This window comes from Variovorax sp. P1_G12, from assembly GCF_056405555.1.
Genome location: NZ_JBFUBW010000033.1, coordinates 1 through 81990 on the forward strand (window position 1 = coordinate 1; position 81990 = coordinate 81990).

Below are 81990 nucleotides of genomic sequence, written 5' to 3' on the forward strand. Positions count from 1 at the left end.
GGACAGCCCGGCGGCAGGTCCACCAGTTCGGGCACGCTGCCGCGGATGGTGGCGAGCTTGAGGCCGCGCGGGGCGCCCAGCGCCGGCCGGGCCGCGAACAGGCCGCGGGTGTAGGGGTGGGCGCGCTCGGCGAAGACCGCGGCGGTCGGGCCGCTCTCGACCACGCTGCCGCCGTACATCACGAGCATCTTCGAGACGCTTTCGGCGATCACGCCGAGGTCGTGCGAGATCAGGATCAGCGCCATGCCCATCTCCGCGACCAGGCGCTGGATCAGGTCCAGCACCTGCTTCTGGATGGTCACGTCGAGCGCGGTGGTGGGCTCGTCGGCGATCAGCAGGTCCGGCCCGCAGGCCAGCGCCATCGCGATGCCGATGCGCTGCCGCTGCCCGCCCGAGAACTGGTGCGGATAGGCGTCGAGCCGCGAGGCCGCGTCCGGGATGCCGACCCGCTCGAGCAGCGCCAGCGCYTCCTTGCGCGCCTCGGCCTTGGACACGCCGCGRTGCAGCCGCAGCGGCTCCCCGACCTGGCGCCCGATGGTGTGCAGCGGGTTCAGCGCCGTCATCGGCTCCTGGAAGATCATGCCGATGCGGTCGCCGCGCAGCTTGCACATCTCGCGCTCGGGCAGGCCGACCAGCTCGGTGCCGTCGAAGCGGATGCTGCCGCTSACCTTGGCGCTCGAYGGCAGCAGGCCCATCAGCGACTGCACCGTGATCGACTTGCCGCAGCCCGAYTCGCCGACGATGCCCAGCGTCTCGCCGCGCTCGAGCGAAAAGGAGATGCCGCGCACGGCTTCGGCCGGGCCGCGCTGGGTCTGCAGCTGCACACGGAGATCGTTGACTTCGAGAAGTGGCATGTCGTGGTTCAGCGGGCGCGKGCGAGGCGYGGRTCCAGGAGGTCYCGAAGACCGTCGCCGAGCAGGTTCAGGCCCAGCACCGCGAACGCGATCGCCAGGCCGGGGAAGACGGCCAGCAGCGGCTGCTGGAACATCAGCGTCTGGGCCTCGCTGAGCATGCGGCCCCACGAGGGYTGCGGCGGCTGGGTGCCCAGGCCGAGGTACGACAGCGCCGCCTCGGCCAGGATCGCGATCGCGAAGCGGATGGTGATCTGCACGATCAGCACGGCCGAGATGTTCGGCAGCACGTGCTGCAGCGTGATCGCCAGCGGCCCCTTGCCGCAGGCGCGCGCGGCGGCGATGWACTCGCGCGACCAGATGGCGTTGGCCGAGGCGCGCGTGATGCGCGCGAAGGTCGGGATGTTGTAGATGCCGATGGCRACGATCGCGTTGACGATGCCGGCGCCGAACACCGCCGTCATCATGATGGCCGAGAGGATGGCCGGGAAGGCGAGCGAGAAGTCGGCGAAGCGCATGATGGCYTCCTCGACCCAGCCGCGSCGCGCCGCCGCGAGCAGGCCCAGCGCGGTGCCGACCACGAGGCCGATGCCSACSGCGATCACGCCGACMAGGATCGACGCCCGGGCACCGACCAGCAGCAGCGAGGCGACATCRCGCCCKAAGGCGTCGGTGCCCAGCCAGTGCCTGGCCGAGGGCGCCTGCATCTTGTTGGCCATGTCCATCTCGTACGGCGACCAGGGCGTCCAGACCAGCGAGACGGCCGCGGCCAGGATCAGCAGCAGGCTCAGGACGGCGCCGATCGTGAAGCTGCGGTGGTGCAGCGCGCGGCGCCAGAAGCCCGGCGCCTTGGGCGCGGCGCCGCCGCCCGGGACGGTGATGGTCATGGCGCTCATATGTCGCTGGCCTTGATGCGCGGGTCGATCACGGCATAGAGCACGTCGACCACGAAGTTGACGAACACCACCAGCGCCGCCAGCAGCATCACGCAGTTGCGCACCACGATCAGGTCGCGGTTGCTGATGGCCTGGAAGATCAGCCGGCCCAGGCCCGGCAGGTAGAACACGTTCTCGATCACGATGGTGCCCGCGAGCAGCTCGGAGAACTGCATGCCCATCACGGTGACGACCGGAATGAGCGCGTTGCGCAGCACATGCAGCCAGAGCACGGCGCGCTGCGACACGCCCTTGGCGCGCGCGGTGCGCACGAAGTCCTCGCGCATCACCTCGAGCACCGCCGAGCGCGTGATGCGCGCCAGGATCGCGGCCTGCACCACCGCCAGCGACAGCGCCGGCAGCAGCAGCGCCTTGATGCCGCCCAGCACGCCCGCGGCGCCTTCGCCCCAGCCGTCGAAGCCGCCGGCGGAGAACCACTGCAGCTTCACGGAGAACAGGAGAATCAGCAGGATCGCGAACCAGAAGTTCGGAACGGCGATGCCCACCTGCGTCAGGCTCATCAACCCGACGTCGCCGAGCTTGTTGTGGCGCGCCGCGGCCGTCACGCCGACCAGCAGCGCCAGCGCCGTGGTGAGGCTCATCGCCAGCACCGCCAGCGGGATGGTCAGCGCGAGCCGTTCCAGGATCAGGTCGAGCACCGGCGAGCCGTAGGCGTAGCTGTCGCCGAGGTTGCCGGTCAGCAGGCCGCCGATCCAGTGCCAGTAGCGCGTCCAGGCCGGCTGGTCCAGGCCCAGCTTGGTGGCCAGCGCGGCCACCGCGTCGGGCGAGGCGTCCGGGCCCATGAGCATCTGCGCGGCATTGCCGGGCAGGATCTCGAGGACCAGGAAGACGATGACCGAAGCGCCGATCAGCGTGCCGACCAGCGTGGCCAGGCGCTTGAGAAGGAAGAGTCCCATCTCAGTGGGTCATATGCAGCTGGCGATGGCGCGGCCCACGTCCACCGTGGTCGCGGTGCCGCCCATGTCCCGGGTCCGGGGACCGTCGGTCAGCACGGTCTCGATGGCGGAGAGGATCGACGCCGAGGCCTGCGCATAGACGCTGTCGCCGTTGCCCAGGTGGTCCAGCATCAGGGCGGCGGACCAGATCTGGCCGATCGGATTGGCCACGCCCTTGCCGGCGATGTCGGGCGCGGAGCCATGCACCGGCTCGAACAGCGACGGGAAGCGGCGCTCGGGATTCAGGTTGGCGGACGGTGCGATGCCGATGGTTCCGGTGCAGGCGGGGCCCAGGTCGGACAGGATGTCGCCGAAGAGATTGGAGGCCACGACGACGTCGAACCAGTCGGGATGCTGCACGAAGTGCGCGCACAGGATGTCGATGTGGAACTTGCTGGTGGCGATGTCGGGATAGCGCTTGGCCATCTCCGCCAGCCGCTCGTCCCAGTACGGCATGGTGACCGAGATGCCGTTCGACTTGGTGGCCGCCACGAGGTTCTTGCGCGGCCGCTTGCTGGCGAGCTCGTAGGCGTACTCAAGGATCCGGTCGACCCCGACGCGCGTGAACACGGCCTCCTGGATCGCCATCTCGCGGGGCGTGCCTTCGAACAGCCGGCCGCCCACCGAGGTGTACTCGCCCTCGGTGTTCTCGCGCACCACGAAAAAATCGATGTCGCCCGGCTTGCGGTGTGCGAGCGGTCCGGGCACGCCCGGCATCAGGCGCACCGGGCGCAGGTTCACGTACTGGTCGAAGTCCCGGCGGATCTTGATCAGCAGGCCCCAGACCGCGATGTGGTCGGGCACCTTGTCCGGGGCACCGACGGCGCCGAAGTAGATCGCGTCGTGGCCCTGGATGTGCTCGGCCCAGTCGGCGGGCATCATCAGCCCGTGGCGGACGTAGTGGTCGGAGCCCCAGTCGAAATGGTCGAAGCCGAACTCGATGCCGAAGCGGCGACCCACGGCGTCGAGCACGCGCAGACCTTCAGGCACCACTTCGATTCCGATGCCATCCCCCGGGACGACGGCGATTCTGTGTTTTCTTTGCATCGATCAAGCACCCGCTTCAAAACTGTTTCGATTCCGGCCCCCGCGAATGTGACGCGGGCATGACTCGAAGAAGTCTAGAACCCGGGCCGTGCGGCCAGATCGGGGTTGATACGTACTTTGCCTTGCCAAAATCAGAAGGCCATTGGGCAAGGTCTTCGAATGAAAGGCCGTGTTTTCGCGATGGAAAAAGAGGGTTCGCCTTCTGTCTATTAGAAGGCTCGCCCGCGGCCGGGGCGCCTATTCGGGGGGCGACGACTCTTTCGCCGACCTCCCGGAGGCCGCCCGGGCGCGCCTCGCGATAAGCAGCGCATAGACGATTCCGTTGAGCAGCGCGACCCCGACGCCCGCCGCGACCTGGGTCGGACGCGTCAAACCTTCCGGGTAGATCGTGCCGAGCAGGTAGTGGTCGATGAAGCCGCCGCTGTAGCCCGCCTCGCCGGCGCTGCGGCGCAACGCGATCTCGAGCGGCGTCAGCGGACAATCCCAGCCTGTCACCGCCACGCAGGCGGCCCAGGCGACTGCCGGGAGGTGCAGCCAGGCCAGCCTCGGCCAGCGCCAGACCAGCAGGCCGCCCAGCACCGCGAACAGGATGAACAGGCCGTGCAGCAGCAGCACGGCGTCGGCCAGCAGGCGGTCGGTCATTCCCATGGAGGGAATGCTAACGGTGGCGGCGGAACTTCAGGAGGGAGCCTGGCGGTAGACAGGCTGTTCGAGGCCTTGTCGCACACCTCCCTGCGGCAACCACCGGCAGGCCAGCAGCGCCAGCAGGACGGCGCCGGCCGCGCAGCCGAAGACCGGTTGCAGCCCGTGGCCCCAGGCGGCCAGCAAGGCCACGCCGGACGCCCCGCCGAGGCTGCGCAGCATGATCGGTGCCGCCGTGGCGATCCCCATGTGCTGCACCGGCGAGACCCGTTGCGCCACCACGGTGACGATCGGAAAGAGCAGGCCCAGCCCGAAGCCCAGCGGCAGCAAGCTGGCAGAAAGCGCCAGCGCCGCATCCGGAAGCCAGCGCAGCACGGCGATCAGCAAACCGAAAGACAGCAGCATCAGCATGCAGGCCGTCCGCGCCAGCCTGGCGGCAGGCCTCTGCGCCCGCAGCAGCTTGCCGCTGGTCACGGCGGCCACCGTGATGCCCACCATCAACGGCAGCAGATGCCAGGCCGATGCCGTGGGCGACAGGTGCAGGCCGGCCTGCAGGTACTGAGGCAGGAAAACCACCGCCGCATACAGCGCGACGCCCGTGGTCATTCCTATGAAGCTGACCGCCGCATAGGCCGGGCGGGCGAACAGCGGCAACGGCAGCAAGGGGTGCGCGGCACGGCGCTGCCGCCACAGGAAGCCCAGCGTGAACGTGGCGCCGAGCGCCAGCAGCAGCCGGAGCGAGATACGCTCGGGCAGGTTCAGCTTCCCGTGCTGCGTGGCCAGCAGGAGGCTCACGAGCGCGGTCGTGAGCAGCATGGCGCCGAGCCAGTCGATGCGAGGACGCGGGCCCTGCTGCACCGACGCCAGCTTCGGCGGCAAGGTCAGGGCCAGCACGCTCCAGGCCAATGCCGCCAGCGGGACGTTCAGCCAGAAAGCCCAGTGCCACGACAGATGCTGCACCAGTGCGCCGCCCACGAGCGGTCCGAACAGGGTCGAGACGCCGTAGGCCGCGCCCAGCAAGGCCTGATAACGGCCGCGCTCCTCGGGCGCGACCAGGTCGGGCACGGTCAACATGGTCAAGGTCATCAGGCCGCCTCCGCCCGCGCCTTGCAGCGCCCGCGCGAGCACCAGCTGGCGCACGTCGTGGCTCGCTCCGCAGGCCAGCGAACCCAGCAGGAACAGGCCGATCGCCAGCAGCAGCATCGGCTTCTTGCCCAGCACGTCGGCCAGCCGGCCGTACAACAGGATGACCACGGTGGCGGCCAGCAGGTAGGCGGAGAACGCCCACGCCAGCGGCCATCCGCCGGCGAGTTCATGCGCCATCACGGGCAGCGCCGTCGAGAGGATGGTCTGGTCCAGCGCGGCCAGGACGAGCGTCAGCACGAGCATGGCGAACGGCAGCAGCGCGGACGGCCTGTCTTGTTTTTTCATTGGGTGCGTGGGGTCGAGCAGAGCGAGGGGCGCCAGTGTCCGCAGCGGCATCGATTTTGTACAGTGCAATGAATCGAACATATGATTTCGTATGGCGAACACCTACGACCTCAACCTGCTGACCGCGCTGGATGCCCTGCTGGCCACCGGCAGCGTGACGGCGGCGGCGGCGCGCATGCACCTGAGCACGCCCGCCATGAGCCATACGCTGGCGCGCATCCGCGAAGCCTTCGACGATCCGATCCTGGTACGGGCGGGCCGCAAGCTCGTGCCCACGCCGCGCGCGCTGGCACTGGTGGAGCCGGTATGCGCGCTGCTGGCCCAGGCGCAGGCGCTGCGCGCACCGGTCGACGCGCAAGGCCTGGCGTCGGTCAAACGGCGCTTCGTCGTTCGGGCACCCGAGGGGATCGCGGTGGTGTTCGGGGCCAGCCTGTCGCGCGCGCTGGAGATCGACATGCCGCTGGCCATGCTGCAGTTCCTGCCTGAAACGCATGTCGACCCGGGCGCCCTGCGCGAAGGGCGGCTCGACCTCGACGTCGGCAGCTTCCGGAGCACCGATCCCGAAACCGAGACCCAGGTGCTGTCGCAGCAGACGCTGGTGGGCGCGGTTCGCACGGGTCACCCGTTGCTGAAGCCGGGCAAGAAGAAGAACCTCATGACGGCGCAACGCTTTGCCGCCGCGCGCCATGTCGGCGTGACGCCGCGTTCGGGCGAAGTCTCCGCCGTCGACACGGCGCTGGAGCAACTCGGGCTCGAACGGCATGTGGCGCTGCTCGTGCCCAGTTCCTTCTCGGCGCTGATCGCCGCCTCGCGCACCGACCTCGTGGCCAGCGTGTCCGAGCGCACGGCGCGCGGGATGGCGGCCTCGCTCGGACTGCAGGTGTTCGAGCTGCCGGTTCCCGTGCCGTCCGAGGCCATGCGCATGGCCTGGCACCCGCGTCAAGGCGCCGACCCGGCGCATCGATGGCTGCGCGAGTGCATGCAGCGGGTGCTCAATGAACCGCGCTGGATCGTTCCGTCGGTCGCATCGCTGGCGACGGGAGCGAACAAGGGCGTCGTTTGAGAGATCGCCCGGGCGTGCGGCGGAAGGTTTCTAACGCCCCAGGTCCTTGGCGCTGACGCCGGCGATGCCCCAGTTCTCCTTGGGCACGTCGTGCAGCCAGACGCGCACGTTCTCCTTGGGCGCGCCGACCGCTTCCACGATCGCGTGCGTGACCTTTTCGATCAGCGCCCGCTTCTGTTCCTCGCTCCGGCCTTCGATGAGATAGATCTGTGCAAAGGGCATGCAGTCTCCTTCAGGTGAATCGCAGGCCGACGCTGCCCATGCCCTGCACCTTGAGCGTGACCGAATCGCCGGCCTTCACCGCGACCGCTTCGGTGATGCCGCCCGAGAGAATCAGCGTGCCGGCCGGGATCTCCTCGCCGCGTGCCCCCAGGTGATTGGCCAGCATCGCGATCGCCGCGGCCGGATGGCCCAGCACCGCGGCGCCGGCGCCGAAAGCCACCGGCTCGCCGTTCTTTTCGAGCACGATGCCGACCGTGCGCAGGTCGATCTCGGAGGCCGGCCTCGGGCGACCGCCGACGACGAAGCGCGAGGCGGAGGTGTTGTCGGCCACCACGCTCTTCAAGTCGAACTTGAAGTCGCGGTAGCGGCTGTCGATCACTTCGATCCCGGGCAGCACGAAATCGGTCGCCGCGAGCACCGCGCCGATGTGGCAGCCCGGTCCCTTGAGCGGGGCGCGGGTCACGAACGCGATCTCGGGCTCCACCTTGGGATGGATCAGTTCGGCCATGCGGCACTCGCCGCCTTCGGGCACGGCGTAGTTGTCGGCCATGAAGCCGAACACCGGCGTGGTGACGCCCATCTGCTTCATCTTCGCGTGCGAGGTCAGGCCGGCCTTGAGGCCGATGATGCGATGGCCGCGCGCGAGCTTGCGCCGCCGGATCTCGTTCTGGATGGCATAGGCATCGTCCCAGTCCATCTGGGGGTACTCGTCGGTGATCTTCGGCGTGTCCTGCGCATTGAGTTCGCAGCGCTCCAGATGCTCGGCGAGGGCCGAGATCGTGTCGGGGTCGAGCTTCATGCCGCCACCCCCTGCGCTGCGGCCTTGCGGGCCCGTGCGAGCGTCATCGCCGTGTCCTCGATCATGTCTTCCTGGCCGCCGACCATGCCGCGCCGCCCGAGTTCGACCAGGATCTCGCGCGCCGGCACGCCGTGCTTGGCCTCGGCGCGCTTGGCGAACAGCAGGAAGGACGAATAGACGCCCGCGTAGCCCAGCGTCAGCGAGTCGCGGTCGACCCGGATGATGTGATCCATGATCGGCACCACGCGGTCTTCTGCGACGTCCTGGATGCGGAACACGTCGACGCCGGTCTCGATGCCCATGCGGTCGCACACCGCGACGAAGACTTCCATCGGCGTGTTGCCTGCGCCCGCGCCCAGCCCCGCGGCGGCGGCATCGATCCGGTTGGCGCCCGCCTCGACCGCGGCGATCGAATTGGCGACGCCCATCGCCAGGTTGTGATGGCCGTGGAAGCCGAGTTCGGTGCCGGGCTTCAAGGCCGCGCGGACCGCGCCGATGCGCGCCTTCACGTCATCGGGGAGCATGTAGCCGGCGGAGTCGGTCACGTAGATGCAGTTGGCGCCGTAGCCTTCCATCAGCAGCGCCTGGCTCACCAGCTTCTCGGGGCTGGCCATGTGCGCCATCATCAGGAAACCCACCGTGTCCATGTCGAGCTTGCGCGCCATCGTGATGTGCTGTTCCGACACATCGGCCTCGGTGCAGTGCGTCGCGACGCGCACCGTGTGCACCCCCACGCCGTGCGCCATGCGCAGGTGGTCGACCGTTCCGATGCCGGGAATCAGCAGCGCCGAGACCTTGGCCTTCTTCATGAGCGGGATCACCGCGCCGAGGTACTCCTCGTCGCTGTGGGCCGGGAAGCCGTAGTTGACCGAACTGCCGCCCAGCCCGTCGCCGTGCGTCACTTCGATCAGCGGCACGCCGGCTTCGTCGAGGCCGGCGGCGATGTGGCGCATCTGGTCCAGCGTCATGAGATGGCGCTTGGGGTGCATGCCATCGCGCAGCGTCATGTCATGGACCGTGATGCGTTTTCCTTCGAGATTCATCGGGGGGCCTCCTAGGCTGCAGCGGTTTCGGGTTGGCGTTCGCCGGCCAGCATCGCTTCGGCGAACATCTCCGCCGTGCGCGCCGCGGCGGCGGTCATGATGTCGAGGTTGCCGGCGTACTTGGGCAGATAGTCGCCCAGCCCCTCGACCTCGAGGTAGATCGACACGCGCTTGCCGTCGAACACGGGCCCGTTCACGAGCTTGTAGCCCGGCACGTACTTCTGGACCTCGGCGATCATCCGGTGCACCGAGGCCGTGATGCGCGCGGGGTCGGGTTCGTCTTCGGTGAGGCAGTGCACGGTGTCTCGCATGATCAGCGGCGGCTCGGCGGGGTTGACGATGATGATCGCCTTGCCCCTGGCGGCGCCGCCGACCTGCTCCACCGCGGCGGCCGTGGTGCGGGTGAACTCGTCGATGTTCCTGCGCGTGCCGGGGCCGACCGAGCGGCTCGACACGGTCGCGACGATCTCGCCGTAGGCCACGGCCTGCACCTGCGAGACCGCGGCCACCATCGGGATCGTGGCCTGTCCGCCGCAGGTCACCATGTTGACGTTCATCGGCGCGTCGCGCAGCTGGTCCTTCAGGTTGACCGGCGGCACGCAGAACGGCCCGATCGCCGCCGGCGTGAGGTCGATCATCCGCACGCCGAGCGCGTTGAGCTTGCGCGAGTTCTCGGCGTGCACATAGGCGCTGGTGGCGTCGAAGGCGATCCGGATGTCGTCGGCCTGCACGTGCGGCAGCAGCCCGTCGACGCCTTCGGCGGTGGTCTTGAGGCCCATCTCGCGGGCCCGCAGCAGACCGTCGGACGCGGGGTCGATGCCGACCATCCACACGGGTTCGAGCAGCGCGCTGCGCTGCAGCTTGGCCAGCAGGTCAGTGCCGATGTTGCCCGGCCCGATCAGGGCGCACTTGATCTTCTTCATGGGTGTGTGTCCTTCAATGGAAGCGAACCGAGCAGCCGCCGAGGCCGCCGATGGAAACGCGGAAGTTGTCGCCCGCGGCGGCGGGGAACATGGCGGCCAGCGCACCCGACAGGATGACTTCGCCGGCCTTGAGTCCGATGCCCAGCTTGCCGAGCGTGTTGGCGAGCCAGGCGACCGCATTGACCGGCGAGCCGAGGGCGGCGGCGCCGGCGCCGGTGGCGATGATCTCGCCGTTCTTCTCGAGCACCATGCCGCAGGTGCCGAGGTCGATCCTGCGCGGGTCGACCGCGCTGTCGCCCAGCACGAAGACGCCGCAGGAGGCGTTGTCGGCCACGGTGTCGGCGATCTTGATCTTCCAGTCGCGGATGCGCGAATCGACGATCTCGAAGCAGGGCATGACGCATTCGGTGGCCGCCAGCACGTCGGCGTTGCCGATGCCCGGCCCCATCAGGTCGCGCTTGAGGAGGAAAGCGATCTCGCCCTCGGCCTTGGGCTGGATCAGCGTCCGGCTGTCGATGGATTCGCCTTCGCCGACGATCATGCCGTCGAGCAGGTAGCCGAAGTCGGGCTGGAAGACGCCGAGCATGTTCATCACGGCGCGCGAGGTGACGCCGATCTTCTTGCCGACGATCCGCTCGCCGGCATCGAGCCGGCGCGCGATCATGCGCTGCTGCACGTGGTAGGCATCCTCGATGGTGATGCCCTCGTGGCGGTGGGTGAGCGGCTCCACGACCTGGCGGTCGCGCAGCGCGGCGTAGAGCTCGTCGCCGAGCTGGTGGATGAGTGCGGTGTCCATGGTGGGCATGTGGTTGAGATGAATCAGTCGGCCTCGGCGAGGAAGTCGCCGACCAGCCGTGCAAAGCGGCCGCTGTGCTCGATCTGCGTCCAGTGGCCGCAGTGGCCGAACACATGCAGCTGGCTGTTCGGAATCCAGTCGGCCAGGATCAGCGAGGTGGCGAGCGGAATCACCTGGTCCTCGCGGCCATGGATCACCAGCGTCTCGTGCGGCAAGGCGCGAATCGCCGCCTCCGGACTCGCCATCGCATCGACCCAGCGCTGGCGCGGCGCCGGGAACATCGCGCCGAAGGATTCCTGGAAACCCGGGCGGACGCTGGCTTCGTAGCGCAGCTGCGCCAGCTCGTCGCTGACCAGCGAGCGGTCGTGCGCGAACACGTCCATGATGCGGCGCATGTTCTCGAACGAAGGCGTGTAGCCCCACACGGCGTCGAGCCCCGGCGTGATCGCGAAGGGCACGCCGACGCTGCCCATCAGCACCAGCCGGCGAACCCGGTGCGGCGCCCGGATCGCAAGCGCCAGCGACAGCGCGCCGCCGAACGAGTTGCCCACCACGTCGGCGCGTTCGATGTCCAGCGCATCCAAAAGGTCCAGCGCCTGCCGCACCCAGGTGTCCATCGTGTAGGCGATGCCCTGCGGACGGTCGGTGTAGCCGAAGCCGGCCATGTCGGGTGCGACGACGCGCCGCGTCTTCGCAAGCTCCGGCATCGCGAGGCGCCAGTTGGCCCAGGCGCTGACGCCCGGGCCCGAGCCGTGGATGAAGAGGACCGGCGCGCCCTCCCCCAGGTCGTGCACGTTGGTATCGAAGGCGCCGGTGCGCACGCGCTGCCCGATCTCCGGATTGCTCATGGCCGCCCGCCCCTCATAGCTTGATGCAGACATTGCGAAGTTCCGTGTAGAACTCGAGCGAGTGCACGCCGCCCTCGCGGCCGATCCCCGAGGCCTTGGCGCCGCCGAAGGCGGTTCGCAGGTCGCGCAGGAACCAGCTGTTGATCCAGCAGATGCCGACCTCGATCTGTTTCGCCATGCGGTGTGCCCTGCCCAGGTTCTCGGTCCATACCGTGGTGGCGAGGCCGTAGTCGGTGGCGTTGGCCAGCGCGACGGCTTCTTCCTCGGTGTCGAAGGGCGCGATGTGGCAGCACGGGCCGAAGATCTCCTCGCGAATGACGGCGGCCGTCTCGGGCAGGCCGGTCCAGATCGTCGGCTGCACCCAGTGGCCTTCGGCCAGCGCGCCCTTCATCTGCGGCACGCCGCCGCCGGTGACCACGGTGGCGCCTTCGTCCTTCGCCTTCTGGTAGTAGGAGAGCACCTTCTGCTGGTGCTCGCGCGAGATCAGCGGCCCGAGGTTCACGCCGGCTTCCTCGGAGGGCCCGAGCTTCAATGCCTCGGCCTTGGCCTTCAGCGCGGCGACGAAGCGGTCGAAGATCGGCCGCTGCACATAGACGCGCTCGGTGCCCAGGCAGACCTGGCCGCAGTTCTCGAACGCCGCGCGCGTGATGCCGGCCACCGCCTTCTCGAAATCGGCGTCGGCGAAGACGATGCCCGCGTTCTTGCCGCCGAGCTCGAAGGACACCGGGCGCACGCCCTTCGCCGCCGCAGCCATGATGGCCTCGCCGGTGCGCGTCTCGCCCGTGAAGGTGATGCCGTCGACGCCGGGATGGGTCGTGAGGAACTCGCCGGCCGAGTTCGGCCCGAAGCCGTGCACCACGTTGTAGACGCCGGGCGGGATGCCGACCGCGTTCATCACCTCGCCCAGCAGCGTGGCGGTGGCCGGCGTTTCTTCCGACGGCTTGACGATCACGGTGTTGCCGCAGGCCAGCGCCGGCCCGACCTTCCAGGTCATGAGCAGCAAGGGCAGGTTCCACGGGCAGACCACGCCGATCACGCCCAGCGGCGAACGGAGCGCGTAGTTGAGCGCCTGGCCGCCGTCGGGCGTGGTGGTCTCGAAGGTCTCGGTCGGGACGTTCTTCACGATGTCCGCGAAGACCTTGAAGTTCGCCGCGCCGCGCGGGATGTCGATGTGCGAGGCCAGCGCATGCGGCTTGCCGGTGTCGGCCATCTCGGCCGCCAGGAAGTCGTCGAAGCGGCGGTTGATCTCGTCGGCCACGGCATGCAGCAGCTCGACGCGCCGCGCCACGCTCATGCGGCCCCACTCGCCCTGGAGCGCCGCACGGGCCGCGCGCACGGCCGCATCGACCTCGGCGGCGCCGGCTTCGTGGACGCGGCCGAGCAGCCGGTTGTCGGCCGGCGCGCGGTTGTCGAAGGTCTTCGAGGTGGCGACGAAGTCGCCGTTGATGAAGTTGAGGTAGTTCTTCACGGCCGATCCTTCAGGTCACCACGGAGAGGAAGCTCTCGTTGAGCTTGCGGTCGTGATAGAAGATCGCGCGCCCCAGTTCGTCGTCGGTCCAGGTCAGCGGCGGCTTGTCCGGATAGAACACGTAGCCGCCCGAGAACACCTCGTTGCGGTTGCCGCTCGGGTCGAAGAAGTAGATCGTTTCGCCGCGCGTGATGCCATGCCGGGTCGGGCCGATGTCCAGCGAGACGCGCTTCTTGGTGATGATGTCGGCCGCCTTGAGCACCTCGCTCCAGTTGTCGAGCAGGAACGAGGCATGGTGGAACTTGTTCTTCTCCGGATGGCGGATGAAGGCGATGTCGTGCGGCTTGTTCGAGCAGGTCAGGAAGGCGGCGATCGCCATGCGCTCGGGGCCGGCCACCACGCTTTCGGCCAACGAGAAACCCAGCACTTCGGTGAAGAGCTTGATGGTGCCGTCGAGGTCGTCGCCGTACAGCAGGCAGTGGTCGAAGCGCGAAGGCGCCATGCCCTTGAGATCGTCCGGGGAGATCTCGGGGTTCTCGTAGGGCATGCCGTTGCCGACCTTTTCTTTCTCGGCAAAGAGCTCGATCGAGTGGCCGGTCGGCACCGTGAAGCGAAAGCGCTTGCCGGTCCGGAGGTGCTCGCCGGCCTCGATCCATTGCATGTCGGTCGCCAGGCCGCTGGCCTTCAGGTCGGCCGCCAGCTTCTCGAGCGTGGCGGGCGTGTCGACCCGGAAGCCCATGAAGTCCATGCCGGCCGTGTCGGCCTCGCGCAGCACCACGCTGTGGTGGTCATGCTCGTCCCAGGCCTTCAGGTAGATGCGGCCTTGCGCGTCGCGCGCGGTTTCGATCAGGCCCAGCACGTCGCGGTAGTGCTTGAGGGCCGCTTCCAGGTCGAGCACGCGCAGTTGCACGTGGCCCGGTCGCAGTACGCCAGTGAGTGCCATGGGGAGTCTCCTTCAGGTGGTTGGGGTTTCAGGTGGGGGAACGGGGAATCGTGAAATGGCGCTCGATGCAGCGCGCCATCCTGGCGACCGCCTGCAGTTGCAGGTCGCTCTGTGGGTAGGCCCGGCACGCGAGCACATAGCCTGCGGCCTCTTCGTCGGCGCTGATGTGGCTGCGGCTCATGCGCTCGCAGCGCGTGCGGCCGGATTCGATGCGCACCTTGCAGACACCGCAGCCGCCGCCGCGGCAGCCGACCGGGATGCCCTTGCGGCCGAGCTGCTCCATGCCGCCGAGCAGGGTCTGGTCGGTGCGGCAGGCATAGCGCTCCTGCGTGTTGCCGATCGCGACCGAGAAGCAGGGGGTCGGTTCCATCTCAGTGCTCCACCACGCGATCGCGTGACCCGCGACGCATGAAACCGGCGCAGTCCGATACCAGGGATACCGCGGAACCGGCTTTGCCAGGCCGCCGGTATCGCCCCCTCGAGGGGCTGAGGTCCGCGGCTCCAAGCCTGCCTTCGCAGGCTTGGACGGACCCGAAGAGCCGCTGCCTCTGGCAGCGACTCGGGGCGCCGCAGGCGCTTCGGGGGTGTTTCATGCTAGAGCGCCTTGAACAGCGGGCTGCGCGGCGCCGCGGTGGCGGCGTCGGCGGCGGTGAAGAACTTTTCGGTGTAGATGTCGCGCTCGAACAGCCGCCCCTGCATCAGGGTCGAGATGCAGGCCTCGGTCATCGGCGGCGGGCCGCACAGATAGGCCTTGTGGCCGCGGAAGTCGTTCGCGAAATGCGCCTTCAGCGCCTCGTGCGCATAGCCGCGTGCGCCGGTCCAATCGGCATCGGGCGGCAGGTCGGACAGCACAGGCACATAGCTGAAGTTGGGATGCCGCTCCGCGAGCGCCTCGAAGACTTCGCTGAAGTACAGCTCGTCGGGATTGCGCGCGCCCTGGATCAGGGTGATCGGAAGCCGGCAGCCTTCGTTCAGCAGGTCCAGAATCATCGACTTCGGGCTCGACAGGCCCGATCCACCCGCCACGAAGATCATCGGCAGCTGCGCCGACTTGCGCACGAAGAAGCGGCCGTTCGGTGCCGTGAAGCGCAGCCGCTGGCCCACCTGCAGCTCGTCGTGCAGCCAGCCCGTGGCGCGGCCCTCAGGCACGCGGCGGATATGCAGCTCGATCAGGTCTTCATGCGGCGCATTGGCAATCGAGAAGGCGCGCTCGCCCTCGACGCCGGGCACATGCAGCATGACGTACTGGCCGGCCTGGAAGGCGGCGGGCTTGCCGGTGCGCAGCCACAGCCCGCGGATCGTGGGCGTCAGCATGCGTGCTTCCACCAGCTCGGCGTCGAAGTCTTCCAGCGGCAGGAACTGCGCATCGGGATCCTCGTCGATCTCGGCCTCGATCACCAGGTCGCCCTGGGCCAGGGCGCAGCAGGCGAGGATCTTCCCCTCGTCGCGCTCGAAGTCCATCAGCGCGAAGTTGGACGACTCGCCGTGGTCGCACTCGCCTTCGAGCACCTGCACCTTGCAGGTGCCGCAGACGCCGTGCCCGCAGGCGTGGGGCAGCCACACGCCGGCGCGCAGGCAGGCGTCCAATACCGTCTGGCCTTCGCGGGCGGCAATGCCCTGCCCGAGCGGCTCGATCATGATCTGGAAGCTCATGGCGATGTCCTTCGCGGGCTCAGCTGTGCGAGCCCTTGATGCCCTTCAGGCCGGGCACGCGGAAGCGGATCACGGACTTGTGGACCAGGCCGTTGTCGGCCAGCGACTTCGCCGGGTCGGGCACGAAGCGCTTGCCCGAGTCGAACCACTGCGCCTCGGCCCAGTCGATCTTCTCGAAGTCGGGGTGGCTGCCGTAGACGCCGGGCAGCACGTCGCTCAGCAACGCGCCGAACGGCATGGCAGCGGGCAGCGGCAGGCACACGGGCGCACAGAACAGCAGGTGGTCGTCCCAGCCGATGTAGAGCAGGCGGTTGCCGTGGAAGCGGTCTTCGCTGTCCGCGACGGTGCCGGTGTAGCCGGGGGCGAGTGCAACAACTGACATGGGGTTCTCCTGTGTCGGGTTCGATGAGGTTCAGGCAGCCTTCGGCTGCGACGGCTGCGAAGGCTGCGACGGCTGCGTGGACAGGTCCTGCCCGGTCCAGCGCTCCCAGTTCGCCTTGTCCGGCGAGGTGTTGAACTCGCCGTTGTCCGCGCCGGCCTCGATGTGGTAGTACTTCAGCACCGCGGCCAGCGGGTTGAAGCCCGGCACCGTCGGGTCGGTGCCTTCGGGGAAGCAGTTGCCCTGGTAGATCTGGTGCACCGGCAGCCAGGCCTGCACGTACTTCTCGGGCTCGCCGTCGAAGATGTCCTTGCAGCCGTCCGAGCAGAAGTGATGCTTCATGCCGTGGTAGGTGCTCTCGCGATAGCAGATCCTGGTCGGGTCGTCGGGCTCGGTGAAGGCCATCGGGATCTGGCAGGTCTGGCACAGCATCGGCAGCGTGTTGTTGAACCAGCGCTTGCCCTGCTGCTCCTGCTCGGCGAGCCATTCGAAGCGCGGGCGGTACATCGTGTCGAAGGTCTCGGGGTACTTCTCCGAGAGCCAGTCCATCTCTTCGGGCCGGGGCACCCAGACGTTGAAGTTGGCCGCGTGGCCGTAGTTGTTGAAGATGGCCCAGGCCTCGTGCGAGATCCGGCTCTTTTCCTTCGACGCCACCTCGTGGTACTTGGGCATGCGGATGCCGTAGCGCGCCAGATCCTGGAACAGGGCGCCGCCGTTCTTCTCGAAGTACATCTCCCAGGCTTCGGACCAGCTCATCACGCGCTTGGGCAGCATGTAGTCCATCATCATCGCCACCAGCGTCAGCAGCCGGTAGCCGCGCCAGAACCACTTGTCGACCCACTTCTGCACGATCGGCACGTTGTCCGGGTCCTGCTCGAGGATGAACTTGACCACCTCCAGGCCCAGCGTCATGTGGCGCGACTCGTCGCTCTGGGCCGAGAAGCCGAAGGTCACGGTCGCCATGTCGCCGTTGTAGGCGGCGCCGCTCATGAAAGGCATGAACAGCAGGTTGGTCAGCACGTACTCGAACGAGAACGAGATCGCGGTGATGAACTCGAAGGGGCCGGCGCTCATCGCGTCTTCGAAGTAGCTCTTGGGCACCGAGAGGTACCAGACCCGGTCGTGCATGTGCTGCGGATCGTGCAGCCCGTTGAAGAACTTGTTGAAGTGGCTGATGGTGTGGAACTGCGTCTGCGCATGGCGCAGCTCGTCGATCGACTGCATCTGGCAGGCCACGCGCGCACCCACGCCGCGCAGGGAACGCCCGGCCATCGCATAGCCGCGGTGCGCCGCGTATTCGAGCGGCGACACGCCGGTCAGGAACAGCTTCAGCGTGTTCAGGTAGCGCGGATCGCTGATGTTGAACTGGCCGTTGTTCTGCTGGAAGGCGTCGATGATCGCGTAGAGCTTCTTTTCCTTCTCGCCCTGGAACTTCCAGTAGGCGTCCATCGTCAGGCGGAACGGGTCTTCCCACTTGTCCCAGTCGTGGATCTTGATGCCCTCGAACTTGTCGAAGGGGAAGACGTCGTCCATCGACTGGTAGGTGGTGTCCCAGCCGAGGCCGCGGGTCATCATGGCGTAGCGTTCCTTGAGGCCGAGGCGGGCGGCGGGGCGCTGCGAGTGGTCTGCTTGGGTCATGGCGTGTGTCCTTGAATGCGGTGATGCGGCGCGCTCAGGCGCCCCAATGGAGGATGAATTCGTCGTCGGTCTCTTCGATGCTTCCGGACAGCGAGATCAGGCTCAGGTGGATCTCCTGCAGGTCCCAGCGCCGCCCGACGCGCTCTTCCACGGAGGCCCGGCGGATCACCAGCCGGCCGGGCGAATCGATCTTCACCATCGCCGGGTAGTCGACGACGGTCGCATCGGGGTTGTCGGCCACGATGGCCTCGACGATGGCGCGCGCGGTCTCGCTGGTCTGCAGCGCGATGAAGACGGGCGGGCGGGAAAGCTCTGCGGTGGCGTTTGTCATTCGTGGCTCCTGGGTGGTCTTCAAGCGGCGATGCCGAGGCGTGCGGCGCGGGTGTCGAGTTCGGCGGCGACGGCGCGCAGCGCCTCGGCGCCCGCAGCGCCCAGTGCCAGTGCCGCCAGCGGCGCGAGCGCATCGACGATCTGCTCGCGCCAGCTGCGGTACCAGCTCGCGAGCTGCGCCTTGTTGGCCGGCGATTCATCGGCCGCGGTCTTGACCGTGGCATCGACCCAGCGCAGGTTCTCGTCGAACCAGTCGTTCTGGAACTCGGTGAGCATCCCCAGCGCATTGCCCGTGGCAGCGCTGCGCTCGTTCACGTAGCGGCGATAGACCAGCGGATACAGCAGGCCGTCGAAGACCAGGTTCTGCGCCACGAAGACCTCGAACCAGTCGCGCGTGACGAAGAGGTTCTCCATCAGGCGGCGGACGCCCTGCCAGGCCGGATGCGTGAGCCAGGCCTCCTTGCCGGCGTCCAGCGCCGAGCCGGAGTTGCCGTCGAGCTGCAGGCCGATGCGCGACAGGTACTGCGCGATGCCCAGCCGGTCCATGGCGGCGAAGATGAAGGGCTGGGTCACCGCCGTGCCGTAGCCGTAGCCGCAGCAGTAGCTGTGGTTCATGTTGGCGCCCCACTCGTAGTGGCGCAGCGGCACCAGCACCTGCTGCAGCGACTCGCGGGTGCCCGCATCGGCCTGCGCCAGCAGCCGGCGCTTGTCGGCGAACTCGAACTGGCGGTCGGCCCCTTCCTGCTGCCGCGCACGGGTCATCGTGTAGACGCCGTAGTAGTAGTGGCGCGGATCCTTGAAGCTGTACCAGTCGGCCATGACGATGGCGGTGCGGCGCTTGTCGTAGAGCTCGTACTCGGGCGCCCACAGCGGCCGGTAGTGGAAGTTGGCCGTCGGCTGCATGTCCAGCGTGGCTTCCTGGTAGCGCGAGGCCGGCTTGTCGCCGAGCCGCCGCGCCACGTGCGAGAAGGTCTGCCGGATCGGCCGGATGTCGGTGGTCTTGATGTCGACTTGCACGGGATGTCTCCTCTGGGTGGGGTCGGGGGGTCAGGGGCTGGGGGTCTAGTGATCGACGCCGGGCGCGCCGTAGCGCCACTTCATGCGCTCGAAGTCGAGCCGGGCGCCCTCCTCGGTCGTCAGGTGGCGCACCTCGTGGCGCTCGCAGAATTCGCGGAACTGGTCGAACTGCATGACCAGCTCGACTGCGAGCTCGGGGTCGCCGATGGCGAACTCGAACTCGACGAAGCGCGCATCCCGCGTGCCGGTGACACGCACGAAGCACGGCTGCCCGGTCATCGCGCTGGCACTGCCGCTGTGCCTGTTCGGCCTCGTCGAAAGGGTCACTTGTTCAATCCATCAAATCCGGGGCAGCAACAGCGCCGCCCCGGCCATTAAGGGCAACGGGCGTGCCAGCGCCGCTAAGTGATTGATTTGTATGGACCCGACCGGCGAGGTGGCCGGCCGCTCCGGGTTGTCCCGGATGATGGGTTGATCATTTGCTGCGGTGCAGCTTGATCAAATGGTGAAGTGGCCCGGATCGGGCCTGGTTTTGGGGAATAGAGCCGTTCCCTGGGTGAATTGTCCGGCGCGCAGGGCCTGGTAGCCCGAGTAGTCATCACACACGAGCGCGCCGCGCCATTCGCCCAGGCGTACCCCGCAGGCGCCAACCCATGCACCGGCCTGTTCGCGCGCGACAAAACGCTTCTATTGAGCCAACTCCCTGATGCGGTCGACGACCTCCGGATTGGCGAGGGTGGACACATCGCCGGGATCCTGGCGGTTCGAAATCGCTGCGAGCACGCGGCGCATGATCTTTCCCGAGCGCGTCTTGGGCATGTCGGGAACGACGATCACCCGGCGCGGACGCGCAATGGCGCCGATCTCGGACACCACCGATGCCGAGATCCGGTCGGCGATCTCCGCGGAAGGCGCCAGCCCCAGCTTCAACGCGACATACAGGTCGGGCACCTTGCCCTTGACCGGGTCGGCCACCGGAACCACGGCCGCCTCGACCACCTCTGGCACGAGCAGCGCTGCCGATTCGATTTCCTTGGTGCCCAGGCGGTGGCCGGCGACGTTGATCACGTCGTCGATCCGACCGAGGATGCGGTAGTACCCGTCGGCCGACTGCACCGCGCCGTCGCCCGTCAGGTAGGGCCAGTCGCGCCAGTCTTTGCTCTTGGGGTCCTTGCAATAGCGCGAGTAGTACTGGCGCACATAACGCTCGGGGTCCTTCCAGATCGTCTGGAAGCCACCCGGCCAGGGATTGCGGATGCAGATGTTGCCGGCTTTGCCCGAACCGCTGGCGAGCTCCTTGCCCCGATCGTCGTAGATCACCGGATGAATGCCGGGAATCGCGGGCCCGGCGCTGCCGGGTTTCATCTGGTGGATGCCCGGCACCGTGCTGCAGAGGAAGCCGCCGGTTTCGGTCTGCCACCAGGTGTCCACGATGACGGCTTCGCCCTTGCCGACCATGCGGTGGTACCACTTCCACACCTCGGGCTCGATCGGCTCGCCAACGGTCGTCATGTGCTTGAAGTGGTGGTGGTATTTCGCCGGCTCATCGGGTCCGTCGCGCCGCAGCGCGCGGATTGCCGTGGGCGAGGTATGGAAGATATTGACATCGAGCTGTTCGGCGATGCGCCATGGCCGGCCGGCGTCCGGATGGGTCGGAACGCCTTCGTACACGACCGTTGAAGCGGCGAGCGCCAACGGGCCGTAGACGATGTAGGAATGGCCCGTGATCCAGCCGATGTCGGCCATGCACCAATACACGTCCTCGGGGTGGATGTCCTGGATGTATTTGGATGTCCAGGTGACGTAGGCGAGGTAGCCGCCGATCGAATGTTGGCAGCCTTTCGGCCGCCCGGTGGTGCCGCTCGTGTACATCAGGAACAGCGGCGCCTCGGCCGGCATCGACACGGGCTCGACGCGCTGGCCGCGGAACCTGCCAAGCAGGTCGTTGACGATGACGTCGCGCCCCTCGACGAGCTGTGTGGCGCTCGAGGTCTTGCCCGGGTAGCGCTGCCAGACCAGGACCTGGTCGACCTGCTGGCCGAGGCTGGCGGCCTCCTTCACCGCGATGTCGGCCTTTTCCTTGTGATCGATCAGATGGCCGGCGCGGTAGTACGCGTCCATCGTGATCAGCACGCGGCTCTCGGAATCCCAGATGCGGTCGGCACAAGCCTTGCCGCTGAAGCCGCTGAACACCTGCGAGTGGATCACGCCGAGTCGCGCGCAGGCGAGCATGGTGATCGGCAGTTCCGCCGCCATCGGCATGTGCAAGGTCACGCGGTCGCCCGCCTTGAGTCCGCAGAAGTCGCGCAACAGCGCCGCGAACTCGTTGACGCGGACGAACAATTCTTGATAGGTCAGGTGCTGTACCTGCTCGTTCTCCGGCTCGGGCACGAAATGGATCGCGGTCTTGTTCTTGTGTTTGACGAGGTGACGATCAACGCAGTTGTGGCAAGCATTGATCCTGCCGCCGACGAACCAGCGCCAAAACGGCGGGTTGCTGGCGTCGAGCGTCGTCTGCCAGTACTGATACCAGTCGAGAAGGTCCGCGAATTCCTTGAAGCACTCGGGGAATTTGTCGAGGCCAAAACGCTGGAAGACGCCGGCGTCGGTCAAATTGGCCTGCGCGATGAACCGGCTGGGGGGCGCGACGTAATCCTCTTCCGGCCAATGCACCGCGATTTGTGCCTCGGAGACATCGACTGTCCGCTGCTTGGCGGGATGGCGAGGCGATCTGTGTTCAGTCATGGCGGCGACTCCTTTTCGGGCAGGTCGAAATCCAAGCAAAAAACCTACACCACGGTGCCAGAACTTGTCAACCCGGCGGTTATGGCCTAGCCTCTGACTGACACGTCAGCAGCGAAAATGGAGGACCAATCATGGATCTTCTCGTGGAACGTACGGATGTATGGGCAGCGACCATCCAGGACCGACCCGGCGGCCTTGCCGAGGTGCTGGATACGCTGCGCGATGCGGGGGCCGACCTGCAATTCATCATTGCGAGGCGGACGCCGGACAAGTCAGCGACGGGAGTCGTCTATGTCACGCCGCTGCAGAACGACCGTGAAATCCGTGCGGCGGCACAGGTGGGCTTCAACGTGACACAAAGCCTTCACTCGGTGCGGATCATGGGTCCGGACCGCCCGGGCATCGCCTCGGAACTGACGCAAAAGCTCGCTGCAGGAGAAATCAATCTTCGCGGCTTCTCGGCCTCCGTGCTCGGCAAACAGTTCGTGGCCTATATCGCGGTCGACTCGCTGGGCGACGCCAACAAGGCGATGGAAATCCTGTCGAAGGTCTGAGATCGCGACGACGGGTCCGGCGCCCGAAATGCGATGGCGCGTGCGGGTCGCCAGCACCGTTGGCGCATGCTTGCTTCTGGGCGTGGCTAAGTCAGCGTTCGCGGGCCTTGGCGCTGTCAGTCCGGACCCCGCTCGGCACGAAGCTCACTCCATGATGGACCAAATAGTCCCGAATCAGGCGTCGCACCACTTGAGAAGGTGTCACGTCCTGTTGTGCACAAAGTGTTTCGAAGGCCTGTTTCTTGGCAGGATCAATCAGGACCGTAAGGCGGGCAGTCTTAAGCTCCATGATGACTCCAAATATGTTAATTCTATGTTAATTTGACAAACATACAAGGCAACCTGGATTGGAGCAACGTTCAGAGGGTTTGCCAAGCGCGTGTGATTCTTGAGGACCTGCGTCGTGCACCGCCTGATGGTAATCAGTAAACGACATATCCAGAATGTGTCCGCCGTTTTGAATTGCAAGCGGGCCTTGCCAAAACGGCGCCGGCAAACTCTTTTCCCGAGGTGCGGTCGAGATGAATCAAAGCATCGAGGACCGTCCCGACGCGCCCGGGGATCACGCAAAAATGCGGGTGTCTCACCAAAACTTCCACCATGGTCGTGGCAGGGCTTCTTTCCGTTGCGTGGCAGATGCGAGTGGCTGCACCTGACTTTCTTGGATCCGTTGGCGTCGGCGCTGCTCGGCTTCGAACGCCTGTGCGACACCAAAAGCAAGCTGCTCGCCACGTGCGGCACGCGCGCGCCACCCCCGGGCCAACTCGTCGAGTCGGTCGTCGTCAAGGTCGTTCGGTCTCGAATGCATCTGCGCAGTCGTCGCCGCCGGTCAGGGTCTCGTGGCGACTTCCTCCTCCCGCTCCAGACCGCTCGGGATGAAGGTCGCGCCGTGGTGAGTCAGATAGTCGCGAATCAGACGTCGTACGACCTGCGAAGGGGTGACGTCCTGGCGGGCACACAACGCCTCGAAGGCCCTTTTCTTCGCCGGATCGATCAGCACCGTCAGGCGCGCTGTCTTAAGCTCCATCGGATCTCCCACATGTCAGTTCAATGATAATAATAGTATCATTTAGTGCAATCTGGATTGAACACCACGGCGGGCATCTCCGATCCTGCTTGGTCGGGATCCTGGATCCCTTCACTTGCATTGCTTCGATGACTTCTGCGTATGGCACGCGGCACGCGATCCGCGTCGCTGATGCGCGTCGGCGGCTATGAGCAGGACGGCATCGAGGTGGGCGTGCATGCGGGGGGAGTGATCGTGCTGTGGGTCATGCCGGTGCTGGGCTTCAAGCTGGTGCAAGGCCCCACCGTCATGGCGCTGGGCTCACCTGCCCGAGCCGACCGTCAACGTCCCGCAGCCGACTGCGCTCCTGCGTGCCCGAGCACGCAAGCTCTCGTTCACGAACGACGCGGCGAGCTATGCCGCCAGCGATCCACGCGAGGTCGATGCTGCCTGTCAGCGACACCCCAAGCGGCGGCTGCGGTGCGTGCGGTACGAGGGGAGCGACGCCAACCTGTTGGACTTGGCCGGGCTCATTCGGGCCACCGAGCCGGCCGACCCATTCCCCAAAACGCTCATGCGCGATTGCTTGCTGGAGATCATCTGGCAGATTCTGAAGAACGACGTTGATTTGGATCGAGGCCAAATTGACTCAACTTCGCAGAAGGGAGACGACGTCGCGACGCTGGACCTCGGATCGGATCGAACGGTGGTGGTCACTTTGCTCACGAACATCGCCTCGACGGACGTCGTACGTCGAGGGGTGCTGGCACACGACAGGATGATTGCCCCGAACAATGACGGGACACATTGCCTTCTCGTGCTGCCCGATCTCCAAATCAATCAGCCGATGGTCCTGACTCCGCGCGTGGTGATCACCGACATGGACGTCGATCGCATTCGGGCCTCACTGGTGCAAATGGCCAAGCGATGACACCCGAGCTCCTCAATCAAGAATCAAGAAATCCGACCTTGCCCATGTCCGATAGCCCCGTGCCTGCGCACCACATCAGGCCCTTCATCTACGAGAACGCAAATTCAAAAGCCCTCCACTTCAGTATCAGCGACATTCAAAGCTGCATGCGGATCGACGATCCCAATGCGCTGGCCCTCGAATACACGCGCACGATGATGGGATTTCTCCTTTTCAGGCCGGAGCCGCGAAGCATCGGGATGGTCGGATTGGGCGGTGGATCGTTGGCCAAATTCTGCTATCACCATTTGCCCGGCGCCCGAATCCAGATTGCCGAGATCAATCCGCTGGTGATCGCATTGCGCGATGAGTTCCACATACCGCCGACGACGTACGGTTCATCGTTTTTCAAACCGATGGGGTGAACTTCGTGCGCCGTGGTCCAAGTCGTTTCGATGTGTTGGTCGTCGACGGCTATGACCTTGAGGGACTGCCCGCCCGCTTGTGTTCTCAAGGCTTCTACGACGATTGCCACGAGACGCTCGACGCCGACGGGATCATGGTGGTCAATCTGCAGTACGGCGACCCTGAAAACGATGAGCACCTGGCCCGCATCCGTCGAAGTTTCGACGGCTCGGTCCTGGTGGTCGAAGACGGCGAGCTGAGCCATAGCATCGTGTTCGCCTGCAAAGGCAATGCACTAGAGACATACCCGTTGAGAGCAAATCGCCGGCCGAAAGGCTTGGACCGTGCTGCCGCCAGCCAGTTGCTCGCGGGATTTGCGCTGGTCGCATCCGCACTGAAAGACCAACGAGGCTAAGGTTTCGTGATTTGCATGGCATTCATGTACCATGTGTTGCGGGTACTTATCGCATTGCCATGCTGAGGATCCATGGAGTTCAAAACTGCACGGCTGACGCTGCTCATTGATCCGAACAAGAAGGAAGCCTTCGAGCAACTTTGTGCGCTGCAGGATCGGACAGCATCGCAGGTCGTGCGGCAGCTGATCCGTGACTACCTCGCGCAGCACGGTGTCCACGACATGGCACGCGACGTGGCCGCGAGTGAGCGCGCCCCCTCCTCCGACAAACCGGCGCCGCGAACGAAGTCTGGCTCTCCGGAGGCGGTTCATCAGCAGCCAGGCAGCGCGCTGCGCACCCCAAGGCCGCCTGAGTCATGAGCAGCCTGCCCTCCATCACGCAATGGATCCATCTCGACTGGATCCTCGTTGTGGCGATGGCCTGGTTGTTGCTGGGAACCGCTGGGATCTTCGCCCTGCATCGATTCCGCCTGGTCTCCCAGGCGCTCTTCCCCGTCGGGGCGCTGCTCGGGTTGGCGCTCTTCGGTCTGGCCCTGGACGCGCTGCTTGGCTCCCCCGAGGTCGCCGTGTTACCCATCGGACTCCCGGCATTGCCGTTCCATCTCCGCCTGGACAGCCTGTCGGCCTATTTCCTGATGGTGCTGGGTGGCGCTTCAGCCGGAATTTCCGCGTTTGCGGCTGGGTACTTCCGCAAGGGCGAAGGCACACCTCCCGGCCTGTTGTGCTTGGAGTACCACGTTTTCCTGGTCAGCATGGTGGGGGTGATCCTCGCCGATGATGCGTATTCATTCATGGTGATGTGGGAGACGATGGCACTGTCATCGTTCTTCCTGGTGACCGCGAACCACCGCATGGCTGAGGTGCGCAGTGCCGGCTATCTCTACATCACCATGGCGAGAATCGGCGCAATCGCCGTCCTGCTGTGTTTCGGTGTGCTGCAGGCCAGTACCGGCGACTACACCTTCGCCAACATGCGCGCCCAGGCCCTGTCGCCGCTCTGGGCCTCGGCCGGCTTCCTGCTCGCCGTGTTCGGGTTCGGCGCCAAGGCCGGCATCCTGCCGCTGCATGTCTGGCTGCCCGAGGCCCACCCCGCCGCGCCGTCCCCGGTCTCGGCCATGATGAGTGGGGTCATGCTCAACACGGCCATTTACGGCCTGTTGCGCGTATCTTTCGACTTGCTGCACACCCGCATGTGGTGGTGGGGCGGGCTGCTGCTCGCGGTCGGTCTGGCGACAGCTCTGTTCGGTGTGATCTTTGCGGCGGTGCAGACCGATATGAAGCGGCTGCTGGCCTATTCGTCGATCGAGAACATGGGCCTGCTGTTCGTCGGCGTGGGCCTGGCATTGATCTTCTCGGCCTATGGCATGAAGCCGATGGCCGCACTCGCATTGACGGCGGCCCTCTATCATGTCGCGGGCCACGCTTTCTTCAAGAGCCTGCTCTTCCTCGGCACCGGCAGCGTGCTTCATGCGACTTCCGAGAGAAACCTCGGCAAGCTCGGGGGCCTGATCCGGACCATGCCCTGGGTCGCCTGGCTCATGCTCCTGGGCGCGCTGACCAGCGCCGGCTTGCCGCCGCTGGGCGGCTTCGTGTCGGAATGGTTGCTGCTGCAGAGCTTCCTCTTCACACCTGGGTTGCCGCAACCGTTGCTGACCATGCTGATTCCGGTGGTCGCCGCGCTCATCGCCCTGGTGGCCGCGCTGGCCGGCTACACGATGGTCAAGTTCTTCGGCGTCATCTTCCTTGGGCAGCCGCGCGAGGACAAGCTCGCCCACGCCCACGATGCCGGTCGCTGGGAGCGTGTGGGGATGGTGTGGCTGGCGCTTGGCTGCACCGCGCTCGGGCTGCTGCCAACACAGTTCATTCAGTTGATCGACCCTGTGACTCGGCAGCTTGTCGAGTCGGGTCTCGGCGCCAAGGTAGCAGCCAACGGCTGGCTGTTGGCGCCGAACAGCCTTGAGCAGGCCAGCTATGGCCCTGTGATCTTCCTGCTCGGCATCCTGGGAAGCTTTGCACTTGCCTACCTGCTTGTGCGTAGGCTCTACCACGGCCGCGTGCGTCGCGGACCGCCCTGGGCGTGCGGCTTCCCGTGGGGCACCGCGCGCATGCAGGACACAGCCGAAGGCTTCGGCCAGCCCATTCGTCAGATCTTCGAGCCCTTCTTCCTGATGCGGCGCGATCTACCCACGCCCTTCGACGCCAAGCCCCACTACCGCGTTTCGGTTGAGGATCACTTCTGGCGCTGGCTCTATGTGCCCATCGTCGACCTGGCGGCGTACCTCGCGCGACTGGTCGGCCTGATGCAGCAAGGTCGAATTTCGGTGTACCTGCTGTACAGCTTCCTGACACTGGTGGCCACGTTGCTGGTGGTGATGCGATGAGGTCGCCATGAACTTCACCGGCTTCGTGTCGCAGTTGCTGGAGATCGTCATCGCGATCGGGCTGGCGCCGCTGCTGACAGGCTGGGTCAACATGTGGCGCGCCTGGCTCCAGAACAAGTCCGCGCCCAGCCTCTGGCAGCCCTACCGGATGCTGCACAAGCTGTTCAACAAGGAGTCGATGGTCGCCCACCACGCGTCGCGGCTGTTCCGCGTCGCGCCCTATGTGATGTTCGGCTGCATGGTGCTGGCCTGCGCCATCATCCCCATGCTGTCGACCGACCTGCCGTTGGCACCGGCGGCGGATGCGATCGCCCTGGTCGGTCTGTTCGCGCTGGCGCGGGTGTTCATCTCGCTCGCCGCCATGGACGTCGGCACCGCGTTCGGCACCATGGGTGCGCGGCGCGAGATGCTGGTCGGCTTCCTTGCCGAGCCGGCGCTGCTGATGGTGCTGTTCTCGGCCTCGCTGATCTCCAAGTCCACCTCCCTCACCACGATCGTCGAGACGCTCGCGCACCGCGAGCTGGCCATCTATCCCGGCCTGGCCTTTGCCGGGGTGGCATTCACGATGGTGTCGCTGGCCGAGAACGCGCGCGTCCCGGTCGACAACCCGACCACGCACCTCGAACTGACCATGATCCACGAGGCGCTCATCCTCGAGTACTCGGGCCGCCACCTGGCGCTGATCGAATGGGCAGCCAGCCTGAAGCTGTTCGCCTATTCGTGCATCGGCCTGGCCCTGTTCTTCCCCTGGGGCGTGGCCGAAGCCCAAGCCCCGCTGGAGATGCTGCTGGCGTTGCCCGTGTTGATGATCAAGCTCGCCGTGGGAGGCTTTCTGCTGGCCATGCTGGAGACTGCCAGCGCCAAGATGCGCATCTTCCGCGTGCCCGAGTTTCTGGCGACTGCCTTCCTGCTGGCAGTGATCGGCATGCTGGTGCAACTGCTGCTCAGCCAGTGACATGAGCAGCGCCATCCTGACCCAATTCGTCAACCTGCTCGGCGCGCTGTTGCTGATGCTCGCCTTCGCGATGATCTCGCAGCGGCGCATCTTCACGCTGATTCACCTGTTCACGATGCAGGGTGCAGCGCTGGCGCTCGCGACCGCTGTGGTCGGCTATGCGACCAGCCAGCACCACCTGTACGTGTCGGCCGGACTGACACTGGTCCTGAAGGTGCTGCTGATCCCGTACCTGCTGCACCGGGTCATCGACCGTCTCGGCATCCGCTGGGACGTCGAGACGCTGATCAACATCCCGACGACGATGCTGGTCGGCATCGCCGTCGTGATATTCGCGTTCAACCTGGCGATTCCCATCTCCCAGCTGTCTTCGACGCTGGCCAGCGGCACGCTGGGGATCGCGTTGGCCTGTGTGCTGCTGTCGTTCTTGATGATGATCACGCGAGCCAAGGCCGTTCCGCAGGTCATCGGCTTCCTCGCCATGGAAAACGGCCTGTTCTTTGCCGCCACATCGGCCACCTATGGCATGCCGATGGTGGTCGAGTTCGGCATCGCGCTGGACGTACTGATCGGTGTGCTGATCCTGGGCGTGTTCATGTTCCAGATTCGCGAACAGTTCGACAGCCTGGATATTCGCCATCTCGAAAAGCTGAAGGATGACTAGGATGAAACACCCCCGAAGCGCCTGCGGCGCCTCCCCCTCGAGGGGGCGATACCGGCGGCCCGGCAAAGCCGGTTCCGCGGTATCCCTGGCATTTGGCTGCGCTGGTTTCATGCGTCGCGGGTCACGCGATCACGTGGTGGAGCACTGAGATGTTTGCGTTGGCCGTCCTCCTCGCTACGCCGCTGGCCGGCGGTCTGGTGCTGGCGTTGGTCGGCCATCGCGACAACGCGCGCGACGTCAATGTCGCCTTCAGCCTGGGCACCTTCGTCGCCGCCTGCGTGCTCACGGCGCAGATCGTCGAGAGCGGACCCATGCTGGTGTGGGACCGCGAGTTCTACATCGACCCGCTGAACGTCTTTCTCGTCACGCTGACCGCGTTCGTTGGCCTGACCACCTCCATCTTCTCGCGCCCCTACATGCGCGTGGAGCGCGATCACGGCAAGATGACGCCGCGGCGGCTGCGCCTGTATCACAGCATGTACCAACTGTTCAGCTTCACGATGCTGCTGGCACTGACGACCAACAACATGGGCATCATCTGGGTCGCGATGGAGGCGGCCACATTGACCACCGTGCTGCTGGTCAGCGTCTATCGCACCGCAGCCAGTCTCGAAGCTGCATGGAAGTATTTCATCCTGTGCGGCGTGGGCATCGCCCAGGCACTGTTCGGAACGGTGTTGCTGTACATGGCGGCCGAAAAGGTGATCGGACCTGAAGGCGGCGCCTTGCTCTGGACCAACCTCGACGCGGTGAAGGGCCGGCTCGACCCGAACATCATCACGCTGGCGTTCGCGTTCCTGTTCATCGGCTACGGCACCAAGGTCGGCCTGGTGCCCGTCCACAACTGGCTGCCGGATGCGCACGCCGAGGGTCCGACGCCGGTATCGGCCGTGTTGTCGGGCCTGCTGCTGAACGTCGCGCTCTATGCCATCCTGCGCTGCAAGGTGCTGACCGACGGCGCGCTGCACAGTGCTCTGGCCGGCCGATTGATGATGGGCTTCGGCCTGCTGTCGGTGGTGGCGGCAGTGTTCTTCCTGATCCGGCAGAAGGACGTGAAGCGCATGTTCGCCTACTCGTCGATCGAGCACATGGGAATGATGACCTTTGCTTTCGGAATGGGCGGCCCGATCGCCAACTATGCCGGGCTGCTGCACATGACTGTGCATTCGCTGATCAAGTCCGCGATCTTCTTTGCCGTCGGCCATGCCACGCAGAAGGCGGGCACCCAGATCATGGAGAACATCCGCGGGCTCATCAAAGTCAGTCCGACGGTCGCCTGGGGTCTGATGCTTGGATCACTCGCCATTCTGGGAATGCCCCCGTTCGGCGTCTTCGCCAGCGAGTTCCTGATCGTCACGACCGCGATGCGCGAACAGCCCTGGGCGACCCCCTTCCTTCTGATCGCCTTGGGCTTGGCGTTTGCATCCGTCTTCAGCCGCGTCCAGCCGATGGTGTTCGGCGAGACCAACGTCAAGCCCCTGGCGCATCCGCCGGCCCTGGTTCCGGTTTTCATGCATCTGGCGCTGGGTCTGATGCTCGGCCTCTACATCCCACCCTATCTCCATGCGTGGTACGTCCAGGCGGCGGCGATGCTGGGGAACTGATCCAATGACGCTGCCGGAACTCGGACTTGATCTTCGGCGCCTGTCGGCGCCGATGCCCACTTGGCATGGGCAAGCGAATCGGGACACTTGGAGCACCGCAGCACGCAGCATCGCGAACACAAGCGGGCGCTTGATTTCGGTCTGGGGCGTCGATCGCAGCGCATCCGGCCGCGGCATGGCGGCGTGTGCGGCCTATGCGGTGCCCGAGGGGCTGGTCTGGCTCGAACTGAAGCTGGACGGCGCAGCGCGAGGGTTTCCTGACCTGGCAGTCACATTCCCGTGCGCGAGTCGAATGCAGCGCGCGATGGCCGATCTTTCGGGCCTCCGAGCCGAGGCCAGCGGCGACGACCGCCCCTGGCTCGACCATGGTGTGTGGTCGCCCGGACCACCACCCTTGCAACCGACCGCGCAGCCCGAGAGGGCCGCAGGGGGCGCGCTTCCTGCCGACTACCCCTTCGTGCGGGTCGAAGGTGACGGGGTGCACGAGATCGCCGTCGGGCCCGTGCATGCCGGCATCATCGAGCCCGGCCACTTTCGCTTCTCTGTCGTGGGTGAGAAGGTGCTCAGGCTCGAACAGCACCTCGGGTACACGCACAAGGGCATCGAGCGCCGCTTCACGGAACTGGCGCCGCTGGAGGGCCACCGCCTCGCGGGACGCGTCTCAGGCGACACGACGGTAGCCTACGCCTGGGCCTACAGCACGGCGCTCGAGTCGGCCTGGGGCGGCGAGATCCCGCTGCGCGCCACCTGGCTGCGTGCGCTCATGCTGGAGCGCGAGCGCGTGGCCAATCATCTCGGCGACCTCGGCGCTCTGGCCAACGACGCGGCGCTCGCCTTCGGCCTGGCGCAGTTCTCGCGCCTGCGCGAAGACTGGTTGCGCTTGTCCAAGGAGATCTTCGGCCACCGCCTGATGATGGACGCCGTTTTGCCCGGAGGTGTGGCGACGGATCTGACGCCGATGATGAGGGATCGCCTTTGCACGCAGTGCGATGCGATCGAGCGCGAGGTACGCGCGCTGCGGCGTGTTTACGACGAACATGCGGGTCTGCAGGACCGCTTTACCGGAACTGGACGGGTAACGCCCCAGTTGGCCGCACAACTGAACCTCACCGGCCTGGCGGGGCGCGCCAGCGGTCAGACGGCCGATCTGCGTTGCGACTTCCCAGGGCCGCCCTATGACCGGCTGGAGGTTGCAGTAGCGACGCACCGCGACGGCGATGTCGCGGCGCGCGTGGCGGTGCGGTTCGACGAGGCATTCGAGTCATTGCGGCTCATCCGCGCCATCTGCTCGGGCTTGCCTGACGGCGCCGTTCACGCCGAACTGCGACCGCAGGCTTCGGCATCGCTCGGCGCGGGCTGGGTCGAAGGCTGGCGGGGCGAGGTGTTCGTCGCGCTGGAGATCGGGGGCGACGGCCGCATCGAGCGATGTCACTGCCATGATCCGTCCTGGCAGAACTGGCCGGTGCTCGAGCACGCCATCATCGGCAACATCGTTCCGGACTTTCCGCTGATCAACAAGTCCTTCAACCTGAGTTACGCGGGGCACGACCTCTGATGTGGCACATCCTCAAGCAGATCGTCCGCACTGGTATCGTCACGGAGCCGGCACCGCGGATTGACGAGACCGAACTCGCCGCGTTCGATCGCATTCAGCGCGACCTCCTCGCCATCCTTGGCCAGGCGCTGACGATCCGCGAAGTCGATGCCGGCTCATGCAACGGCTGTGAACTGGAGATCCACGCCCTCAACAATCCCTACTACAACATCGAGGGACTCGGCATCAGGTTCGTCGCCAGTCCGCGCCATGCCGACATGCTCCTGGTGACCGGTCCGGTGTCGCGCAACATGGAAGAGGCACTGCGGCGCACCTACGATGCCACGCCGGAACCGAAGCTGGTGGTGGCCGTGGGCGATTGCGGCTGCAACGGCGGCATCTTCGGTGAGAGCTATGCCAGCTGCGGCAAGGTGGCGAACGTGATTCCTGTCGACGTGGCGATACCCGGCTGTCCCCCAACGCCGATCGACATCCTCCGTGGAATCCTCAGTGCCGTTCAACGTCAGGCACAGACCGGCAAGCGCCAACCATGATTGGCGACGGATCCCCTATTCCCCCATGTCCTCGCGTACCTCGAGCCAATCCTTCGCTGCTTCCAGGCCCCACTCGGCAGCCTCAGTCTCCGTCGCAAATGTTGGTTCGCTCCATTGCAGCGGATGATCGTCCGAGAATGGGTCAGCGTGGTACGTCGCGCACGCGCGCGGAGCGAATCGGCCGTCCGGCAATTGCTGTCCATAGCCCTTGAGTTCCCATCTGCCTCTGATAAACATCACTGCCTCCTAATTTGATCCGTAATCTGTCTGGCTTTCCAGAGGAAAGGTACGAAACATCCCCCGTTGCGGCCTCTCGCGTCCTTAAGACGTGGTCTGGCTATGCCATTTGCCGAACTGCTTGATCATGGAAAAACTGGGTGCCAGTTGCGCCCATGCCTCAGGCGCGAGCGTCGATGCACAAAGCTGAAGATTTGCATGTAGCTGCGCAGCCGGCAATTCCTTGAACGCGAAGGCGATGGTGTTGCCATGTTCTGGTTCGCTCACGGTGACGACATTCCCAGCAAAGTTTTTTTTGATCCGCTCGAGGTATATGGGAAAGTACTCATGATGTGAGTGGAGGTTGGCCACTAAAAGCCCGTTGGGCTCTAGCATGTCAAAGCAATTGCCATAGAAAGAGCGCGAGCAAAGTCGCGCAGGAATCCTGTTGGCGTCGAAGCCGTCGACCACGATCACGTCGTAGCGAACCCGGGCCATCCGAACATAGTCGGCAGCGTCCTCCTTGCGAACATGAAACCGGTGATTGTCTTTGGGCACCTCAAACTCATCGCGGAGCGCGATGACATAGGGGTTGATCTCGATGACCTGAATGCGTGAGTCGGGCAGGTGCTTGTAGCAGAACTTTGCAAGGGATCCGCCACCCAGACCAACCATGGCGATGTGGCGAGGATTTGGCGAAAACAGCAGGAAGCCCATCATGAGTCGCGTGTACGCCAGCATCAAGTCATTGGGCCGGTCGATCCGCATCTGGCTTTGAACGTCGAAGATCGAGAAATGCATGGTCTTTGAGTTCAGCGATTTGTCGACAAAGGGTCGCTGGTGTTGGTGACACTCGAGGTGGTCTGGCATCAGGGAATCAAAGGGATGAGCAAGTTTGAGCGTGGACGGGCGCGAGCGCGGAACCGGCTGGTTGTCGCTTCGTCAGGCGACTGCGCCCGGAAACCGGTCAACGAAGAACTGCGGGTTCAACACGTCCGTCCGTGCTGGCGGGCGCGAACCCGCTCATGTTCGACGCATAACGTTGCACCGCAAGAAAACCACCGGCGTTGATCGCGCCGGCAGTGAACGCAAGCAYGCCCCCCTGGCTGGCGATCTGTCCGTTGGGCTCGGACCAAGCAGCTGAGTTCTTGAAAAATGTTCACTCGCATGGGCGATGGCGTCGTCGCGAACTCATCAGGGTCCGCAGCGTAGGCACAAATATAAATCTCATTGTGTATAATTGCAATTATCATGCAACACACATGTGATGTGTGTGTTTCGCCGCAGCGTCTTCGCCCGAGGCCCAACAGAAAAGGGTGCTCGAATACCTTGAGTCGAGTTGCCTCCGTGGTGCGACCCAAGCGTCGCTTCTCGGTGATCGCCTTCTCGCGTGCCTCGATTTTTCGGGCATTGGTTTGCTGCACTCGACTGATTGATTCAGTCCGGTGAGCTTCGGGGAACAACACTTTTCCCCGCCCTGTTCGGGTCAAAATGAATAAGCCCTTTCCCGAAGGATGATTCGGGACGCGACAGCACCGGCCGCTATCGGACCTGGAAGGCAGCACTCGCGCCACGATGGCGTTCACCCGTCGAAGGGTCCGCCGGCCGTCCGGCGCGCTGGCCGGACGTGCTGCGCGTGGGGCGCCTCAGCCCACCAGCGCAAGGACCCGCAGCGGACTGCCGGAGCCGCCCTCGATCTTCAGCGGCGCGGCGAAGATCACGGCCCCCGTCGGCGGCAACTGGTCCAGGTTCGTCAGGCATTGCAGTCCATACCTGTTCGACCCGTGCATCAGTGTGTGGCACGGATAGGCCACCGGCCACGCGTGGGACTGGCCCGCATCGGTGTTGATCGTCTCGACACCGAATCCTCGAACATCGCGCGCCTCGATCAGCCATTGCACCGCCTCCTGCGTGGGGCCCGGCGTGTGTGCACCGTCCTCCTGCATGTTGACGAACGCTGCCGGATCGTCGATGCGCTTGGACCAGTCCGTGCGGAACAGCACCCAGGCGCCCGCCGGAATGCGTCCATGCCGGGCTTCCCAGTCTTCGAGGAAAGCCACGGTCAACAGCCAATCGGCGTCGAGCGCGACCTGCGCGCTCGCATCCACCACGACCGCCGGGCCGATGAAGCGCGACGGGTCGATCGTGTCGACGGTGTTGTTCGGCTGGTCCTTGCCGGTCACCCAGTGCACCGGCGCGTCGAAGTGAGTGCCGGTGTGTTCGCCGCAGGAGAAGTTGTTCCAGTACCAGCCCGGGCCGGCGTTGTCGTAGTGCGAGATCTTCTCCATCTTGAACGACCACACCTGGCCGAACTGGGGCGGCAGCTGCAAGGCGGGAAAGGATGGCGACAAGGTCTGGGTCAAGTCGACGACGCGCACCGAGTCGGCGGCCAGGGCACGTTGGAGCGGCGTCAAGGAGTTCGTGTTCATGGGGAGTGTCTGCGGGTGGGTGGGTGCGAGCGATGCAGGGCGCGGACGAGAGGTCAGCAGCGGCAATCGGCCAGTTGGTGATAGCCGCCTCGCCAGTAAACCAGCGGGGCTGCCTCGACCTCCCCGCGGTGAATGGCCATCACGCGACCGACCAGGATCCAGTGCGAGTGCTTTTCGATCATGTCCTCGATATGGCAGTCGAGCGAGATCGCGCTGTCGCGCATGACGGGTGCGCCATCCGCCGTCAGCCGGATCCAGCGCTCGTCTGCATAGCGCTGGCTGCCCGTCACGCCATTCATTCCGGCGAATCGGTCCGCCACCTGCTGCTGGGCTTGCGTGAGCATGCTCACGCCGAAGCGATCGGTTCTGGCGAGCAGGGACGCCGATGAACTCATCCGGTTGACGCAGGCGATCACGGTCGGCGGATCGGCCGACAGAGAGGTCACGGAGGTGGCGGTAAAGCCGGAGCGCTCGCGCCCGACTTGTACCGTGACGATGCTGACGCCCCCCGCGAGCTCTCGCATCGCCGACTTGAAGGCCGACGGCGCCGCCGGCATCGCCAGCGCATGCGCCGCGCCCGGCATGGATGCGGCTTGCAGGGTGTTCATGCTGCCAACCGCACGGCGTCGGGAGCCATCGCCACGGGTGCGCGCAGCCCGCGCGATTCGAGGATGGGCAGGACCTGATCGCGGAAGTAGGGAAATTCCTCGACGTAGTCGACGAAGGAAAGGGTCGTTCCCTTGAATCCTGCCGCGGCGAGCGCGCAGATGCCGTCCGCCACCTGCTCGGGCGTGCCGGTCAACGGATAGCCGCCATGGCCAGCCGCCATCCGGTCGCGAATCAGCGCCAGCAAGTCATGGGGAAAGGACTTGGCATTGGCGAACTGCAGGGCGATCAGGTTGTCGACCGCCGCCCAGTCGGCCCGGTCGTTGCCGAAGTGCTTGAGGTAGTCCTTCGCTTCGCGTTCGGTGGGCCGGCACACGACATGCGAGAAGGTCAGTATGTCGACCTTGCGCCCCTGGTCGACGGCCTTGGCCTTCAGCTCGGCGACCTCCTGCCGGGAGCGTTCGAGATCGATGGCGGGCGTGAACAGGAAGTCCGCGTTGTTCAAGGCGAAGTCGCGCCCTTCGCTCGAGCCCGCAGCGTTCAGGATGGGCGGCCGTCCGTTGCGCGGAGCAGGAAGGCCATAGGCCTTGCTGAGCTTGAAGTACTTGCCCTGCCAGTCGAACGGATGCGGGTGCGTCCAGAGCTTCTGGACGATGTCGAACCACTCCTGGGCGAAACCATAGCGGGTCTGGTGATCGTCAGCCAGCGTCAGGCCGAGCGCTTCGTATTCGGGCCGATTCCATCCGGCAACGATGTTGAGACCGGCGCGTCCCGCCCCCACCTGATCGAGCGTGGCGATCTGCTTGGCCACGACCATCGGATGGTTCGCCGCGGTGTGGACCGTCGCGAACACGGTCAGGCGCCGGGTATGGGCCAGCAGCGCGGCCGCCCAGGTGACAGTCTCCAGCACGTTGCCATGAAAGTCGGTCTCTCCGCCGTACCCGATCCAACGAGCGATGGGCAGCATGAAGTCGATGCCGGCGTCGTCGAGCAGCACCGCCAGGCGCAGGTTGTTGTCCCAGGAGTTGTCCCATCGTTCCTCGACCTTGGTGACGGACATGCCGCCCGAGCAATTGGAGGCGAACGTGCCCAGCAGAAAGTCGGATGTACTCAACAAGCGATTCATGGATGTTCCTTCGGTTGACGGGGTCTGGAGGCCGAGAGCGAGAGATTTCAAATAGAGTTTTAAATAGACTTTCTATTCGATCGAAGTATAGGAAGGCACCTTCGATTCGAAATGGGGGTTTTCCCGGCTCGCGGTTTCAGGGCCAAGACGGGCCCGTGATCGGCTTTCGTGTCCTGGCCGAAGGCACGCGCCCCGAGGGTGCGGTGTGTCCGCCGGCGAAGGGGCGGATCAGGCTCGCGGAACGTTCAGCCGCGCCGGTGGAACGTGGCGGCTTCTCGCGTGACCGATTCGTACAGCCTTTCGAGGAGCTCCAGATGGGCTCCGGCGCTGTGCGAATGCTGCCTGAAGGCGGGGTAGTGCTTGGCACCTTCGAGCAGCAACTTCTTGCGCAAGTTGGCGTAGTCGTCGCAGACCTTCGCGCCTTCCGCCGTCGCTTCGTAGTAGACGCCGGCCCGGCCCGAGCCCTGCTTGTCGACGAAGCCCAGCTTGATCAGCTTGCGCAACCCGTACTGCACATTGGGCACGTCCTGGCGGTTCGTGAGATGCAGCAGATCCTTGATGGTCTTCGCCTGATCGTGCATGCGGATGACATGAAGCAGCGCGTTTTCCTGGCCGGTCAGGGCCGCGCCCGTGACGGCCGCCAGGCACTCGGCCTGCCATCGCACGAACGACTCGTAGGTGCGCATCACGGCGTACTCGAGATCGGTCAGCGCGACACCGAGGTCATCCTCGGCCAGATGCCAGTGATGCGGGGCGGTTGCGCGCTTTGATTTGTCGGACTTCATCGATCGGTTCGTGGGCGCAGATGATGGTCGAAGGCGACCGCGCCTTCAGTCCATCCTCTCTGGAGTTCGAGCCTTCGACGCGTCCTGGCGTTAGCTCAGATGCTTGCCGATGAGCCCTGCGATCTCGAACATCGTCACCTGGTCCTTGCCGAAGACAGGCTTGAGCTTGGCATCGGCGTTCACGTTGCGCTTGTTCTTCGCATCCTGAAGATTGTTCGCCTTGATGTAGACCCAGAGCTGCTTCACCACCTCGGTACGCGCCAACGGCGCGGAGCCGATCACGGCGGCCAGTTCGGCGCTCGGGGTCAGGGCCTTCATGAAGGCCGGATTGGCCGCACGCTTTGCCGGCGTTTTGTTCGCGGACGCTCCAGGCGCGGTGGGTGCGGATTTTGCTGTTGCCATTGCTTCTTTGTGTTGAACTGGAAGTTGCCTATGCTAACGGGTTGCGGCTGCGACCCCAAGCACTTCCCTCAAAGTGGCCCGCATGAACACAACCGATGCTCACCGGTGCCTGAACTCCGGCCGGCGCTTGGACAGAAAGGCGTGCATGCCTTCGTGCGCGTCCTCGCTGGCAAAGCGCGCATGGAGTTGCCGCCGCTCGAAGCCGATGCCCTCCGACAGCGGGGCCTCCCAGGCGCGGTTCACCGACTCCTTGATCGCCATCAATGCCGGCAGCGAGAAGGCCGCGATGCGGGCCGCCAGCTCGAGGGTCTCGGCCAGCAGTCGCTCGTCCGCCACCACCCGCGAGACCAGGCCGTAGCGGTCGGCTTCCGCCGCATCCAGCATGCGGCCCGACAGGCACATGTCCATCGCCTTGGCCTTGCCGATGGCGCGCGGCAGGCGCTGGGTGCCGCCGGCGCCGGGTAGCATGGCGAGCTTGACCTCGGGCAAGGCGAAGCGGGCGGATTCGGCGGCAATGATCATGTCGCATGCCATCGCCAGTTCGCAGCCGCCGCCCATGGCGAAGCCGGCCACCGCCGCGATCACCGGCTTGCGCACGCGGCGGATGGTCTCCCAGTTGCGCGTGATGAAGTCGCTCTGGAACACATCCATGTAGCTCCAGTCCGCCATCGCCGCGATGTCGGCTCCGGCCGCGAAGGCCTTGTCATTGCCGGTGATGACGATGACGCCGATGTCCGCATCGGCATCGCAGGCCAGCAGCGCCGCGCCCAGAGCGTCCATCAGCGCATCGTCGAGCGCGTTCATCCGCTGCGGCCTGTTCAGCGTGAGGAGGCTCACCCGGCCGCGCGTCTCCACCAGGATGGGTTTGTCTTGCATGGCAGGCTCGCTCAGTCGACGACGATCTTCTGTTCCTTGATCAGCGCGGACAACAGCGTGCCCTCGTCGACCAGCAGCTTGCGGAACTCCGCCGTGTCCATTGCGATCGGTTCGGCACCGAGGTCGGCATAGCGCGCCTTGACGGCCGGCTGCGCCAATGCCTTGCCCAGTTCGCGGCTCATGCGGGCCAGGATGTCGGGAGAAGTCCCGTTGGGCGCCCACATGCCGAACCAGATGTCGAGGTTGGCCCCCGGAAAGCCCTGCTCGCTCACGGTCGGGACCTCGGGAAAGAACGGGGAGCGCCGGGTGCTCACGACGCCCAGCAGCTTGACCTTGCCGGTGCGAATGTGCGGGAAGGCGATGCCCGGGTCGCAGACGAAGTCCGCCTGGCCCGACAGCACATCCTGCAGCGCAGGGGCCGCGCCGCGATACGGGATGTGGGTGATGTAGGTGCCGGTGGCCTGCTTGAACAGTTCGCAGGCGAGGTGCGGCGCCGTGCCGGCGCCGGCCGACGCGTAGGACAGCGTGCCCGGCTTGGCCTTGGCCAATGCCACCAGGTCCCGTGTGTCCTTGGCGGCCATCTGTGGCTTCGCGACCAGGTACATCTGGGTGCGCCCCACGCTGGCCACCGGCGTCAGGTCGCGCGAAGGCAAAATGCTCGACTTGAACAGCGAAGGGTTGGCCGTTTCCACCGAGGTGGGCGCAATCAGGAAGGTGTAGCCATCCGGCGCGGCGCGCACCACTTCCGAGGCCGCGATGTTGCCGCTTGCGCCGGGCTTGTTGTCGATGATGACCGTTTGGCCCAGCGATTCGGAGAGGGCTTGCGACAGGATGCGCGCCATGACATCGGTGGTGCCGCCAGGCGCGAAGCCGACGATCACGCGGATGGGCTTCGTGGGCCAGTGGCCGGCCGTCTGCGCCTGCGCCTGCGCGGAACAGCCGATGCCGAACAGGGCGAAAGCGGCAAGCGCCAGGCCCCGGCGTGCGGCCGTTGCGGTATGAACGAACATGGATTTGTCTCCTTGGATGTGTGGGAAGCGTGAGGCGTGGCCGCTCAGGCTGCGTTCTCGCGCAGCAGCTCGCGCAGCTTGAATTTCTGGATCTTTCCGGACGGCGTGGAAGGCATCGCGTCGCGCACGACCAGACGTTCCGGGATGTACTGGAGCGCCACCTTCTGCCCCTTCAGGAACTGCACGATCGAGGGCAGGTCGATGCTGTGGCCCGGCCTGGGCACCACCACCGCGCAGGCCCGCTCGCCCAGGCGCTCGTCGGGGTAGGCGACGATGGCGGCCATGGCGATGTCAGGGTGCCGGTACAGCAGCGACTCGATCTCGACCACCGGGATGTTCTCGCCGCCGCGGATGATCACGTCCTTGCTGCGGCCGGTGATGCGGATGTAGCCCTGCGCATCGATGCGTGCCAGGTCGCCGGTATCGAACCAGTCGTCGGCGTCGGTGCCGTTGAGATGCGAGCGCCGCAGATAGCCGCCGAAGTTGGAGCAGGCGCGCACCAGCAGCCGTCCGGGCTGGTCGGGTGGCAGCGCCCTGTCGTGCTCGTCGACCACCTTGAGCTCGACGCCGGGCAGCGCAAGCCCATCGGTCGAGGCGGCGCGTGCATCGTCGTCGTCCAGCCGGATCAGCGTGACCGCGCCGTTTTCGGTCATGCCCCAGGCGGACACGATCTTGGTGCCCAGCACCTGGCGCGCCTGCTCCACCAGCGGGCCCGGAATCGGCGCGCCGGCACACAGGAAGGTCCGCAGGCTCGGCACCTCCCGGCCCGTTTCGGCGACGGTCCTGGCGAGGTCCGCGAGGAACGGCGTGGAGGCCATCGTGAAGCTGGCGCTCTCGGCCCGGATCAGCTCGATCGCCTGCTTCGGCTCCCAGATGTCCTGCAGCACCGCGCTGGCCTTGAGCATGATCGGCATCATCAGCCCGTACATGAAGCCGGTCTGGTGCGCCATCGGCGAGGCCATCAGCACCACGTCGCCGGCGCCCAGGCGCAGGCGCTGCGCATAGGGAATGATGTTCGCCATCGCGGTGTTGGCCGAGTGCATCACGCCCTTGGGTTCGCCGGTGGTGCCCGAGGTGTAGATCAACTGCATCACGTCATCCGGGCCGGGCCGGCTGCGCGTGAGGATGTCGTGCGCGTCGGGCTCGTTCTCCCAGGCCGGACCGCTGAGCAGCGCCTCGAAGCTGTGCGGGCCCTCGCCGTCGACCACCACGATCTGCTTCAGGTCGGGCAAGGCCGGTTGCAGGTCGACCAGCATGCGCTCGAAGTCGAAGCCGCGAAAGGTCTTCGGCACGATCACGACCTTGGCTTCGCCGTGCTTGAGCATGAACGACAACTCCCGCTCGCGGAAGATGTGCATGAGCGGATTCATCACCGCGCCGATGCGCGAGCAGGCGAGGTAGGTCAGCGTGAACTGCCACCAGTTCGGCAGCTGGCAAGCAACCACGTCATCGCGGCCCACGCCCAGGCGGGAAAGCCCGACTGCGATGCGATCGGCCATGCGGGCCATTTCGCGGTAGGTGAAGCGCTTGGTGGCGCCCTCTTCCACCCGGAGCGCCGTCAAGGCGAGCTTGTCGGGGCAGTCCGCCAGGCAGGCGTCGAGGTCGTCGTTGATGGTGCGGTCATGCCAGAGGCCCTGCGCCACCATCCGGGCGCGGCGCGGGGGCAGCAATACGGCGTCGAATTCCATGGTCTTGTCTCCTCTTTGTCGTCGGTGTTGTGGTCGAGGGAATCAGGCGGGCACCGCATCGCGGCCGGCGCGGGTGCGCGCCACGATGGTCTTCATGATCTGGGCCGTGCCGTCGCCGATCTGGAAGCCCAGCACGTCGCGCAGGCGCTGCTCCATCGCGCCGCGGTCATAGCCGCCGTGGCCGAACATCAGCAGGCACTGGTGGATCGCGTCGTAGGCCAGCTTGGGCGCCCACCACTTGCACATGGCCGCCTCGGCCGTGTGCGGCGCGCCCTTGTCTTTCAGCCACAGCGTCTGCAGGCACAGCAGGCGGGCGGCGGTGATCTGGGTGTCGAAATCCGCCAGCGGGTGCGACACGCCCTGGAAGGCCGACAGCGGCTTGCCGAAGGCCTCGCGCTGGGCGACGTACTCCCAGGTCTCCTCCAGGGCCGCGCGGGCCACGGCCAGGACTTGCAGGCCGATGAGCGCGCGCGAGTAGTCGAAGCCCTGCATCACCTGCACGAAGCCCTTGTTCTCGGCGCCGAGCCGGTGGCTCACCGGCACGCGCACGTTCTCGAAGAACAACGAGCCGCGGCCGATCGCGCGCTGGCCGTGGCAGTCGAAGCGGTTGCGCGTGATGCCGGGCAGATCCATCGGCACCAGCAGTGCGGTGACGCCATGGGCGGCCGATTCCACCGAACCCGTGCGGCCGAACACCACCGCCGCGTCGGCCTGGTCGGCGGCCGAGATCGAGGTCTTCTCGCCGTTCATCACGTACGCGTCGCCCACGCGTTCCACGCGCAGCCGCAGGTTCGCTGCGTCGGAGCCGCCGCGCGGCTCGGTCAGGGCGATGGCGAGCAGCGCCTCGCCGCGTGTGAGCTTGCGCAGCCACGGGTTGACGATGTCGGGCTGGCCGTGCTGCGAGAGGATCTGGCCGTTGAGCGAGGCCAGCAGATTGACGTAGGACATGCTCAGGTCGGCGCGCGCGATCTCCTCGTGGATCACGCCGGCGGCCAGGCAACCCATGCCCTGGCCGCCATGTGCCTCGGACAGTTCCGGCGCGATGAATCCCATCTCGCCCATTTCGCGCATCAGGCGACGATCCAGCGCGCGGTTCTTGTCGCGCTCCAGGAATCCGGGCGCGATGCGTTCGGTCGCGAAGCGGCGCGCGTGGTCGCCGAGCGTGGTCAGGTCTTCGTCAAGGTACGGGTTCATGACATGTCTCCATGGGTGCGCTGCGCCGCGAAGCGATACGCGATGCGCCGTGCGTTGCGGGGGGGGCGAGGCGGTGGGCGGGTCTCTACCTGGCGTACTTGCGGAAGTCGGGCTTGCGCTTTTCCTTCAGGGCGTTGACGCCTTCACGCGATTCCTCGGTGTCGTAATAGAGCTTGAGCGCGTACATGCCCATGCCGGCGATACCGCTCTGGTGCGCCGTGTCCATGTTGAAGCTGCGCTTGGCGATGGCGATCGCCGTGGGGCTGCGCTCGCAGATCTCCTCGGCCCACTTCTGCACCTCGGCGTCGAGCTGGTCGTGCGGCACCACCGCGTTGGCCAGGCCCATGGCCACGGCCTCGGCGCCGCTGTAGCGGCGATTGAGATACCAGATCTCGCGCGCCTTCTTCTCGCCGACCACGCGGGCCAGGAATGCGGTGCCGTAGCCCGGATCGACCGAGCCCATCTTGGGGCCGACCTGGCCGAAGATGGCCTTCTCGGACGCGATCGTCAGGTCGCAGATCGTGCACAGCACGTTGCCGCCGCCGATCGCATAGCCCTGCACGCGGGCGATCACCGGCTTGGGCACATTGCGGATCGCGTCGTGCAGTTCCTCCATCGGCAGGCCGATGGTGCCGCGCCCGTCATAGTTGCCGTCGTGGGCGGATTGGTCGCCGCCGGTGCAAAAGGCCCGGTCGCCGGCGCCGGCCAGCACGATGGCGCCCACGCCGCGGTCGTAGCCGGCGCGGTTCAGCGCCTTGATGAGTTCGTCGCAGGTCTGGCCGCGAAACGAGTTCATCTTCTCGGGCCGGTTGATGATGATCCAGGCCACGGCGTTGCGCACTTCGTAGAGGATGTCTTCGAATTCCATGATGTTCTCTCTGTGGGTTGAAGGGGGGTTAAGGCCGGGGCTCAGCCGTTCATGGTCAGGCCGCCGGACACGCTCAGCACCTGGCCGGTGACGAAGGCCGCGTCATCGCTCGCGAAGAAGAGGATGGCGCCCGGCAGGTCGTCCGGCTGGCCGATGCGGCCCAGCGGAATCGAGCGCGTGAGGGCTTCCATCAGCTTCTCGGGATTGCCCGCGCCTTCCTTGTATTCGGCGAACAGGGCCGTGTCGGTCGGCCCCGGGCACACGACGTTGACGGTGATGCCGTGGCGCGAATGCTCGCGGGCGATGGTTTTCGAGAAGGCCACCAGCCCGCCCTTGCAGGCGGCGTACACCGCTTCGCCGGAGGAGCCGACGCGCGCCGCGTCGGACGCGATGTTGACGATGCGGCCGGCCTTGCGCGCCGCCATGCCGGGCAGCACCGCGTGGTGCATGTGCAAGGCGCCGGTGAGGTTGATGGCGATCAGCTTGTCCCACTGCGCCGGCTCGGTCTTGGTGAAGGGCTTGAATACGTCCCAGCCGGCGTTGTTGACCAGCACGTCGATCGGACCGAAACGCTGCGCCACCGCGGCCACCGCGGCATCGACGCCGGCGCGCTCGGTGATGTCGCAGAGGAAGGCCTCGGCCTGTCCGCCATCGGCGCGAATCCGGGCCGCGACCTGCTCCGCCGCGTCGAGGTTCAGGTCGAACACCGCCACCTTGGCGCCCTCGCGCCCGAAGCGGCGGCAGGTCGCGCCGCCAATCCCGCCACCGCCGCCGGTGACCACCACTGTCTTGCCTTCGAATCTTTGCATGAGGTTCTCCGATCAGGTTTCAAGCTTGCTATCGTCTGACGGCTGCATCCTTGGTTCGGATCGCTTTTACGTCAACGTGTTTACCTATTGTAGGATGCCGGTCTGGCGCTTGCATAGCAATTTTTCAACGAGAAATATCATGGTTACCCCTAATGAAAACAGCGAAACAGCCCGTATGGAGCTTGCTAATCGCGTTTTCTTCAGACTCTATCAATGTGCCAATATGTTGCACAAAACGGGCACCCGAGCGGTCGAAGCCGAAGGGCTGACCACGCAGCAGTGGGCGGTGCTGGGCGCGCTGTCCAGGGCGGCGGTGAGCGACGGGATGAGCGTGGGAGATCTGGCGCGCTATCTCAAGGTGAGCCGGCAGAACCTTTCCGGGCTGCTGAGCCGGATGGAGCGCGACGGCCACATCGGCACCGCGCCTGACGGACGCGACCGGCGCTCGCGCCTGGTCACCATGACCGAATCAGGACGGCATGTGTGGCTGGTGGAAGCCCAGCCGAAGATCCACGGCTATTACGAGAAAGTCCTCGACGGCTTTTCCGTCAACGACGTCACGCACACCCTGCACTACCTGCTCAAGATCCTCGAGAACATGCAGCGGGTGGACGATGAACAGGGTGGCGTGCCGGAGCCATGAACCCAAGGCACCCGCAGGGCCTCAGGACGCCGGCAGCCCTTCCTTCTTGAGCCGGTAGGCCAGTTGCGGCCGCGTGATGCCCAGCAGCCGGGCGGCCTGCGACAGATTGCCCTTGGCGCGCTGCATGGCCATCTGCATCAGGCGCTGTTCCAGCGAGGCGATGTCGATGCTCTCTTCGAGCACCCGGTCGCACAGCGCGTCCAGGGTCCCGGCCTCCGCCTCGGTGATCTGCCCGCCGGCGCCGATCTGACCACCGCTGGTCGCGCCGGAGGGCGAGCTCCACAGGCAGGCTGCGTCGATGTCGCCATGGTCGGGCGCGAGCAGCACCGCCCGCTCGATCACGTTCTCGAGCTCGCGGATGTTGCCCGGCCACGGGTGCTTCAGCACTTCGCGCATCGCCTTGTCGGTCAGGCCGCGCAGCTTCTTGCCGTACAGCGCGCTGAATTTCTCGACGAAGCGCGCGACCAGCGCCGGGATGTCGGCCGTGCGTTCGCGCAGCGGCGGAATGGTGATCGGGAAGGTGTTGAGCCGGTAGAACAGGTCGCTCCTGAACCTGCCGGCCTGCATGGCCTGCGGCAGGTCGACGTTGGTGGCGGCCACGATGCGGACGTCGACCCGGGTCGGCTGATCGGCGCCGAGGCGCTCGATCTCGCCGGTCTGCAGGACGCGCAGAAGCTTCACCTGGGTGGCCGGCGGGAGGTCGCCCGCCTCGTCGAGGAACAAGGTGCCGCCGTGGGCACGCTCGAAGCGGCCGGCACGCGCATGGTGGGCACCGGTGTAGGCGCCCTTCTCGACCCCGAACAGCTCGGCCTCGATCAGCTCGGCCGGAATGGCCGCGCAGTTGACCGCGATGAAAGGCTGCTTGGCGCGCGGACCGTTGTCGTGCAGCCAGCGGGCGAACAGTTCCTTGCCGACGCCGGTCTCACCGAGGAGCAGCACGGTGATGGCGCTGGTGGCGGCCGTGCGCAACAGGTCGAACGCCGCACGAAAGCCCGGCGAGACGCCGACCAGCTTCTGGTCGTATTCCCGGCGCGGCTGCAGGGCGCGGATGTGTTCGAGCCCGAGGTTGAATTCGATCAGCCGCTCGGCCACATGGTGCTGCCGGAAGTAGTCGAGATAGCGCTCGTCCTGCCACTCCTCCGCCGGGTGCCCGACGATCCGGCAGCGGCTGTCGCCCATGCTCGTGCATTCGACCTCCTTGAAGACGACCAGCCGCCCGAGGAAGGCGCTGGTGTAGCCGGACGCATAGCCGATCTGCGACCAGCATTGCGGGTCGTCGCCGTAGCCGAAGTCGGCCACGTGGGCCTCGCATTCCCAGGAGTTCTCCCAGACGAACTCGCCGAAGAAATGCTTGGTGGCGAGGTCCATCTCGAGCTGGATCATCTCGACGCTCACGATGCCCTCGATCGAATGCAGCCGCGGGCCGAGCATGAAGGCGTCCTCGGTGCGAAGGCCGGCGCGCCGTTCCTTGACCGCCAGTTCGCCGTCGCGCTGGCCCGACGCAAAGCCCATGCGCACCAGCAGGCCGCGCGCGCGCTCGACGCCCAGCGAATCCAGCAGCTCCTTGCGAAGCTCGGCGAAAGCCCGCGCGTGCAACAGCAGCATGCGCTGCTCGTCCAGCCAGATATGGCCGGAGCCGGCGTTGAAGCGCAGGAGAGAAAGCAGTTCTCCCACGTTGTCTCCTTGGATGAATGCCGCGTGGCGATGCCACGCCGGCGCGGTCCACGATGCTAGCAGCACGGCACCGGCCGGCAGGCAGGCGCGGCGCCCGAGGCTTCAGTCCGGCGACTGCGACACCCGGTCGCGGTACATCTCGCGCAGCCGCGTCTTCAGGAACTTGCCGGTCGCGGTCTTCGGAATCGCCTCCACCCACTCGAAGTCGTCTGGCAGCTGGAAGCGCGCCAGCTTCGGCCGCAGGAATTCGCGCAGCCCCGGCGCGTCGAGCTCGGCGCCCGGGCGCCGCACCACCACCACCAGCGGCCGTTCGCCCCACTTCGGATGCGGGATCGCGACCACCGCGGCCTCGGCGACCGCAGGATGGCCCATGGCCAGGTTCTCGAGTTCCACCGAGCTGATCCATTCGCCGCCCGACTTGATCATGTCCTTGCTGCGGTCGACCAGGTGCATGTAGCCCTGGGGGTCGATGGTGCCGACATCGCCGGTGCGCAGCCAGCCGTCGGCGGTGAACTTGCCCGGATCGTTCGGCGTCGCATGGTAGGCGCCCGTGACCCAGGGTCCGCGCACCTGGACCTCGCCGGTCGCCTTGCCGTCCCAGGGCTGGAGCCCCGCGGCCTCGTCGACGATGCGCATCTCGACCAGCGGGGCGGCGATGCCCTGCATCGCGCGCACCGCATGCTGCTGTTCCTTGGGCAGCGCCAGGTGCTCGGTCTTGATGACCGGGACGCTGCCCAGGGGCGAGGTCTCGGTCATGCCCCAGCCCTGCACGATGCGCATGTCGTGCTGCTCGAAGTTGGCGATCATGGTCTGCGGCACCGCCGCGCCGCCGATCAGCATCCGCATGCCCTTCACGAGCTTGCGCTCGCGCGTGGGCTGCGAGAGCGACTGCCAGATCATCATCCAGATGGTCGGCACGCCGAGCGCCATGGTGACCTGCCCTTCCTCCATCAGGTCGAGCAGGTCTTCGCCGCCGAGGTGCGGCCCGGGCAGGACCTGCCCGGCGCCCACCATCATGGCCGAGAAGGGCACGGCCCAGGCATTGGCATGGAACATGGGCGTGACCATCATCACGTGGTCGCGCGCCGACAGCGCGAACAGGTCGGGGATGCAGCCGGTGATGGCGTGCAGCACCATCGAGCGGTGCGAATACACGACGCCCTTCGGGCGGCCGGTGGTGCCGGAGGTGTAGCACATGCCGACGGCTTCGTTCTCGTCCTGCTCGGGGTATTGGTAGGCGGTGGCGTCGCCTTCGATGAAGTCCTCGTAGCTCTCCAGGCCGGCGGGCAAGGCGGCCCCGCCGAACGGCACGACGATGACGCGCGGCTGCTGCTTCAGGAGCGGCGACACGCGCTCCCAGATCGGCAGCAGCACGTCGTCGACGATCAGCACGCGATCGCCGGCGTCGTCCATGATGTAGGCGATGTCCTCGGGCGACAGCCGCAGGTTGAGGGTGTGGAGCACCGCGCCCGAGGCCGGGATGCCGAAGTAGCACTCCAGGTGCCAGGCATGGTTCCAGCTCATCGTGGCCACGGCCTCCCCGCGCGCGATGCCGGCCTTGCCGCGCAGGGCCTGCGCGAGCTGCCGGGCCCGGCGGCGGATCTCGCGGTAGCTGCGGCGGTAGGTCGACTTGTCGGGCAGCCGGCCGAGCACGCTCTGGTCGCCGAAGTAGGTGCCGGCGCGATCGAGGATCTGGTTGGTGCTGAGCTGCACCGGCATCATGGTCGATTTCATCGGGCTGTCTCCGTGGCGGGGCGAATTGCGCCGCATGATAGGGCGAGGCAGGCCTCAGCGGCCAGGGGTCCGAGGGATTTGGAGCATGTCCAGCCCGCGCCGATGCGTCCGTGATCGGGGGTCGGCGAGCTCGTGCAGCACGTCCATGTGATGGCGCCCCGGCACGGTTTCGGCGGCGACGACCACCCCCGGCCCCCAGGCGCGCCCGATCAGCCCGGCCTGTCGCAGGAACTCTTCGCTCTCGTCTGCGCCGACCACGGTCACCAGGGATCCCTGCGACGGCGCGGGCCACAGCGCCGGGCTGAGCCGGCGCGCCGCTGCCGCGCTCAAGCCGATGTCGGCGGCCAGGAAAGGCGCGTGCCGAAGCGGCTCGAGCTCGTACAGGCCCGAGATCGAGAGTGCGGCTTTCACCAGGTCCGCCGGCAGGTCGGGCGCCACGGCCCGCCAGTCGCAGGCCAGCAGCATCGTCGCCAGGTGCCCGCCCGCGGAGTGGCCGGCCACCACGATGCGGTCGCGATCGCCGCCGTGCGCGGACGCATGCCGCCAGACCCAGGCCAGCGCCTGCACGAGCTGCAGCGCGATGTGCTCGATGCCGACCGCCGGACACAGCGCGTAGTTGACTTGCACCACCATCGCGCCGGCCTCGACGAAGGGCGGCGCCACGAAAGCCTGGTCGCGCTTGTCGAGGGCGCGCCAGTAGCCGCCGTGGATGTACACCAGCACCGGCGCTCCGGCGCGAGGCGGCAGAAGGATGTCGAGCCGTTCGCTGGCGTCGTCGCCGTAGGCCAGGTCGAGCACCCAGCCCGGCCCGGCCAGCGCGCTGGCGGAGGCGTCGGCCCAGTGCTTCAGGATCGCGGGATGCCCGGGAATGCGAGCGCGGTTGTTGTATTGCGCGTCGAACCAGGCGGGCGATGGACGCGGCATGTGGCTGCCTGGCGAGGTCAGCTGCGCTTGGCGGCCGCCGCGACGGTCTTCGCAGCGCTCGGCCGGGCCGGGCGCCGGGTGGCCGGCTTCTGCTCGGCGTCGCGCAGCGCGGCGTCGATCAGGGCGTCGGCCATCCAGAGCGCGGTGCGCTCGACCTCGCGATCGCCCAGGCCCCAGATGTCCTTGAGGATCACATAAGGCTCGATGCCGTAGACCACCGACAGGGCGTGGTGCAGCCGGTCGCGCACGGCCGGGCGCATCAGCGGTGCCAGCGGCTCGATCGCGTGTTCGAGGATGCGCACGCGGTGGCCGCGCCGGTAGGGCTCCTCTTCCAGCAGCCCGGCGCGCTCCAGCCCCCACTGCTCCAGCGAGAGCTGGGCGGCGGCGCGCAATTGCGCCTCGAATTCCTTGAAGCGCGGAAAGGTCTGCAGGAACAACTCGTGCACGCGGTCGCGCCCGTTCGGGTTGGCGGAAGCCAGCTTGCGCACCGGCCCGAGCGAGCTGTCGATCACCGCGGTGACCAGCGCGCTGCGGCTCGGGAAGTAGCGGTACGCGGTGGCGCGCGACACCTTCGCGCGCGCCGCGGCCTCGGCCACCGAGGGGATGTGACCGCTCTCCTGGATGATGGCCATGGCGGTATCGAGCAGCAGCCGGAACGTGGCGGCCCTGACGCCGCGTTCGGGCGGAGTCGGCGGTTCGCTCAGCTTGTGTTTCAGTCGCGCCATGGGGTTTGTACGGGGCTTGGACGGGCTCGGGGTCTATTGTGAACAGCGGATGCCGGATCGTATGATGCAGCCATCCCGATTTGAGACGCAAGTCTCAAACATGACTTCCAAGACTTCGAGGCAGCCGGTGCACACCGGCAGGACCCCGGGGCGATATGGAGACAAAGTCGATGCGCTTGGCCAGCTGGAATTGGGGTGGACGAGACCACGTGGGCACGATCTCGCCGGACGGGCGGGAGGCCACGCCGCTGGGCGCGCGCGACCCATCGCTCGGCGCCCTGCCGCTGATCCAGGCGCTGGCACGCGGGGAGCCCTTGCCGCAGCCTTCCGGCACGCGGCTGCCGGTCGAAGTGATCACGCTGCGCGCCCCGCTGCCGCGTCCGCTGCGCAGCCTGTTCTGCGTCGGGCGCAACTACCGCGCGCATGCGGCCGAACTCGCCGGCTCGGTGTTCCGCGCCGCCATGCCCGAGACCGACCCCTGGCCGATCGTCTTCGGCAAGCTGGGCGAATGCGTCGTCGGTCCGTACGACGCGGTGCGCCTGCCCTCGCCCGCCGCCTCGATCCAGATCGACTACGAATCGGAGCTCGCCGTCGTCATCGGCCGCGGCGGGCGCGACATTCTCGCGGCCCACGCCATGGACCATGTGTTCGGCTACACGGTGGTCAATGACGTCACGGCGCGCGACGTCCAGATGCGCCACCAGCAGTGGGACCTGGGCAAGAGCTTCGACAGCTTCTGCCCCATGGGCCCGTGGATCGTGACCGCCGACGAGCTCGACGGCCGCGCCACCCGCGTGCGCGGTTGGGTCAACGGCGCGCTGCGCCAGGACGGCCAGACGCGCGACATGATCTTCGACATCCCGACGCTGATCGAGACCTGCTCGCGCGGTATCACGCTGTACCCCGGCGACGTGATCGCCACCGGCACGCCCTCGGGCGTGGGCATGGGACTGAAGCCGCCGCAATGGCTGAGGGCGGGCGACGTGGTCCGTATCGAGATCGACGGCGTCGGTGTCATCGAGAACCGGTTCGAGTAGGCCATGAGCTTTCAAATGATCGACCGCGTCGCGGTGGAAGAGGAAGGCGAAGGCCCGGCCATCGTCTGCGTGCACGGACTCGGCGGCAGCACCAACACCTACCAGCCCCTGATGCCGGCGATGGCGCGGCACCGGGTGATCCGGGTCGACCTGCCGGGCAGCGGCCGCTCGCAGCGGGCCGAGGGCGCGCTGTCGATCGCGCGCTACGTCGAGACGCTGCTCGACGTCTGCGAGCGGCTGAAGGTGGGGCGCGCCCATTGGGTCGGCCATTCGATGGGAACCATCGTCTGCCAGCACATCGCCGCCGCGCATCCGAAGCGGGTCGCGAGCGTGGCGTTGTTCGGCCCGCTGATCGCGCCGCCCGACGCCGCCCGCGCGGCGATGACCGCGCGGGCGGCCAAGGCGCGCGAAGGCGCCGCCGGCATGCACGAGATCACCCAGGCGCTGCTGCAGGGCGCCATCTCGGCCGACACCCGCCAGCGCCTGCCGGTGGCGGTGGCCTTCGTGCGCGAGAGCCTGATGCGCCAGGAGGGCGAGGCCTACGCCCGCAGCTGCGAAGCGCTGGCCGGCGCCCAGGCGGCCGCGGTCGAGCAGATCGAGGCGCCCGTGCTGCTGGTGACCGGCGACGAAGACGGCGTGGCGCCGCCGCAGGCGGTGCGCGCCATGGCCGAGCGGCTGCACCGCGCCGCCAGCCGGCGCGTCGTGGTGCTGCCGCGCTGCGGCCACTGGACCCCGATCGAGCGCCCCGACGAGTGCCAGCGCGAGCTGCGCGACTTCCTCGCGGCACAGGCAAGGAGCTGAGATGAAACGCCCCCACGCTCATCACTTCGTGTATCGCTGCCCCCCGAGGGGGCGCTCAGTGCCCTTCGGGCGGCCGGGCGGGCAAGAGATCGTTGGCCCCCACGCTCATCACTTCGTGTATCGCTGCCCCCCGAGGGGGCGCTCAGTGCCCTTCGGGCGGCCGGGCGGGCACTGACATGGCCGACGTGCTGTTCACCAACGTGCGGGTCTTCGACGGCGGCGGCGAAGCGCCCTTCACCGGCGACGTGCTGGTGCAGGGCAACCGCATCGCCCGCGTCGTCAAGACCGGGTACGGCGAACGATCGGCGCCGGTCTCGGGCGCGCAGGTGATCGACGGCGCCGGCGCCTTCCTGATGCCGGGCATGGTCGAGGCCCACACGCATTTCTCGTGGAACGACCAGCCCAGCCTCGACGCCATCCAGCGCATGCCGCCCGAAGAACACATCCTGTGGTGCGCCCAAGTGGCGAAGCGCTACCTGGACATGGGCTGGACCAGCTGCGTCGGTGCCGCGGCGGCCAAGCCGAGGCTCGACGTCGTGATCCGCAATGCGATCAACGACGGCACCATCGTCGGCCCGCGCTACCTCGCCGCCAGCCAGGAGATCACCGTGCCCGGCGGCCTGGGCGACACCACCCGGCCGCACCTGCCGCAGCCCGAGTTCGCCTTCGGCGCGATCGTCAGCGGCGCCGAGGAGATGCGCCGCTGCGTGCGCATGTTCGCCAAGTACGGCGTCGACTCCGTGAAGATCAATCTCTCCGGCGAATCGATCACCGGCATGCCGAGCGAGATGAGCCAGTTCACCGAGGAAGAGGTCACCGTCTGCGTGCAGGAGGCCAAGGCCTGGGGCAAGCGCGTGGCCGCGCACGCGCGTTCCACCTGGGCCATCAAGCAGTGCGTGAAGCAGGGCATCGAGGTGATCTACCACGCCAGCTTCACCGACGAAGAGGCGCTCGACATGCTCGAGGCCCACAAGACCGAGCACTTCATCGCGCCGGGCCTGGCCTGGCTCATCAACACCTGCCACCACGCGAGCCCGTGGGGCCTGACCGAGGAGGTGACCCGGAAGATGGGCTACCACCGCGAGCTCGAGGCGGCCGTCGAGAGCATGCGCGCGATGCGCAAGCGAGGCATCCGCATCCTGCCCGGCGGCGACTACGGCTTTGCCTGGACGCCGCACGGCACCAACGCCAAGGACCTCGAGTACTTCGTCAGGCACGTCGGCATGAGCACCATGGAAGCCCTGCTGTCGGCCACCGCCTGGGGCGGTCCGATGATGCGCATGGGCAAGGTCATCGGCTACATCCGGGAAGGCTACCTGGCCGACATCCTGCTGATCGACGGCGACCCGCTCGCCGACATCACGGTGCTGCAGGACAAGGCCCGCATCATGGCCGTCATGAAGGACGGCGAGTTCCACCGCGCGCCGCCGGTGCGCTCGGCGCGCACCACGCGCTGGGCCACGGCCTGACAGGAGAAGAGCATGGCTGACGTCGTCTTCACCAACGTCCGCATCCTCGACGGCACGGGGCAGAACCCCTATTCCGGCAGCGTGCTGGTGCGCGGCAACCGGATCCGCCAGGTCGGCCGCAGCACGGCGCCGATCGCGCCGGGCGGCGCGACGGTGATCGACGGCGCCGGTGCCACGCTGATGCCCGGGATGTGCGAGGCACACACGCATTTCTCGTGGAACGACGCCGCCACGCTGGCCGAGATCCAGACCCTGCCGCTCGAGGAGCACGTGCTGTGGTGCGCCAAGGTCGCGCGGCGCTACCTCGAGGCCGGCTTCACCTCGTGCGTCGGCGCCGCCTGCGCCAAGCCGCGGCTCGACGTCGTGATCCGCAACGCGATCAATGCCGGGCAGATCCCCGGCCCGCGCTACCTGGCGGCGAGCCAGGAGATCACCGTGCTGGGCGGCCTCGGCGACGAGACCTTGCCGCACCTGCCCTTCCCCGAGTTCAGCTTCGGCGTCAACATCTCCGGCCCCGAAGAGATGCGCAAGGCCGTGCGCCTGTTCCTCAAATACGGCGTCGACTCGATCAAGATCAATCTGTCGGGCGACAACTTCACGCCCCAGTCGCCCGCCGAGACCACCTGGATGTCGGACGAGGAGGTCGCGGCCGCCATGCGCGAGGTGCGCATCCGCGGCAAGCGCGGCATTGCGCATGCGCGCTCCTCCGACAGCGTGAAGCAGGCGCTGCGCCACGGCATCGACCTGATCTACCACGCCAGCTTCGTCGACAACGAGGCGCTCGACCTGCTCGAGGCCGCCAAGGACCGCGTCTTCGTCGCCCCGGGCATCGCGATCCTCTATGCCATGCTGCACGAGGCCGAGCCCTACGGCATCACGCACGACATGGCGGTCGGCATGGGCTACGAGATCGAGTGGGAAGCCGCGATCGATTCGCTGCAGAAGATGCACCGGCGCGGCATTCGCGTGCTGCCGGGCGGCGACTACGGATTCGCCTTCACGCCGCATTGCCAGAATGCGCGGGACCTCGAGTTCTTCGTCAAGTACCTCGGCTTCACGCCGATGGAGGCGATCCGGTCGACGACGCTCTACGGCGGCCAGATCATGATGAGACCCGATGAGCTCGGCGTCGTCAGGGACGGGTACCTGGCCGACCTGCTGCTGGTCGACGGCGATCCGCTCGCCAACCTGTCGATCCTGCGCGATCCGAAGCGCATCCTCGCGGTGATGAAGGACGGCGAGTTCGCCAAGGCGCCGGCGATCGCTTCGCAGCGAGCCTGGGAGCATGCCGCGTGAGCCGCCGGGCCGCTCCCAAGGCGAGCACCGAAGCGCTGTTGCGCGGAGGTTCTCGGTGAGCCGAAAAAGCTGGGCGCTCTGGTTGCTTTTCGGCGTGCCGATCGCGGTCTTCGCGGTCTGGGCGATCGCCGACAACGCGACGCTGTTCTTCAAGACCTTGCTGAACGGGATGACGCTCGCGTCGCTGTACTTCCTGGTCGCCAGCGGCTTCACGCTGGTCTTCGGCCTGATGCGCAACGTCAACCTCGCGCACGGCTCGCTCTACCTCTTCGGCGCCTATGTCGGCTGGTTCGTCGGCGAACGCACCGGCTCCTGGGTGCTGGCGGTCATGGCGGGCTTCCTTGCCGCGGCGGTGCTGGGCCTGCTGATGCAGCTGCTGGTGTTCCGCCACATGCAGGGCCAGGACCTGCGGCAGACGCTGGTCACCATCGGCCTGTCGATCGTGATGGCCGACCTGATGCTCTGGCTCTGGGGCGCCGAGATCTACACCTTCGATCCGCCGGCGTGGATCTACGGCTCCACCACCCTCCCGCTGATCGCGAAATTCCCGACCTATCGGCTGTTCGTGCTGCTGGCATCGATCGTGATCGGCGTCGGGCTCTGGCTGCTGCTCGCGCGCACCCGCATCGGCATGATGATCCGTGCCGGCGTGGACGACCGCGCCATGCTGGCGGCCTCGGGCGTCAACGTGCAACGCGTCTTCGCGCTCACTTTCGCGATCGGCGCCGGCCTGGCCGGACTGGCCGGTGTCGTCGGCGGCACCGCGCTGTCGATCTCGCCCGGCGAGGACACGCGCTACCTGCTGGCGTCCCTGGTGGTGGTGATCGTCGGCGGCATGGGCAGCGTGGTGGGCGCCGCCATCGGCGCGCTGCTGATCGGCCTGGCCGAACAGTTCGGCCTGGCCTATGCGCCGACCTACAGCGTGGTCTTCACCTTCGTGATCATGGTCGTGGCGCTGGCCTTCAAGCCGCGCGGGCTGATGGGGAAGAGCACATGAGCGCCGCGGAGGTTTTCTTGAGCGCCGCCCGGCCGCCCGAAGGCGCTCGCACCGCAGTGCGATGCACGGAGGTTTCCGAGTGAGCGCGGCACGCTGGCGGCGGGCCATGCACGCGTCCTCGACGGCGGCGCCCGCGCGCGGTGCCGCGGTGGCGCAGTCGGCCGGCCAGCCTCGGCGGGCCGGCAGCGCGGCCCGCCCGCAGCCGGCGGCCCCCGCGTGGTGGCGATCCGCGCTGGGCGCCGTGAAGCTGCGCCACCTGCTCGTTGCCGCTTTCGTCCTGGCCTATCCCTTCGTGGCCTCGCCCTTCTTCACCTTCCAGATCGGCGCCCAGTCGCTGGCGCTCGGCCTCATCGCGCTGTCGCTCACCTTCCTGGGTGGCTACGGCGGCATGGTGTCGCTGGCCCAGATGACGGTCGCGGGCTTCGCCGCCTACATGCTGGCGATCTTCGGCACCAGCAGCAACGTCGCGATCAGCCTGGGCTGGCCCTGGTGGCTGGCCCTGATCGTGGCGATCTCGCTGGCCACCCTGGTCGCGGCGGCCATCGGCTGGTTGTCGGTGCGCACCGAGGGCATCTACACGATCATGATCACGCTCGCGGTGGGCGTGGCCTTCTTCTATCTCGCGCAGCAGAACTACACGGTCTTCAACGGCTTCCAGGGCTTCAGCCGCATCGGGCCGCCGACGGTGTTCGAGCTCGACCTGCACGAGCCCATGCCCTTCTACTTCCTGGTCCTGGCCTGCGCGGCGGGCGGCTACTTCTTCGTCAAGCACCTGGTGCGGGCGCCCTTCGGCGTGGCCCTGCAAGGCATCCGCGACAACCCGCGCCGGATGCAGGCGCTGGGCTACGACGTGACGGCGCACCGGGTCGGCGCCTATGCGGTGGCCGGCTTCCTCGCCGCGGTGGGCGGCGTGCTCATGGTCTGGTACAACGGCCGCATCTCGCCCGGCACCATCGGCATCGGCGCGATGATCAACATCCTCATCATCGCCGTGCTCGGCGGCATGAAGCACCCGATCGGTGCCTTCATCGGCGCGATCGTCTTCGTGCTGCTGCAGAACTTCGCCATCGACCTGGTCGACCGCGAACGCTTCAATCTCGTGATCGGCGGGGTCTTCCTCGCGATCGTTCTGTTTTCCCCCGATGGATTGCTGGGCCTGTGGCAGAGCCTGCGCCATCGCCTCGGCGCCCCTTTCACCCCCCGCGGCCGTGGCCGCATTCATCGATGACAAGAAGGAGCGAGACATGAGCAGAGGCAAGCAATCGTTCGGGCGCAGCATCATTGCTGCGGCGGCGCTGGTCACGGTGGCCGGCTTTTCCCAGGCGCAGGAAACCTTGAAGATCGGCCTGCTCGCCACGCTGGAGGGCCCGTTCGCGGCACCCGGCCAGGACAGCATGCGCGGCGCGGACCTCGCGCTGAAGGAAAGGAACGGCATGGCCGGGGGCAAGAAGATCGAGTTCATCAAGGTCTCGTCCGACGCCACCCCGGACAAGGCGGTCAATGCCACGCGCAAGGCCGTCGAGCAGGACAAGGTGCAGATCATGATCGGCCCGCTGTCGGGCGACGAGGGCATCGCGGTCAAGAACTACGCGAAGACGCAGCCCAACATCACCTTCATCAACGGCTCGTCCGGCGCCCAGGCGACCACGCTGGCGGACCCGGCGCCGAACTTCTACCGCTTCAACACCGAGGGCGCGCAATGGATGGTCGGCCTGGGCGAGCATGCGCTCTCGAAGGGCTACAAGAAGACCTTCCTGATCGCAGAGGACTACGGTTTCCCGTACTCGCAGGTGCAGGGCTTCATGGCGAGCTACTGCGCCAAGGGCGGCAAGGTGGTCGACAAGGCCTGGGTCCCGCTCGGCACCAAGGACTACGCCTCGGTGATCGCGAAGATCCCGAAGGACGTCGACGCGCTGGTCGTCGTGCTCGGCGGTTCGGACGCGGTGAACTTCCTGACCCAGTACGAGCAGGCCGGCGGCGACAAGCCGATGGTCGGCGGCTCGATCACGGTCGACCAGACGGTGCTCAACTTCAAGGGCAAGCGCCGCGAGTCGCTGCTCGGCACGGCGTCCGCCGGGCCGATGGCCGATTCGATCGACACGCCCGAGTGGAAGAAGTTCGTGGCCGACTACAAGGCCACCTTCAAGGACGGATTCCCGAGCCCCTCGCTGTTCGCCTACCTGTACTACATCAACACCAAGGCCACGCTGGACGCGCTCGACGCGGTCAAGGGCGACCTGTCGAACGGCCAGAAGGCCTACCGCGACGCGCTGCAGAAGACCAACTTCAAGGGGCCGGCCGGCGAGGTCAGGATCGACGCGAACCGCAACGGCGTCGGCACCACCTACATCACCGAGGTGGCGAAGGCGCCCGACGGCTCCTTCTACAACAAGGTCGTCAAGTCGGTGCCCAACATCACGCAGACGCTGGGCCTGCCCGAGGCGGAGTTCAAGCAGATGGGCCTCGGCACCCGCGACGTGCCCGACTGCCGCAAATGAAGCCCACCCCCGTTGCTTGCTCATTGCGTGTAGCCGCCTCCCCCCTCAAGGGGGCCACACCGGCGGCCCGGCAAAGCCGGTTCCGCGGTGTGTCCCGAGGGGGCCGGGCTTCGCCGGCCGGCACCTGGCACGCTTCGCGAGAAAGCTGAAGATGGCTTCGATCACCCCGCTCAGGCCCTCGACGTCGCGCGGCGCTTCGGATGCCGGCGCGCTGGCCGGCGCGCAGCTGCTCTCGGGCGACGCGCTGCGGCTGGACGGGGTGACGCGCGCCTTCGGCGCGCTGCGGGCGGTCGACGACGTGTCGCTCACCGTCACGGCCGGGCAGAAGTACGCGATCCTCGGCTCCAACGGGGCCGGCAAGACCACGCTCTTCAACGCCATCACCGGCGACTTTCCGCCGACGGCGGGGCGCATCCACTTCTTCGGCGAGGACATCACCGAGCTGCCGCCGCACGACCGCATCCGAAAGGGCCTCCGGCGCACCTACCAGTCTTCGCTGCTGTTTCGCGACCTGTCGGTGCGCGACAACCTGTTCCTGGCGGTGCGCGGCGTGGCCAGCGGGCGCTTCAGTTTCCTGCGCGCGCGCGCCGGCCATGCCTCGATGCGCGCGACCCGCGACCTGCTCGAGCGCTCGCGCCTGAGCCACATCGCGGACGAACGGGTCGCCAATCTGGCGCACGGCCAGCAGCGCCAGCTGGAGATCGGCATGGCGCTGGCCGGCGCGCCGCGCCTGATCCTGTTCGACGAGCCCGCCGCCGGCCTGTCGCCGGTCGAACGGCGCGAACTGGTCGCGCTGCTGGGTTCGCTGCCGGCGCACATGAGCTTCGTGCTGATCGAGCACGACCTCGACATCGCGCTGCGCGTGGTCGACCGGGTTACGGTGATGCACAACGGGCGCGTGCTGCGCACCGGGACGCCCGACGAGATCGAGAACGACGCCCAGGTCCAGGCGATCTACATGGGGAGCAGGCACTGATGGCATGGTTTCGCACCGACCGGGCCGTCGCGGCCAGCGGCGCGCCGATGCTGGCCATCGAGGCGCTCGACGTCTTCTATGGCCGCGCCCATGCGCTGCAGGGCGTCAGCTTGACGCTGGAACGCGGGGTGCTGGGCATCGTCGGGCGCAACGGCATGGGCAAGACGACGCTGTGCAACGCCATCACCGGCCTGGTGCCGGCGCGCGGCAGCATCCGGCTCGCGGGCGAGGAAATTCTCGGGCTGGCGCCGAACGAGATCACGAAGCGCGGCATCGCCTACGTGCCGCAGGGCCGCCGGGTGTGGGCGTCGCTGTCGGTCGACGAAACCCTCCGGCTGGTGGCCAGCCGCCGGCGCGAGGTCGATCGCGTCTATGCGATGTTCCCGCGCCTGGCGGAGCGCCGCGGCCATGGCGGCGCACAGCTGTCGGGCGGCGAGCAGCAGATGCTGGCGATCGGGCGCGCCCTGCTGCTGAACCCGAAGCTGCTCGTGATGGACGAGCCCACCGAAGGCCTGGCGCCGATGATCGTCGAGCAGGTGGCGCAGTCGCTGCGCGAGCTGGCGGCCGAGGGCCGCATCGCGGTGCTGCTGATCGAACAGAACCTCGGCGTCGCGATCTCGGTGGCCGACCGCATCGGCCTGATGGTCAATGGCCGCATCGCGCAGGAGATGCCCGCGGCGCAGCTGGCGGCCGACCGCGAGCTGCAGGAGCGCCTGCTGGGCGTGCGCTCGGGCGGGCCGGAGGACGATCTCGAGGCGTCGAGCGCCGCCGTCGATACCGGCCCTCCAGAGTCCATGCAAGTGTTCACGGTGCGCCGCGCGCACGGCGACGGCGCGACCTCGCTCGACGGCCCGGCGCCGAGCACGGTGCGCGGCTTCACGCGCTGGAACGCCGGCGGCACCGCCGCGCCGGTGGCCGACATCGTCAGGCTTGCGCCAGTGGCGGCGCCAGCGCCGGCCCCGCCTGCCGCCGCTTCGCCCCGCGTCTTCGAGTTCCCGGTCGCCGCGAGCAGCGAGCGCTCGGCCTACGTCGCCGGCACCTTCGACACCAAGGGCCGCGAGCTGGCCTTCCTGCGCCAGTGCCTCGAGAAGCTCGGCCTGCGCGTCGTCACGGTCGACCTGTCGACCTCCGGCACGCCTTCGCCCGCGAGCGTGCATCCGCGCGAGGTCGCGCGCCACCACCCGCAGGGCGAATCGGCGGTCTTCAGCAACGACCGCGGCAGCGCCACCGCTGCGATGGCGCTGGCCTTCGAGGCCTTCATCGGCACCCGCCGCGACCTGGGCGGCATCATCTCCGCCGGCGGTTCCGGCGGCACTTCGATGGCGACCCAGGGCATGCGCGCACTGCCGATCGGCGTGCCCAAGATGATGGTGTCGACCATGGCCAGCGGCGACACGCGGCCCTACGTGGGCCCCAGCGACATCTGCATGATGTATTCGGTCACCGACGTGCAGGGCATCCACCGCATCAGCGAGCTGGTGCTGGCCAATGCGGCGAACGCGCTGGCCGGCATGATCGCGCATCCGCCGGCGGTCTCCAGCGTCACCAGGCCGGCGATCGGCCTGACGATGTTCGGCGTCACCACGCCCTGCGTCCAGGCCGTCGCCCGGCGCCTGGAGGACGCCTTCGACTGCCTGGTGTTCCATGCCACCGGCGTCGGCGGCCAGTCGATGGAGAAGCTGGCCGAGTCGGGCCTGATCGCCGGCGCGATCGACGTCACGACGACCGAGATCGCGGACGAGATCGCCGGCGGCGTGCTGTCGGCCGGCGCGACGCGGCTGGACGTCTTCGCCCGCCACGCGCTGCCCTACGTGGGCTCCTGCGGCGCGCTCGACATGGTGAATTTCGGCGCCTGGGACACGGTGCCCGAACGATTCAAGGCGCGCCGGCTCTACCGCCACAACCCGACCGTGACGCTGATGCGGACCTCGGCCGAGGAATGCCGCGCGGTCGGCGAGTTCATCGCCGTGAAGCTCAACGCGATGCGCGGGCCGGTGCGCTTCCTGATCCCCGAAGGCGGCGTCTCCGCGATCGACCGGCCCGGCCAGCCCTTCCACGACCCGGACGCCGACCGGCAGCTCTTCGACAGCATCGAGCGCGGCTTTCGCGGCGGCCCCGACCGCAAGCTGCTGCGCCTGCCGCTGCACATCAACGACGAAGCCTTCGCCGACGCGCTGGTGGGCGCCTGGCGAGAGGTTTCGCAAACCCCGGCCGGCGCGCGGCGCGCCTAAGTGCCAGGACACGCCAGGACATCCGGAGGACCCCGACCATGCCACGCATCTCCCGATCGACCCTGCTGGCTCGCCTGCGCGCAAAGATCGACGCCGGCCGACCGATCATCGGCGGCGGCGCGGGCACCGGCCTGTCGGCCAAGTGCGAAGAGGCCGGCGGCATCGACCTGATCGTGATCTACAACTCGGGGCGCTACCGCATGGCGGGCCGCGGCTCGCTGGCGGGCCTGCTGGCCTACGGCAATGCCAACGAGATCGTCTGCGAGATGGCGCGCGAGGTGCTGCCGATCGTGCAGCACACGCCGGTGCTGGCCGGCGTGAACGGCACCGATCCGTTCATGATCCCGGACGAATTCCTGGGCCGGCTGATCGCCCTCGGCTTCTCGGGGGTGCAGAACTTCCCGACCGTGGGCCTCATCGACGGCGTCTTCCGGGCCAACCTCGAAGAAACCGGCATGGGCTATGCGCTCGAGGTCGAGCTGATCGCGCGCGCCCGCGCGCTCGACCTCCTGACCACGCCCTACGTCTTCTGCGAAGCCGATGCGCGCGCGATGGCCGCGGCCGGCGCCGACATCGTGGTGTGCCACCTGGGCCTGACCACCGGGGGCGTCATCGGCGCCGGGACCGCGCTCGCGCTGGCCGATTGCGTGCCGCGCATCAACGCCTGGGCGGCGGCGGCGCATGCAGTGAACCCCGAGGCGATCGTGCTGTGCCACGGCGGGCCGATCGCCACGCCCGAAGATGCGCAGTACGTGCTGTCGCGCTGCCCGGCGTGCCACGGCTTCTACGGCGCGAGCTCGATGGAGCGCCTGCCCGTCGAGGCGGCGCTCACCGAGACGACGCGACGCTTCGTTCAGATCACGTTGGACAGATGACCTTGCGGGAAAGACCCATCAGCTGCTCGGCAGCTTTGGCTCTGTCCTCAACTGAATAAGGAGACGAGATCCATGTCAGGCGCTCAATTCGGAAGTTTCATCCTCGGGCTGATCGTCGTTGCGATCGTCGTCGCCATCGCGGTCTGGCTGCTCCACTGGCTGTACCTGCGCAGCTCCAAGGAGCGGTCCTTCGTGCGCACCGGGCTGGGCGGGCAGAAGGTGGTGCTCGGCGGCGGCGCCTTCGTGCTGCCGATCGTGCACGACGTGATCCCGGTCAACATGAACACGCTGCGCCTCGAGGTCAACCGCGGCCGCGACAAGGCGCTGATCACCAAGGACCGGATGCGTGTCGACGTCATCGCCGAGTTCTACGTCCGCGTGGCGACCAGCGAAGAGGCGGTCGCCGCAGCGGCCCAGACCCTGGGCCTGCGGACGATGGAGCCGGAGCAGCTCAAGGAACTGGTCGAGGGCAAGTTCGTCGACGCGCTGCGCACCGCGGCGGCCGAGATGACGATGGAAGAACTCCACGAGCGGCGCGGCACCTACGTGAAGCGCGTGCGCGACGCCGTCGCCGAGGACCTGACCAAGAACGGCCTCGAGCTGGAAGCGGCCTCCCTGACGCAGCTCGACCAGACCGGCATGGAGTTCTTCAATCCGAGCAACGCCTTCGACGCCGAGGGCCTGACCCGCCTCACGGAGCAGATCGAGCATCGCAAGAAGCAGCGCAACGACGTCGAGCAGGACACGCTGATCGCGATCCGGAACAAGAACCTCGAGGCCGAGAAGCTCTCGCTCGACATCGATCGCGAAGCCGAGCACGCGCGGCTGGCGCAGCAGCGCGAGCTCGAGATCGCGCGCGCCCGCCAGCGCGCCGAGGTGTCGGCCGAACGCGCGCAGCGAGAGCAGGACGCCGAGGCCGCGCAGATCGCGGCGAAGCAAGGCATCGACCAGGCCCGCATCCGCTCCGAACAGACGATCGAGGAGGGACGCATCGGCAAGGAGCGCGCGATCCAGAGCGCCGAGATCGAGCGCCGCATGTCGCTCGAACTGGCGGAGCAGCAGCGCGCCATCTCGGTCGCGCGCGAGAGCAAGGCCCAGAGCGAGGCGCAGGCCGAAGCCGAGATCGCGCGGGCGCTGGCGGTGTCGGCGGAGGAGAAGGTCTTCACGGCCCGCGAGGTCGAGATGGCCGAGCGCAAGAAGGCCATCGACCTGATCGGCGCGCAGCAGGTCGCCGAGCGCGACGCCCTGCGCCTGACTTCGGCGGCGCAGGCCGAGAGCGACGCCAGCACCGCGCGCGGCGCCGCAGTGCGCGCGCAGGCCGAAGCCGACGCGGATGCCGACAAGATCCGCTCGATGGCGATGCGGGTGCGCGCCGAGATCGAGGCCGACGCCGCGCGCATGATGAACGAGTCCCACAACATGCTCACGCCCGAGGCGCGGATGTCGGCCCTGCGCCTGAAGCTGGTCGAGAAGGCCGAGGCGATCATCCGCGAATCGGTGCGTCCGCTGGAGCGCATCGAAGGCATCAAGATCCTGCATGTCGACGGCCTCGGCGGTTCCTCGGGCGGCGGTGAAGGCGGTGGCGGCAGCGGCTTTGCCGACGGCCTGGTCAACTCGGCGTTGCGCTTCAGGGCGCAGGCGCCGCTGGTCGACCAGCTGCTGCGCGAGATCGGCATCGAAGGCGGCGACATCCAGCGGCTGGTCGGTGACGCGAGCGGCGCCCATGCCGCCCTGCCCTCGGCGCCGACGCCGAAGGAATAGCGCATGGTGAATGTCTATGTCTCCAGCGTGATCGACGCCCCCGCGGACAGCGTGTGGTCGCGCGTGCGTGATTTCAACGGCCTGCCGCAATGGCATCCACTGATCGCCGACAGCCGGATCGAGAACGACCAGCCGGCCGATCGCGTCGGCTGCATCCGCCACTTCCACCTGAAGGACGGCGRCATGATCCGGGAGAAGCTGCTGGCGCTGTCCGACTACGAGTACAGCTGCACCTACGAGATCCTCGAAAGCCCGATGGGCGTGGCGAACTACATTGCCACGCTCAAGCTCACGCCGGTCACCGATGGCGGGCACTGCTTCGCCGAATGGAGCGCCGAGTTCGAATGCGAGGCCGGCCGGGAGCGCGAGCTGACGGAATCGATCGGCAACGGCGTGTTCCAGGCCGGCTTCGACGCGTTGAAGCGGCGGTCGTTACGCTGACGAGCCATGCTGCAGAAGGTCGTGCGCTCCGCAGTCATCGACGCGCCCATCGAGCGCGTCTGGGCGGTGCTGCGCGACTTCAACAGCCACGACCGGTGGCACAGCGCGATCGCCTCCAGCCATATCGAAGGCGGCGAGCGCGGCGACCAGGTCGGCTGCGTGCGCAGCTTCACGCTGAAGGACGGCAACCGCGTCCGCGAGCAGTTGCTGACGCTGTCGGACACCGAGCACAAGAGCACCTATTGCATCGTCGAAGCGAGCTTGCCGCTGCAGCGCTACGTGGCCACGGTCAGCCTCAAGCCGGTGACCGACGGCAACCGGACTTTCTGGCATTGGGAGTCGAGCTTTGCGACGCCGCCGGGGATGGAGCGCGAACTGCGCGACACCGTGGCGCAGGGCGTGTACGAGACCGGCTTCGAGGATCTGCGGCGCTACCTGCGCGGGGGCGCCGACCGGCACGCGCCCACCGGCCACGCGATGCCGACGGCGCTCCCCGTGCCGACGCGCCGTGTCGCCATCGAGCGCTATGGCGGCCCGGATGAACTTCGGGCGCAGGCCTTCGAGGCCCCTGCGCCGCGCGCCGGTGAACTGCGCATCCGGCAGCGCGCCGTCGGCGTCAACTTCATCGACGTGTACCTGCGCCGCGGCTGGATTCCGTCGATGCTGCCGCTCTCCGCGGGCTTGCCGGGCGTGCCGGGCATGGAGGCCGCCGGCGGCGTGCTCGATGTCGGCGCGCAGGTCTCCGGCTTCCTGCCGGGCGACCGCGTGGCCTATCTCGGCCCCGTGCCGGGCGCCTATTGCGGCGTGCGCTGCGTGCCGGCCGAGTGGGTGGTGCGATTGCCTGCCGCGGTCGAGGACGAGGTCGCCGCCGCACTGCTGCTCAAGGGCATCACGGCCGACTACCTGCTGCACGACCTCGGGCGCGTGCAGCGTGGCACCCGGCTGCTGGTCCACGCGGCGGCCGGTGGCGTCGGGCTGCTGGTGTGCGCCTGGGCGCGCCGTCTCGGCGCCGTGGTGATCGGCACGGTGTCGAGCGAGGAGAAGGCCCGCGTCGCGCGCGAGCATGGCTGCGAGCACGTGATCGTGACCCGCGACTACCGCTTCGCCGATGCCGTGCAGCGCAGCTGCGGCGGCGCCGACGTGGTGATCGACGGCCTGGGCGACGCGGCCCGCGACGAGAACCTGGCCGCCCTCGCGCGCCGGGGGCACTGGATCAGCCTCGGCCAGGCCAGCGGCCCCCTGGCGCCGCTGGCGCCCGATGCGCTGGTGGCCAAGTCGCTGAGCTTCTCGCGCCCCGTCGTGTTCGACTACGTCTCGACCCAGGCGCAGTTGGCCGAACGCGCGCAGCGGGTCTGGAGCGCGCTGGCGGACGGCTCGATCCGCCTGCCGCCCATCGAGCGCTTTGCGCTCGATGCCGCGGCGCAGGCGCACGCGCGGCTCGAGTCGCGCGCGACCGTGGGCGCGCTGGTACTGTTGCCATGAGACCCGTACAGGAGAGCAAGCCATGATCGTCGGCATGAACCACTTCACCGTGACCGCGGAGGACGAGCAGAAGACGCTCGCCTTCTACACCGGCCTGCTCGGCCTGCGCGTCGGGCACCGGCCGGAGCTCGGCTTTCCCGGCGCCTGGCTCTACGGCAGCGGCCCGCAGGCGGTGCTGCACCTCTACTTCGAGCGGCCGGTGCCGGCGCAGCGCACCGGGGTCATCGACCACATGGCGTTCACGGCGCAGGACCTGCGCGCGGTCAAGGCCCGCTTCGATGAGAGCGGGATCAGGTACGAGTTGCGCCAGCAGCCCGGTGGCGGCACCTGGCAGCTGTTCTGCCACGACCCCAGTGGCGCCAAGGTCGAACTCGATTTCGACGCTTCGGAGGTGCTTTGACATGCCAGTTTTCAACGCATCTCCGTTCAATGCCATCCCTTCCGCAGGAGGCAGCGCAATGTTTCACCGTTTCTGTCGGTTCATGCTGCTGCCTCTGCTGGGCCTGGCGATCGCGGGCTGCGCGACCGACCCGTCGCGGCTGCCGCTCGGCAGCACGCGCGCCGAGGTGCTGCAGCAGGCAGGCAAGCCGACCGCCACCTATCCCCTGCCCGGCGGCGGCGAGCGGTTGCAGTATTCGCGCGCACCCTCCGGCTACCAGGTCAACAACGTCGACCTCGATGCGGCCGGGCGTGTGGTCGCGATCACCCAGGCGCTCGACAACCCGATCTACGACAGCCCGATCGTGATCGGCCAATGGCGCGAAGCCGATGTGCTGCGAACTTTCGGGCGGCCCTACCAGGTCACCCGGGTCACTTCCTTCGATGGCCCGATCTGGAGCTGGCAGTTCATGGACCTCAGCATGCCGCGCCTGTTCTATGTCTACTTCGACCCTGACGGCGTCGTGGTGCGTTACTTCGCCGGTGACAGCCCGAACATCCTGAACGTGAAGTGACCGCCGAGGCGCTACAGTCGGCGCATGAACCGGCTTGCCTTGTCTTTCCTCGCCTTGGCACTGGGGGGCTGCGCCACGCCCCCCAATGAAGTCGTCCGCATGAGCGACGGCGTCTTGCGTGCCACGACCTCCGCCCAGGCTGCGGCGCATTGCGAAAAGGATCGATCGACCCTGCGGATGCTCGGGAAGGCGCCGGCGGAGTCCGGCGTCCTGTTTCGCTGCGAACGCTAGCAGGGCCTGGACGTCGGGCCGCTTGAATCGAGCACTAGATCAAGGCCCTTAATCGGCGCTGGGCGCGGTCGAGTCCGACGACCAGGCGATTCTCGATACTCTCCGCCTCCGTGATTCGATCGTCGAGCCATGCGGCATCCGTGTATCCGACTTGGGACATCTTCTGCATCATGACGCCGATGAGGGCGTTTTGATCCGTGATCAACCCATCCCAGAGGTCGACATCCGCCTGGGCGCCTTGTATTTCCACGTAGCTGGCCGTCATCGTTGTCTCCCGCACGCTTGTCTGCATAGCGTAGCACTGCACCCCCTCGGGAGGAGGGCAAAGATGAAGGCGTGCTTTCATCGCCGGACAGCGCCCGAACCAGGCGCCGGCCTCGAACGGCGGCTTGTGGCTGCGCTTGAGGAGGCCAACGTTCGTTGGCCTCCTGAAAGATCCGGTTGGCGAATCGGCAACCGCGAGGATTGTCTAACCGATGTCGAAGCGGCCAAGGTTCATCACCTTGGTCCATGCCGCGACGAAGTCCTTCACGAACTTCTCCTTTGCGTCCGAACTGCCGTAGACCTCGGCCAGCGCGCGCAGCACTGAATTGGAGCCGATGGCCAGGTCCACGCGCGTCGCGCTGCCCTTGGGCTCGCCCGTCTTGCGTTCAACGCCCTCGTACAGGTTGTTCTCGCCGGGCACGGCCTTCCAGGTCGTGTTCAGGTCGAGCAGGCGCACGAAGAACTCGTTGGTCAGCGCGTGCTCCTTCTGGCCGAAGATGCCGTGCTTGGTGGCACCGACGTTGGCGCCCAGCGCGCGCATGCCGCCCACCAGCACCGTCATCTGGGGCGCGGTCAGGGTGAGCAGCTGCGCCTTGTCGATCAGCAGCGCATCGGCGGGAACGTTGAAGTCCTTCTTGAGGTAGTTGCGGAAGCCGTCGGCCACCGGCTCGAGCACCGCCATGGCCTGCACATCGGTCTGCTCCTGCGTCGCGTCCATGCGGCCCGGGGTGAAGGGCACCGTCACCTTGTGACCGGCGTTCTTGGCCCCCTGCTCGACGCCGGCGCAGCCGGCCAGGACGATCAGGTCGGCCAGCGACACCTTCTTGCCGCCCGATTGCGCCTTGTTGAACTCGCCCTGGATTCCTTCCAGCGTCTTGAGCACCTTGGCCAGCCTGGTCGGCTCGTTGACTTCCCAGTCCTTTTGAGGCGCGAGGCGGATGCGGCCGCCGTCGGAGCCGCCCCGCATGTCGGAGCCGCGGAAGGTGGAGGCCGAGGCCCAGGCGGTCAGCACCAGGTCGGACACCGACAGGCCCGAGGCCAGCACCTTGGTCTTGAGCGCCGCGATGTCCTTGTCGTCGACCAGGGGATGGTCGACCTTCGGAATCGGGTCTTGCCAGATCAGCGCTTCGGCGGGCACTTCCGGGCCGAGGTAGCGCGAGCGCGGGCCCATGTCGCGATGCGTCAGCTTGAACCAGGCACGCGCAAACGCGTCGGCAAGCTGCTCGGGGTGCTCGAGGAAGCGCCGCGAGATCTTTTCGTAGGCAGGGTCCAAGCGCAGTGAAAGATCGGTGGTCAGCATGGTGGGCACGCGCTTCTTCGACTTGTCGTGGGCATCCGGAATGTCCGCCGCAGCGCCCTTGGCCTGCCACTGTCCGGCGCCGGCCGGGCTCTTGACCGGTTCCCACTCGAACTTGAACAGGTTCTCGAAGAAGTGGTTGCTCCACTGCGTCGGCGTCTGCGACCACGTGACTTCCAGGCCGCTGCCGATCGCATCGCCGGCGATGCCGCTGGCGTAGGTGCTCTTCCAGCCCATGCCCATCTCCTCCAGATCGGCCGCTTCCGGGGCCGAGCCGACGAGGTCTGCCGGGCCGGCGCCGTGGGTCTTGCCGAAGGTGTGGCCGCCGGCGATCAGGGCGACGGTTTCCTCGTCGTTCATCGCCATGCGGGCGAAGGTTTCGCGGATGTCCCTGGCCGCCGAGACCGGGTCCGCGTTGCCGTTCGGGCCTTCCGGGTTGACGTAGATCAGGCCCATTTGCACCGCGGCGAGCGGGTTTTCCAGGTCGCGGTCGCCGGTGTAGCGCTTGTCCTCCAGCCACGTCGTCTCTTTGCCCCAGTAGACGTCCTGGTCGGGCTCCCAGGTGTCCGGGCGGCCGCCGCCGAAGCCGAAGGTCTTGAAGCCCATCGATTCCAGGGCCACGTTGCCGGACAGGATCATCAGGTCGGCCCAGGAGATCTTGCGGCCGTACTTCTGCTTGATCGGCCACAGCAGTCGGCGCGCCTTGTCGAGGTTGACGTTGTCGGGCCAGCTGTTGAGCGGCGCAAAGCGCTGCTGGCCCCGGCCGCCGCCGCCACGCCCGTCGCCGGTCCGATAGGTACCGGCGCTGTGCCAGGCCATACGGATGAACAGAGGGCCGTAGTGGCCGAAGTCCGCCGGCCACCAGTCCTGCGAGTCCGTCATCAGCGCACGCAGATCCTTCTTCAGCGCCTCGTAGTCGAGGCTCTTGAACTCCTTCGTGTAGTCGAAGTCCTCGCCCATCGGATCGGACTTGGAGGAATGCTGGTTTAGCAAGTCCACCCGCAACTGGTTGGGCCACCAGTCACGATTGACAGGGCCGCGGGTCACCGCATGGTGGAAGGGGCACTGGGCTTCCGCTTGTGTCTGGCTCATGGTGAATCTCCGGTTTTTTGACGAGATCTCTGCATTCTGGATGCCGCACGGACGAACAGGGAAAAGGCTTTGCCTATGACGCTCATAGGATTGTCACGTTGACGGACCGTGGTCGCAACAACGGGTTGTAACCCCGGGCTGCGACCCGCGCCCAACCCCGCACCCCTTGTCGCCCCGGCGCAGGGGGATTCCTGTGTTCACAGACCCCTAGTGCGCCGCTTCGATCCGGATCACGGTGAACTTGCCTTCGACCCTCTCGGCCCGGAACCGGACCTTCTCGCCGACCTGGGCCTTGTCGAGCAGGGTCTCGTCGGTCACGTGGAAAACCATGGTCATGCCCGGCATGTCGAGGTTCTTGAGCGTGCCGTGCTTGATCGTGAGCTTCTTGCCGGCCTTGTCGATCTTGCGAATCTCGCCTTCGGAGAGTTCCGATGCGTCGCCGGACTCGGCGGCCGCGCCGGCGGCGGCCTGAACGGGCGTGCCGGACTGGGCGCTGGCCGCCCCGGCGACCGTGAGTGCTGCAACGAATGCCGTGAAGGCGATGCGAATATGGATCATGGGATGCCCCTGAAGTGGATTGGAAGGTGGGAGAGAGCCGGACCGGATGTCCGGCGGATGGAGGGCGCGACTCACTTTCGCTCGGCCTTGCCGGCCGATCTGGCGACGCTCACGACGCCCTTCATGCCCATGTCGTAGTGGCCCGGCTGCAGGCACCCGAAGTCGACCTTGCCGGCCTTGGTGAACTGCCACACCACCTCGCCGGTCTTGCCTGCCGCGAGGGTCACCATGTTCGGATCGGCGTGCTCCATCTCCGGGTTCTTCTTCATGGCTTCGTAGTGTTCCTTGAGTTCCTGCTCGGTGCCGAGGACGAATTCGTGCTTCAGAACGCCGGAGTTCCTGATGACGAAGCGCACCGTCTCGCCCTGCTTGACGGTGATGTCGGCAGGCGTGAAACGCATGGCGTCCGTCATGTCGACATGGATCGTGCGGGTGGCCTTGGCGGCCACGCCGGGCTTGCCGATCGCCTGGTCGGCGTCATGGCCATGGCCGCCGGCATGGGTGCCCGACGCCGAAGCGGCCACGGCAGCCAAGGCGAGCAGCGCGGCGAGGGAGGTGTTGCGCAGTGATGGCTTCATAGGTTCATTTCTTGTGAGGAGGGAGGATAGGAATCAGTGGCCGGAGTGGCCGCCGGCAGGCTTGCGAATCTGGACTTCGATGTTCTTGGCGGGCATGTTGTTGGCGGGCATCGCAGCCGCGCCGGCGCCGCGTTGCCGCGGCGCCTCGGGCGGTGGGCTGCCCAGTTCGTAGGCGACCGTGCCCTTCGGATGCTTGAACCAGCCGGGGTTGCTGTAGTCGCCGGGCTTCTGGCCCTTGCGTACCTTCAGGACGCTGAACATGCCGCCCATCTCGACCGAGCCGAACGGGCCTTCGCCCGTCATCATTCGCGCGGTGTTGTCGGGGATCGGCATCTCCATCTCGGCCATGTCCGCCATGCCGCGCTCGCCCATCACCATGTAGTCGGGCACCAGGTCCGCGATCTGCCGGGTGATGTCCTTGTGGTCGACGCCGATCAGGGTGGGAACGTCGTGGCCCATGGCGTTCATGGTGTGATGGCTCTTGTGGCAGTGGAAGGCCCAGTCGCCCTCCTCGTCGGCCAGGAACTCGATCTGCCGCATCTGGCCGACCGCCACATCGGTCGTGACTTCGTACATGCGGGTGCTCTTCGGCGTGGGCCCGCCGTCCGTTCCGGTGACCAGGAACTCGTGCCCGTGGAGGTGCATCGGGTGATTCGTCATCGTCAGGTTGCCGATCCGGATGCGCACCTTGTCGTTGAGCCGGACGTTGAGCGAGTCGATGCCGGGGAAGATCCGGCTGTTCCAGGACCAGAGGTTGAAGTCCAGCATCGTCATGATCTTGGGCGTGGCGCTGCCGGGCTCCACGTCGTAGGCATTGAGCAGGAACACGAAGTCGCGGTCGACCTTGTCGATCAGCGGGTGTTCGCCCTTCGGATGCGTCACCCAGAAGCCCATCATCCCCATCGCCATCTGCACCATCTCGTCCGCATGCGGGTGGTACATGAAGGTGCCCGGGCGGCGCGCCACGAATTCGTAGACGAAGGTCTTGCCTGGCCGGATGGCCGGCTGGGTCAGGCCCGTGACGCCGTCCATGCCGTTGGGCAAACGCTGCCCGTGCCAGTGGATGCTGGTGTGCTCGGGCAGCTTGTTGGTCACGAAGACCCGGACCCGGTCGCCTTCCACGACTTCGATGGTCGGGCCCGGCGACTGGCCGTTGTAGCCCCACAGGTTGGCCTTGAAGCCGGGCGCCATTTCGCGCACCACGGGCTCGGCCACCAGGTGGAACTCCTTGACGCCGTTGTTCATGCGCCAGGGCAAGGTCCAGCCGTTGAGCGTGACCACCGGGTTGTACGGCCGTCCGCTCGGGGGCGCGAGCGGCGGCATGGTGTCGGGCGTCGTCTGGAGCACGGGCTCGGGCAAGGCGGCCATGGCCACCTTGCCGACGCTCGCGGCCGCGATGGCGCCCGTGATGGCGCCCGCACCGCCTAGGAAACTGCGTCTGTTTGTCATGTCGTTCATCGATCGATGTGTCGTCGGGTTCGGGTCGCGCTCAATGCGCGGCGCCGGAGGCGGAGGCAGCCCCGGCGCCGGCCATGGGTGCCCCGGCGGCGGTCGGCTTGCCGATGACCGAGGCGGCCAGGGCGGCGTCCGCGAGCCAGAACTGCTGCTGGGCGTTGATGGCGTTGATCACGCTCGTGACCTGGTCGCGCGCTTCGGCCAGCAGCTCGAAGACGCCGATCAGCATGCCGTTGTAGCGAAGGACGTTCTCGTCGGCCATGGCCTGGCGCAGCGGCACGATCTCGTCGCGGTAATGCCGGGCGATGTCGTAGGCGGTGCGGTAGGCCGAGTAGCCCTCGCGCAGTTGCGAGGACGCGCCGCGCACGGTGGCGTCGTAGCGGTTGGCGGCGGCCAGGGACTGTGCATTCAGCGCATCGCGCTGTGCCGTTCCCCAGTCGATCAGGGGCAGCCGGATGTCGAGCTCGTAGCCGCGCCGGGTGCTCTTCGTGCCTTCCGCGTTGTCGAACACGGTGTCGTGGCGGCCGCTGAGCTCGACGTCGGTGAAGGTCGACAGCAAGTTGATCCCTTGCGACTGGCCCGCGACGTCGAGCTGGGCGCGAGCGACCTGAACGTCGAGGCGCTGCTCGGTCGCGGTGGCCGCGACTTCCTTCGCCTCGCGCGGCGCTTTCGGCAGGTCGGGAAGCCGCTCGGGCAAGACGAGCCCGGCGGCCTGGGCATCGTCCAGCCCCAAGGCACGAACCAGCTCTTCGCGCGTCGCGATGGCGGCGTGTTGCGCCGCGGCAAGCTGGGTGGTGGCGTCGGCATAGAAGACCTGCTGGCGTGCGCGCTGGAGCTTGCTGAAGTTGCCGACCAGCTGCATCCGGCGCGCGAGCTCGGCACTGGCCTGGGCCGACCGATGGACCTGTTCGGCGTACTGGCGCATCTGCTGCGCGGCGACGGCGCGGACCCAGGCCTGCTTGACCTGCGTGACCTGGTCGACCACGGTGGCGGTGAGCTGGACCTTGGCCTGGTTCGCCTGGCTCTTGGAAATCGTCAGCCGCCGCGGCAGCAGGATGAGATCCAGGAGTCCGAAGGACAGCAGACGGCCCAGTTCGAGTTCGCTGTTCAGCGTCATGCGCTCGAACGTGAAGATCGGGTTGGGCATCCGGCCCGTCTGGTTGGCTGCGGCGATGTCGGCCCAGCTCCGGGCGACCAGGGCCTGGACCGCCGGACTGTTGGCCAGCGCGACCTGGACCGCATCGTTCTGCGACAGCGGCCGGGACAGCAGTTCCTGCGTCAGCGCCGAGCGGCGGTCACGCTGCTCCTGGGTGCGGCTGAGTTCCAGCTTGCCCTGGGTGAAGGGTTGGGCACGGGCGTTGGTTTCCTGCAAGGCGTCGTCGATGCTCACCGAGGCGCAGCCGGCAAGGAAGACGACCGCGGCAGCGACGGTCGTCAAGCGCAAGGCGCGCATCATGGCGGGTCCTTTTTCACCGGCGCTGCCGGCGTGCCGTGCATCGGCATCGCGTGGCCCGGCTGCGCGGCGGCCGCACCCTGGGGCGATCCGGTCTCGGCGGGGCGGGTGTCGTTCGACGCTTCCTTGGCATAGGCCTGCCACCCGCCGCGGCGCTGGACGGTGTCGTTGGCCTTCTTCCAGGGGATGGGTTTTTCATCGGCGAAGGACTGGTAGCCCTCGAACGCGGACTTGTAGCTCAGGGTCGGTGGCGCCGCGCTGGGGGCCGTGCCGGAAGGCGCGGGCGCGGGTTGCGCCATGGCGGCCAGCGCCGCCATGACGGGTAATACGGCCAGCCAACGGGCCGGCGATGAAGGGAACATGGAGTCCTCGCAAGTGCATGAACGGTGTGCGTCGGAGCCACCCGGAATGGGCAGGACGCAGGCGATGCATGAGCGTTCGCGCCGGCCCGTGACACCAGGGCCACAGGCGAGCGAACGCGCTAGGCGCGAGGAGGCTTGTCGAGAACGCGCGGCGCGAGCGTGGCCATGGTGACGGCCGGCTCCGCCAGATCGGCGTGGGGCAGGTCGTGGAACACGGCCAGCTGCAGGGTGCTGGTCAGCGCGGTGGCATGGCACGCGCCGCAGGTGCTGCACTTGTGCTGGGTGTCTTGCGCCGCGCTGACGCTCTGGCCGCCGTCGTCGTTCGCGGGCGGCTTGGCTTCCTGGTGCGGGTGGCCATGGCCGTCACCGTGCGGGTGCTGGGCATGGTCGTGCGCCACGGAAGGCTCGGCGGACACCGCGGCCGTCGCACCGGCATGCCCCGGCCCGCAGTAGAGCATGGCTGCCGCCGCGTACCCCTGGAAGGGCACGGCGATCATCATGATCCAAAGGACGAGCAGGCGAACCCGGTGCATGCCGCGCATTCTAATTGCTTCGGTGCCTGGGGCCGGTCGAGAAGCCGTGGTCGTCGGGTGACTTGTGCATGCCGGCACTCTAGGAAGCCAGTCCGGCATTCGCCGGACTGCCGGATTACAAAGAAGTAATCCTTGTGACCATGCGTGCGCCGTAACATCCGGCGATGCGAATCCTGGTCATCGAAGACGAACACAAGCTGGGCGACTACCTCGTCAAGGGACTCTCCGAAAGCGGCTTCACGGTCGATCTGGCGCGCACCGGCACCGAGGGGCGCAACCTGGCGCTCGACGGCGACTACCACCTGCTGGTACTGGACGTGATGCTCCCGGGCATCGACGGCTTCGCGGTGCTGGATGCCGTGCGCAAGTCCAAGTCGATGCCGGTCCTGATGCTGACGGCTCGCGACGAGGTGGCCGACCGGGTGCGCGGACTGCAAAGCGGCGCGGACGACTACCTCGCGAAGCCCTTCGCTTTCTCGGAATTGCTCGCCCGAATCCAGGCACTCCTGCGGCGTGGAAAGCTGCACGAGATGTCGAGCTACGTGCTCAAGGACCTGAGCCTCGACGTGCTCTCGCGCAAGGCTTCGCGCCACGGGCAACGTCTCGATCTGACCGCCAAGGAGTTCGCGTTGCTGACCCTGCTGATGCGCCGCCAGGGCCATGTGCTGTCCCGCACGCAACTGGCCGAGCAGGTGTGGGACATGAACTTCGACAGCGACACCAATCTGGTGGAAGTCGCCATCCGGCGGCTGCGCGGCAAGATCGATGATCCCTTCGACGAGAAGCTGCTGCACACGGTGCGCGGCATGGGGTACGTGCTGGAGAGCCGGCAAGGCGGCTTGCCGTGAATGCGAGCTCCATTCAGGCGGCGCTGTCGCGCTGGTTCGCGGTCCAGGCACTGCTCGGATTGAGCCTGGTCTGTGCCGCGATCTACGCCGTGACCGCCTGGAGCTTCCAGTTGAAGCAGGCCAGCGAGTTCGAACGGCAGTCCGAACTGATCCGGCATCTGATCGAGGAGTCTCGCAGCGAGACGGGCCGGGACGGCCTGCGTCACAAGCTGGACGACTTCTTTCTGACGCACTCGGAGATCAGCCTCGTGCTGCGCCAAGGCAGCGAGATCGTCTACGCGACCACGCCCAGCCGCGCCTCGGCGCGCTGGCTGTGGATGCCCGCCGACGAGCAGAAGATCCAGTCCGGCGATGCCGTCATGCATCTGCGACTGGGCATCGATGTCCAGGACGACGCCCGGTTGCTGGCCCGGCTCGCCTGGACCTTGCTGGGCGCGGTCGTCCTCGGTTCCATGCTCATCGCCTCGACCGGCGCGATGCTGGTGCGCCGGGGGCTGAAGCCCTTGAAGAGCCTGGTGGAACAGACGGCGGCCACCGGCCCCGCACATCCGGGCCGGCGCATCGATCCATCGCCCTACGCCTCGGAAATCGCGCCCTGGGTGGCGCAGTTCAACGCGGTGCTCGATCGGGCCGAACAAGCCTATCAGCAACTCGAAGCGTTCAACGCCGATGTGGCGCACGAACTGCGCACGCCTCTGGCCAATCTGATCGGGATGGTGGAGGTCGAGCTGGCCCGGCCGAGATCGGCCGACGAACTGCGGGAAGCGCTGCTGTCGGCACTGGAAGAGGCGCGGCGCGTCTCCACGATCGTGACCGACATGCTCTTCCTCACCCAGGCGGACCGGGGCGCCGTCGCGCGCCGCCTGGCGCCGGTCAGTCTCGCCGAACAGGTGCGCACCGTGCTGGATTTTCACGAGGCCACGCTCGAAGTCGCGGGACTGCGCGTGCATGTGGCCGGCGACGCGCAGGTCGGCATCGACACCGGGCTGGTGCGCCGGGCGCTCTCGAACCTGCTGAGCAATGCCAGCCGGTATGCGACGCCCGGCTCCACGATCGCGGTGGCGATCGAAGCGCAGCCGGGCAGCGTCTGGGTCAGGGTTGCCAACCGGGGGCAGCCGGTCGCGGCCGATGAGTTGCCCCATCTTTTCAAGCGCTTCTTCCGGGCGGAGCGGTCTCGCACCGACTCGTCCGAGCACCATGGGCTCGGCCTCGCCATCGTGGCGGCAATCGCGCGGATGCACGGCGGTCAGACGCGGGCCACGTCGCGATCGGGGGTGACCGAGATCGGTTTCTCCGTGGCGATGCGCGAAGGCTGACATGACGCGACTGTCATCTGGCTGTACGGGAATCCGCGGATCCGCAACCTAGAGTGGGTGAACCGAAAGCGACAAGCTTCTGGTGCTTGTCTCGGCCGGCCACAACGCCACTCTATTTGTCAAAGGATCGAAGATGAACATCTCCCGCAAGCACTCCCTGCTGCTGACCCTCCTGCTCGGCGCGATCGCAGGTCCCGCCTCGGCCGGCAACTATGCGGAGGGCGATCCCCGGCCCGCGCCGCTGACCTCCGCCACGAACCGCGATGCCGTGGCGGCCGACACCCGGGGCTGGCTGCAGAACGCACCGGACCGAGGGTATCCCGAGGGCCACCCGCGCGCCGCGGTGAGCGTCTCCGCCAACAGCCGGGCGATGGTCCAGGCCGACACCCTGATCTGGATGCGTTCGGGACTGGCCGCCGCACAGAACGGCGAAGCCGGCGCCGACATGTCCACGCCCGCGTCCAGGCAAGCCGCCGCCGAGTACGCGCGCCTGCGCAGCGGTGCGGAGGTCGGCGCGCGCGCCGACCGCATCACGCGATAGGGGAACGCGGCGATGTCGCCGATTCGGCGGCCTCACCGGCGGCGGCGGAGGGGGGCGAGTCGATGTCGCGCTTCGTCAGCTTGCCGTCCACGGTCGCGCCGCAATCCATCCGCAACTGCTGGTAGTCGATGTTGCCGGTGACATGTGCATTCGCCTGCAGTTCGACGAAGTGGTCGGCGAACACGTCGCCGACGATCGTTCCGTTGACGACCACGTCGTAACCATGCACGTTGCCGGTGATCGAGCCTCGGTTGCTCAGCACGGGCAGTGTCTGGCTGCCGGTCTTTCCGCTGATGTTGCCCTGCACGTGGCCATCCAAGCGCAGGCCCTCGCTGAATTCAAGGTTGCCGATGAGGCGCACATCGTGCGCGACCAGGGTCGCGAACTTCGCTTGACGGATTCCCGCCGATTTCTTCTTGCCGAACATGGACGATTTCTGATTGAGGAATGGAATGGAATGGGATGCCGCATCGCTCCTGGCGGGCCGCCAGCGCGGGATCGACGACTCAAGGTCGCGTCGCGCGTTGCCCGCGCAAAAAGCGGAGTTCCGTGCCAAGCCGGCTGACTTCCGCAGCGGACTCATCGGCGGCTTTCTGCATGGCGGCGCGCGCGGCCTCTTCCTGCGCCAGCGCCAGCCGAGTGCGCGCCAGTTCCGCCTGAACGAGCTCTTCGGAGGGCGTCGCAACACACGGTCCGATCGGCGCTGCTTCGCGCTGCCCGTGCCACTTCGACACCGCCGCGCCGGCCGCGAGGCATGCCGCGCACACGGTGGCCCACGTCCCTACCCTGGCGGCAATGGATCGAACGGGCCGCAGCGCATAGGCTCGCGTGGCGAGGCGGCTCGAAGCGCGAAAACCGCGCGGATCAGCCATTGGAATTTGCAGCGAACAGTGTCAGGTAGTTGGCCGGATCGATGGGCTCGCCGTTCTCCAGCACCTCGAAATGCAGGTGCGGTCCGGTCGAGCGGCCGGTCGATCCGACGTCGGCGATGTGCTGTCGCGGCATCACCAGATCGCCCTCGCGCGCGACCAGGCGCGATGCGTGCGCGTAACGGGTGACCAGCCGGTTGCCATGATCGATCTCGACCACATTGCCGTAGCCGGGTTTCTGTCCGGAGAAACTCACGCGGCCGCCGGCCGTGGCGAGAATCGGCGTCCCAGTCAGGGCGGCGAGATCGATGCCCGAATGAAAGCTCAGGCGACGGTCGAAGGGATCGATTCGATTCCCGAAGGGCGAGCCAAAGTGGGCGCCATCGACCGGCGAGCGCCCCGGAAGCGCGGCCCAGGCGACCGTGTGCGTGACGGCCTCCTGTTCGAGCCGAACCAGCGCGTCGGCAATGCACTCGACTTGGCGGCGCATACGGCCGACTTCGGCCTGAGCGGGCGCTGCCGTCGCGTCGGCGCAAGGCCGCGGCGGCAAGGCCGGACCGCCTTCGCCATCGTGCGCGGCATGGTCTGCGGAGGTGTTCGACGGGCGGAGCGACGCCTTCGGCGACTTGAGACGTGATTGAAGTCCGCGCAGTTCGCCGACATGCGCAGCCAGACGGGAAAGCCGCGGCTCCATCTGTGCGACCGATGCGTTCAGCTTGCCCAGTTCGTCCACCACATAGGCGCGCGCGGCGCCATGCGCGGCCTGATTGCCCGCCGCTTCGCGCTCGGCCCAATGCGCTCCGACGGCGGCACCCAGTGCGAGCGCGGCGGCCGAAGCCGCCGCTGCAGCAGCGAGGGCGATCGTCACTGCCGCACGACGCGTGACGAAACGGATCGATCCGTTGCTGAGATGACGGCCTGTGCCGAACAAGAATAGGGGGCGTATTCGCATGGAGACAATTTCGAAGATCCGGGGCCATCGCAGCGCCACGCGCGACTCGACCACGGAGGTGGTCGTGCGCGGGGGCGCGAAGGCTCTTGATCTCTGAGTGGAGAACGAGGCGCGCAGCCGCTTCGGCCACGCTTAAGAGGTCCGGTTGCGCCACTTCCATGCGCATTCCGGCGACTCAAGACTCAAGCACTTGGCCGACGGGACAATCCTTGGGGGGGCAGGATTCCGAACGCACAGGCGCTGAAGTTGCTTGACGTTGGCCATTGTCTCTGCTGGCCTCGATGCGTCATATGGGAAAGATCTGAAAGCATCGGACTTGCATCCGACTTCCCGGGGTGATTGGGCGTAGGCGGACTGAAGGGCCTCCGAGTTCGGAGGCAGTTAAAATAGGATCTTCATGCTCCGCTGGCTCGTCACTGCTGTTATTGCGCTCGTGCTGTGTTGCTTCGGCTTCGCCACCGCCGCCGCCCAGAGCGCATCGGGCATGCCTCAGCACGGCTCTGCGCAGGCGCAGGATCTGATGGCGGCCGCGGGCGCACCGGCCGACACCGGGGACGAAACCCCCGGCCACGACGAACAGCGTCACGACTGCAGCGAAATCCTGATCGGCGGCCCGAGCCCGTTCGTCCCGCTGGCCGTGTCGCAGTTGGCGCCGCAACCGCCATCGACGCTCAGGGCATCGCCCTTTCTCGAGCATCCCAAGCGGCCACCCCGCGGCCAGGCCTTCACGCTCTAGGCCCGCTGCACGCGGGGGCCCTGCCCCCCGTTGCCAGCACCCTGCAGCACGACGTTTCGCACGTCACGCTGCGACTCCCTCGGGCGGCGCTTGGCCGCCCCTGATCACAAGAAAGAATCATCGATGCGTCTCACCACCAAAGGCCGCTTCGCAGTCACCGCCATGATCGACGTGGCACTGAACGGGCGCACCGGCCCGGTCAACCTGTCCTCCATCCACCAGCGTCAGCGCATTTCGCTGTCTTATCTGGAACAGCTGTTCGGCAAGCTGCGACGCCAAAAGCTGGTCGAATCGACACGCGGGCCGGGCGGGGGCTATTCGCTCGCCCGAAAGGCCTCGGACATCAGCGTGGCCGAGATCATCCTGTCGATCGACGACGAGGCCGAGCTGAAGGCACGCCCTCAGCGCCCCGATGCGCCGGGCGCCGTGCACCGCTGCACCACCGACGAACTGTGGGATTCGGTGAATCGCCGCGCGGTCGAATTCCTGGAGTCGATCACGCTGCAAAGCCTGGTCGACGAGCAGATCAGCAAGGGCGTGAGGGTGGCCCGCAAGGCCGGCGTGCCGGTGCTGCCCGGTCGCGTGAAGCCACCGCCGGTCAATGCGCCGAACTCGGTGTTCGCGATGGGGGCGCTGCTGGCCAAGCGCTGAGCTGCGCTTCGCCGCGAGCCGCCTGCTGTCTTCCCCTTGAGGGAGCGTGGGGGCGACTCAGGCCGGCGCCGGGCCGCCCCAAGGCGGCCTGCGGCCCCCTCGGGGGGCAGCGACCCACACGAAGTGGGGGAGCGTGGGGGCCATTCAAGCTCTGGCGGCGAACTTCGCGAGCGCGATCAAGCCGACCACCAGCAGCAGCACGAGCACCAGCGCGATGGCGATCATCGGCACCGCGCCTGCCTGGTCGACCCGCTCGTCGGCGTCGGCCCGGCGGCCGCCCAGGCCGATGAGGCCCCAGAGAACGGCACGCAGGTAGCGAAGAAAATTGGACATGGCAGCCTCACGAGAATGCCATCCAATGTGACGCCGAAACGCTGCCGGGTAAAGAATCAGTTCGCCCCGATTCGACCGTCGCAGATGGCGGCGCCGGGGCTTCGTTGACGCCGTCGTTGCGAGGCCGCGTCGGCGAGCCGCGCGTGAGCGGGCAGGCATTCTCGCTCGGGTTCGACGCCCGGCGATGGGATACCCTGTGCGCCCTGCCCGCTTCATGAACGCCGCCGCCCGCCCCGACCCCGATGCCCTGCTCGCGCAACTGCGCGCGGAGGACGAGCGCGCGCGGCGCGGCCGGCTGCGCATCTACTTCGGCGCCAGCGCGGGCGTCGGCAAGACCTGGGCGATGCTCAGCGCGGCGCAGCGCGAGCACGCGGCCGGGCGCGACCTGGTGATCGGCGTGGTCGAGACGCATGGCCGCAGCGAGACCGCGGCGCTGCTGGCCGGCCTCCAGGCGCTGCCCCTGCGCGAGCTGCCCTACCGCGGCCGTACGCTGCGGGAGTTCGACCTCGACGCCGCGCTGGCGCGCCGGCCGGCCGTGCTGCTGGTCGACGAGCTCGCCCACACCAACGCCCCGGGCTCGCGCCACGCCAAGCGCTGGCAGGACGTGCAGGAACTGCTGGCCGCCGGCATCGAGGTCTGGTCGGCGCTCAACGTGCAGCACCTCGAAAGCCTCAACGGCACGGT

Annotated in this window: 86 protein-coding genes and 2 pseudogenes; 36 read left to right on the forward strand and 52 right to left on the reverse strand. The window is 67.2% G+C overall.

The features are described from left to right. The 6 genes from AC1D2O_RS29500 to AC1D2O_RS29525 all read right to left on the reverse strand — a co-directional run. Window positions 1-854, reverse strand: an 854-nt coding sequence (locus AC1D2O_RS29500; protein ID WP_478089285.1) for an ABC transporter ATP-binding protein, incomplete at its 3' end; no start/stop codon positions are given. A gap of 8 nt (window positions 855-862) precedes the next feature. Then, the gene (locus AC1D2O_RS29505) at window positions 863-1738 is read right to left on the reverse strand and encodes an ABC transporter permease (RefSeq protein WP_478089284.1); all 876 of its coding nucleotides are present in this window, start codon (window positions 1736-1738) and stop codon (window positions 863-865) included. 5 nt (window positions 1739-1743) lie between these two features. Next, window positions 1744-2703 carry an ABC transporter permease gene (locus AC1D2O_RS29510; protein WP_478089283.1) on the reverse strand — a complete coding sequence of 320 codons (960 nt, stop codon included), beginning with the start codon at window positions 2701-2703 and terminating at the stop codon, window positions 1744-1746. Window positions 2704-2712: 9 nt separating this feature from the next. Further along, window positions 2713-3789 (reverse strand): tartrate dehydrogenase, encoded by a 1077-nt coding sequence (locus AC1D2O_RS29515; RefSeq protein ID WP_478089282.1) that lies wholly within the window; start codon window positions 3787-3789, stop codon window positions 2713-2715. Between the two features lie 237 nt (window positions 3790-4026). Further along, the gene (locus AC1D2O_RS29520; RefSeq protein ID WP_478089286.1) at window positions 4027-4431 is read right to left on the reverse strand and encodes a DUF2784 domain-containing protein; all 405 of its coding nucleotides are present in this window, start codon (window positions 4429-4431) and stop codon (window positions 4027-4029) included. A gap of 36 nt (window positions 4432-4467) precedes the next feature. Then, window positions 4468-5862 carry an MFS transporter gene (locus tag AC1D2O_RS29525; protein WP_478089281.1) on the reverse strand — a complete coding sequence of 465 codons (1395 nt, stop codon included), beginning with the start codon at window positions 5860-5862 and terminating at the stop codon, window positions 4468-4470. A gap of 91 nt (window positions 5863-5953) precedes the next feature. Here AC1D2O_RS29525 and AC1D2O_RS29530 point away from each other — a divergent pair, with 91 nt between their 5' ends. After that, complete coding sequence (locus AC1D2O_RS29530) at window positions 5954-6925, forward strand: LysR family transcriptional regulator (protein WP_478089280.1); 972 nt, start codon at window positions 5954-5956, stop codon at window positions 6923-6925. A 30-nt stretch (window positions 6926-6955) separates the two neighbouring features. On the opposite strand, the gene AC1D2O_RS29535 is transcribed toward AC1D2O_RS29530, so the two are convergent. The 16 genes from AC1D2O_RS29535 to acs form a co-directional block, all read right to left on the reverse strand. After that, window positions 6956-7147 (reverse strand): 2-hydroxymuconate tautomerase, encoded by a 192-nt coding sequence (locus AC1D2O_RS29535; RefSeq protein WP_286526486.1) that lies wholly within the window; start codon window positions 7145-7147, stop codon window positions 6956-6958. A gap of 10 nt (window positions 7148-7157) precedes the next feature. Beyond that, entirely contained in the window at window positions 7158-7946 is a 789-nt protein-coding gene (gene dmpH, locus AC1D2O_RS29540; RefSeq protein ID WP_478158351.1) for a 2-oxo-3-hexenedioate decarboxylase, read from the reverse strand. Then, on the reverse strand, window positions 7943-8989 hold the full coding sequence (gene dmpG / locus AC1D2O_RS29545) for a 4-hydroxy-2-oxovalerate aldolase (RefSeq protein WP_478158352.1): 1047 nt from the start codon (window positions 8987-8989) through the stop codon (window positions 7943-7945). Before dmpG ends, dmpH begins: the two co-directional genes overlap by 4 nt. Window positions 8990-9000: 11 nt before the next feature. Then, window positions 9001-9912: an acetaldehyde dehydrogenase (acetylating) gene (locus tag AC1D2O_RS29550; protein WP_478089277.1), complete on the reverse strand. Its 912-nt coding sequence runs from the start codon at window positions 9910-9912 to the stop codon at window positions 9001-9003. Window positions 9913-9925: 13 nt separating this feature from the next. Further along, window positions 9926-10708 (reverse strand): 2-oxopent-4-enoate hydratase, encoded by a 783-nt coding sequence (gene dmpE / locus AC1D2O_RS29555; protein WP_478089276.1) that lies wholly within the window; start codon window positions 10706-10708, stop codon window positions 9926-9928. A gap of 23 nt (window positions 10709-10731) precedes the next feature. Continuing rightward, the gene (locus AC1D2O_RS29560; RefSeq protein WP_478158353.1) at window positions 10732-11589 is read right to left on the reverse strand and encodes an alpha/beta fold hydrolase; all 858 of its coding nucleotides are present in this window, start codon (window positions 11587-11589) and stop codon (window positions 10732-10734) included. Beyond that, on the reverse strand, window positions 11570-13024 hold the full coding sequence (locus AC1D2O_RS29565) for a 2-hydroxymuconic semialdehyde dehydrogenase (RefSeq protein ID WP_478089274.1): 1455 nt from the start codon (window positions 13022-13024) through the stop codon (window positions 11570-11572). The genes AC1D2O_RS29560 and AC1D2O_RS29565 overlap by 20 nt, the downstream gene beginning before the upstream one ends. A gap of 10 nt (window positions 13025-13034) precedes the next feature. Next, the gene (locus AC1D2O_RS29570; protein WP_478089273.1) at window positions 13035-13967 is read right to left on the reverse strand and encodes a catechol 2,3-dioxygenase; all 933 of its coding nucleotides are present in this window, start codon (window positions 13965-13967) and stop codon (window positions 13035-13037) included. 28 nt (window positions 13968-13995) lie between these two features. Further along, entirely contained in the window at window positions 13996-14337 is a 342-nt protein-coding gene (locus AC1D2O_RS29575; protein WP_478089272.1) for a 2Fe-2S iron-sulfur cluster binding domain-containing protein, read from the reverse strand. A gap of 224 nt (window positions 14338-14561) precedes the next feature. Then, window positions 14562-15620 carry a 2Fe-2S iron-sulfur cluster-binding protein gene (locus AC1D2O_RS29580; RefSeq protein WP_478089271.1) on the reverse strand — a complete coding sequence of 353 codons (1059 nt, stop codon included), beginning with the start codon at window positions 15618-15620 and terminating at the stop codon, window positions 14562-14564. A gap of 19 nt (window positions 15621-15639) precedes the next feature. After that, the gene (locus tag AC1D2O_RS29585; RefSeq protein ID WP_478089270.1) at window positions 15640-16002 is read right to left on the reverse strand and encodes a phenol hydroxylase subunit P4; all 363 of its coding nucleotides are present in this window, start codon (window positions 16000-16002) and stop codon (window positions 15640-15642) included. 30 nt (window positions 16003-16032) lie between these two features. Beyond that, on the reverse strand, window positions 16033-17637 hold the full coding sequence (locus tag AC1D2O_RS29590; protein ID WP_478158354.1) for an aromatic/alkene/methane monooxygenase hydroxylase/oxygenase subunit alpha: 1605 nt from the start codon (window positions 17635-17637) through the stop codon (window positions 16033-16035). A gap of 34 nt (window positions 17638-17671) precedes the next feature. After that, window positions 17672-17968, reverse strand: a complete 297-nt coding sequence (locus AC1D2O_RS29595) for an MmoB/DmpM family protein (protein WP_478158355.1) — start codon at window positions 17966-17968, stop codon at window positions 17672-17674. Between the two features lie 20 nt (window positions 17969-17988). Further along, window positions 17989-18984 (reverse strand): aromatic/alkene monooxygenase hydroxylase subunit beta, encoded by a 996-nt coding sequence (locus AC1D2O_RS29600; RefSeq protein ID WP_478093599.1) that lies wholly within the window; start codon window positions 18982-18984, stop codon window positions 17989-17991. 45 nt (window positions 18985-19029) lie between these two features. Continuing rightward, complete coding sequence (locus AC1D2O_RS29605; protein ID WP_478093598.1) at window positions 19030-19311, reverse strand: phenol hydroxylase subunit; 282 nt, start codon at window positions 19309-19311, stop codon at window positions 19030-19032. A 360-nt stretch (window positions 19312-19671) separates the two neighbouring features. Further along, a complete protein-coding gene (gene acs, locus AC1D2O_RS29610) occupies window positions 19672-21729 on the reverse strand; it encodes an acetate--CoA ligase (protein WP_478093596.1) in 2058 nt (685 codons plus the stop codon). Window positions 21730-21860: 131 nt separating this feature from the next. On the opposite strand from acs, the gene AC1D2O_RS29615 reads away from it, so the two are divergent. Further along, a complete protein-coding gene (locus tag AC1D2O_RS29615) occupies window positions 21861-22283 on the forward strand; it encodes an ACT domain-containing protein (RefSeq protein WP_478093595.1) in 423 nt (140 codons plus the stop codon). A gap of 91 nt (window positions 22284-22374) precedes the next feature. Here the strand turns inward: AC1D2O_RS29615 and AC1D2O_RS29620 are convergent, their stop codons facing one another. After that, window positions 22375-22572, reverse strand: coding sequence for a CopG family transcriptional regulator (locus tag AC1D2O_RS29620; protein WP_478158356.1), 198 nt, complete (start codon window positions 22570-22572; stop codon window positions 22375-22377). Window positions 22573-23112: 540 nt separating this feature from the next. After that, a complete protein-coding gene (locus tag AC1D2O_RS29625; protein ID WP_478158357.1) occupies window positions 23113-23310 on the reverse strand; it encodes a CopG family transcriptional regulator in 198 nt (65 codons plus the stop codon). Between the two features lie 565 nt (window positions 23311-23875). Here AC1D2O_RS29625 and AC1D2O_RS29630 point away from each other — a divergent pair. The 10 genes from AC1D2O_RS29630 (at window position 23876) to AC1D2O_RS29675 (ending at window position 32711) form a co-directional block, all read left to right on the forward strand. Further along, window positions 23876-24220, forward strand: a complete 345-nt coding sequence (locus AC1D2O_RS29630; RefSeq protein WP_477650015.1) for a hypothetical protein — start codon at window positions 23876-23878, stop codon at window positions 24218-24220. Beyond that, window positions 24217-24624: a class I SAM-dependent methyltransferase gene (locus tag AC1D2O_RS29635; RefSeq protein WP_477650014.1), complete on the forward strand. Its 408-nt coding sequence runs from the start codon at window positions 24217-24219 to the stop codon at window positions 24622-24624. Before AC1D2O_RS29630 ends, AC1D2O_RS29635 begins: the two co-directional genes overlap by 4 nt. Next, window positions 24621-25019: a hypothetical protein gene (locus AC1D2O_RS29640; protein ID WP_478158358.1), complete on the forward strand. Its 399-nt coding sequence runs from the start codon at window positions 24621-24623 to the stop codon at window positions 25017-25019. The genes AC1D2O_RS29635 and AC1D2O_RS29640 overlap by 4 nt, the downstream gene beginning before the upstream one ends. 72 nt (window positions 25020-25091) lie before the next feature. Then, window positions 25092-25379, forward strand: a complete 288-nt coding sequence (locus tag AC1D2O_RS29645; protein WP_477650012.1) for a ribbon-helix-helix protein, CopG family — start codon at window positions 25092-25094, stop codon at window positions 25377-25379. Then, a complete protein-coding gene (gene hyfB / locus AC1D2O_RS29650; RefSeq protein ID WP_477650011.1) occupies window positions 25376-27400 on the forward strand; it encodes a hydrogenase 4 subunit B in 2025 nt (674 codons plus the stop codon). The genes AC1D2O_RS29645 and hyfB overlap by 4 nt, the downstream gene beginning before the upstream one ends. Before the next feature lie 7 nt (window positions 27401-27407). Continuing rightward, window positions 27408-28355: a respiratory chain complex I subunit 1 family protein gene (locus AC1D2O_RS29655; RefSeq protein ID WP_477650010.1), complete on the forward strand. Its 948-nt coding sequence runs from the start codon at window positions 27408-27410 to the stop codon at window positions 28353-28355. 1 nt (window position 28356) lies between these two features. Beyond that, complete coding sequence (locus tag AC1D2O_RS29660) at window positions 28357-29019, forward strand: formate hydrogenlyase (RefSeq protein ID WP_477650009.1); 663 nt, start codon at window positions 28357-28359, stop codon at window positions 29017-29019. Between the two features lie 149 nt (window positions 29020-29168). After that, on the forward strand, window positions 29169-30623 hold the full coding sequence (locus AC1D2O_RS29665) for a hydrogenase 4 subunit F (RefSeq protein WP_477650008.1): 1455 nt from the start codon (window positions 29169-29171) through the stop codon (window positions 30621-30623). Window positions 30624-30627: 4 nt separating this feature from the next. Beyond that, window positions 30628-32178, forward strand: coding sequence for a hydrogenase large subunit (locus AC1D2O_RS29670; RefSeq protein ID WP_477650007.1), 1551 nt, complete (start codon window positions 30628-30630; stop codon window positions 32176-32178). After that, on the forward strand, window positions 32178-32711 hold the full coding sequence (locus tag AC1D2O_RS29675) for an NADH-quinone oxidoreductase subunit B family protein (RefSeq protein ID WP_477650006.1): 534 nt from the start codon (window positions 32178-32180) through the stop codon (window positions 32709-32711). The genes AC1D2O_RS29670 and AC1D2O_RS29675 overlap by 1 nt, the downstream gene beginning before the upstream one ends. Before the next feature lie 321 nt (window positions 32712-33032). Here AC1D2O_RS29675 and AC1D2O_RS29680 read toward each other — a convergent pair whose 3' ends face one another. From AC1D2O_RS29680 to badH, 12 genes are all read right to left on the reverse strand, one after another. Next, window positions 33033-33728 carry a fused MFS/spermidine synthase gene (locus AC1D2O_RS29680; protein WP_478158359.1) on the reverse strand — a complete coding sequence of 232 codons (696 nt, stop codon included), beginning with the start codon at window positions 33726-33728 and terminating at the stop codon, window positions 33033-33035. Between the two features lie 845 nt (window positions 33729-34573). Next, entirely contained in the window at window positions 34574-35356 is a 783-nt protein-coding gene (locus AC1D2O_RS29685; RefSeq protein WP_478087789.1) for a cyclase family protein, read from the reverse strand. 53 nt (window positions 35357-35409) lie between these two features. Continuing rightward, a complete protein-coding gene (locus AC1D2O_RS29690; protein ID WP_478158360.1) occupies window positions 35410-35964 on the reverse strand; it encodes a flavin reductase family protein in 555 nt (184 codons plus the stop codon). Then, entirely contained in the window at window positions 35961-37088 is a 1128-nt protein-coding gene (locus AC1D2O_RS29695; protein ID WP_478158361.1) for an LLM class flavin-dependent oxidoreductase, read from the reverse strand. The genes AC1D2O_RS29690 and AC1D2O_RS29695 overlap by 4 nt, the downstream gene beginning before the upstream one ends. A 245-nt stretch (window positions 37089-37333) precedes the next feature. Continuing rightward, window positions 37334-37873, reverse strand: a complete 540-nt coding sequence (locus tag AC1D2O_RS29700; protein WP_478158362.1) for a winged helix DNA-binding protein — start codon at window positions 37871-37873, stop codon at window positions 37334-37336. A gap of 90 nt (window positions 37874-37963) precedes the next feature. Next, a complete protein-coding gene (locus AC1D2O_RS29705; protein WP_478087795.1) occupies window positions 37964-38275 on the reverse strand; it encodes an SWIB/MDM2 domain-containing protein in 312 nt (103 codons plus the stop codon). Between the two features lie 99 nt (window positions 38276-38374). After that, a complete protein-coding gene (locus AC1D2O_RS29710; RefSeq protein WP_478158363.1) occupies window positions 38375-39151 on the reverse strand; it encodes an enoyl-CoA hydratase in 777 nt (258 codons plus the stop codon). An 11-nt stretch (window positions 39152-39162) separates the two neighbouring features. Next, entirely contained in the window at window positions 39163-40161 is a 999-nt protein-coding gene (locus tag AC1D2O_RS29715; RefSeq protein WP_478087798.1) for a Bug family tripartite tricarboxylate transporter substrate binding protein, read from the reverse strand. A gap of 44 nt (window positions 40162-40205) precedes the next feature. Next, a complete protein-coding gene (gene aliA, locus AC1D2O_RS29720; RefSeq protein ID WP_478087800.1) occupies window positions 40206-41849 on the reverse strand; it encodes a cyclohexanecarboxylate-CoA ligase in 1644 nt (547 codons plus the stop codon). 42 nt (window positions 41850-41891) lie between these two features. Next, a complete protein-coding gene (gene aliB, locus AC1D2O_RS29725; RefSeq protein WP_478087802.1) occupies window positions 41892-43043 on the reverse strand; it encodes a cyclohexanecarboxyl-CoA dehydrogenase in 1152 nt (383 codons plus the stop codon). An 85-nt stretch (window positions 43044-43128) separates the two neighbouring features. Next, complete coding sequence (gene badI / locus AC1D2O_RS29730) at window positions 43129-43911, reverse strand: 2-ketocyclohexanecarboxyl-CoA hydrolase (RefSeq protein WP_478087804.1); 783 nt, start codon at window positions 43909-43911, stop codon at window positions 43129-43131. 41 nt (window positions 43912-43952) lie between these two features. Next, a complete protein-coding gene (gene badH, locus AC1D2O_RS29735) occupies window positions 43953-44720 on the reverse strand; it encodes a 2-hydroxycyclohexanecarboxyl-CoA dehydrogenase (RefSeq protein ID WP_478087806.1) in 768 nt (255 codons plus the stop codon). 139 nt (window positions 44721-44859) lie between these two features. On the opposite strand from badH, the gene AC1D2O_RS29740 reads away from it, so the two are divergent. Further along, entirely contained in the window at window positions 44860-45363 is a 504-nt protein-coding gene (locus AC1D2O_RS29740) for a MarR family winged helix-turn-helix transcriptional regulator (RefSeq protein WP_478158376.1), read from the forward strand. Window positions 45364-45384: 21 nt separating this feature from the next. Here the strand turns inward: AC1D2O_RS29740 and AC1D2O_RS29745 are convergent, their stop codons facing one another. From AC1D2O_RS29745 to AC1D2O_RS29760, 4 genes are all read right to left on the reverse strand, one after another. Then, a complete protein-coding gene (locus AC1D2O_RS29745) occupies window positions 45385-47037 on the reverse strand; it encodes a sigma 54-interacting transcriptional regulator (protein WP_478158364.1) in 1653 nt (550 codons plus the stop codon). Between the two features lie 102 nt (window positions 47038-47139). Continuing rightward, a complete protein-coding gene (locus AC1D2O_RS29750) occupies window positions 47140-48771 on the reverse strand; it encodes a long-chain fatty acid--CoA ligase (protein ID WP_478087809.1) in 1632 nt (543 codons plus the stop codon). 54 nt (window positions 48772-48825) lie between these two features. Next, window positions 48826-49695, reverse strand: a complete 870-nt coding sequence (locus AC1D2O_RS29755; protein WP_478087811.1) for an alpha/beta hydrolase — start codon at window positions 49693-49695, stop codon at window positions 48826-48828. A gap of 17 nt (window positions 49696-49712) precedes the next feature. Next, window positions 49713-50420 carry a TetR/AcrR family transcriptional regulator gene (locus AC1D2O_RS29760; RefSeq protein WP_478087812.1) on the reverse strand — a complete coding sequence of 236 codons (708 nt, stop codon included), beginning with the start codon at window positions 50418-50420 and terminating at the stop codon, window positions 49713-49715. A gap of 170 nt (window positions 50421-50590) precedes the next feature. Here AC1D2O_RS29760 and AC1D2O_RS29765 point away from each other — a divergent pair, with 170 nt between their 5' ends. The 17 genes and pseudogenes from AC1D2O_RS29765 (at window position 50591) to AC1D2O_RS29845 (ending at window position 67468) form a co-directional block, all read left to right on the forward strand. Next, window positions 50591-51457 carry a fumarylacetoacetate hydrolase family protein gene (locus AC1D2O_RS29765; RefSeq protein ID WP_478087813.1) on the forward strand — a complete coding sequence of 289 codons (867 nt, stop codon included), beginning with the start codon at window positions 50591-50593 and terminating at the stop codon, window positions 51455-51457. 3 nt (window positions 51458-51460) lie between these two features. Continuing rightward, window positions 51461-52258 carry an alpha/beta fold hydrolase gene (locus AC1D2O_RS29770; protein WP_478087815.1) on the forward strand — a complete coding sequence of 266 codons (798 nt, stop codon included), beginning with the start codon at window positions 51461-51463 and terminating at the stop codon, window positions 52256-52258. Window positions 52259-52434: 176 nt separating this feature from the next. Then, window positions 52435-53727: a metal-dependent hydrolase family protein gene (locus tag AC1D2O_RS29775; protein WP_478087816.1), complete on the forward strand. Its 1293-nt coding sequence runs from the start codon at window positions 52435-52437 to the stop codon at window positions 53725-53727. A gap of 12 nt (window positions 53728-53739) precedes the next feature. Continuing rightward, complete coding sequence (locus tag AC1D2O_RS29780; protein WP_478087817.1) at window positions 53740-55023, forward strand: metal-dependent hydrolase family protein; 1284 nt, start codon at window positions 53740-53742, stop codon at window positions 55021-55023. A 55-nt stretch (window positions 55024-55078) separates the two neighbouring features. After that, complete coding sequence (locus AC1D2O_RS29785; protein ID WP_478087819.1) at window positions 55079-56020, forward strand: branched-chain amino acid ABC transporter permease; 942 nt, start codon at window positions 55079-55081, stop codon at window positions 56018-56020. Between the two features lie 79 nt (window positions 56021-56099). Next, a complete protein-coding gene (locus tag AC1D2O_RS29790; RefSeq protein ID WP_478158365.1) occupies window positions 56100-57248 on the forward strand; it encodes a branched-chain amino acid ABC transporter permease in 1149 nt (382 codons plus the stop codon). A gap of 16 nt (window positions 57249-57264) precedes the next feature. Next, window positions 57265-58518 carry an ABC transporter substrate-binding protein gene (locus AC1D2O_RS29795; RefSeq protein WP_478158366.1) on the forward strand — a complete coding sequence of 418 codons (1254 nt, stop codon included), beginning with the start codon at window positions 57265-57267 and terminating at the stop codon, window positions 58516-58518. A 151-nt stretch (window positions 58519-58669) separates the two neighbouring features. Continuing rightward, complete coding sequence (locus AC1D2O_RS29800; protein WP_478091212.1) at window positions 58670-59494, forward strand: ABC transporter ATP-binding protein; 825 nt, start codon at window positions 58670-58672, stop codon at window positions 59492-59494. Between the two features lie 47 nt (window positions 59495-59541). Beyond that, window positions 59542-59988 (forward strand): annotated as a pseudogene (locus tag AC1D2O_RS29805) (ABC transporter ATP-binding protein); the annotation flags it as partial. A 531-nt stretch (window positions 59989-60519) separates the two neighbouring features. Beyond that, window positions 60520-61725, forward strand: a pseudogene (locus AC1D2O_RS29810) (Tm-1-like ATP-binding domain-containing protein); the annotation flags it as partial. A 38-nt stretch (window positions 61726-61763) separates the two neighbouring features. Continuing rightward, window positions 61764-62600: a phosphoenolpyruvate hydrolase family protein gene (locus AC1D2O_RS29815; RefSeq protein ID WP_478091210.1), complete on the forward strand. Its 837-nt coding sequence runs from the start codon at window positions 61764-61766 to the stop codon at window positions 62598-62600. A gap of 72 nt (window positions 62601-62672) precedes the next feature. Further along, window positions 62673-64361: a flotillin family protein gene (locus AC1D2O_RS29820; RefSeq protein WP_478158367.1), complete on the forward strand. Its 1689-nt coding sequence runs from the start codon at window positions 62673-62675 to the stop codon at window positions 64359-64361. Between the two features lie 3 nt (window positions 64362-64364). Further along, window positions 64365-64802 carry an SRPBCC family protein gene (locus AC1D2O_RS29825; protein ID WP_478158368.1) on the forward strand — a complete coding sequence of 146 codons (438 nt, stop codon included), beginning with the start codon at window positions 64365-64367 and terminating at the stop codon, window positions 64800-64802. A gap of 6 nt (window positions 64803-64808) precedes the next feature. Then, window positions 64809-66284, forward strand: a complete 1476-nt coding sequence (locus AC1D2O_RS29830) for an SRPBCC family protein (RefSeq protein WP_478158369.1) — start codon at window positions 64809-64811, stop codon at window positions 66282-66284. Between the two features lie 22 nt (window positions 66285-66306). Continuing rightward, window positions 66307-66684, forward strand: coding sequence for a VOC family protein (locus tag AC1D2O_RS29835; protein ID WP_478158370.1), 378 nt, complete (start codon window positions 66307-66309; stop codon window positions 66682-66684). An 82-nt stretch (window positions 66685-66766) separates the two neighbouring features. Beyond that, entirely contained in the window at window positions 66767-67237 is a 471-nt protein-coding gene (locus tag AC1D2O_RS29840; protein WP_478158371.1) for a hypothetical protein, read from the forward strand. Window positions 67238-67261: 24 nt separating this feature from the next. Further along, window positions 67262-67468, forward strand: coding sequence for a hypothetical protein (locus AC1D2O_RS29845; RefSeq protein WP_478158372.1), 207 nt, complete (start codon window positions 67262-67264; stop codon window positions 67466-67468). 34 nt (window positions 67469-67502) lie between these two features. On the opposite strand, the gene AC1D2O_RS29850 is transcribed toward AC1D2O_RS29845, so the two are convergent. The 8 genes from AC1D2O_RS29850 to AC1D2O_RS29885 all read right to left on the reverse strand — a co-directional run bounded on the left by AC1D2O_RS29850 (window position 67503) and on the right by AC1D2O_RS29885 (window position 75060). Continuing rightward, on the reverse strand, window positions 67503-67733 hold the full coding sequence (locus AC1D2O_RS29850) for a hypothetical protein (RefSeq protein WP_478158373.1): 231 nt from the start codon (window positions 67731-67733) through the stop codon (window positions 67503-67505). A 204-nt stretch (window positions 67734-67937) separates the two neighbouring features. After that, window positions 67938-70121 (reverse strand): catalase/peroxidase HPI, encoded by a 2184-nt coding sequence (katG, locus tag AC1D2O_RS29855; protein ID WP_478158374.1) that lies wholly within the window; start codon window positions 70119-70121, stop codon window positions 67938-67940. Window positions 70122-70328: 207 nt separating this feature from the next. Then, window positions 70329-70679 (reverse strand): copper-binding protein, encoded by a 351-nt coding sequence (locus AC1D2O_RS29860; RefSeq protein WP_478088710.1) that lies wholly within the window; start codon window positions 70677-70679, stop codon window positions 70329-70331. 71 nt (window positions 70680-70750) lie between these two features. Further along, window positions 70751-71257 carry a cupredoxin domain-containing protein gene (locus AC1D2O_RS29865; protein WP_478088711.1) on the reverse strand — a complete coding sequence of 169 codons (507 nt, stop codon included), beginning with the start codon at window positions 71255-71257 and terminating at the stop codon, window positions 70751-70753. Between the two features lie 33 nt (window positions 71258-71290). Beyond that, window positions 71291-72706 carry a multicopper oxidase family protein gene (locus tag AC1D2O_RS29870; RefSeq protein ID WP_478088713.1) on the reverse strand — a complete coding sequence of 472 codons (1416 nt, stop codon included), beginning with the start codon at window positions 72704-72706 and terminating at the stop codon, window positions 71291-71293. A gap of 40 nt (window positions 72707-72746) precedes the next feature. Then, on the reverse strand, window positions 72747-74168 hold the full coding sequence (locus AC1D2O_RS29875) for a TolC family protein (protein WP_478088714.1): 1422 nt from the start codon (window positions 74166-74168) through the stop codon (window positions 72747-72749). Further along, window positions 74165-74527: a hypothetical protein gene (locus tag AC1D2O_RS29880; protein ID WP_478088716.1), complete on the reverse strand. Its 363-nt coding sequence runs from the start codon at window positions 74525-74527 to the stop codon at window positions 74165-74167. Before AC1D2O_RS29880 ends, AC1D2O_RS29875 begins: the two co-directional genes overlap by 4 nt. Before the next feature lie 119 nt (window positions 74528-74646). After that, window positions 74647-75060, reverse strand: coding sequence for a hypothetical protein (locus AC1D2O_RS29885; protein WP_478088717.1), 414 nt, complete (start codon window positions 75058-75060; stop codon window positions 74647-74649). A gap of 164 nt (window positions 75061-75224) precedes the next feature. On the opposite strand from AC1D2O_RS29885, the gene AC1D2O_RS29890 reads away from it, so the two are divergent. From AC1D2O_RS29890 to AC1D2O_RS29900, 3 genes are all read left to right on the forward strand, one after another. Further along, entirely contained in the window at window positions 75225-75908 is a 684-nt protein-coding gene (locus AC1D2O_RS29890; protein WP_478088718.1) for a heavy metal response regulator transcription factor, read from the forward strand. Further along, window positions 75905-77224, forward strand: coding sequence for a heavy metal sensor histidine kinase (locus AC1D2O_RS29895; RefSeq protein ID WP_478088720.1), 1320 nt, complete (start codon window positions 75905-75907; stop codon window positions 77222-77224). Before AC1D2O_RS29890 ends, AC1D2O_RS29895 begins: the two co-directional genes overlap by 4 nt. Window positions 77225-77357: 133 nt before the next feature. Next, window positions 77358-77765 carry a hypothetical protein gene (locus tag AC1D2O_RS29900; RefSeq protein ID WP_478088722.1) on the forward strand — a complete coding sequence of 136 codons (408 nt, stop codon included), beginning with the start codon at window positions 77358-77360 and terminating at the stop codon, window positions 77763-77765. On the opposite strand, the gene AC1D2O_RS29905 is transcribed toward AC1D2O_RS29900, so the two are convergent. The 3 genes from AC1D2O_RS29905 to AC1D2O_RS29915 form a co-directional block, all read right to left on the reverse strand. After that, window positions 77755-78192 (reverse strand): bactofilin family protein, encoded by a 438-nt coding sequence (locus AC1D2O_RS29905; RefSeq protein WP_478088724.1) that lies wholly within the window; start codon window positions 78190-78192, stop codon window positions 77755-77757. The genes AC1D2O_RS29900 and AC1D2O_RS29905 overlap by 11 nt on opposite strands. Window positions 78193-78271: 79 nt before the next feature. Beyond that, complete coding sequence (locus AC1D2O_RS29910; RefSeq protein WP_478088726.1) at window positions 78272-78637, reverse strand: hypothetical protein; 366 nt, start codon at window positions 78635-78637, stop codon at window positions 78272-78274. Further along, window positions 78630-79586 carry a M23 family metallopeptidase gene (locus tag AC1D2O_RS29915; protein ID WP_478088741.1) on the reverse strand — a complete coding sequence of 319 codons (957 nt, stop codon included), beginning with the start codon at window positions 79584-79586 and terminating at the stop codon, window positions 78630-78632. The genes AC1D2O_RS29910 and AC1D2O_RS29915 overlap by 8 nt, the downstream gene beginning before the upstream one ends. 397 nt (window positions 79587-79983) lie before the next feature. Between AC1D2O_RS29915 and AC1D2O_RS29920 the strand changes: the two genes are divergently transcribed. Both AC1D2O_RS29920 and AC1D2O_RS29925 read left to right on the forward strand, forming a co-directional pair. Then, window positions 79984-80322 (forward strand): hypothetical protein, encoded by a 339-nt coding sequence (locus tag AC1D2O_RS29920; protein ID WP_478088729.1) that lies wholly within the window; start codon window positions 79984-79986, stop codon window positions 80320-80322. Between the two features lie 123 nt (window positions 80323-80445). Continuing rightward, window positions 80446-80973 (forward strand): Rrf2 family transcriptional regulator, encoded by a 528-nt coding sequence (locus AC1D2O_RS29925; protein WP_478088731.1) that lies wholly within the window; start codon window positions 80446-80448, stop codon window positions 80971-80973. 144 nt (window positions 80974-81117) lie between these two features. On the opposite strand, the gene AC1D2O_RS29930 is transcribed toward AC1D2O_RS29925, so the two are convergent. Next, window positions 81118-81306 (reverse strand): DUF2970 domain-containing protein, encoded by a 189-nt coding sequence (locus AC1D2O_RS29930; RefSeq protein ID WP_478088733.1) that lies wholly within the window; start codon window positions 81304-81306, stop codon window positions 81118-81120. A gap of 214 nt (window positions 81307-81520) precedes the next feature. Between AC1D2O_RS29930 and AC1D2O_RS29935 the strand changes: the two genes are divergently transcribed. Beyond that, on the forward strand, window positions 81521-81990 hold a 470-nt coding region (locus AC1D2O_RS29935), incomplete at its 3' end, for a histidine kinase (RefSeq protein ID WP_478158375.1).

Coding starts and splice junctions, on each gene's coding strand:
- AC1D2O_RS29510 (WP_478089283.1), bottom strand. CDS start 2,703: ATGGGACTCTTCCTTCTCAAGCGCCTGGCCACGCTGGTCGGCACGCTG.
- AC1D2O_RS29515 (WP_478089282.1), bottom strand. CDS start 3,789: ATGCAAAGAAAACACAGAATCGCCGTCGTCCCGGGGGATGGCATCGGA.
- AC1D2O_RS29520 (WP_478089286.1), bottom strand. CDS start 4,431: ATGACCGACCGCCTGCTGGCCGACGCCGTGCTGCTGCTGCACGGCCTG.
- AC1D2O_RS29525 (WP_478089281.1), bottom strand. CDS start 5,862: ATGAAAAAACAAGACAGGCCGTCCGCGCTGCTGCCGTTCGCCATGCTC.
- AC1D2O_RS29530 (WP_478089280.1), top strand. CDS start 5,954: ATGGCGAACACCTACGACCTCAACCTGCTGACCGCGCTGGATGCCCTG.
- AC1D2O_RS29535 (WP_286526486.1), bottom strand. CDS start 7,147: ATGCCCTTTGCACAGATCTATCTCATCGAAGGCCGGAGCGAGGAACAG.
- dmpH (WP_478158351.1), bottom strand. CDS start 7,946: ATGAAGCTCGACCCCGACACGATCTCGGCCCTCGCCGAGCATCTGGAG.
- dmpG (WP_478158352.1), bottom strand. CDS start 8,989: ATGAATCTCGAAGGAAAACGCATCACGGTCCATGACATGACGCTGCGC.
- AC1D2O_RS29550 (WP_478089277.1), bottom strand. CDS start 9,912: ATGAAGAAGATCAAGTGCGCCCTGATCGGGCCGGGCAACATCGGCACT.
- dmpE (WP_478089276.1), bottom strand. CDS start 10,708: ATGGACACCGCACTCATCCACCAGCTCGGCGACGAGCTCTACGCCGCG.
- AC1D2O_RS29560 (WP_478158353.1), bottom strand. CDS start 11,589: ATGTCTGCATCAAGCTATGAGGGGCGGGCGGCCATGAGCAATCCGGAG.
- AC1D2O_RS29570 (WP_478089273.1), bottom strand. CDS start 13,967: ATGGCACTCACTGGCGTACTGCGACCGGGCCACGTGCAACTGCGCGTG.
- AC1D2O_RS29575 (WP_478089272.1), bottom strand. CDS start 14,337: ATGGAACCGACCCCCTGCTTCTCGGTCGCGATCGGCAACACGCAGGAG.
- AC1D2O_RS29580 (WP_478089271.1), bottom strand. CDS start 15,620: ATGAGCTTCCAGATCATGATCGAGCCGCTCGGGCAGGGCATTGCCGCC.
- AC1D2O_RS29585 (WP_478089270.1), bottom strand. CDS start 16,002: ATGTCAGTTGTTGCACTCGCCCCCGGCTACACCGGCACCGTCGCGGAC.
- AC1D2O_RS29590 (WP_478158354.1), bottom strand. CDS start 17,637: ATGACCCAAGCAGACCACTCGCAGCGCCCCGCCGCCCGCCTCGGCCTC.
- AC1D2O_RS29595 (WP_478158355.1), bottom strand. CDS start 17,968: ATGACAAACGCCACCGCAGAGCTTTCCCGCCCGCCCGTCTTCATCGCG.
- acs (WP_478093596.1), bottom strand. CDS start 21,729: ATGACTGAACACAGATCGCCTCGCCATCCCGCCAAGCAGCGGACAGTC.
- AC1D2O_RS29615 (WP_478093595.1), top strand. CDS start 21,861: ATGGATCTTCTCGTGGAACGTACGGATGTATGGGCAGCGACCATCCAG.
- AC1D2O_RS29620 (WP_478158356.1), bottom strand. CDS start 22,572: ATGGAGCTTAAGACTGCCCGCCTTACGGTCCTGATTGATCCTGCCAAG.
- AC1D2O_RS29625 (WP_478158357.1), bottom strand. CDS start 23,310: ATGGAGCTTAAGACAGCGCGCCTGACGGTGCTGATCGATCCGGCGAAG.
- AC1D2O_RS29635 (WP_477650014.1), top strand. CDS start 24,217: ATGACACCCGAGCTCCTCAATCAAGAATCAAGAAATCCGACCTTGCCC.
- AC1D2O_RS29645 (WP_477650012.1), top strand. CDS start 25,092: ATGGAGTTCAAAACTGCACGGCTGACGCTGCTCATTGATCCGAACAAG.
- hyfB (WP_477650011.1), top strand. CDS start 25,376: ATGAGCAGCCTGCCCTCCATCACGCAATGGATCCATCTCGACTGGATC.
- AC1D2O_RS29655 (WP_477650010.1), top strand. CDS start 27,408: ATGAACTTCACCGGCTTCGTGTCGCAGTTGCTGGAGATCGTCATCGCG.
- AC1D2O_RS29660 (WP_477650009.1), top strand. CDS start 28,357: ATGAGCAGCGCCATCCTGACCCAATTCGTCAACCTGCTCGGCGCGCTG.
- AC1D2O_RS29665 (WP_477650008.1), top strand. CDS start 29,169: ATGTTTGCGTTGGCCGTCCTCCTCGCTACGCCGCTGGCCGGCGGTCTG.
- AC1D2O_RS29670 (WP_477650007.1), top strand. CDS start 30,628: ATGACGCTGCCGGAACTCGGACTTGATCTTCGGCGCCTGTCGGCGCCG.
- AC1D2O_RS29675 (WP_477650006.1), top strand. CDS start 32,178: ATGTGGCACATCCTCAAGCAGATCGTCCGCACTGGTATCGTCACGGAG.
- AC1D2O_RS29680 (WP_478158359.1), bottom strand. CDS start 33,728: ATGCATTTCTCGATCTTCGACGTTCAAAGCCAGATGCGGATCGACCGG.
- AC1D2O_RS29685 (WP_478087789.1), bottom strand. CDS start 35,356: ATGAACACGAACTCCTTGACGCCGCTCCAACGTGCCCTGGCCGCCGAC.
- AC1D2O_RS29690 (WP_478158360.1), bottom strand. CDS start 35,964: ATGAACACCCTGCAAGCCGCATCCATGCCGGGCGCGGCGCATGCGCTG.
- AC1D2O_RS29695 (WP_478158361.1), bottom strand. CDS start 37,088: ATGAATCGCTTGTTGAGTACATCCGACTTTCTGCTGGGCACGTTCGCC.
- AC1D2O_RS29700 (WP_478158362.1), bottom strand. CDS start 37,873: ATGAAGTCCGACAAATCAAAGCGCGCAACCGCCCCGCATCACTGGCAT.
- AC1D2O_RS29705 (WP_478087795.1), bottom strand. CDS start 38,275: ATGGCAACAGCAAAATCCGCACCCACCGCGCCTGGAGCGTCCGCGAAC.
- AC1D2O_RS29710 (WP_478158363.1), bottom strand. CDS start 39,151: ATGCAAGACAAACCCATCCTGGTGGAGACGCGCGGCCGGGTGAGCCTC.
- AC1D2O_RS29715 (WP_478087798.1), bottom strand. CDS start 40,161: ATGTTCGTTCATACCGCAACGGCCGCACGCCGGGGCCTGGCGCTTGCC.
- aliA (WP_478087800.1), bottom strand. CDS start 41,849: ATGGAATTCGACGCCGTATTGCTGCCCCCGCGCCGCGCCCGGATGGTG.
- aliB (WP_478087802.1), bottom strand. CDS start 43,043: ATGAACCCGTACCTTGACGAAGACCTGACCACGCTCGGCGACCACGCG.
- badI (WP_478087804.1), bottom strand. CDS start 43,911: ATGGAATTCGAAGACATCCTCTACGAAGTGCGCAACGCCGTGGCCTGG.
- badH (WP_478087806.1), bottom strand. CDS start 44,720: ATGCAAAGATTCGAAGGCAAGACAGTGGTGGTCACCGGCGGCGGTGGC.
- AC1D2O_RS29740 (WP_478158376.1), top strand. CDS start 44,860: ATGGTTACCCCTAATGAAAACAGCGAAACAGCCCGTATGGAGCTTGCT.
- AC1D2O_RS29750 (WP_478087809.1), bottom strand. CDS start 48,771: ATGAAATCGACCATGATGCCGGTGCAGCTCAGCACCAACCAGATCCTC.
- AC1D2O_RS29755 (WP_478087811.1), bottom strand. CDS start 49,695: ATGCCGCGTCCATCGCCCGCCTGGTTCGACGCGCAATACAACAACCGC.
- AC1D2O_RS29760 (WP_478087812.1), bottom strand. CDS start 50,420: ATGGCGCGACTGAAACACAAGCTGAGCGAACCGCCGACTCCGCCCGAA.
- AC1D2O_RS29765 (WP_478087813.1), top strand. CDS start 50,591: ATGCGCTTGGCCAGCTGGAATTGGGGTGGACGAGACCACGTGGGCACG.
- AC1D2O_RS29770 (WP_478087815.1), top strand. CDS start 51,461: ATGAGCTTTCAAATGATCGACCGCGTCGCGGTGGAAGAGGAAGGCGAA.
- AC1D2O_RS29775 (WP_478087816.1), top strand. CDS start 52,435: ATGGCCGACGTGCTGTTCACCAACGTGCGGGTCTTCGACGGCGGCGGC.
- AC1D2O_RS29780 (WP_478087817.1), top strand. CDS start 53,740: ATGGCTGACGTCGTCTTCACCAACGTCCGCATCCTCGACGGCACGGGG.
- AC1D2O_RS29795 (WP_478158366.1), top strand. CDS start 57,265: ATGAGCAGAGGCAAGCAATCGTTCGGGCGCAGCATCATTGCTGCGGCG.
- AC1D2O_RS29800 (WP_478091212.1), top strand. CDS start 58,670: ATGGCTTCGATCACCCCGCTCAGGCCCTCGACGTCGCGCGGCGCTTCG.
- AC1D2O_RS29815 (WP_478091210.1), top strand. CDS start 61,764: ATGCCACGCATCTCCCGATCGACCCTGCTGGCTCGCCTGCGCGCAAAG.
- AC1D2O_RS29820 (WP_478158367.1), top strand. CDS start 62,673: ATGTCAGGCGCTCAATTCGGAAGTTTCATCCTCGGGCTGATCGTCGTT.
- AC1D2O_RS29830 (WP_478158369.1), top strand. CDS start 64,809: ATGCTGCAGAAGGTCGTGCGCTCCGCAGTCATCGACGCGCCCATCGAG.
- AC1D2O_RS29835 (WP_478158370.1), top strand. CDS start 66,307: ATGATCGTCGGCATGAACCACTTCACCGTGACCGCGGAGGACGAGCAG.
- AC1D2O_RS29840 (WP_478158371.1), top strand. CDS start 66,767: ATGCTGCTGCCTCTGCTGGGCCTGGCGATCGCGGGCTGCGCGACCGAC.
- AC1D2O_RS29845 (WP_478158372.1), top strand. CDS start 67,262: ATGAACCGGCTTGCCTTGTCTTTCCTCGCCTTGGCACTGGGGGGCTGC.
- AC1D2O_RS29850 (WP_478158373.1), bottom strand. CDS start 67,733: ATGACGGCCAGCTACGTGGAAATACAAGGCGCCCAGGCGGATGTCGAC.
- katG (WP_478158374.1), bottom strand. CDS start 70,121: ATGAGCCAGACACAAGCGGAAGCCCAGTGCCCCTTCCACCATGCGGTG.
- AC1D2O_RS29860 (WP_478088710.1), bottom strand. CDS start 70,679: ATGATCCATATTCGCATCGCCTTCACGGCATTCGTTGCAGCACTCACG.
- AC1D2O_RS29865 (WP_478088711.1), bottom strand. CDS start 71,257: ATGAAGCCATCACTGCGCAACACCTCCCTCGCCGCGCTGCTCGCCTTG.
- AC1D2O_RS29870 (WP_478088713.1), bottom strand. CDS start 72,706: ATGACAAACAGACGCAGTTTCCTAGGCGGTGCGGGCGCCATCACGGGC.
- AC1D2O_RS29875 (WP_478088714.1), bottom strand. CDS start 74,168: ATGATGCGCGCCTTGCGCTTGACGACCGTCGCTGCCGCGGTCGTCTTC.
- AC1D2O_RS29880 (WP_478088716.1), bottom strand. CDS start 74,527: ATGTTCCCTTCATCGCCGGCCCGTTGGCTGGCCGTATTACCCGTCATG.
- AC1D2O_RS29885 (WP_478088717.1), bottom strand. CDS start 75,060: ATGCACCGGGTTCGCCTGCTCGTCCTTTGGATCATGATGATCGCCGTG.
- AC1D2O_RS29890 (WP_478088718.1), top strand. CDS start 75,225: ATGCGAATCCTGGTCATCGAAGACGAACACAAGCTGGGCGACTACCTC.
- AC1D2O_RS29900 (WP_478088722.1), top strand. CDS start 77,358: ATGAACATCTCCCGCAAGCACTCCCTGCTGCTGACCCTCCTGCTCGGC.
- AC1D2O_RS29905 (WP_478088724.1), bottom strand. CDS start 78,192: ATGTTCGGCAAGAAGAAATCGGCGGGAATCCGTCAAGCGAAGTTCGCG.
- AC1D2O_RS29910 (WP_478088726.1), bottom strand. CDS start 78,637: ATGGCTGATCCGCGCGGTTTTCGCGCTTCGAGCCGCCTCGCCACGCGA.
- AC1D2O_RS29915 (WP_478088741.1), bottom strand. CDS start 79,586: ATGCGAATACGCCCCCTATTCTTGTTCGGCACAGGCCGTCATCTCAGC.
- AC1D2O_RS29920 (WP_478088729.1), top strand. CDS start 79,984: ATGCTCCGCTGGCTCGTCACTGCTGTTATTGCGCTCGTGCTGTGTTGC.
- AC1D2O_RS29925 (WP_478088731.1), top strand. CDS start 80,446: ATGCGTCTCACCACCAAAGGCCGCTTCGCAGTCACCGCCATGATCGAC.
- AC1D2O_RS29930 (WP_478088733.1), bottom strand. CDS start 81,306: ATGTCCAATTTTCTTCGCTACCTGCGTGCCGTTCTCTGGGGCCTCATC.